General features: G+C 73.4%; 105 protein-coding genes, 2 tRNA genes and 1 riboswitch (1 of these 108 running past the window's edge). Of the genes, 65 read left to right on the forward strand and 42 right to left on the reverse strand.

What is annotated here, in order from left to right:
• Window positions 1-2690: DEAD/DEAH box helicase (locus ACZ6J5_RS27330; RefSeq protein ID WP_469395855.1), on the reverse strand; the 2690-nt coding region annotated here is incomplete at its 3' end.
• A 483-nt stretch (window positions 2691-3173) separates the two neighbouring features.
• On the opposite strand from ACZ6J5_RS27330, the gene ACZ6J5_RS27335 reads away from it, so the two are divergent.
• Window positions 3174-3905 carry a ferritin-like fold-containing protein gene (locus ACZ6J5_RS27335; protein WP_469395857.1) on the forward strand — a complete coding sequence of 244 codons (732 nt, stop codon included), beginning with the start codon at window positions 3174-3176 and terminating at the stop codon, window positions 3903-3905.
• Window positions 3906-3995: 90 nt separating this feature from the next.
• Here ACZ6J5_RS27335 and ACZ6J5_RS27340 read toward each other — a convergent pair whose 3' ends face one another.
• The 4 genes from ACZ6J5_RS27340 to ACZ6J5_RS27355 form a co-directional block, all read right to left on the reverse strand.
• Window positions 3996-4268: a hypothetical protein gene (locus ACZ6J5_RS27340; protein WP_469395859.1), complete on the reverse strand. Its 273-nt coding sequence runs from the start codon at window positions 4266-4268 to the stop codon at window positions 3996-3998.
• Between the two features lie 180 nt (window positions 4269-4448).
• Window positions 4449-4676 carry a DUF3107 domain-containing protein gene (locus ACZ6J5_RS27345; protein WP_362474393.1) on the reverse strand — a complete coding sequence of 76 codons (228 nt, stop codon included), beginning with the start codon at window positions 4674-4676 and terminating at the stop codon, window positions 4449-4451.
• Between the two features lie 133 nt (window positions 4677-4809).
• The gene (locus ACZ6J5_RS27350; protein ID WP_469395860.1) at window positions 4810-5469 is read right to left on the reverse strand and encodes a TetR/AcrR family transcriptional regulator; all 660 of its coding nucleotides are present in this window, start codon (window positions 5467-5469) and stop codon (window positions 4810-4812) included.
• A gap of 199 nt (window positions 5470-5668) precedes the next feature.
• Entirely contained in the window at window positions 5669-5902 is a 234-nt protein-coding gene (locus tag ACZ6J5_RS27355; RefSeq protein ID WP_469395862.1) for a hypothetical protein, read from the reverse strand.
• A 213-nt stretch (window positions 5903-6115) separates the two neighbouring features.
• On the opposite strand from ACZ6J5_RS27355, the gene ACZ6J5_RS27360 reads away from it, so the two are divergent.
• From ACZ6J5_RS27360 to moeZ, 12 genes are all read left to right on the forward strand, one after another.
• A complete protein-coding gene (locus tag ACZ6J5_RS27360) occupies window positions 6116-7099 on the forward strand; it encodes an alpha/beta fold hydrolase (RefSeq protein ID WP_469395864.1) in 984 nt (327 codons plus the stop codon).
• A gap of 8 nt (window positions 7100-7107) precedes the next feature.
• Window positions 7108-8334: a DUF3152 domain-containing protein gene (locus ACZ6J5_RS27365; RefSeq protein WP_469395865.1), complete on the forward strand. Its 1227-nt coding sequence runs from the start codon at window positions 7108-7110 to the stop codon at window positions 8332-8334.
• A gap of 110 nt (window positions 8335-8444) precedes the next feature.
• Window positions 8445-8540, forward strand: a complete 96-nt coding sequence (locus ACZ6J5_RS27370) for an Ms4533A family Cys-rich leader peptide (protein ID WP_338058652.1) — start codon at window positions 8445-8447, stop codon at window positions 8538-8540.
• A 197-nt stretch (window positions 8541-8737) separates the two neighbouring features.
• Window positions 8738-10477, forward strand: coding sequence for an ABC transporter substrate-binding protein (locus tag ACZ6J5_RS27375; protein WP_469395866.1), 1740 nt, complete (start codon window positions 8738-8740; stop codon window positions 10475-10477).
• A complete protein-coding gene (locus tag ACZ6J5_RS27380) occupies window positions 10474-11481 on the forward strand; it encodes an ABC transporter permease (RefSeq protein ID WP_469395868.1) in 1008 nt (335 codons plus the stop codon). The genes ACZ6J5_RS27375 and ACZ6J5_RS27380 overlap by 4 nt, the downstream gene beginning before the upstream one ends.
• Entirely contained in the window at window positions 11478-12467 is a 990-nt protein-coding gene (locus ACZ6J5_RS27385; protein WP_469395869.1) for an ABC transporter permease, read from the forward strand. Before ACZ6J5_RS27380 ends, ACZ6J5_RS27385 begins: the two co-directional genes overlap by 4 nt.
• The gene (locus tag ACZ6J5_RS27390) at window positions 12464-14137 is read left to right on the forward strand and encodes a dipeptide ABC transporter ATP-binding protein (RefSeq protein WP_469395871.1); all 1674 of its coding nucleotides are present in this window, start codon (window positions 12464-12466) and stop codon (window positions 14135-14137) included. The genes ACZ6J5_RS27385 and ACZ6J5_RS27390 overlap by 4 nt, the downstream gene beginning before the upstream one ends.
• A 190-nt stretch (window positions 14138-14327) precedes the next feature.
• Window positions 14328-16148 carry a DUF3492 domain-containing protein gene (locus ACZ6J5_RS27395; RefSeq protein WP_469395872.1) on the forward strand — a complete coding sequence of 607 codons (1821 nt, stop codon included), beginning with the start codon at window positions 14328-14330 and terminating at the stop codon, window positions 16146-16148.
• 13 nt (window positions 16149-16161) lie between these two features.
• A complete protein-coding gene (locus ACZ6J5_RS27400; RefSeq protein WP_469395874.1) occupies window positions 16162-17418 on the forward strand; it encodes a hypothetical protein in 1257 nt (418 codons plus the stop codon).
• Window positions 17419-17550: 132 nt separating this feature from the next.
• Complete coding sequence (locus tag ACZ6J5_RS27405; RefSeq protein WP_046910969.1) at window positions 17551-18510, forward strand: NAD-dependent epimerase/dehydratase family protein; 960 nt, start codon at window positions 17551-17553, stop codon at window positions 18508-18510.
• A complete protein-coding gene (locus tag ACZ6J5_RS27410; RefSeq protein WP_469395876.1) occupies window positions 18498-19250 on the forward strand; it encodes a spherulation-specific family 4 protein in 753 nt (250 codons plus the stop codon). The genes ACZ6J5_RS27405 and ACZ6J5_RS27410 overlap by 13 nt, the downstream gene beginning before the upstream one ends.
• A gap of 71 nt (window positions 19251-19321) precedes the next feature.
• The gene (gene moeZ, locus ACZ6J5_RS27415; protein ID WP_469395878.1) at window positions 19322-20500 is read left to right on the forward strand and encodes an adenylyltransferase/sulfurtransferase MoeZ; all 1179 of its coding nucleotides are present in this window, start codon (window positions 19322-19324) and stop codon (window positions 20498-20500) included.
• A gap of 77 nt (window positions 20501-20577) precedes the next feature.
• Here moeZ and ACZ6J5_RS27420 read toward each other — a convergent pair whose 3' ends face one another.
• From ACZ6J5_RS27420 to ACZ6J5_RS27430, 3 genes are all read right to left on the reverse strand, one after another.
• Entirely contained in the window at window positions 20578-22158 is a 1581-nt protein-coding gene (locus tag ACZ6J5_RS27420; protein WP_469395879.1) for an alpha/beta hydrolase, read from the reverse strand.
• A 56-nt stretch (window positions 22159-22214) separates the two neighbouring features.
• Window positions 22215-23792: an alpha/beta hydrolase gene (locus ACZ6J5_RS27425; RefSeq protein WP_469395881.1), complete on the reverse strand. Its 1578-nt coding sequence runs from the start codon at window positions 23790-23792 to the stop codon at window positions 22215-22217.
• Window positions 23793-23859: 67 nt separating this feature from the next.
• Window positions 23860-26502 (reverse strand): lysylphosphatidylglycerol synthase transmembrane domain-containing protein, encoded by a 2643-nt coding sequence (locus tag ACZ6J5_RS27430; RefSeq protein ID WP_469395883.1) that lies wholly within the window; start codon window positions 26500-26502, stop codon window positions 23860-23862.
• A gap of 203 nt (window positions 26503-26705) precedes the next feature.
• Between ACZ6J5_RS27430 and ACZ6J5_RS27435 the strand changes: the two genes are divergently transcribed.
• From ACZ6J5_RS27435 to ACZ6J5_RS27465, 7 genes are all read left to right on the forward strand, one after another.
• Window positions 26706-27047 carry an MGMT family protein gene (locus ACZ6J5_RS27435; protein WP_469395885.1) on the forward strand — a complete coding sequence of 114 codons (342 nt, stop codon included), beginning with the start codon at window positions 26706-26708 and terminating at the stop codon, window positions 27045-27047.
• 134 nt (window positions 27048-27181) lie between these two features.
• Window positions 27182-30778 carry an ATP-dependent helicase gene (locus ACZ6J5_RS27440; RefSeq protein WP_469395886.1) on the forward strand — a complete coding sequence of 1199 codons (3597 nt, stop codon included), beginning with the start codon at window positions 27182-27184 and terminating at the stop codon, window positions 30776-30778.
• 291 nt (window positions 30779-31069) lie between these two features.
• A complete protein-coding gene (locus ACZ6J5_RS27445; protein WP_469395888.1) occupies window positions 31070-31915 on the forward strand; it encodes a hypothetical protein in 846 nt (281 codons plus the stop codon).
• 52 nt (window positions 31916-31967) lie between these two features.
• On the forward strand, window positions 31968-35438 hold the full coding sequence (locus ACZ6J5_RS27450; protein ID WP_469395890.1) for a UvrD-helicase domain-containing protein: 3471 nt from the start codon (window positions 31968-31970) through the stop codon (window positions 35436-35438).
• A 10-nt stretch (window positions 35439-35448) separates the two neighbouring features.
• Window positions 35449-36894, forward strand: a complete 1446-nt coding sequence (locus tag ACZ6J5_RS27455; protein ID WP_469395892.1) for a dipeptidase — start codon at window positions 35449-35451, stop codon at window positions 36892-36894.
• 30 nt (window positions 36895-36924) lie between these two features.
• The gene (gene nudC / locus ACZ6J5_RS27460; RefSeq protein WP_469395893.1) at window positions 36925-37872 is read left to right on the forward strand and encodes an NAD(+) diphosphatase; all 948 of its coding nucleotides are present in this window, start codon (window positions 36925-36927) and stop codon (window positions 37870-37872) included.
• Between the two features lie 166 nt (window positions 37873-38038).
• Window positions 38039-39172, forward strand: a complete 1134-nt coding sequence (locus tag ACZ6J5_RS27465; protein ID WP_469395895.1) for a DUF6183 family protein — start codon at window positions 38039-38041, stop codon at window positions 39170-39172.
• Between the two features lie 135 nt (window positions 39173-39307).
• Here ACZ6J5_RS27465 and ACZ6J5_RS27470 read toward each other — a convergent pair whose 3' ends face one another.
• Window positions 39308-39550, reverse strand: a complete 243-nt coding sequence (locus ACZ6J5_RS27470) for a mycoredoxin (protein ID WP_062752343.1) — start codon at window positions 39548-39550, stop codon at window positions 39308-39310.
• Window positions 39551-39709: 159 nt separating this feature from the next.
• Here ACZ6J5_RS27470 and ACZ6J5_RS27475 point away from each other — a divergent pair, with 159 nt between their 5' ends.
• The 5 genes from ACZ6J5_RS27475 (at window position 39710) to ACZ6J5_RS27495 (ending at window position 43601) form a co-directional block, all read left to right on the forward strand.
• Entirely contained in the window at window positions 39710-41896 is a 2187-nt protein-coding gene (locus ACZ6J5_RS27475; RefSeq protein ID WP_469395898.1) for an ATP-dependent DNA helicase UvrD2, read from the forward strand.
• Window positions 41897-42067: 171 nt separating this feature from the next.
• Window positions 42068-42451, forward strand: coding sequence for a hypothetical protein (locus tag ACZ6J5_RS27480; RefSeq protein ID WP_469395899.1), 384 nt, complete (start codon window positions 42068-42070; stop codon window positions 42449-42451).
• 173 nt (window positions 42452-42624) lie between these two features.
• Window positions 42625-42993 carry a WhiB family transcriptional regulator gene (locus ACZ6J5_RS27485; protein ID WP_351667912.1) on the forward strand — a complete coding sequence of 123 codons (369 nt, stop codon included), beginning with the start codon at window positions 42625-42627 and terminating at the stop codon, window positions 42991-42993.
• Window positions 42990-43313, forward strand: coding sequence for a hypothetical protein (locus ACZ6J5_RS27490; RefSeq protein WP_469395901.1), 324 nt, complete (start codon window positions 42990-42992; stop codon window positions 43311-43313). Before ACZ6J5_RS27485 ends, ACZ6J5_RS27490 begins: the two co-directional genes overlap by 4 nt.
• Window positions 43314-43418: 105 nt before the next feature.
• Window positions 43419-43601 (forward strand): hypothetical protein, encoded by a 183-nt coding sequence (locus ACZ6J5_RS27495; protein ID WP_469395903.1) that lies wholly within the window; start codon window positions 43419-43421, stop codon window positions 43599-43601.
• Window positions 43602-43604: 3 nt separating this feature from the next.
• Here ACZ6J5_RS27495 and ACZ6J5_RS27500 read toward each other — a convergent pair whose 3' ends face one another.
• Together ACZ6J5_RS27500 and ACZ6J5_RS27505 are read right to left on the reverse strand one after the other, a co-directional pair.
• Complete coding sequence (locus ACZ6J5_RS27500) at window positions 43605-45041, reverse strand: ABC1 kinase family protein (RefSeq protein ID WP_469395905.1); 1437 nt, start codon at window positions 45039-45041, stop codon at window positions 43605-43607.
• Window positions 45042-45080: 39 nt separating this feature from the next.
• A complete protein-coding gene (locus ACZ6J5_RS27505; protein WP_469395906.1) occupies window positions 45081-46205 on the reverse strand; it encodes a TOMM precursor leader peptide-binding protein in 1125 nt (374 codons plus the stop codon).
• A 178-nt stretch (window positions 46206-46383) separates the two neighbouring features.
• Here ACZ6J5_RS27505 and ACZ6J5_RS27510 point away from each other — a divergent pair, with 178 nt between their 5' ends.
• The 4 genes from ACZ6J5_RS27510 to ACZ6J5_RS27525 all read left to right on the forward strand — a co-directional run bounded on the left by ACZ6J5_RS27510 (window position 46384) and on the right by ACZ6J5_RS27525 (window position 50161).
• Entirely contained in the window at window positions 46384-46959 is a 576-nt protein-coding gene (locus ACZ6J5_RS27510) for a M48 metallopeptidase family protein (protein WP_469395908.1), read from the forward strand.
• A gap of 115 nt (window positions 46960-47074) precedes the next feature.
• Window positions 47075-48691 carry a TerD family protein gene (locus ACZ6J5_RS27515; protein WP_469395910.1) on the forward strand — a complete coding sequence of 539 codons (1617 nt, stop codon included), beginning with the start codon at window positions 47075-47077 and terminating at the stop codon, window positions 48689-48691.
• A gap of 14 nt (window positions 48692-48705) precedes the next feature.
• Entirely contained in the window at window positions 48706-49386 is a 681-nt protein-coding gene (locus ACZ6J5_RS27520) for an AIM24 family protein (protein WP_469395912.1), read from the forward strand.
• Between the two features lie 19 nt (window positions 49387-49405).
• Window positions 49406-50161: an AIM24 family protein gene (locus ACZ6J5_RS27525; RefSeq protein WP_469395913.1), complete on the forward strand. Its 756-nt coding sequence runs from the start codon at window positions 49406-49408 to the stop codon at window positions 50159-50161.
• Between the two features lie 72 nt (window positions 50162-50233).
• Here ACZ6J5_RS27525 and ACZ6J5_RS27530 read toward each other — a convergent pair whose 3' ends face one another.
• A complete protein-coding gene (locus ACZ6J5_RS27530) occupies window positions 50234-50755 on the reverse strand; it encodes an NUDIX hydrolase (protein WP_469395914.1) in 522 nt (173 codons plus the stop codon).
• Entirely contained in the window at window positions 50752-52185 is a 1434-nt protein-coding gene (locus ACZ6J5_RS27535) for a zinc-dependent metalloprotease (RefSeq protein WP_469395916.1), read from the reverse strand. Before ACZ6J5_RS27535 ends, ACZ6J5_RS27530 begins: the two co-directional genes overlap by 4 nt.
• Before the next feature lie 210 nt (window positions 52186-52395).
• Here ACZ6J5_RS27535 and ACZ6J5_RS27540 point away from each other — a divergent pair, with 210 nt between their 5' ends.
• From ACZ6J5_RS27540 to ACZ6J5_RS27555, 4 genes are all read left to right on the forward strand, one after another.
• On the forward strand, window positions 52396-53505 hold the full coding sequence (locus tag ACZ6J5_RS27540; RefSeq protein WP_469395918.1) for an SDR family oxidoreductase: 1110 nt from the start codon (window positions 52396-52398) through the stop codon (window positions 53503-53505).
• A 114-nt stretch (window positions 53506-53619) separates the two neighbouring features.
• Window positions 53620-54093 carry a molybdenum cofactor biosynthesis protein MoaE gene (locus tag ACZ6J5_RS27545; protein ID WP_469395920.1) on the forward strand — a complete coding sequence of 158 codons (474 nt, stop codon included), beginning with the start codon at window positions 53620-53622 and terminating at the stop codon, window positions 54091-54093.
• 169 nt (window positions 54094-54262) lie between these two features.
• A complete protein-coding gene (locus tag ACZ6J5_RS27550) occupies window positions 54263-54502 on the forward strand; it encodes a hypothetical protein (protein ID WP_469396084.1) in 240 nt (79 codons plus the stop codon).
• Window positions 54503-54545: 43 nt separating this feature from the next.
• Window positions 54546-55634 carry a YlbL family protein gene (locus ACZ6J5_RS27555; RefSeq protein WP_469395922.1) on the forward strand — a complete coding sequence of 363 codons (1089 nt, stop codon included), beginning with the start codon at window positions 54546-54548 and terminating at the stop codon, window positions 55632-55634.
• Between the two features lie 2 nt (window positions 55635-55636).
• On the opposite strand, the gene ACZ6J5_RS27560 is transcribed toward ACZ6J5_RS27555, so the two are convergent.
• A complete protein-coding gene (locus tag ACZ6J5_RS27560; RefSeq protein ID WP_469395924.1) occupies window positions 55637-56188 on the reverse strand; it encodes a PPA1309 family protein in 552 nt (183 codons plus the stop codon).
• A 208-nt stretch (window positions 56189-56396) separates the two neighbouring features.
• Between ACZ6J5_RS27560 and ACZ6J5_RS27565 the strand changes: the two genes are divergently transcribed.
• The 4 genes from ACZ6J5_RS27565 (at window position 56397) to ACZ6J5_RS27580 (ending at window position 61770) form a co-directional block, all read left to right on the forward strand.
• A complete protein-coding gene (locus ACZ6J5_RS27565; protein WP_469395925.1) occupies window positions 56397-59366 on the forward strand; it encodes a UPF0182 family membrane protein in 2970 nt (989 codons plus the stop codon).
• Window positions 59367-59416: 50 nt separating this feature from the next.
• Window positions 59417-59490 (forward strand) — tRNA-Met (locus ACZ6J5_RS27570).
• A 204-nt stretch (window positions 59491-59694) separates the two neighbouring features.
• On the forward strand, window positions 59695-61623 hold the full coding sequence (locus tag ACZ6J5_RS27575) for a tetratricopeptide repeat protein (RefSeq protein ID WP_469395926.1): 1929 nt from the start codon (window positions 59695-59697) through the stop codon (window positions 61621-61623).
• Between the two features lie 73 nt (window positions 61624-61696).
• A tRNA-Met gene (locus tag ACZ6J5_RS27580) sits at window positions 61697-61770 on the forward strand.
• 135 nt (window positions 61771-61905) lie between these two features.
• Here ACZ6J5_RS27580 and ACZ6J5_RS27585 read toward each other — a convergent pair.
• Complete coding sequence (locus ACZ6J5_RS27585) at window positions 61906-62325, reverse strand: Fur family transcriptional regulator (RefSeq protein WP_469395928.1); 420 nt, start codon at window positions 62323-62325, stop codon at window positions 61906-61908.
• Window positions 62326-62479: 154 nt separating this feature from the next.
• Between ACZ6J5_RS27585 and ACZ6J5_RS27590 the strand changes: the two genes are divergently transcribed.
• On the forward strand, window positions 62480-63931 hold the full coding sequence (locus ACZ6J5_RS27590; protein WP_469395929.1) for a catalase: 1452 nt from the start codon (window positions 62480-62482) through the stop codon (window positions 63929-63931).
• A 69-nt stretch (window positions 63932-64000) separates the two neighbouring features.
• On the opposite strand, the gene ACZ6J5_RS27595 is transcribed toward ACZ6J5_RS27590, so the two are convergent.
• Together ACZ6J5_RS27595 and hisN are read right to left on the reverse strand one after the other, a co-directional pair.
• Window positions 64001-64387 carry a CBS domain-containing protein gene (locus ACZ6J5_RS27595; RefSeq protein ID WP_469395931.1) on the reverse strand — a complete coding sequence of 129 codons (387 nt, stop codon included), beginning with the start codon at window positions 64385-64387 and terminating at the stop codon, window positions 64001-64003.
• A 244-nt stretch (window positions 64388-64631) separates the two neighbouring features.
• Complete coding sequence (gene hisN, locus ACZ6J5_RS27600) at window positions 64632-65426, reverse strand: histidinol-phosphatase (RefSeq protein ID WP_469395932.1); 795 nt, start codon at window positions 65424-65426, stop codon at window positions 64632-64634.
• Between the two features lie 105 nt (window positions 65427-65531).
• Here hisN and ACZ6J5_RS27605 point away from each other — a divergent pair, with 105 nt between their 5' ends.
• Window positions 65532-66218 carry a TetR/AcrR family transcriptional regulator gene (locus tag ACZ6J5_RS27605; protein WP_469395934.1) on the forward strand — a complete coding sequence of 229 codons (687 nt, stop codon included), beginning with the start codon at window positions 65532-65534 and terminating at the stop codon, window positions 66216-66218.
• On the opposite strand, the gene ACZ6J5_RS27610 is transcribed toward ACZ6J5_RS27605, so the two are convergent.
• The 4 genes from ACZ6J5_RS27610 to ACZ6J5_RS27625 form a co-directional block, all read right to left on the reverse strand.
• Entirely contained in the window at window positions 66110-66433 is a 324-nt protein-coding gene (locus tag ACZ6J5_RS27610) for a DMT family transporter (protein WP_132913642.1), read from the reverse strand. The two genes, ACZ6J5_RS27605 and ACZ6J5_RS27610, sit on opposite strands and share 109 nt — an antisense overlap.
• Before the next feature lie 92 nt (window positions 66434-66525).
• A complete protein-coding gene (gene rsgA / locus ACZ6J5_RS27615) occupies window positions 66526-67536 on the reverse strand; it encodes a ribosome small subunit-dependent GTPase A (RefSeq protein WP_469395936.1) in 1011 nt (336 codons plus the stop codon).
• Between the two features lie 3 nt (window positions 67537-67539).
• Window positions 67540-68868, reverse strand: coding sequence for a 3-phosphoshikimate 1-carboxyvinyltransferase (gene aroA, locus ACZ6J5_RS27620; protein ID WP_469395937.1), 1329 nt, complete (start codon window positions 68866-68868; stop codon window positions 67540-67542).
• A gap of 20 nt (window positions 68869-68888) precedes the next feature.
• A complete protein-coding gene (locus tag ACZ6J5_RS27625; protein WP_469395938.1) occupies window positions 68889-69575 on the reverse strand; it encodes a M50 family metallopeptidase in 687 nt (228 codons plus the stop codon).
• 51 nt (window positions 69576-69626) lie between these two features.
• Between ACZ6J5_RS27625 and ACZ6J5_RS27630 the strand changes: the two genes are divergently transcribed.
• The 8 genes from ACZ6J5_RS27630 to def all read left to right on the forward strand — a co-directional run bounded on the left by ACZ6J5_RS27630 (window position 69627) and on the right by def (window position 77009).
• Window positions 69627-70442 (forward strand): SOS response-associated peptidase, encoded by an 816-nt coding sequence (locus tag ACZ6J5_RS27630; RefSeq protein ID WP_469395940.1) that lies wholly within the window; start codon window positions 69627-69629, stop codon window positions 70440-70442.
• A gap of 100 nt (window positions 70443-70542) precedes the next feature.
• Window positions 70543-71175 (forward strand): alpha/beta hydrolase family protein, encoded by a 633-nt coding sequence (locus ACZ6J5_RS27635; protein WP_469395942.1) that lies wholly within the window; start codon window positions 70543-70545, stop codon window positions 71173-71175.
• 254 nt (window positions 71176-71429) lie between these two features.
• Window positions 71430-72083 carry a sigma-70 family RNA polymerase sigma factor gene (locus ACZ6J5_RS27640; RefSeq protein ID WP_046907349.1) on the forward strand — a complete coding sequence of 218 codons (654 nt, stop codon included), beginning with the start codon at window positions 71430-71432 and terminating at the stop codon, window positions 72081-72083.
• Window positions 72080-72406, forward strand: a complete 327-nt coding sequence (rsrA, locus tag ACZ6J5_RS27645; protein ID WP_469395944.1) for a mycothiol system anti-sigma-R factor — start codon at window positions 72080-72082, stop codon at window positions 72404-72406. The genes ACZ6J5_RS27640 and rsrA overlap by 4 nt, the downstream gene beginning before the upstream one ends.
• Before the next feature lie 152 nt (window positions 72407-72558).
• Window positions 72559-73974, forward strand: a complete 1416-nt coding sequence (locus tag ACZ6J5_RS27650) for an HD-GYP domain-containing protein (RefSeq protein ID WP_469396079.1) — start codon at window positions 72559-72561, stop codon at window positions 73972-73974.
• Complete coding sequence (locus ACZ6J5_RS27655) at window positions 73971-75230, forward strand: HD-GYP domain-containing protein (protein WP_469395945.1); 1260 nt, start codon at window positions 73971-73973, stop codon at window positions 75228-75230. The genes ACZ6J5_RS27650 and ACZ6J5_RS27655 overlap by 4 nt, the downstream gene beginning before the upstream one ends.
• A gap of 79 nt (window positions 75231-75309) precedes the next feature.
• The gene (locus ACZ6J5_RS27660) at window positions 75310-76290 is read left to right on the forward strand and encodes a tetratricopeptide repeat protein (protein ID WP_469395947.1); all 981 of its coding nucleotides are present in this window, start codon (window positions 75310-75312) and stop codon (window positions 76288-76290) included.
• 68 nt (window positions 76291-76358) lie between these two features.
• Entirely contained in the window at window positions 76359-77009 is a 651-nt protein-coding gene (gene def, locus ACZ6J5_RS27665; protein ID WP_469395950.1) for a peptide deformylase, read from the forward strand.
• On the opposite strand, the gene ACZ6J5_RS27670 is transcribed toward def, so the two are convergent.
• From ACZ6J5_RS27670 to ACZ6J5_RS27705, 8 genes are all read right to left on the reverse strand, one after another.
• Window positions 76985-77392, reverse strand: coding sequence for a DUF2809 domain-containing protein (locus ACZ6J5_RS27670; RefSeq protein ID WP_469395951.1), 408 nt, complete (start codon window positions 77390-77392; stop codon window positions 76985-76987). The genes def and ACZ6J5_RS27670 overlap by 25 nt on opposite strands.
• Window positions 77393-77442: 50 nt before the next feature.
• The gene (locus ACZ6J5_RS27675; RefSeq protein ID WP_469395953.1) at window positions 77443-77619 is read right to left on the reverse strand and encodes a UTRA domain-containing protein; all 177 of its coding nucleotides are present in this window, start codon (window positions 77617-77619) and stop codon (window positions 77443-77445) included.
• A gap of 80 nt (window positions 77620-77699) precedes the next feature.
• Window positions 77700-78716 carry a ribonucleotide-diphosphate reductase subunit beta gene (locus ACZ6J5_RS27680; RefSeq protein WP_469395955.1) on the reverse strand — a complete coding sequence of 339 codons (1017 nt, stop codon included), beginning with the start codon at window positions 78714-78716 and terminating at the stop codon, window positions 77700-77702.
• Complete coding sequence (locus tag ACZ6J5_RS27685) at window positions 78716-81079, reverse strand: ribonucleoside-diphosphate reductase subunit alpha (protein WP_469395957.1); 2364 nt, start codon at window positions 81077-81079, stop codon at window positions 78716-78718. Before ACZ6J5_RS27685 ends, ACZ6J5_RS27680 begins: the two co-directional genes overlap by 1 nt.
• Before the next feature lie 142 nt (window positions 81080-81221).
• A riboswitch (adenosylcobalamin-variant (AdoCbl-variant) riboswitch) is annotated at window positions 81222-81320 on the reverse strand.
• Window positions 81321-81391: 71 nt separating this feature from the next.
• A complete protein-coding gene (locus ACZ6J5_RS27690; protein WP_469395959.1) occupies window positions 81392-81922 on the reverse strand; it encodes a GNAT family N-acetyltransferase in 531 nt (176 codons plus the stop codon).
• A gap of 124 nt (window positions 81923-82046) precedes the next feature.
• Window positions 82047-83672, reverse strand: a complete 1626-nt coding sequence (gene mctP / locus ACZ6J5_RS27695) for a monocarboxylate uptake permease MctP (RefSeq protein ID WP_469395961.1) — start codon at window positions 83670-83672, stop codon at window positions 82047-82049.
• Window positions 83669-83923: a DUF3311 domain-containing protein gene (locus ACZ6J5_RS27700; protein ID WP_362479280.1), complete on the reverse strand. Its 255-nt coding sequence runs from the start codon at window positions 83921-83923 to the stop codon at window positions 83669-83671. The genes mctP and ACZ6J5_RS27700 overlap by 4 nt, the downstream gene beginning before the upstream one ends.
• A gap of 135 nt (window positions 83924-84058) precedes the next feature.
• The gene (locus ACZ6J5_RS27705) at window positions 84059-84823 is read right to left on the reverse strand and encodes a GntR family transcriptional regulator (protein WP_469395963.1); all 765 of its coding nucleotides are present in this window, start codon (window positions 84821-84823) and stop codon (window positions 84059-84061) included.
• Between the two features lie 292 nt (window positions 84824-85115).
• Here ACZ6J5_RS27705 and ACZ6J5_RS27710 point away from each other — a divergent pair, with 292 nt between their 5' ends.
• The 4 genes from ACZ6J5_RS27710 to ACZ6J5_RS27725 all read left to right on the forward strand — a co-directional run bounded on the left by ACZ6J5_RS27710 (window position 85116) and on the right by ACZ6J5_RS27725 (window position 89845).
• Window positions 85116-86399 carry an extracellular solute-binding protein gene (locus ACZ6J5_RS27710; RefSeq protein ID WP_469395965.1) on the forward strand — a complete coding sequence of 428 codons (1284 nt, stop codon included), beginning with the start codon at window positions 85116-85118 and terminating at the stop codon, window positions 86397-86399.
• A gap of 74 nt (window positions 86400-86473) precedes the next feature.
• Entirely contained in the window at window positions 86474-87463 is a 990-nt protein-coding gene (locus tag ACZ6J5_RS27715) for a carbohydrate ABC transporter permease (RefSeq protein WP_469395967.1), read from the forward strand.
• Entirely contained in the window at window positions 87460-88314 is an 855-nt protein-coding gene (locus ACZ6J5_RS27720; protein ID WP_469395968.1) for a carbohydrate ABC transporter permease, read from the forward strand. Before ACZ6J5_RS27715 ends, ACZ6J5_RS27720 begins: the two co-directional genes overlap by 4 nt.
• Window positions 88315-88324: 10 nt before the next feature.
• On the forward strand, window positions 88325-89845 hold the full coding sequence (locus tag ACZ6J5_RS27725; RefSeq protein ID WP_469395970.1) for a glycoside hydrolase family 3 protein: 1521 nt from the start codon (window positions 88325-88327) through the stop codon (window positions 89843-89845).
• Between the two features lie 130 nt (window positions 89846-89975).
• Here ACZ6J5_RS27725 and nagB read toward each other — a convergent pair whose 3' ends face one another.
• Together nagB and ACZ6J5_RS27735 are read right to left on the reverse strand one after the other, a co-directional pair.
• On the reverse strand, window positions 89976-90761 hold the full coding sequence (gene nagB / locus ACZ6J5_RS27730) for a glucosamine-6-phosphate deaminase (protein ID WP_469395972.1): 786 nt from the start codon (window positions 90759-90761) through the stop codon (window positions 89976-89978).
• A gap of 259 nt (window positions 90762-91020) precedes the next feature.
• Window positions 91021-91773, reverse strand: coding sequence for an SDR family oxidoreductase (locus ACZ6J5_RS27735; protein WP_469395974.1), 753 nt, complete (start codon window positions 91771-91773; stop codon window positions 91021-91023).
• A gap of 82 nt (window positions 91774-91855) precedes the next feature.
• On the opposite strand from ACZ6J5_RS27735, the gene ACZ6J5_RS27740 reads away from it, so the two are divergent.
• Both ACZ6J5_RS27740 and ACZ6J5_RS27745 read left to right on the forward strand, forming a co-directional pair.
• A complete protein-coding gene (locus tag ACZ6J5_RS27740) occupies window positions 91856-92527 on the forward strand; it encodes a TetR/AcrR family transcriptional regulator (protein ID WP_469395976.1) in 672 nt (223 codons plus the stop codon).
• A 318-nt stretch (window positions 92528-92845) separates the two neighbouring features.
• A complete protein-coding gene (locus tag ACZ6J5_RS27745; RefSeq protein ID WP_469396080.1) occupies window positions 92846-94312 on the forward strand; it encodes a sensor histidine kinase in 1467 nt (488 codons plus the stop codon).
• A 195-nt stretch (window positions 94313-94507) separates the two neighbouring features.
• Here the strand turns inward: ACZ6J5_RS27745 and ACZ6J5_RS27750 are convergent, their stop codons facing one another.
• The gene (locus ACZ6J5_RS27750) at window positions 94508-94765 is read right to left on the reverse strand and encodes a WhiB family transcriptional regulator (protein WP_003953983.1); all 258 of its coding nucleotides are present in this window, start codon (window positions 94763-94765) and stop codon (window positions 94508-94510) included.
• A 318-nt stretch (window positions 94766-95083) separates the two neighbouring features.
• Window positions 95084-96052 carry a diacylglycerol/lipid kinase family protein gene (locus tag ACZ6J5_RS27755; RefSeq protein WP_469395977.1) on the reverse strand — a complete coding sequence of 323 codons (969 nt, stop codon included), beginning with the start codon at window positions 96050-96052 and terminating at the stop codon, window positions 95084-95086.
• Between the two features lie 100 nt (window positions 96053-96152).
• Here ACZ6J5_RS27755 and ACZ6J5_RS27760 point away from each other — a divergent pair, with 100 nt between their 5' ends.
• A complete protein-coding gene (locus ACZ6J5_RS27760; RefSeq protein ID WP_469395979.1) occupies window positions 96153-96605 on the forward strand; it encodes a hypothetical protein in 453 nt (150 codons plus the stop codon).
• Window positions 96606-96682: 77 nt separating this feature from the next.
• Here ACZ6J5_RS27760 and ACZ6J5_RS27765 read toward each other — a convergent pair whose 3' ends face one another.
• From ACZ6J5_RS27765 to ACZ6J5_RS27775, 3 genes are all read right to left on the reverse strand, one after another.
• Complete coding sequence (locus ACZ6J5_RS27765; RefSeq protein WP_469395981.1) at window positions 96683-97741, reverse strand: RNA polymerase sigma factor SigF; 1059 nt, start codon at window positions 97739-97741, stop codon at window positions 96683-96685.
• On the reverse strand, window positions 97738-98151 hold the full coding sequence (locus ACZ6J5_RS27770; protein WP_362479307.1) for an ATP-binding protein: 414 nt from the start codon (window positions 98149-98151) through the stop codon (window positions 97738-97740). The genes ACZ6J5_RS27765 and ACZ6J5_RS27770 overlap by 4 nt, the downstream gene beginning before the upstream one ends.
• Before the next feature lie 191 nt (window positions 98152-98342).
• Window positions 98343-98603, reverse strand: a complete 261-nt coding sequence (locus ACZ6J5_RS27775; protein WP_362479309.1) for a UBP-type zinc finger domain-containing protein — start codon at window positions 98601-98603, stop codon at window positions 98343-98345.
• 77 nt (window positions 98604-98680) lie between these two features.
• On the opposite strand from ACZ6J5_RS27775, the gene ACZ6J5_RS27780 reads away from it, so the two are divergent.
• Complete coding sequence (locus ACZ6J5_RS27780) at window positions 98681-100276, forward strand: Na+/H+ antiporter (RefSeq protein ID WP_469395983.1); 1596 nt, start codon at window positions 98681-98683, stop codon at window positions 100274-100276.
• On the opposite strand, the gene ACZ6J5_RS27785 is transcribed toward ACZ6J5_RS27780, so the two are convergent.
• Both ACZ6J5_RS27785 and ACZ6J5_RS27790 read right to left on the reverse strand, forming a co-directional pair.
• Window positions 100255-101163: a 1-aminocyclopropane-1-carboxylate deaminase/D-cysteine desulfhydrase gene (locus tag ACZ6J5_RS27785; RefSeq protein ID WP_469395985.1), complete on the reverse strand. Its 909-nt coding sequence runs from the start codon at window positions 101161-101163 to the stop codon at window positions 100255-100257. The genes ACZ6J5_RS27780 and ACZ6J5_RS27785 overlap by 22 nt on opposite strands.
• 130 nt (window positions 101164-101293) lie before the next feature.
• Complete coding sequence (locus tag ACZ6J5_RS27790; RefSeq protein ID WP_469395987.1) at window positions 101294-101884, reverse strand: N-acetylmuramoyl-L-alanine amidase; 591 nt, start codon at window positions 101882-101884, stop codon at window positions 101294-101296.
• Window positions 101885-102168: 284 nt separating this feature from the next.
• Between ACZ6J5_RS27790 and ACZ6J5_RS27795 the strand changes: the two genes are divergently transcribed.
• From ACZ6J5_RS27795 to ACZ6J5_RS27815, 5 genes are all read left to right on the forward strand, one after another.
• Complete coding sequence (locus ACZ6J5_RS27795; RefSeq protein ID WP_469395988.1) at window positions 102169-103584, forward strand: family 2B encapsulin nanocompartment shell protein; 1416 nt, start codon at window positions 102169-102171, stop codon at window positions 103582-103584.
• Between the two features lie 212 nt (window positions 103585-103796).
• Window positions 103797-104846 (forward strand): family 2 encapsulin nanocompartment cargo protein polyprenyl transferase, encoded by a 1050-nt coding sequence (locus ACZ6J5_RS27800; RefSeq protein ID WP_469395990.1) that lies wholly within the window; start codon window positions 103797-103799, stop codon window positions 104844-104846.
• Window positions 104847-104993: 147 nt separating this feature from the next.
• Window positions 104994-105578: a dihydrofolate reductase family protein gene (locus ACZ6J5_RS27805; RefSeq protein ID WP_469395992.1), complete on the forward strand. Its 585-nt coding sequence runs from the start codon at window positions 104994-104996 to the stop codon at window positions 105576-105578.
• Window positions 105579-105636: 58 nt separating this feature from the next.
• The gene (locus tag ACZ6J5_RS27810) at window positions 105637-105843 is read left to right on the forward strand and encodes a hypothetical protein (protein ID WP_469395994.1); all 207 of its coding nucleotides are present in this window, start codon (window positions 105637-105639) and stop codon (window positions 105841-105843) included.
• 193 nt (window positions 105844-106036) lie between these two features.
• Complete coding sequence (locus ACZ6J5_RS27815) at window positions 106037-106459, forward strand: DUF6304 family protein (RefSeq protein WP_469395996.1); 423 nt, start codon at window positions 106037-106039, stop codon at window positions 106457-106459.
• A gap of 69 nt (window positions 106460-106528) precedes the next feature.
• On the opposite strand, the gene snpA is transcribed toward ACZ6J5_RS27815, so the two are convergent.
• Window positions 106529-107182, reverse strand: coding sequence for a snapalysin (snpA, locus tag ACZ6J5_RS27820; protein ID WP_469395998.1), 654 nt, complete (start codon window positions 107180-107182; stop codon window positions 106529-106531).
• A 178-nt stretch (window positions 107183-107360) separates the two neighbouring features.
• Here snpA and ACZ6J5_RS27825 point away from each other — a divergent pair, with 178 nt between their 5' ends.
• Together ACZ6J5_RS27825 and ACZ6J5_RS27830 are read left to right on the forward strand one after the other, a co-directional pair.
• Entirely contained in the window at window positions 107361-108314 is a 954-nt protein-coding gene (locus ACZ6J5_RS27825; RefSeq protein WP_469396000.1) for a LysR family transcriptional regulator, read from the forward strand.
• On the forward strand, window positions 108311-108808 hold the full coding sequence (locus ACZ6J5_RS27830; protein ID WP_469396002.1) for a GNAT family N-acetyltransferase: 498 nt from the start codon (window positions 108311-108313) through the stop codon (window positions 108806-108808). Before ACZ6J5_RS27825 ends, ACZ6J5_RS27830 begins: the two co-directional genes overlap by 4 nt.
• Window positions 108809-108841: 33 nt before the next feature.
• Here ACZ6J5_RS27830 and ACZ6J5_RS27835 read toward each other — a convergent pair whose 3' ends face one another.
• Window positions 108842-109084, reverse strand: a complete 243-nt coding sequence (locus ACZ6J5_RS27835; protein WP_469396004.1) for a DUF6243 family protein — start codon at window positions 109082-109084, stop codon at window positions 108842-108844.
• A 196-nt stretch (window positions 109085-109280) separates the two neighbouring features.
• On the opposite strand from ACZ6J5_RS27835, the gene ACZ6J5_RS27840 reads away from it, so the two are divergent.
• Window positions 109281-110099 (forward strand): class I SAM-dependent methyltransferase, encoded by an 819-nt coding sequence (locus ACZ6J5_RS27840; protein ID WP_469396005.1) that lies wholly within the window; start codon window positions 109281-109283, stop codon window positions 110097-110099.
• Window positions 110100-110412: 313 nt separating this feature from the next.
• Here the strand turns inward: ACZ6J5_RS27840 and sodN are convergent, their stop codons facing one another.
• Window positions 110413-110808, reverse strand: a complete 396-nt coding sequence (gene sodN / locus ACZ6J5_RS27845) for a superoxide dismutase, Ni (protein WP_158990323.1) — start codon at window positions 110806-110808, stop codon at window positions 110413-110415.
• Between the two features lie 141 nt (window positions 110809-110949).
• Here sodN and sodX point away from each other — a divergent pair, with 141 nt between their 5' ends.
• A complete protein-coding gene (gene sodX / locus ACZ6J5_RS27850; protein WP_469396007.1) occupies window positions 110950-111372 on the forward strand; it encodes a nickel-type superoxide dismutase maturation protease in 423 nt (140 codons plus the stop codon).
• Here the strand turns inward: sodX and ACZ6J5_RS27855 are convergent.
• Complete coding sequence (locus tag ACZ6J5_RS27855) at window positions 111276-111905, reverse strand: CGNR zinc finger domain-containing protein (protein WP_469396009.1); 630 nt, start codon at window positions 111903-111905, stop codon at window positions 111276-111278. The genes sodX and ACZ6J5_RS27855 overlap by 97 nt on opposite strands.
• A 95-nt stretch (window positions 111906-112000) precedes the next feature.
• On the opposite strand from ACZ6J5_RS27855, the gene ACZ6J5_RS27860 reads away from it, so the two are divergent.
• Window positions 112001-112168: the 5' end (the start) of a class I SAM-dependent methyltransferase gene (locus tag ACZ6J5_RS27860; RefSeq protein WP_469396011.1), read on the forward strand. The gene runs 597 nt beyond the window's last position; the window shows 168 of its 765 coding nt (coding positions 1-168); the start codon lies at window positions 112001-112003; its stop codon lies off the right edge, out of view.

A 112168-nucleotide genomic window follows, 5' to 3' on the forward strand; every position in this document is an offset into this window, starting at 1 on the left:
CGCTTGCGGGGCGCCTTGGGGGCCTCGGCGGGCGCTTCGGCCGGGGCCTCGGCGGGCGTCTCGGTGGCCGCGACGGCCTTCTTGACGGTCCGCTTGCGGGGCGCCTTGGGGGCCTCGGCGGGCGCTTCGGCCGGGGCCTCGGCGGGCGTCTCGGTGGCCGCGACGGCCTTCTTGACGGTCCGCTTGCGCGGCGTCTTCGGGGCCTCGGCGGGCGCCTCGGCCGGAGCCTCGGCGGCCACGGCGGCCTTCTTGACGGTTCGCTTGCGCGGGGCCTTGACCTTCGGCGCCTCGGCGGCCGGGGCCTCGACGACGGCCGGGGCCTCGACGACGGCGGCCTCGGCGGCCGGAGCCTCGGTGGCCTTCGGCTTCTCGATGACCAGGACGGCCTCGACCGCCGGGGTCGCGGTGACCGGGCTGGACGCCTTGCGGGTCGCCCGGCGGCGCGGGCGGCCGGCCGGGGCCTCCTCGACGGGGGCGGCCGGGGCCTCCTCGACGGGAGCCGCGGGGGCCTCGACGGGCAGCGCGCCCGGGCTGCTGGCCGGCCGGGTGGCGCGACGGCGGGCCCGAGGGGCGGGCGAAGCCTGCGCCGGGACGGCCGGGGCCTGGGCCACCGGGGCGGCGGCGACGGGCTCGGCGACGACCGGCTCGGCGGCCTGGGCCGGGACCGGGGTCTCCACCGAGGCGGTGGCCTTGCGGGTCACGCGGCGGCGGGTCCCCTTCGGCTCCTCGGCGGCGGGCGCCACGGGCTCGGCGACGGGCTGCGCCGGCTGGGCCGGGACCGAGGTGGTGCGGCGGTCGGCGGCGAGCGCGGCGGCGGCCGTCTCGACCGTCTGGAAGGTCACCGTGTCCTCGGCCGGACGCCGGACCCGGCGCCGGCGCGGGGCGACGGCCGGAGCCTCGACCGGGGCGGCGGCGGGGGCCGGAGCGGCACCCTCGGCACGCCCGCCACGGGCCCGGCGGCGACGCGGCCGGGTCTCGGCGGGCGCCTCGGCGGCCTCGGCGGCCGGGACGGCGGCCTTACGGGGCTCGGCGGTACGCGGCTCGGCGGCGCGGAACTCCGCCGCCGGGACCGACCGGGTGCGGGCGGCCCGCACCGGGGCCTCGGCCTTCGGCTGCGCGGCGACCTCGACGGCCTTCGGCTGCGCGGCGACCTCGACGGCCTGGGGCTGCGTGGCGGCCTCGGCGGCCTGGGGCTCCTCGGCGGCCGGGGTCTCCGTCACCGGGGCGGCGGCACCGGCGACCGGCACGCCGGCCTGGCCGGGCGCACGGGTGCGACGGCGGCGGCGCGGGGTGCGCGGCGTGGTGGCCTCGGCGGGCGCCTCGCCCTCGGCGGCCTCGACGGCCGGCGCGGCGGGTGCGGCGGCCGTCGTCTCGACGGGGGTGGCGGTGGCCTCCCCGGCGCGGGTGCGGCGGCGCTGGCGCGGGGTGCGGGTGCGCGCGGGGCGCTCCTCGGCCTTCTCCTGCTTGTCCTGGCGCGGACCGCGGGCCCGGCGGCCGCCCGGCTCGCCCAGGTCCTCCAGGACCTCGGCGTCGAGGCCCGCGCGGGTGCGCTCGGCGCGCGGCAGGATGCCCTTGGTGCCCTCGGGGATGTCCAGCTCGGTGTAGAGGTGCGGGGAGCTGGAGTAGGTCTCGACCGGGTCGTTGAAGTCCAGTTCGAGCGCCTTGTTGATCAGCTGCCAGCGCGGGATGTCGTCCCAGTCGACCAGCGTGATCGCCGTACCGCTCGCGCCCGCGCGGCCGGTGCGGCCGATGCGGTGCAGGTAGGTCTTCTCGTCCTCGGGGGACTGGTAGTTGATGACGTGCGTGACGCCCTCGACGTCGATGCCGCGGGCGGCCACGTCGGTGGCGACGAGGACGTCGACCTTGCCGTTGCGGAAGGCGCGCAGCGCCTGCTCGCGGGCGCCCTGGCCGAGGTCGCCGTGGACGGCGCCGGAGGCGAAGCCGCGGCGCTCCAGCTGCTCGGCGATGTCGGCCGCCGTGCGCTTCGTACGGCAGAAGATCATCGCGAGTCCGCGGCCCCGGGCCTGCAGGATGCGCGAGACCATCTCCGGCTTGTCCATGGAGTGGGCGCGGTAGACGCGCTGCGTGATGTTCTTGTGGGTCGCGCCCTGGTCGTCCGGCTCGGTGGCGCGGATGTGCGTGGGCTTCGACATGTAGCGGCGGGCGAGGCCGATGACGGCGCCCGGCATGGTGGCCGAGAACAGCATCGTCTGGCGGCCGCTCGGCAGCATGTTGATGATCTTCTCGACGTCGGGCAGGAAGCCCAGGTCGAGCATCTCGTCGGCCTCGTCGAGGACGAGGGCCTTGATGTGGGAGAGGTCCAGCTTGCGCTGGCCCGCCAGGTCGAGCAGGCGGCCGGGGGTGCCGACGATGACGTCGACGCCCTTCTGCAGCGCCTCGACCTGGGGCTCGTAGGCCCGGCCGCCGTAGATGGCGAGGACGCGCACGTTGCGCACCTTGCCGGCGGTGAGCAGGTCGTTGGTGACCTGCTGGCAGAGCTCGCGGGTGGGGACGACGACGAGCGCCTGCGGGGCGTCGGTGAGCTGCTCGGGCTTGGCCCGGCCGGCCTCGACGTCCGCGGGGACCGTCACGCGCTCCAGGATGGGGAGGCCGAAACCGAGGGTCTTGCCCGTGCCGGTCTTCGCCTGGCCGATGACGTCGGTGCCCGAGAGGGCGACCGGCAGGGTCATCTCCTGGATCGGAAAGGGGGAAACGATGCCGACGGCTTCCAGGGCCTCGGCGGTCTCGGGAAGAATCCCGAGTTCTCGGAACGTAGTCAGGGAACTGCCTCTTCTGTGAGACGCGGCGCGAGGCGAACGCTGGGGGTCGTACCGTGCCGGATCACTTCCGGACCGGCCTGTCGGGCCGTGACCGGGTGGCGCGGGACCACTGCCGTCGCTCGAGCGTCGTGCCGCTGAGGGAACCCCTCGGGCGGGTGCGCCGGAAGGGCTGTCGGGCCGGAGCCGATCGGGCCACCGACCGGGCATCCTCATTCATGCGTCGGCCCACCGGGTACGTCCGAACGTGCGAAAGCATGTCCGCATACTCAGCAGGCGCATTACCACTGTACCCCGGAATCGCGCATGTGTGTCGGGAGAATTCCCGACGAGGCCACGGTCACAGTCGGTGGCCGGGGCCCGGGAGGCGGGCGGAGGCGGGCTATTGTGCGCTTCATGGAGACGCCCGACAACGCCACCCCCACCGGTATCGCCGCCCAGGACTGGGCCACGGCCTCCGCCGTGCCGCAGTACCGGGCCGCCGTGATCGACCTGCTCGGCGCCCTCGCCTACGGCGAACTGGCCGCCTTCGAGCGGCTGGCCGAGGACGCCAAGCTGGCGCCCGGTCTCGCGGACAAGGCGGAGCTGGCGAAGATGGCCTCCGCCGAGTTCCACCACTTCGAGCGGCTGCGCGACCGGCTGGCCGCCGTGGACGCCGAGCCGACCAGCGCGATGGAGCCCTTCGCCAAGCCGCTGGACGAGTTCCACCGCCTCACCGCGCCCTCGGACTGGCTGGAGGGCCTGGTCAAGGCGTACGTGGGCGACTCCATCGCGAGCGACTTCTACCGCGAGGTGGCCGTCCGGCTGGACTCCGACACCCGTGGTCTGGTGCTCTCCGTGCTCGACGACACGGGCCACGGCAACTTCGCCGTCGAGAAGGTCCGCGCCGCGATCGACGCCGACCCCCGCGTCGGCGGCCGGCTCGCGCTGTGGGCCCGCCGGCTGATGGGTGAGGCGCTCTCGCAGGCCCAGCGGGTGGTGGCCGAGCGCGACGCGCTGTCGACGATGCTGGTCGGCGGCGTGGACGGGATGGCCGCGGGCTTCGACCTCGCCGAGGTCGGCCGGATGTTCTCCCGGATCACCGAGGCGCACACCAAGCGGATGGCCGCGCTGGGCCTGGCGGCCTGACCGAGGGCCCGTACGCGGGCCCGGCGGAGACGTAGACGTATGCGCAGACGTATGCGCGGACGCGGACCCGGGCCGGGGCTCCGGCCCCGGTCAGCCCGCCGCGGCTGATCGGCGCAGCCGCCGTGAGGCCGGGCGCACCAGCAGCGACAGCAGCACCGCCGCCACCGCGACCGCGCCGGTCAGGGTGGCGAGGGAGTGGCCGGGGCCCAGTGCCCCGTGGGTCACCAGGGCGCCGAACACGGCGCCGAGCGCGCCCGTGCCGAGGACGGCGCCCCGGGAGGGGAGGCGGTCGGGCAGCCGGCGCGCGGCGGCCCAGGCCAGGGCGAAGCCGAGCAGGGCGGAACCGAGAGCTTCCAGGAACACGGCGGATCACCTCGCGTGCGGTGCGGGGCGGGCAGTTCGGTCACAGCCGTCCTACCCGGCCGACCCGGAAGACAATCCTCCTTACACCCCCTGACGTGGGCATACGGGGGAACGCGAAAGGCCCGGCGGACCGAGGTCCACCGGGCCTTCCCTCGTACTCGGGTGTCGCTCAGCCGCCGCTCAGAGCGCGCCGAAGCCCACCTTGCGCACCTCGGGCTCGCCGATCTCGACGTACGCGATCTTGTCGGCCGGCACCAGGACCTTGCGGCCCTTCTCGTCCGTCAGGCTGAGCAGCTTCGACTCGCCGCCGAGCGCGTCGGCCACCGCGCTCTGGACCTCGTCGGCGGACTGCCCGCTCTCCAGAACGATCTCCCGCGGCGTGTTCTGCACGCCGATCTTGACCTCCACGGCTATGTCCCTCCGAACGCTCAGCTGTGCGCGTCGTCGCGCGCCGTACGCTGCACACATTAGCCCGGTGAGGGGACGCGGACGGTCCGCCGCCGCACGCCAGGAGCGAACAGCGCGGGGGTCCGGTCCCGCGTCAGTGGCCCTCGGCGGTGAACTGTCCGTCCACCGCGTGCAGCGGGAAGCCCGCGATGCCGCGCCAGGCGAGCGAGGTCAGCAGCGCCACCGCCTTGTCGCGGGGGACCGGGGACTCGCTGGAGAGCCAGTAGCGGGCGACGACCTGGGAGACGCCCCCGAGCCCGACGGCCAGCAGCATCGACTCGTCCTTCGCCAGACCGGTGTCCTCGGCGATGACGTCCGAGATCGCCTCGGCGCACTGCAGGCTCACCCGGTCGACGCGCTCGCGCACGGCCGGCTCGTTGGTGAGGTCCGACTCGAAGACGAGCCGGAAGGCGCCGCCCTCGTCCTCCACGTACGCGAAGTAGGCGTCCATGGTGGCGGCCACCCGGAGCTTGTTGTCCGAGGTGGAGGCCAGGGCCGTGCGGACCGACTGGAGCAGGGACTCGCAGTGCTGGTCGAGCAGGGCCAGGTAGAGCTCCAGCTTGCCCGGGAAGTGCTGGTACAGCACCGGCTTGCTGACTCCGGCCCGCTCGGCGATGTCGTCCATGGCGGCCGAGTGGTAGCCCTGGGCGACGAACACCTCCTGGGCCGCGCCGAGAAGCTGGTTGCGTCGGGCACGGCGCGGCAGGCGCGTGCCCCGGGGGCGTGCTGCCTCTGTCTGCTCGATGGCGCTCACGCCGCCTCCAAAGATCGATCCATGCCACGCAGTGACGTCGCGCCGCCATCGTACTTTTGGGTAACCCGGCTGTGCGCGCCGCGCACGCAGAATTTCACGGACCGGACGCCCAGGGCGAGGGCGAATACGCGGGGAAAGTGGACACGGCGGCGGCGGGCCGCCCGTCGCCACGCCGTTCCGGGCGGCTTTCCGGCGCGGGTCAGCGGTAGTCGTCCTCGTCCAGGGCGACCACCCGGGCCTGTTCGACGGCGTCGGCGTCGTTCGCCGAATCGGGGGCCAGACGCGGCAGCGGCTCGTCCTCGCGCTGCTGCAGGTCGGTGTGCTGCTCGGCGGCGTCGGCCTCCGGGATCTCCTCGTCGAGCACGACGTCCTCTTTCTCGGTTTTCTCGGTGTTCCCGGCGAATGTGTCCGGCTCGGTCGGGTCGGCAGTCATGCTGTTCCTTCCGGTCCTTCCGGTCCTTCCGGCACCAGCGGGGTCCGCGGGGCCCCGGCCCTCCGGAAAGAGGTCCGAAGGCGTCCCCGGCCCTCTTTCCAGGGGGCCGAAAGCCCTCTTCTTCGAGCGTAGGAGCTCCTTCGGCGCCCCGCACCCGATCCTGTGACGCCCCGCACACGCGCCCGGGCGTGATCGTCTCGTAATATCACTGCCATGTCCTCGACCGAGCTGCCGGAAACCCGGACCGCCGCATCGCCCGCGACCCGGTCGCGGGCCGTGCGGGTCGCCGACGGCGAGGAGTTGCGCTCCGTCGCGCTGCCCGGGCTCACCCTGACCGTGCGCGCCCGGCCCGGCACGGCGCCGGACCTGCCGCCCGCGCTGTACGTGCACGGGCTCGGCGGCTCCTCGCAGAACTGGTCGGCCATGATGCCGCTGCTCGCCGACCTCGTGGACGGTGAGGCGCTCGACCTGCCCGGTTTCGGCGACTCGCCGCCGCCGGACGACGGCGACTACTCCGTGACCGGCCACGCCCGCGCCGTCATCCGGCACCTGGACGCCGCCGGCCGGGGCCCGGTCCACCTCATCGGCAACTCGCTGGGCGGCGCGGTCTCCACCCGGGTCGCCGCGGTCCGGCCCGACCTGGTGCGCACCCTGACGCTGGTCTCCCCGGCGCTGCCGGAGCTGCGCGCGCAGAAGACCGCCTGGCCGACCGCGCTGATCGCGCTGCCGGGCGTCGCCGCGCTGTTCGCCCGCCTCTCCCGCGACTGGACCGCCGAGCAGCGGGTCCGAGGGGTGCTGTCGCTCTGTTACGGGGACCCCGGCCGGGTCAGCGACGAGGGCTTCCGGCACGCGGTCGAGGAGATGGAGCGGCGCCTGGAGCTGCCGTACTTCTGGGACGCGATGGCCCGCTCCTCGCGCGGCATCGTCGACGCCTACACGCTCGGCGGCCAGCACGGGCTGTGGCGGCAGGCGGAGCGGGTGCTCGCCCCGACGCTGCTCGTCTACGGCGGGCGCGACCGGCTCGTCTCGTACCGGATGGCGCGCCGGGCCGCCGCCGCCTTCCGGGGCTCGCGGCTGCTCACGCTCCCGGACGCCGGGCACGTGGCGATGATGGAGTATCCGGAGACGGTGGCCACCGCGGTGCGGGAGCTGATCGCCGACGACGTCGAAGCGGCTCCGGCCGAGGGCGGGAGCTGAACCGGACCGTGGGACGACACAGCCGCAAGGGGCCCGCCGCGCCGGTGACCGACACCGGCCGGGGCGAGGCCGTGGGGCCGGGCCCGGGGACGGGGCGGCGCAGACGGGCCGAGGGGCCGGGGCCCGCGCGGGGCGCGGACGGGCACGCGGGGTTCGACACGCCGGTGCACGGCACCCCGCTCCACCGGGACCCGTACGGCCCGGCCGCCGGGACCGGGGTCCGCGGCGGGCACCCGGACCACGCGGAGCGCTCCGCTCCGGCCGCGCGCTATCCGTACCACCAGGCCGCGCCCGCGGCCCCGTACATCCCCGCCCCGCGCCGCGAGGCGCCGGGCGCGCCCGAGCCGGACGGGCGCGCCGACGCCCAGGCCGCGCCGGGCGGGCGGGCGCGCGGGCGGCAGGCGGTCCGGGCCGGCGGGCTCGGCCGCACCCTCACCGGCATCGCCGCCGCCGCGATCACGACCGTCCTCGCGATCGTGGTGGCCGGGCAGGTCGCCGAGCGCGAGAAGAGCGGGGCGCCGCAGTCCCGTTCGGCCGAGGACGCCACGGACCGCGCCGACGCGGCGCACCAGGCGTCCCGCTCGGACGCGAGGGACACCCCGGCGGAGCCGGCCGCTCCGCCGTCGGCGGCGCCCACGTACGAGCAGCTGATGGCGGAGCAGTTCCCCATCGACCCGAAGCTCAAGGGGTCGGCGGTGTTCCAGGCGGTGCCCGGCTTCGACCGGGCGCCCGGCAAGGGGCGCACGATCCGCTACCGGGTGGACGTGGAGAAGGACCTCGGCCTCGACGGGGCGCTGTTCGCGCAGGCGGTGCAGCGGACCCTCAACGACCGGCGCAGCTGGGCGGGGGACGGGGAGATGACCTTCGAGCGGATCTCCAGCGGGGAGCCGGAGTTCGTCATCACCCTGGCCAGTCCGGGGACCACCGGCGAGTGGTGCCGCAAGTCCGGTCTGGACACCACCATCGACAACGTGTCCTGCGACTCCGCCTCCACCCAGCGGGTGATGATCAACGCCTTCCGGTGGGCGCGGGGCTCGGCGACCTTCGGGCCGAAGGCGATGCACGCGTACCGCCAGATGCTCATCAACCACGAGGTCGGGCACCGGCTCGGGCACAGCCATGTGAGCTGCCGCACGCCGGGCGCGCTGGCGCCCGTGATGCAGCAGCAGACGAAGTCCCTGGACATCGACGGCATCAAGTGCCGTCCCAACCCGTGGGTCCACCCGGGGAGTTGACGGAGCATCGGGACGGGCACCGCGAGGGGTGTCCGGAATGTGGGACGGGTGTCTCATAAATACCCGGATGCGCGTTGACATCGATCAGGCGTTCGTCCATATTTCTCGGCATGTCGCCCCGCCACGCCGTCTCCGATCGCGCCGCCCTTGAGCTGGCGCTCTTCGGCGTGACCGGACACGCGGTCGCCGACATCCTCTGTAGCTGACGCAGCCCGCGCGCTCGTCGGCCTTCCTCGCTCTCCCGCGAAGCCGTCCCCTTCTCCCGCGCCCGGGCCGTCCACGTCCCGCAGGCGCGCGTTCCCCTTCCCCGAGACCTCTCTCGGCGACGGCTGTGCCGTGCCCGCGGACATCCCTTGCCCTCCGCGGCAGTTCACCGCAGCACCCTTCGAGAGGTCTCCTTCCCATGCGTCAACCGTCCGTCATCTCGCGCCGCTCGGCAGCGGTCGCCGTCAGTCTCGTCCTGGCCACGGGCGCCGCCGCCTGCGCCGGACCGCAGGACGCCGGCGGCCCTCGGACGGGCAACGGCGCCTCCGGCTCGACCGCGGGCGGCCCCCAGAAGGGCGGCACCCTCACCGTCCTGAACGCCGAGGCGCAGGAGGACTTCGACCCCGCCCGCCTCTACACCAGCGGCGGCGGCAACATCCCCTCCCTCGTCTTCCGCACCCTCACCACCCGCAACCGCGAGGCGGGCGCCGCCGGCGCCCAGGTCGTCCCCGACCTCGCCACCGACACCGGGCGCCCCAACAAGGACGCCACCGAGTGGACGTACACCCTCAAGGACGGGCTGAAGTTCGAGGACGGCACGCCCATCACCACCGCCGACATCAAGTACGGCATCGAGCGCTCCTTCGCCGCCGAACTCTCCGGCGGGGCCCCCTACCTGCGCGACTGGCTCGTCGGCGGCGACGCCTACCAGGGCCCCTACAAGGACGAGAAGGGCCTCGCGTCGATCGTCACCCCCGACGCGAAGACCATCGTCTTCAAGCTGAGGAAGCCCGAGGGCGAGTTCCCCTTCGTCGCCACCCAGACCCAGTTCGCCCCCGTCCCCAAGGCCAAGGACACCGGCGCGAAGTACGAGGAGCACCCGGTCTCCTCCGGCCCGTACAAGGTCGTCAGGAACGAGAACGACGGCCAGCGGCTCGTCCTGGAGCGCAACCCGCACTGGGACCCCAAGACCGACGAGGAGCGCAAGGCCTACCCCGACACCATCGACGTCAAGTCGGGCCTGGACGAGGCCGTCATCAACCAGCGGCTCTCCACCTCCGCGGGCCCCGACGCCGCCGCCGTCACCACCGACACCAACCTGGGACCGGCCGAGCTCGCCCAGGTCGGCTCCGACAAGGAGCTCGCCGCCCGCGTCGGCACCGGCCACTTCGGCTACACCAACTACCTCGCCTTCAACCCGAAGGTGAAGCCCTTCGACAACCCGAAGGTGCGCCAGGCGATCTCCTACGCCGTCAACCGCACCAGCGTCGTCAACGCCGCCGGCGGCTCCGCCCTCGCCGAGGCCGCCACCACCTTCCTGCCCGAGCAGAAGTCCTTCGGCTTCACCCCCTACGACCACTTCCCGGCCGGCAAGACCGGCGACCCGGAGAAGGCGAAGCAGGTCCTCAAGGAGGCCGGCTACCCGAACGGCCTGACCGTCACCCTGCTGCACTCCACCGCCCAGAACCGCGCCACCAGCCCCGAGGTCGCCACCGCCGTCCAGGAGGCCCTCGCCAAGGCCGGCATCACGGTCAAGCTCGACGGCCAGGAGCCCAACTCCTTCAACGAGAAGCGCTGGAGCGTCAAGGACGCCCCCGGCTTCTTCCTCTCCCGCTGGGGCGCCGACTGGCCCGCCGGCGGCCCGTTCCTCGCGCCCATCTTCGACGGCCGCCAGATCGTCGCCAACGGCTCCAACTACAACCACGCGCAGCTGAACGACCCCGCCGTCAACGCCGAGATCGACGAGATCAACAAGCTCACCGACCTCAAGGCCGCCGCCGTCCGCTGGGGCGCCCTGGACAAGAAGATCGGTGAGCAGGCGCTCGACGTGCCGCTCTTCCACCCGGTCTACAAGCGCCTGGTCGGCAAGGACGTCAAGAACGTCGTCATCAGCGACTGGACCGGCGTCCTCGACGTCTCGCAGGTCGCGGTCAAGTGACCTCGCTCAGCTCCCCGTCCGACGTGTCGGCGCCCGTGGCGGTCACCCCCGCCACGGGCGCCGCCCGGCAGGTGTGGCGCAGGCTGCGGACCCGGCCCTCCGCCGTCGCCGCCGCCGCCGTGCTCGCCCTGCTCGTCCTCCTCGCCCTCGCCGCCCCGCTGCTCGCCGCCCTCGCCGGCCAGGACCCGCACACCTACCACGACGACCTCGTCGACTCCGCCCGAGGCGGCGTCCCGTACGGCTCCTTCGGCGGGATCAGCGCCGACCACTGGCTCGGCGTCGAACCCGGCACCGGCCGCGACCTGTTCGTCCGGCTCCTCTACGGCGCCCGGATCTCGCTGCTCGTCGCCGTCGGCGCCACCGCCGTGCAGATCCTCATCGGCGTCCTCGTCGGCCTCGCCGCCGGACTCGGCAGCCGCTGGGTCGACGGCCTGCTCAGCCGGGTCACCGACGTGTTCGTGGCCCTGCCCTTCCTGGTCCTGGCCATCGCGCTCACCGCCGTGGTGCCCCGCGACTTCCCCCGCCCGCTGCTGCTCATCCTCGTCATCGGCCTGCTCGGCTGGGCCGGCACCTCCCGGATCGTGCGCGCCCAGACCCTCACCCTCAAGAGCCTCGACTTCGTCGCCGCCTCGCGCCTGGCCGGTTCCGGACGCGCCCGCACCGCGCGGCGCGAGCTCGTCCCCTCGCTCGCCGCGCCCGTCATCACCTACGCGGCGATCCTCGTCCCCACCAACATCGTCGTCGAGGCCTCGCTCTCCTTCCTCGGCGTGGGCGTCACCCCGCCCACCCCGTCCTGGGGGCAGATGCTGTCCACCGCGCAGACCTGGTTCCGCGCCGACCCGGCGTACGTGCTGCTGCCCGCCGGACTGCTCTTCACGACCGTGCTCGCCTTCACCGTGCTCGGCGACGCCGTCCGGACGGCCCTCGACCCGCGCGAGGCCGGCCGCCTGGCCGTGGGCACCGCCCGCGCCCAGCGGGCCCGCAAGGAGAAGAAGACCTCATGACCCGCTACCTCCTGAAGCGGCTCGCGGGCGCCGCGCTCGTCCTGCTCGTCCTCTCGGCCCTCGTCTACGGCCTCTTCTACCTGCTCCCCGGCGACCCCGCCCGGCTCGCCTGCGGCGAACGCTGCAACCCTCAGCAGATCGCCCAGGTCCGCGAGCAACTCGGCCTGAACGAAGGGGTGGTCACGCAGTACCTGCACTTCCTCCAGGGCCTCGTCACCGGCCGCGACTACTCCGCCGGCACCGGCGTCACCCACTGCGACGCGCCCTGCCTCGGCCTCTCGTACCAGAACGACCAGCAGGTCACCCGGCTCCTCCTGGAGCGGCTGCCCGCCACCGCCTCCCTCGCCCTCGGCGCCATGGTCATCTGGCTCGTCATCGGCGTCGGCACCGGACTGCTCTCCGCGCTGCGCCGCGGCGGCCTCACCGAACGCGTCCTCACCGTGCTCACCCTCGCCGGCACCGGCACCCCCGTCTTCATCCTGGGCCTGCTGATGCTCATGGTGGTCTGCGCCTACCTCCAGTGGCTGCCCTTCCCGAGCTACGTGCCCTTCGGCGAGGACCCCGAGCAGTGGGCCTGGAACATGCTGCTGCCCTGGCTCACCCTCGGCTTCTTCGAATCCGCCAAATACGCCCGGATGACCCGCAGCGCGACCCTGGAGACGCTCGCCGAGGACCACATCCGCACCTTCCGCGCCTACGGCGTGGGGGAGCGGGCCGTCGTCACCCGGCACGCCCTGCGCGGCGCCGTGCCGCCCGTGATCGCGCTCAGCGCCCTCGACCTCGGCACCATGTTCGGCGGCGCCGTCCTCACCGAGTCGCTGTTCGGCATCCCCGGCCTCGGCAAGACCCTGATCGACTCCGTCCGGCACATCGACCTGCCCGTGGTCGTGGGTGTCGTGCTCCTCATGGGAGCCGCCGTGGTCGTCGCGAACGTCGTCGCCGACCTCCTCTACGCCCTCGCCGACCGAAGGGTGGCCCTCACATGAGCCCCACCGAAGCCCCCGCCCCCGCGCCCGGCGCCCCGCTCGTCACCGTCGAGGGCCTCAGCGTCGCGTTCGACGGCGGCGTCCGGGCCGTGGACGAGCTGTCCTTCACCCTGGAGCCCGGCCGGGCCCTCGCCCTCGTCGGCGAGTCCGGCAGCGGCAAGTCCACCGTCGCCGGAGCCCTCCTCGGGCTCCACCACGGCACCGGCGCCACCGTCGGCGGCCGCGTCACCGTCGGCGGCATCGACGTCGGCACCGCCGGACCGGCCGAACTGCGCAGGCTGCGCGGCGGAGTGGCCGCCATGATCTTCCAGGACCCGCTCTCCGCCCTCGACCCGTACCACGCCGTCGGCGACCAGATCGCCGAGGTGTACCGGATCCACCACCCCGCCACCCGCAAGGCCGCCCGCGCCCGCGCCGTGGAGGTGCTCGACCGGGTCGGCATCCCCGACGCGGCCCGCCGCGCCCGCTCCCGCCCGCACGAGTTCAGCGGCGGGATGCGCCAGCGCGCCCTCATCGCCATGGCCCTCGCCTGCGCGCCCCGGCTCCTCGTCGCCGACGAGCCGACCACCGCCCTCGACGTCACCGTCCAGGCCCAGATCCTCGACCTGCTCCACGAGCTGCGCCGCGAGACCGGCACCGGCCTGCTGCTCGTCACCCACGACGTCGGCGTGGCCGCCGAGAGCGTCGACGACGTGCTCGTGATGCGCGCCGGACGCGAGGTCGAACGCGGCCCGGTGGCCCGGGTGCTGGGCGCGCCCACGCGGCCGTACACCCGCGAACTCCTCGCCGCCGTGCCCCGGCTCGACGGCCCGGCACGCACCCGCCCGGCCGCCGCCCCGGGCGAGGTGCTGCTCGAAGCCGTCGGCCTGCGGCGGGAGTTCGGGCGCGGCAAGGACCGGGTCACCGCCGTCGACGGCGTCTCGCTGACCGTGTGTGCCGGGGAGACCCTCGGCGTCGTCGGCGAGTCCGGCAGCGGCAAGACCACCCTGGGCCGGATGCTGGTCCGGCTCCTCGACCCGACGTCCGGCGGACTCCGTTACGGGGGTACGGAGATCGGCGGCGCGTCCGAGAAGGAGCTGCGCCCGCTGCGGCGGGAGCTCCAGATGGTCTTCCAGGACCCCGTCTCCTCGCTCAACCCGCGCCGCTCGGTGGGCGAGTCCATCGCCGACCCGCTGCGGGTGGCGGGCGTCCTGGACGACACCCGGATCCGGGCCCGGGTCCGCGAGCTGCTCGACCGGGTGGGGCTCGACCCCGACCGGCACGACGCCTATCCGCACGAGTTCAGCGGCGGCCAGCGCCAGCGCGTCGGGATCGCCCGCGCGCTCGCCGCCGAACCGCGCCTGATTGTCTGCGACGAGCCCGTCTCGGCCCTCGACGTCACCACCCAGGCCCAGGTCACCGCGCTGCTCGCCGGCCTCCAGGCCGAACTGGGCCTGGCGCTCGTCTTCATCGCCCACGACCTGTCCGTGGTGCGCCAGGTCAGCGACCGGGTCGCCGTCATGCGCGGCGGCCGGATCGTCGAACAGGGCCCCGTCGAGGAGGTCTACGGCAGCCCCCGGGACCCGTACACCCGGCGGCTCCTGGCGGCCGTCCCCTCGCTCGATCCGGTGCTCGCCGCCGAGCGCCGCGAGCGGCGCGGGAGCGGCGTCGAGGAGCCGGCCGCGGCCTGACCCAGGGTGACCTCCCGGCCCCGTAGCGCCACGAAACGCCACCGGGGTGGGAAAGTTACGTGCATTCACCCCTTCCGGTGGCGCGATGGACAACCGTCCATCGCGCCACCGTTGTATCCGCTTACGTTTTTCCCGCTGCGGGTCACCGCGCCGAAAGGTGGCCGCGTCACGGGAGAACGGGGGTGTGCTCATGCGGATCGGACTGCTCACGGAGGGTGGCTATCCCCATGCCCTGGGTGAGTCCGGGCTCTGGTGCGAGCGCCTCGTCCGAGGCCTCGCCCCGCACGAGTTCGACGTCTACGCCCTCAGCCCCGACGCCCGCCCGGACGGCGCCGCCCGCCCGGCCCGCCCGCCCCTGCCGGCCAACGTCCGCGGCCTCCGCACCGCCTGGCTCGGCACCCCCGAGGACGACGGGCGCGCCCCCGGCCGCCGCGAGCGCCGCCGCTTCGAGGCCGCGTTCCGCGAGCTCGCGGCCGGGCTCTGCGCGGAGGGGGCGGCGGAGCGGGCGCCGGGCGGGGGCGCGCGGGCCGGACGGGCCGGGGCGGCGCCCGCCGGGGCGGGCGGGTCCGCTGGAGCGGCCGGGTCCGCCGGGGCGGCCGGGTCCGCCGGGGCGGCCGGGTCCGCCGGGGCGGCCGGGTCCGCCGGGGCGGCCGGGTCCGCCGGGGCGGGCGTCGGCCGAGGCGAGGCCGCCGAGCGGTTCGCCGACGGGCTCTACGGGCTCGCCGAACTCGCCCGCGCCCACGGCGGACTGCGCGCCGTGCTCCGCTCCGAGCCCGCCCTGCGCGCGCTGGAGGCGGCGAGCCGCGCCCCCGGCGCCCGCCGCGGCCTCGCCGCCGCCACCGTCCCCGACCAGCTCGCCTTCCTCGGCCGGCTGGAGCGCGCGCTGCGCCCGCTCTCCCTCGACTGGTACGAGGAGGAGGGCCCGGGGCTCGCCGGCGCCGACCTCTGCCACGCCGCCTCGGCGGGCGCCGCGGCCCTCCCCGGCCTGCTGGCCAAACGCTTCTTCGGCACCCCGCTGCTCGTCACCGAGTACGGCGTCCAGCTCCGCGCCCACTACCTCGCCGCCGGCGACACCGCGCTCGCCACCCCGGTCCGCGCCCTGCTCGCCGCCTTCCACGGCCGGCTCGCCGCCGAGATCTACCACCAGGCCGCCCTGCTCACCCCCGGCAACGCCCACGCCCGCCGCTGGCAGGAACGCTGCGGCGCCGACCGCGCCAAACTCCGCACCGTCCACCCCGGGATGCCCGCCGAGCGCTTCGCCGAGGCCGGCGAGGACGAGGAGAGCGGCGATCCCGCCACCCTCACCTGGATCGGCCGCGCCGAACCCGCCAAGGACCTCGTCGCCCTGCTGCACGCCTTCGCCGACGTGCGCCGCCGCCAGCCCGACGCGCGGCTGCGGATCATCGCCGCGCCGAGCCGCGAGCCCGGCTCCGCCGCGTACCTCGCGCACTGCCGCGGCCTCGCCGAACAGCTCTTCCCCGACGAGGCCGCCGGAGCCCACGCCGTCGGCGAGAACCCCGTCTCCTTCGAGGAGCTCGGCGGCCCCGAGGCCCCCACCCTGGAGGAGGCCTACGCCTCCAGCGCCGTCGTCGTCCTCTCCAGCGTCGTCGAGGGCTTCCCCGTCAGCCTCGTCGAAGCCATGTTCTGCGCCCGCGCCACCGTCTCCACCGACGTCGGCGCGGTCGTCGAGGTCATCGGCGGCACCGGGCTCGTCGTCCCCCCGCGCAACCCCAAGGCGCTCGCCGACGCCTGCCTCGCCCTGCTCCGCGACCCCGGCCGCCGCCACCGCCTCGGCGCCGCCGCCCGCGCCCGCGCCCTGGAGCTGTTCACCGTCGAACAGAACCTCACCGCGTTCCGCGGCATCTACCTCGAACTCCTCTCCCACGCGCCGGTACGCCGCTCCGCCGCCCGGGCCGTGCCCTTCGCGCACCCCGCCGAGGCGTACGTGCCGGGCAGCTGGGCGGACCAGCCGGTCACCGCCTCGGCCGGTACGGGAGAGACCGATGCCTGAAGGAGGCACCCCCATGCGCGGCCCCGCCGCACCCACCAGCCCGGGCCCCTGGGACCCCCGCTCCGAGGCCCTGCTCCGGGCCGCCGCCCCGGTCACGGTCCCGGCCGCGCCGGCCGCCCCGGCCGAGGCGGCGCACCGGCCCGCCGCGACCACCGCCGCCGTCCCGGCGCTCGGCCCCCGCGCCCCCCGGCGCGCCACCGCCGACCCGGTCAAGGCCCTGATGCACCGCCACCGCGCGCTCTGCGAACGGGCCGTCGACCCCCTGGAGATCGCGGCGGGACTGGAGGCGCACGGCGTCACCGACCGCACCGCCGCCCGCTACCGGCACCGCGACGTCTTCTCGCTCGCCGAGGAGCTGTACGCCCGGGTGCCCCGGGGCGACGCCCCGCCCGCCCGCCCCGCGCCCGAGCGCCCCGCCACCGGCTCCACCGCCGCCTGGGCCCTCGCCGCCTGCGCCCCCGGCGCCGTCGCCGCCCTCACCACCGCCGGCCTCGCCCTCACCGGCGGCCCGGCCCGCGCCGCCGTCGGCACCCTCGGCTTCCTCGGCCTCGCCGGGGCCCTCCACCTCGCCGTCCGCCGGGGCCCGCTGCGCGCCGCCGCCCGCACCACCCCCGCCACCGCCCTGTGGACCCTCTGGCTGCTCGGCTACGCGGTCCTCGGCGACGGCCTCCTCGGCCAGCTCCTCTCCGGCGGCCCCGACGGCGCCTGGCAGCTCGTCACCCCCGGCGCCCCCGCCGAAGGCCCCGACGGCGCCTGGCTCCTCGACACCGGCCCGCCGCTCGCCCTCGCCCTGACCGTCGCCCCCGCCGCCTGGTGCGCCCGGCTCTTCGCCGTCCGCGCCCGCCGCCGACTCGCCGCCAGCCGCGGCCTGGACGCCTTCGCCGCCGGCGCCCGGCCGCTGCTCCTCGCCACCCTCGCCCCGCCGCTGGCCCTGCTCGCCGGGCTCCTGGCCCTCACCGGCTTCGACCCCGGCACGCTCGCCCTCGGGGCCCTGCTGCTCCTCGCCCGCCTGCTCGCCGCGCACGGCCTGCCCGAGCCCGCCGGCCACGCCCTCGCGGCCGCCGGCGCCGCCCTGGCCCTCGCCCTGGCCCTCGTCCTCGCCGCCCGCCTGCCGGGCTGCGCCTTCCTCGAAACGCCGGTCCGCTCCCTCGCCGACACCTGGGGCCCCGCCGCCCTGCCGGCCGTCGTGTGCGGCGCCGCGGCCCTCGCCCTCCTGGCCCACGCCACCAGCGCCCTCTCCCGGGCCTCGGCGCACGCCACCGCCCGCTGACCCCTCCCGCCGGCGCACCCGCGGAGCCGACGCCGCGGGCACGCCCTCCGTACCTGGACCACCCCAAGGAGAACCAACAGACATGACGCGCCAACCCCGCACCACGGCCGGTCGGCACGAAGGGGCCGCACGATGAGGGTGCTGCTCCTCGGAGCCAACGGATTCATCGGCCGCTTCGTCGCCGACCGGCTGCTCGCCGACCCGGCGGTGCACCTCACCGCCCTCGGCCGAGGCGACGACGCCGACGTGCGCTTCGACCTCGCGACCGGCAGCCCCGGAGCCCTCACCCGGTTCCTCGACGCCGTCCATCCCGGAGTCGTCGTCAACTGCGCGGGCGCCACCCGAGGCGGCGCCCGCGAACTGACCCGGCACAACACCGTCGCCGTCGCCACCGTCTGCGAGGCCCTGCGCCGCAGCGGCTGCGGCGCCCGGCTCGTCCAGGTCGGCTGCGCCTCCGAGTACGGGCCCAGCCAGCCCGGCTCCTCCACCGCCGAGGACGCCGTGCCCCGCCCCGGCGGCCCGTACGGCGTGTCCAAGCTGGCCGCCACCGAACTCGTCCTCGGCTCCGGCCTCGACGCGGTCGTCCTGCGGGTCTTCTCGCCGGTCGGCCCCGGCACCCCGGCCGGCTCCCCGCTCGGCCGGCTCGCCGAGGCCATGCGCCGCGCCATGCAGGCCGGCGACGGCGAGCTCAAGCTCAGCGGACTGGGCGTGCAGCGCGACTTCGTGGACGTCCGCGACGTCGCCCGCGCCGTCCACGCCGCCTCGCTCTCCGCCGCCCAGGGCGTCGTCAACATCGGCACCGGCCGCGCGGTCCGGCTCCGCGACGCCGCCGCCGTGCTGGCCCGGGTCGCCGGCTTCGCGGGCACCCTGCACGAGCTGGACGGGCCGCCGCCGCGCCCGGTCATCGGCGCCCCGCGCACCGAGACCATCGCCGAGCAGCTCGCCGCCGCCCCCTTCCCGTACCCCGACGGCTGCGGGCCCTGGCAGCAGGCCGACGTCCGCACCGCCCGGGACCGGCTCGGCTGGCGCCCCCGGATCAACCTGGAGGAGTCGCTGGCGGACATCTGGATGGAGGCGGCGTGTCGCATCTAGCCGCCACCGGGACGGCGCTGGCGATGGGGGTGGGCGTCCCCGGCTACGCCCACCCCCTGCTCGCCCCGGTCGAGTGGGCCGAGCTCACCCGGCCGGGCACCCCGCTCCACTGGGCCGTGCTCAACGTGGCCGAGGGCCCCGGCGCCCGGCCCGACCCGCACTGCCTGGAGGCCGCCGGGAAGCTGCGCAACGCGGGGGGCAGGGTGCTCGGCCACCTCGACCTGCGGCACGGCTCCCGGCCCTTCGGGGAGCTCGTCTCGGACGCCCAGCGCTTCCTCGACTGGTACCGCACGGACGGCTTCTACCTGGACCGGGCGCCCGTCGACCGGGCCGACCTCGCGGCGGTGCGGCGGCTGTCGGCGACCCTGGAGGCGCTGCTGGACGGGGAGCGCGGCGGCCGGGAGGCGCATCTGGTGCTGGGCCACGGCACCCACCCGTACCCCGGCTACGCGGAGGCGGCGGACCAGCTCGTCACCTTCTCCGGGGCCTGGGCGGACTACCGCTGGTCGCAGGTGGCGGAGTGGACGGCGGACTACCCGGCGGGGAAGTTCGTGCACCTGGTCCACGGGGTGCCCCGGACCCACCTGGAGGAGGCCCTGCGGATCGCCCGCTGGCAGGGGGCCGCGACGGTCTTCTTCACCGACCGTCGGGGGCAGCCGGGGCAAACCGACCAATTCCACACCCTGCCCGGCTACTGGGACGAAATTGTCTCGCGTATCGGACGGGGTGTCTCGGAATGAGGAGCGGCGTGGCAGTGTTGTCGGCAGCACCACCGTAGTGAAATACCGACCAGAGTATTGATGAGGTCTCCGTGTCGCTGCCACCCCTGGTCGAGCCGGCTGCCGAGCTCACCGTTGACGAGGTCCGCAGGTACTCCCGCCACCTGATCATCCCGGACGTCGGGATGGACGGGCAGAAGCGGCTCAAGAACGCGAAGGTGCTCTGTGTGGGCGCGGGCGGCCTCGGCTCGCCCGCCCTCATGTACCTGGCCGCGGCCGGCGTCGGCACGCTCGGCATCGTGGAGTTCGACGAGGTCGACGAGTCGAACCTGCAGCGCCAGATCATCCACAGCCAGGCGGACATCGGCCGCTCCAAGGCCGCGTCCGCGCGGGACTCGGTCCTCGGCATCAACCCGTACGTGAACGTGATCCTCCACGAAGAGCGGCTTGAGGCCGAGAACGTGATGGACATCTTCGGCCAGTACGACCTGATCGTCGACGGCACCGACAACTTCGCGACCCGGTACCTGGTCAACGACGCCTGCGTGCTGCTGAACAAGCCGTACGTCTGGGGCTCGATCTACCGCTTCGACGGCCAGGCCTCGGTCTTCTGGTCCGAGTACGGCCCCTGCTACCGCTGCCTCTACCCGGAGCCCCCGCCGCCGGGCATGGTCCCCTCCTGCGCCGAGGGCGGCGTGCTGGGCGTGCTCTGCGCGTCCATCGGCTCCATCCAGGTCACCGAGGCCATCAAGGTCCTGGCCGGCGTGGGTGACCCGCTGGTCGGCCGCCTGATGATCTACGACGCCCTGGAGATGCAGTACCGCCAGGTGAAGGTCCGCAAGGACCCGGACTGCGCGGTCTGCGGCGAGAACCCGACCGTCACCGAGCTCATCGACTACGAGGCCTTCTGCGGCGTCGTGTCCGAGGAGGCCCAGGAGGCGGCGCTCGGCTCGACGATCACTCCCAAGCAGCTCAAGGAGTGGATCGACGACGGCGAGAACATCGACATCATCGACGTCCGCGAGCCGAACGAGTACGAGATCGTCTCGATCCCGGGCGCCCGCCTGATCCCGAAGAACGAGTTCCTGATGGGCACCGCCCTCCAGGACCTCCCGCAGGACAAGCGGATCGTCCTGCACTGCAAGACGGGCGTCCGCAGTGCGGAGGTCCTCGCCGTGCTCAAGGCCGCGGGCTTCGCGGACGCCGTGCACGTCGGCGGCGGCGTGATCGGCTGGGTCAACCAGATCGAGCCCGGGAAGCCGGTCTACTAGGACCCACGCGTTCCGACGGAAGGGCCCGGACCTCGCACGAGGTCCGGGCCCTTCCGCGTACTCCGCCGCCCGTGTCGTCAGGAGCACTTCGTGCCGTACGCGGGCACCTTCCCGTCCAGGAAGTACGCGTCGACCGTCCGCGTCACGCACGCCGAGGAGCCGTACGCCCCGTGCCCCTCGCCCTCGTTGCTGACGAGCACGCCGACCCCGGCGCCCAGCGCCTTCGCCATCCGCTCGGCGCCCTCGTACGGGGTGGCCGGGTCGCCCGTGGTGCCGACGACGAGGACCGGGGCCGCGCCGGGCGCGCTCGCGTCCTGCCGGGTCTCCGCCCCCTTCACCGGCCAGTTCGCGCACCAGCCGGCCGTGTCCCAGGCCAGGAACTCGCCGAACACCGGCGACAGGCGGCGGAATTCGGGCAGCAGGGCGCGGGCCTGGTCGAGGGTCGGCCGCTCGGCCGAGTCGGCGCAGGAGATCGCCCGCTGGGAGTGCGACTGGGTGGCGTAGTGGCCGGACTCGTCCCGGTCGTCGTACCAGTCGGCGAGCCGCAGCAGCTCCTCGCCGTCGCCCCGCTCCGCGGCGGCCAGCGCCGAGGTGAGCAGCGGCCAGCTCTCCCGCGAGTAGAGCGGCATCACCACGCCGGTCAGGGCCAGCGACTCGGTCAGCCGCCGGTCGCCGACGGGCAGCGGGGCGCCGTCGAGCCGCTCCAGCAGCCGGGTGATCCGCCGCGTGCCGGCCTTCGGGTCCTGCCCGGTGGAGCGCAGGTAGTTGTCGAGGGCCCGCTGGAAGCCGACGGTCTGGTTGCGGGCGTGCCCGACGCTGTCGGCGGTCGGGTCGACGACGGCGTCGAGGACGAGCCGCCCGACGTTCTTCGGGAAGAGGTGGGCGTAGGCGGCGCCGAGCTGTGTCCCGTACGACATCCCGAAGTAGTTGAGGCGCGCGTCGCCGAGGACCTGGCGGATCAGGTCGAGGTCGCGGGCGGTGGCGGCGGTCGTGGTGTGCGGGATGACCGTGCCGGAACGGCGGGCGCAGCCGGCGCCGAAGGCGGTGGCGTCGTCGAGGAACCGCTTCTCCTCGGCGGGCGTGTCCGGGGTGTGGTCGACCGTGCGCTCGGCGGCGTCCTGCTCGGCGTCGTCCCGGCAGACCACCCCGGCGCTGCGGCCGACCCCGCGCGGGTCGAAGCCGACCAGGTCGTAGCGGCGGCCGAGGGCGCCGTACTCGCTCGCCCCGCGGGGCAGGATGTCCACGCCGGAGGCGCCGGGCCCGCCGAAGTTGAAGAGCAGCGAACCGGCCCGTGCCCGCCGGTCGGTGGCCTCCTTGCGGATCAGCGCGACCGGGATCGTCTCGCCGTCCGGCGCCGCGTAGTCGAGCGGCACCCGGACCTCGGCGCAGCGCCAGGCGGAGCCCGGCGCCTCGCCGCCCTCGGGGGCCGCGCAGCGCTTCCACGAGGGGCGCTGCCCGGTGAGCGAGGCCGGCAGGCCCGCGGTGCCCTTGGCGTCGCCGGAGGCCGGGGGAGGAGTGGCGGAGCGCTTCGGGGGCGGTGTCGTGCTGCCCGGGCCCGGCGCGCCGCCGGGGTCCGCGCAGCCGGCGGCGAGCACTCCCAGCAGCGCGAGCGCCGCGCCCGCGAGCCCCCTGTTCGTGCGCGCGCCCGTACCCGACATGAGCGACCCCCCCCGTGTTCCGTACCGGACCGCCATCGTAGGCGGCGGTCCCGGGCTCAGGAGCAGACGGTCCCGGCGGCGGGCACCTTGCCCTCCAGGAGGTACGCGTCGGTGGCGCGCTTCACGCAGGCGCTGCCGCTGCTGTAGGCGCCGTGGCCCTGTCCCTTGTACGTCAGCTCGACGCCGACACCCGGGCCGAGGGCGTCCACCATCGAGCGGGCGCCCTCGTAGGGGGTGGCGGGGTCGCCGGTGTTGCCGATCACCAGGACCGGGGCGGAGCCGGGGGCGGAGACGTCCGGGTGGTCCCAGGAGCCCGGCACCGGCCACTGGGCGCAGCTGGACAGCGCCCAGGCCATGTAGTCGCCGAAGACGGCGGAGGCCTTGCGGAACTCGGGGACGCGCTCCTTGGCCTGGCCGAGGGTGTAGCGCTGCTTGAAGTCCACGCAGTTGATGGCCGCGTTGGCGGCCTGGATGTTGCTGTAGCTCCCGGTCTGGTTGCGTCCGTTCATGGAGTCGGACAGGGCGAGCAGGAGGGCTCCGTTGCCGCCGTCGGCCTCGTCGAGCCCCTGCTCCAGATAGGGCCAGAACTCCTTGGAGTACAGCGACTGGGCGATGCCGTTGGTGGCCTGGGTCTGGGTGAGCATCCGGTCGCCGATGCCGGGGATCGGTTTCTTGTCGAGCTGGGCGAGCAGGTCGGTGATGAAGCCCTCGATCTCGGCGACGCTGCCGCCGGGCAGCGCGCAGGCGTCGCCTCGGCCGACGCAGTCCTTGGCGAAGTTGTCGAGGGCGAGCTGGAAGCCCTTGGCCTGGCCGAGCGCGCCCTCCTCGACCCCGGCGGCCGGGTCGACGACGGCGTCGAAGACGGCGCGCCCGACGTTCTTCGGGAAGAGGTGCGCGTAGACGCCGCCGAGCTCGGTCCCGTACGAGATGCCGAAGTAGTGCAGCTTGTCGTCGCCGAGGACCCGCCGCATCAGGTCCATGTCCCGGGCGGCGTTCTCGGTTCCGACGTACGGGAGTTCGGGGCCCGCGTCCTTCTCGCAGCCGGCCGCGTACTTCTTCTGCGCCTCGTCGAGGACCCGTTCCTCCTCGGCGTCGTCGGGCGTGAAGTCGAGGGCGTAGTAGGAGTCGAGCTCCTTGTCCGAGGCGCACTCGACGGGCTCGCTGCGGCCGACCGCGCGCGGGTCGAAGGAGACCAGGTCGTAGCGGGAGCGCAGGGACTCGAAGTCGGAGGCGAAGCCGGGCAGTCCGGTGATGCCGGAGCCGCCGGGCCCGCCGAAGTTGAAGAGCAGCGAGCCGATCCGCTGCTTCCGGTCACGGGCCTTGGCCCGGATCAGGGCCAGGTCGACGGTGTCGCCGTCGGGCTTGGCGTAGTCGAGCGGCGCGGCCATGAAGGAGCACTCCCACGTCGCGCCGTCGGGCAGCGGGGAGGGCGCGGGCCCACCGCCCTCCGCCGGGGACGGCGGCAGGCACGGGGACCACTCCGGCTTCTGCGCGGCGAGCCGGTCGAGCCCGGTGGGCCCGCTGCTCGCGGGCGCCACGGCCCCCGAGGAGCCGTTGCCGTCCGAGCATCCGGCGGCGAGGAGCACGGTGGACGCGGTGAGCAGGGCGACGCGCTGAGCTGCGGAGATCGGCATGACCCCATCGTGATCCGCCCTCGGTCGGCCCGCGCGGGAGGTGGTCCATGCGGGTGGCGGGCGTCCCTTACAGCGCCTCGCGCCTGCTCAGCCAGTTGAAGCAGATCCAGCCGGGCAGCACCGGCAGCCACAGCGTCAGCAGGCGGTAGAGCAGCACCGCCGGGGTGGCGACCTCGATCGGGAGGCCGACCGCGACCAGGCCGAAGGTCAGCGCGCCCTCGACCGCGCCGACGCCGCCGGGGGTCGGCGCCGCCGAGCCGAGCGCGTTGCCCGCGAGGAAGACGACGGCGACGCTGGCGTAGCTGACCGTCACCTCGCCGTGCCCGAAGGCGCGGATCGAGGCGTCCAGGCAGAACACGAACGCGCCGGTCAGCAGCAGCATCCCGCCGATCCCGGTGACCAGCTTCATCGGCCGCTGGAGCACGTCCAGCATGCGCGGCACCACGCCCGCGAACAGCGAGCGCAGCCGGGTGGAGACGAACTTGCGCATGAACGGGATCGCCGTCACGACCAGGACCAGCACGGCGACCGTCAGCAGGCCCGCGATGACGGTCCTGGACGGCGAGAAGGACTGCGACTTCTCCGTACCGGTCAGATAGCCGAAGGAGAGCAGCAGCAGGATGTGCGCCCCGAGCCCGAAGAGCTGCGAGGCGCCGACGCTGGCGACCGCGAGCCCCGGGCGCACGCCCGCGCGCTGGAGGAAGCGGGTGTTCAGGGCCACGCCGCCGACCGCCGCCGGGGCGACGATCTTCACGAAGGAGCCGGCGACCTGCGCCACCACCGTCCGCCAGAAGCCGACCCGCTCCGGCACGAAGCCGAGCAGGCTCATCGCCGCCGCCAGATAGCTGAGCGCCGAGAAGACCACGGCCGCCGCGACCCACCGCCAGTCCGCCTCGCTGACCGTGGACAGCGGGGTGCGGGCGATCTGCGAGAGCAGGAAGTACGCGGCGACGGCGCCCGCGATCAGGCTGACCAGGGTGCGCGGCTTGATCCGCTCCAGGCGGACCGGCACCACCGGGGCCTGCGGCCGGATCCGCAGCACCTGGTGCCGGATCTGCGCGAGCAGGTCCTCCTCGCGGGCCTCGTCCAGGGCCTCGTCCAGCGCCCGCTTCTCGGCCTTCTTGTCGGCCTGCTTCTCCGCGCGGGCGACCTTCCGGTCGGTCTCCAGGTTCGCCTGGGCGCGCGCCTCCGCGCGGGCCTGCCGGGCGGCCTCGGAGGCGGCCAGCACCGCCTCGCGCTCCCGCGCGGAACGCTCCCGGGCCCGCCGCCGCAGCTCCGCGCGGGTCGAGCGGCTGAGCGCGATCGGCTGGAGCAGCGGCAGGCAGTCGGCGATGGCGTCGGGGCCGAGCACCTCGACGGCCGCGGCGACCGCCCGCTCGGCGCCGACCCGCAGTCCGAGGGTGGTGAGCAACTGGGCGATGTCCATCCGCAGGACCAGGTCCCCGGCGGCGATCTCACCGCCCCGCAGATCCGTCAGGATCACCTTGCCGGAACGATCCACCAGAATCGCGTCCCCGGCGAGCCTGCGGTGTGCGATCCGCCGCGACTGGAGCGCCCTCACCTGGCGCCAGGCGCTGCGCACGAGCTCGTCGGTGATCTCCTCGTCGTCCAGCGAGTCGAGGCTCCGGCCGCCGAGGTGCTCGTAGACCAGCATCACCGCGTCCGGGCCGAGCTCGGAGGTGGCGATCAGCTTCGGTGCGTTGGCGCCGGCCGCGATCGCCGCGTAGGCGAGCAGCGCCTCCTGCTCCAGGGCCTGGCGCAGCGAGACGATCGAGCGGCGGGTGGTGATGGTGCGCAGGGTGATGCGGCGCCAGGCCCGGTAGAAGAAGCCGTGCGCCTGCTGTTCGCGGTCGACGACGGTGACGTCGAGCGGCGGCCCGTCCTCCAGGGTCACGATGTAGCGGCGGCCCCGGTCGCCGCTGTCCGCCGCCTCCGGCACGCCCTCGGCGCGCAGCGCGGTCACCGGCCGGAAACCGACCCGGCGCAGGCCCGCGAGGAGCGTCTGGCCGGTCGGCCGGACGTTGGGGGAGCCGACCGCGTAGAGCGTCCCGTAGGCCACGGTCCAGCCGATCAGCACGGTCAGGATGATCGAGAGCGCGGTGGTGTAGCCGGCGACCAGCATGGTGAAGGCGTCGAGCAGCAGCACCATCCACAGCACCACCCGCCAGCGCGGTCTGCGGGCCATGCCGACGGCGGTCATGTACGCGATGACCGGGGCGAGGTAGTTGTGGACGGGGTCGGTGAGCCCGCCGCCGGACTGCGGCTGGGTCAGCGCGTCCTGGATGGTGCCGGGCGCCCCGTTGGCCACCCACAGGTCGGTGGCGAGGGTGACGCCGTGCGCCAGGACCGCCGCGAGCACGCCGTCGGCGATCCGCAGCCCGTCCCGTTTGATCAGCCGTTCGATCGCGAAGGCGACCGGTACGAGCAGCACCGCGATCGAGGAGACGAGCCCCGCGATCTTGACGAAGACGTCGGGGGCGCCGCCGGCGCCCTTGTTGATGTCCTGCTCCAGGCCGGAGGTGGTGCCGTGGGCGAAGGCGGCGATGGCGAGGACGACGGCGATGGCCAGGATGCCCACGAGCAGGCGCATCAGGTCCGAGGGGCGGTGGACCCGGGCCGCGAGCAGCGGCTCGTCGCCGGAGACGTGCTCGGGCAGCTTGGACGGCGCCTCGCCGGGAGACTCCCCCGGAGGCTGGATGTCGTGCCCCATCACCATGTCCGTCTCTGCGTGCCGTGTCGTGGCGGCCCGTGCCGCCGTGTCGTCTCTCGGGGGCTCCGATGCCCCCGCCGTCCCTGCCGTCGCTTGTTCTTGTTCTCGTATCACCAGTCACCGTCCGCGCATGATGGTGGCATGAAGCGGGGCCGCGCGGAGGCATCAGGGGGTTGTCGGTGCGGTGCGGCAGGATGACCTGAATGGAGAACGAGGAGCTGCCCGAGCTGCCCGATTATGCGGAACGGGTCCTTCAGGCCGTCGAGGAGATCCCGCCCGGCCGGGTGATGACCTACGGGGACGTCGCCGAGTACGTGGGAGAGGGCGGCCCCCGCCAGGTCGGCCGGGTCATGGCGCTGTACGGCGGACCGGTGCCCTGGTGGCGCGTCGTCCGCGCGGACGGCACCCCGCTGCCCGGCCACGAGCGACGTGCCCTTGGTCACTACCGGGCCGAGGGCACCCCGCTGCGGCAGCCCCCCGGCGGCGGCCCGGTCCGGCTGGACATGCGGCGGGCGCGCTGGGACGGCACGGCCCCGGCCGGCTGAGCCGAGGGCGGGCCACGCGCCCCCGGGTCGCCGCGGGGATCGCGTACCGTCGAAGCTCGCGCCCGTCACCCGAGCACCCCGCCGGGCGCCCCGAGCTTCCCGCCCACCATCCACCAGCAGGACCGGCGACCCACGTGACTTCCTCCTCCACCCTCACGGCTGTGCGGGGCCCCGGCGCGTACCGCCTGGTGCGCACCGTGCCGACGCCGGTGCGGCCCCCTGAGCTGGACGCAGCGCAGCGCGCGGTGGTTGACCACGACGGCGGACCCCTGCTGGTCCTCGCCGGCCCCGGCACCGGCAAGACGACGACGCTGGTGGAGGCGGTGGCGGCCCGCGTGGAGGCGGGCGCCGACCCCGAGCGGCTCCTCGTGCTCACCTTCAGCCGCAAGGCGGCCGTCGAGCTCCGCGACCGGATGGCCGCCCGGCTCGGCGGCCGGCGGCCCCCGCAGGCCACCACCTTCCACTCGTACTGCTACGCCCTGATCCGCGCCCACCAGGACGCCGAGCTCTTCGCCGAACCGCTGCGGCTGCTCTCCGGGCCCGAGCAGGACCTCGCCGTCCGCGAGCTGCTCGCCGGGCAGATCGACCTGGAGAAGGCGGGCCTCGGCGGGGTCCGCTGGCCCGGCGAACTGCGCGCCTGCCTCACCACCCGAGGCTTCGCCGACGAGGTCCGCGCCGTCCTCGCCCGCTCCCGCGAGCTGGGACTCGGCCCGCGGGCCCTGGCGGAGTTCGCCCGCCGCGTCGGGCGCCCCGACTGGCGGGCGGCGGCCGGCTTCCTCGCCGAGTACCTCGACGTCCTCGACCTCCAGGGCGTCCTCGACTACACGGAGCTGGTCCACCGCGCGGTGCTCCTCGCCGAGTCGGCCGCCCCCGGCACCCTCCCCGGGTACGACGCGGTCTTCGTCGACGAGTACCAGGACACCGACCCGGCGCAGGTCCGGCTGCTGCGGGCGCTCGCGGGCGGCGCCGGGCGCACGGTGCTCGCCTTCGGCGACCCCGACCAGTCGATCTACGCCTTCCGCGGCGCCGACGTCAACGGCATCCTCGACTTCCCGGCGGCCTTCGGCGGCACGGTCCGCGTCCTCGGCACCTCCCGCCGCTCCGGCGCCGGACTGCTCGCCGCCACCCGCCTGCTCACCCAGCGGATGCCGCTGTCCCGGCTCCCCGCCGACAAGGCACGCGCCCACCGCGCGCTGACGCCGGTACGGGACGGGGGCCGGGTGGAGGTCTACACGTACCCGACCGCCTCCACCGAGACCGACAACATCGCCGACCTGCTGCGCCGCGCGCACCTGGAGGACGGCGTCCCCTGGCACGAGATGGGCGTCCTCACCCGCGCCGCCGCCCACCTCCCGTCCCTCCGCCGCGCCCTGACGTCGGCGGGCGTCCCGGTCGAGACGGACGCCGCCGACACCCCCCTGCGCCACGAACCGGCGGTGGCCCCGCTGCTGCTGGCCCTGCGCGCGGCGGCGTCGGGGGAGCCGGGCGCGGGCGGCGCGGGCTCGGCGGGGGCTGAGGCTGGAGGGGCGGAGGCCGACGAGGCGGCGGCGGGCGCGGGCGCTGACGGTGTGGGGGCCGACGAGTTCGGCGGGGCCGGGGCGGCCGGTGAGGCGCCCCGTGGGGCCGCTGTGGCCGCTGTGGCCGTCATCGGCGCGGGCGTCGATGACGATGACGATGACGATGACGATGCGGACGGGGACGGGGACGGGGAGGCCGACGCGGCTGACGATGCCGACGGGGCTGCCGACGCCGACGGGGACGCCGACGCCGCCGAGCCGGTCGCCGACGGGGTCGCCGACGGGGTCGCCGACGCCGCCGGGCGGGTCGCCGACCCCGAGCCCGCCGCCGGCGCCCCCTCCTGGCTCGACGTCGAGACCGCCGTCTCGCTGCTCGCCTCGCCGCTCGCCGGGATGGACCCCGCCGACCTGCGCCGCCTGGGGCGCGCGCTGCGGGACGAGGAGCGGGCCGGGGGGAACGCCGTGCCCGCGCCCTCCGACGTGCTGCTCGCGCGGGCGCTCGCGGAGCCCGAGCGGCTGGTCGCGCACGACCGCTCGTACGCCGGCGGCGCCAGGCGGCTCGGCGAGCTGCTGCGCACCGCGCGGGCCCGGCTCGCGGCGGGCGGCACCGCCGAAGAGGCCCTGTGGCTGTTCTGGAACGGCACTTCCTGGCCCGCCCGGCTCGAACGGTCCTCCCTGCGCGGCGGCCCGGCCGGCCGCAACGCCGACCGGGACCTGGACGCCGTCTGCGCCCTCTTCGAGACCGCCGCCCGCGCGGAGGACCGGGTCGGCGGGCGCGGCGCGCTCAACTTCCTGGAGGAGCTCGACGCCCAGGACATCGCCGCCGACACCCTCACCCGCCGCCACACCCGCCCCGACGCCGTCCGCCTGATGACCGCGCACCGCGCCAAGGGCCTGGAGTGGCGCCTGGTCGTCGTCGCGGGCGTCCAGGAGGGCCTCTGGCCCGACCTGCGGCGGCGCGGCTCCCTCCTGGAGGCCGACCGCATCGGCCGCGACGGCCTCGCCGAGCCGCTGACCCCCGGCGCCCTGCTCGCCGAGGAGCGCCGCCTCTTCTACGTCGCCGCCACCCGCGCCCGCGAACGGCTCGTCGTCACCGCCGTCAAGGCCCCCGCCGAGGACGGCGACCAGCCCTCCCGCTTCCTCGGCGAGCTCGGCACCGAGGCCAAGGACGTCTCCGGCCGCCCCCGCCGCCCGCTCGCCGTCGCCGCCCTCGTCGCCGAGCTCCGCGCCACCACCGTCGACCCCGACGCCTCCCCGGAGCTGCGCGCCGCCGCCGCCGACCGGCTCGCCCGGCTCGCCGCCCTCAGCGACGAGGAGGGCACCCCGCTGGTCCCCGCCGCCCACCCGGACCGCTGGTGGGGCCTGGCCGAGCCGACCCGCAGCGGCGTCCCGCTGCGCGACCGCGAGCAGCCGGTGGCGCTCTCCGGCTCCGCCCTGGACCAGCTCGCCAACACCTGCGCCCTCCAGTGGTTCCTGGGCCGCGAGGTCAAGGCCGACGCCCCCGCCACCGCCGCCCAGGGCTTCGGCAACGTCGTCCACGTCCTCGCCGACGAGGTCGCCTCCGGCCGCACCCCGGCCGACCTCGACGTCCTGATGGCCCGCCTGGACTCCGTCTGGGAGGCCCTCGCCTTCGACGCTCCCTGGAAGTCCGCGCAGGAGAAGGAGAACGCGCGCGCCGCCCTGGAGCGCTTCCTGCGCTGGCACGTCATGGACCGGGCCGGCCGCACCCCCGCCGCCACCGAGCACGGCTTCGACGTCACCCTCGCCGCCGGCGCGTACCAGGTCCGCATCCGAGGCTCCATGGACCGCGTCGAGACCGACGAGCAGGGCCGTGCCTACGTCGTCGACTTCAAGACCGGCAAGTCCGCCCCCACCAAGGACGAGGTCGCCCACCACCCCCAGCTCGCCGTCTACCAGCTCGCCGTCCGCGAGGGCGCCGTCGACGAGGTCTTCGGCGGCCGGACGCCCGAGCCCGGGGGCGCCGAACTCGTCCAGCTCCGCCAGGCCGCGCCCAAGAAGGAGGGCGGCGACGCCCTCCCGAAGGTGCAGGCCCAGCAGCCCCTCGAAGGGGAGTGGGTCGGCGAACTCCTCGCCTCCGCGGCCGGCCGCGTCCTCGACGAGCGCTTCACCCCCACCACCGGCCAGCACTGCGCGAACTGCTCCTTCCGCGCCTCCTGCAGCGCCCGCCCCGAAGGCCGCCACGTCGTGGAGTAGCCCCCCGCGCGAAGCCGCTGCCCGGCCCCGGGCGAAGCCGTGGCGCCTTCCCGCGCGCAGCCGTGGCGCACTCCCGCGCGAAGCCGCCCGGCGCCTTCCCGCCCGGCACCCTCCCGCGCGGAGCCCTCCCGCGCGGAGCCCTCCCGCGCGGAGCCGCCCGGCACACCGCGCGCAGCTGCGGCCCGCCCCGCGCGGGAGCCGCCCCGCGTCGCCCGCGCCCCGCGCGGAGTCGCGCGGACCGGGCCGCTCGGGCAGGCTGGAAGACCGGGGTGAACCCGCGAGGAGGCTCGCATGGCGTCCCACCGCACCACCAAGCTCCGCGCCGCCGCCACCGTGTGCGCGGTCTGCGCCGCCGTGATCGCGGGCGGCGGACCCGCCGCCCTGGCCGCCCAGCCACCGCCACCGGCCTCCGCCCCGGCCCCGCTCCTCCCCGCCCCGGCCCCCAGCCCCTCCGCCGACCCCTTCCGGGGCCTCAGCGCCGACCAGATCGCCGACCGGGCCGTCGCCGCCACCCAGTCCGCGACCTCGCTGCGCATGACCGGCCGGGTCAGCTCCGGCGGCCAGCCGCTGGACGTCGACTTCTCCGTCGACGACCACGACCGGTGCACCGGCGTGGTCAAGATCCAGGGCGGCGCCGCCGAACTCCGCCGGTCCGACGGCATCACGTACATGAAGGGCGACGAGCGCTTCTGGCGGGCCTCCATGACCTCCCAGGGCATGTCCGAACCCGAGATCTCCGCCACCATCGAACTGCTCAAGGGCCGCTGGCTGAAGATCACCCCCGGGCAGGCGGGCAGCAGCGACCTGAGCGGCGTCTGCGACCTGAAGTCGCTCCTCGCCGACCTCGGCAACGACAAGGCCGAGCGCACCGGGCTCAGCCGAGGCCCCGACGCCACCGTCGCCGGCACCCCCGTCGCGACCCTCGTCAAGCACAAGGCGGGCGGCGAGACCACCACCGTCTCCGTCTCCGAACGCGGCAAGCCGTACATCCTCAAGACGGTCAAGACCGGCGGCCGGGAGCCGGGCGCCATCGTCCTCTCCGCGTACGACAAGCCCGTCAAGGTCGTGATCCCGCCCGCCGACGAGACCGTCGACCTCTCCAAGCTGGACCAGGGCGGCGGCACCGCCCCCGCGTGACGCGGCTCTCGCCGGGACCGGGATGTCCGAGGTGCCCGTTAGCCTCTTTGGAGTGACCGCACGCATCACCGATCCCGAGCAGCTCAAGGAGCTCCTCGGCATCCCGTTCACCCCGGAGCAGACGGCCTGCATCATCGCGCCGCCCGCCCCGCAGGTCATCGTGGCCGGAGCCGGCTCCGGCAAGACGACGGTCATGGCCGCCCGCGTGGTCTGGCTGGTCGGCACCGGCCAGGTCGCCCCGGAGCAGGTCCTCGGGCTCACCTTCACCAACAAGGCCGCCGGCGAGCTCGCCGAGCGCGTCCGCACCGCACTCGTCCGGGCCGGGGTCACCGACCCCGACGTCATCGACCCCGACGACCCCCCGGGCGAGCCCCGCATCTCCACGTACCACGCCTTCGCCGGGCAGCTCCTCACCGACCACGGCCTGCGCATCGGCCTGGAGCCCACCTCCCGGCTGCTCGCCGACGCCACCCGCTACCAGCTCGCCGCCCGCGTGCTGCGCGAGGCCCCCGGCCCGTACCCCGCGCTCACCAAGTCCTTCCCGACCCTGATCGGCGACCTCCTGGCGCTCGACGCCGAGCTCTCCGAGCACCTCGTCGCGCCGGGAGACCTCGCCGCCCACGACACCGGGCTGCTCGACGCCCTCTCCCGCGCCAAGCTCACCAACGCCGACCTGCGCAAGGTCCCCGAGGCCGCCGCCGCCCGCCGCGAGCTCCTCGACCTCGTCGTGCGCTACCGCGCGGCCAAGCGCTCCCGCGACCTCCTCGACTTCGGCGACCAGATCGCCCGCTCCGCCGAGCTCGCCACCACCCGCCCCGAGGTCGGCGCCCTCCTCCGCGACGAGTACCGGGTCGTCCTCCTCGACGAGTACCAGGACACCTCCGTCGCCCAGCGGCTCCTGCTGTCCGGCCTCTTCGGCCAGGGCACCGGCCACGCCGTCACCGCCGTCGGCGACCCCTGCCAGGCCATCTACGGCTGGCGCGGCGCCTCCGTCGCCAACCTCGACGACTTCCCCGAGCACTTCCCGTACCGCGACGGCAGCCCCGCCACCCGCTTCGCCCTCTCCGAGAACCGGCGCAGCGGCGGACGCCTCCTCGACCTCGCCAACGGGCTCGCCGCCCCCCTGCGCGCCCTGCACGAGGGCGTCGAGGCGCTGCGCCCCGCCCCCGGCGCCGAGCGGGACGGCTCCGTCCGCGTCGCCCTGCTGCCCACCCACGCGGAGGAGACGGACTGGCTCGCCGACTCCCTCGCCCACCTCGTCCGCACCGGCACCGCCCCCGGCGAGATCGCCGTCCTGTGCCGCACGGCCACCGACTTCCCCGCGATCCAGGCCGCCCTCGTCGCGCGGGACGTCCCCGTCGAGGTCGTCGGCCTCTCCGGGCTGCTCCACCTCCCCGAGATCGCCGACCTCGTCGCCGTCTGCGAGGTCCTCCAGGACCCCGGAGCCAACGCCTCCCTGGTCCGCCTCCTCACCGGCCCCCGCTGGCGCATCGGCCCCCGCGACCTGGCCCTCCTCGGCCGCCGCGCCCGGCTCCTCGTGCACCGCCCCGGCGACGGCTCCGACGACCCGGACCAGCGCCTCGCCGCCGCCGTGGAAGGCGTCGACCCGGCCGAGGTGATCTCCCTCGCCGACGCCCTCGACACCTTCCTGGACTCCGGCGGCCAGGACGACGGCCTGCCCTTCTCCGCCGAGGCCCGGGTCCGCTTCGCCCGCCTCGCCGCCGAGCTGCGCGCCCTGCGCACCTCGCTGGCCGACCCCCTCATGGACGTCCTGCACCGGGTGCTGCACGCCACCGGCCTGGAGGTCGAGCTCTCCGCCTCCCCGCACGCCTTGGCCGCCCGCCGCCGCGAGACCCTGTCCGGCTTCCTCGACATCGCCGCGGGCTTCGCCTCCCTCGACGGCGAGGCCACCCTGCTCGCCTTCCTCGGCTTCCTGCGCACGGCCGCGCGGTACGAGAAGGGCCTGGACCACGCGCTGCCCGGCGGCGAGAACACCGTCAAGGTGATGACCGCGCACAAGTCCAAGGGCCTGGAGTGGGACGTCGTCGCCGTGCCGGGCCTGGTCGCGGGACAGTTCCCGTCCGCCCGCGCGCGCGAGTCCTGGACCTCGCAGCCCCAGGTCCTGCCGTACGCGCTGCGCGGCGACACGGCCACGCTGCCCGCCGTCGACGGCTGGGACGCCAAGGCCCTCACCGCCTTCAAGAACGCCCTGCGCGACCACCAGCACACCGAGGAGCTCCGCCTCGGCTACGTGACCTTCACCCGCCCCCGCTCCCTCCTCCTGGGCTCCGCCCACTGGTGGGGCCCGGCCCAGAAGAAGCCCCGCGGCCCCTCCGACTTCCTCGACGCCCTCTACGCCCACTGCGCGGCGGGCCACGGCGAGATCGAGGCGTGGGCCGAGGCCCCGGAGGAGGGCGCGGAGAACCCCCTGCTGTCCCAGGAGCTCCAGGACCGGGCCTGGCCCCTGCCGCTGGACGCGGACAGCCTGCGGCGGCGCCGGGAGGCGGCGGAGCAGGTCGTCTCCCGCCTGTGGGCGCACGGTCCCGCCCCCGTACGGGCGCCCGCCGCCGAGGACCCGCACCCCGAGGACCTCTGGCTCCCGGAAGAGCCGGAGCCGGAGCCGGAGTGGGAGCCGGAGTGGGACGAGGCGCCGGAGCCCGGCCCGGCCCCGGACCAGGACGGGACCCCGGCTGCGCACGGGCGCCCGGAGGTCCCCGCCCAGCGGCACCGGCCCGCGCCGCCGCCGCGGTCCCCGGAGGACACGCGGCCGCCGTCCCCGGAGGACGAGCCGCCGCTGTCGCCGGAGGACGCCCGGACCATCGCCTCCTGGGACCGGGACCTCACCGCCCTCACCGCGGAGCTCCACCGCACCCGCGCCGCCACCAAGGACGTCCTCCTCCCCGCCTACCTCTCCGCCTCCCAGGTCCTCCGCCTCGCCGCCGACCCCGACGGCTTCGCGAAGGAGCTGGCCCGGCCCATGCCGAAGCCGCCGCAGCCCGCCGCGCGGCGCGGCACCCGCTTCCACGCCTGGGTGGAGTCGCGGTTCGAGGAGCTGCCGCTGCCGCTCCTCGGCCCGGAGGAGCTGCCCGGCGGCGAGGAGTTCGCAGGCGAGCCGGAGATCGTGGACGAGCGGGACCTGGAGGCGCTCAAGGAGGCGTTCGGCCGCACCCCGTACGCCCACCGCGCCCCGTACCGGGTGGAGATACCGGTGCACCTCACCCTCGCGGGGCGGGTGGTCCGGGGCCGGATCGACGCCGTGTACCGGGACCCGGAATCCGGCGCGTACGAGATCGTCGACTGGAAGACCAGCCACCTGCGCACCGCCGATCCGCTCCAGCTCGCGATCTACCGGCTCGCCTGGGCCGAGCAGCACGGACTCGCGCCGGAGGAGGTCGCCGCCGCCTTCGTCTACGTACGGACCGGGGAGGTCGTGCGCCCCGCGCGGCTGCCCGGACGGGCCGGCCTGGAAGCGCTGCTGCTGGGCGGGGACTCCCCGGACGGGGAGTCCGCCGATGCCGGATAGGCTCGGAGCCATGAGCAGCCAGACCCCGGACAACGCCGTCCGTCCCGTCAGCACCGCCCACGCCGAAGCCGTCCGGGCGTACGTCGCCCAGAATCGTGCCGCCTTCCTCGACGAGCTCGCCGAGTGGCTGCGCATCCCCTCGGTCTCGGCGGAGCCAGCGCGCGCGGACGACGTGCGGCGCAGCGCCGACTGGCTGGCGGACCGGCTGACGAGGACGGGCTTCTCGACCGTGGAGGTCTGGGAGACCGACGGCGCCCCGGCGGTCTTCGCCGAGTGGCCCTCGGGGGAGCCGGACGCGCCGACGGTGCTGGTCTACGGCCACCACGACGTGCAGCCCGCGGCGCGCGAGGACGGCTGGCACACGGAGCCGTTCGAGCCGACGGTCGTCGACGGGCGGATGTACGCGCGGGGCGCGTCCGACGACAAGGGCCAGGTGTTCTTCCACACCCTCGGCGTCCGTGCCCACCTCGCCGCGACCGGCCGCACCGCGCCCGCGGTCAACCTGAAGCTGCTCGTGGAGGGCGAGGAGGAGTCCGGTTCGCCGCACTTCCGCGCCCTGGTGGAGGAGCGCGCGGACCGGCTGGCGACCGACATCGTGATCGTCTCCGACACCGGCATGTGGTCCGAGACCACCCCGACCGTGTGCACCGGGATGCGCGGGATCGCCGACTGCGAGATCGACCTGTACGGCCCCGACCAGGACATCCACTCCGGCTCCTTCGGCGGCGCGGTGCCGAACCCGGCCACGATCGCGGGCCGGATCGTCGCCGCCCTGCACGACGCGGACGAGCGGGTCGCCATCCCCGGCTTCTACGACGGGGTGACCGAGCTCTCCGAGGCCGAGCGGGCGCTCATCGCCGAGCTGCCCTTCGACGAGGCGGGCTGGCTGACCACCGCCACGTCGCACGGCACCCTCGGCGAGGCGGGCTTCTCGACGCTGGAGCGCGTCTGGGCCCGCCCGACGGCCGAGGTCAACGGCATCGGCGGCGGCTACCAGGGCCCCGGCGGGAAGACGATCGTCCCCGCCGCCGCCCACCTGAAGCTGTCCTTCCGGCTGGTCGCCGGACAGGACCCGGCGTACATCGAGAAGGTCGTCCGCGACTGGCTGGCGGGCCTGGTCCCGTCCGGCGTCCGGTACGAGATCGTCTTCGGCGCCCCGACCCGGCCGTGCCTGACCCCGCTGGACCACCCGGCGCTGGAGGCCGTGGCCGGCGCGATGAGCCTGGCCTTCGACGGCGCCAAGGTCCGCTACACCCGCGAGGGCGGCTCCGGCCCCGCCGCCGACCTGCAGGACGTGCTCGGCGCCCCCGTGCTGTTCCTGGGCATCTCGGTGCCCTCCGACGGCTGGCACGCCCCGAACGAGAAGGTCGAGCTCGACCTCCTCATGAAGGGCGTCGAGGCCACCGCGTACCTCTGGGGCGACCTGCCCGCCGCCCTGAGCCGCCCGAACGCCTGATCCACCGATCCGGGGGAGTTGGAAGCACCTGTGAGCACCTTCCGTTACGAGGCCGCGGACCGTCCGATCGGACTGACCGCGCCGAGCGGCATCGACCGCGCCGCCCACCACCGCCTGGACGAGGCGTGGCTGGCGGCGGCCTGGAGCCACCCCACGACCCGGGTGTTCGTGGTCTCGGGCGGCCAGGTGCTGATCGACGACACGCCGGACGGCCGCACCGAGCTGGTGATGACCCCGGCCTTCGAGGCCCCGGTCACCGAGACCCACCGCTACTTCCTGGGCACGGACGCCGACGGCGTCTCGTACTTCGCGCTCCAGAAGGACAGCCTGCCGGGCCGCATGGACCAGTCCGCCCGCCCGGCCGGACTGCGCGAGGCGGGGCTGCTGCTCTCGCCGCGCGAGGCGGGCCTGATGGTGCACGCGGTGGCGCTGGAGAACTGGCAGCGGCTGCACCGCTTCTGCTCGCGCTGCGGCGAGCGGACCGTGGTGGCGGCGGCCGGACACATCCGCCGCTGCCAGGCCTGCGGCGCCGAGCACTACCCGCGCACCGACCCGGCGGTGATCATGCTGGTCACGGACGACCAGGACCGCGCGCTCCTCGGCCGCCAGGTGCACTGGCCGGAGGGCCGCTTCTCGACCCTGGCCGGCTTCGTCGAGCCGGGCGAGTCCATCGAGCAGTCGGTGGCGCGCGAGGTCTTCGAGGAGGCGGGGGTCACGGTCGGCGAGGTCGAGTACGTGGCCAGCCAGCCCTGGCCCTTCCCGTCCAGCCTGATGCTGGGCTTCTTCGCCCGCGCGACCTCCTCCGAGATCGCGGTGGACGGCGAGGAGATCCAGGAGGCCCGCTGGTTCTCCCGCGAGGACCTGACCGCCGCCTTCGAGTCGGGCGAGGTCCACCCGCCGTACGGCATCTCGATCGCCTCCCGCCTGATCGAACTCTGGTACGGCAAGCCCCTCCCGAAGCCGGGCGACGCGGTCTGACCCCCCGAGGAACACGAAACAGCCCCCTCCGGCCATGCCGGAGGGGGCTGTTTTCAGCCAAGGGCCTCCTCGGGCCTCGTTGCCTCGTCGGGTCCCGCCGGGTCCCGGTTTTCCGGGGACCAAGGACTCTCTCCCGGCGGCCTCGACCCCTCCTACGCTCGGGCTCGTGGAACAAGATCGAATAGCGAAGATCGTGGCCGAGCTGCCGGAACTGGACGACATCGACGACGTGAATCGGCTGATCGACCGCCGGCTGGAGGAGGGGGACGCCGCTTTCGTGGCGGACCTCGGGATCGCCCTGATCAGGCGCTGCCTCTCCGAATCCGACCCGGCGGTCCAGTACACCGAGGTCTTCGGGCATCTCCTCGACGGGCTCGCGCTCCGTCCCGCAGCGGAGAACGTCCGGCACCTGCCGCGGCTGCTCGCCGCACGGGGGGTTACCGGACTGGACCGGTTCACCGCCTCGATGCTCGCCTCGAACCAGCCCGTGTCGCATCTGGCCGAGGTCTTCCGTGACGACGCCCCCGCACCGGAGCCGGAGGAACTCCGCGCCTGCCTGCTCCATGAGCTCGCCCTCCGCGGCACGGACCTGGACCAGGTGCCCGGGCTCGCCCGGTGGGCGGCCTCGCCGTCCATGGCCCGGCATCCGCTGAGCTGGCTGCCGCCGACCGCGGTGGAGGCGGAGGCGAGTCCGCCCCTGCCTCGCTACGCGATCGGCTCGGGCTCCGCTTCGCTGCCGTGGCTGCGTCCCCTCTCCGGCACCGGGACCACCGGCCCGGAACTCCTCCCCTCCGCGGTCGAGACGACCACGGAGGAGGTCTCGGCCCGGATGGCGGCGGCGGTGGCCAACTGGTGCGAGGAGTCCAACGGGCGGACCGAGGCGAGGACCTTCGTGTTCGACACGCCACTGGACCCCCGTTCCGTGCCCCGCGCGCTCACGGAGCTGCACCTGCGCTGCCTGGCGGAGCCGTACCGGGAAGAGCCGGCGACGGTCGTCGAACGCCCGCTGACGGCCGTCTGGGGAATCCTCTTCGCCGCCGCGTCCGGCGGCGGGGCCTACAACTGGGGCGAGCACGGCGCCTACGGGCGCCTGTCGGCCTGGCGGTCCCTCGGCGCGCTCGCGGGCTGTGCGCCCGACGCCCCCTTTGCCGAGGTGGAGGCGCGGGTGCGGAGCTGCACCTGGTACGTCTTCCAGGCGGCCACGCCCTGGTACCACCTCGTGGCCTGGGACATCGGAGTGGCCGCCCTGACTGCGGACGGACGGGACCTCGCCGTGCTGGCGGCGACGGACACCGACTGACCCGCTCCGGGCGCCGGGACGGGACCCCGGTACCCGGCACGGGACCCCGGTACCCGGGCCGGGTACGACGAAGGCCCCCGCCGGAGCGGGGGCCGGTCCGCACGCACGGCGGGGCCCAGCGGGCCTCGGCCGGGCTCAGGCGCCGATCTTCTGCTTGACCTGGGCGAGCGACGGGTTCGTCAGGGTCGAGCCGTCCGGGAAGAGGACGGTCGGGACGGTCTGGTTGCCGCCGTTGGCCTTCTCGACGAACGCGGCCGAGTCCGGGTCCTGCTCGATGTTGATCTCCGTGTACGCGATGCCCTCGCGGTCCATCTGGCTCTTCAGCCGGCGGCAGTAGCCGCACCACGTCGTGCTGTACATCGTCACAGTGCCCTGCATGGCCTGGCGCTCCTCTTCTCGCGGTCGGGTCCGAGGGAAGAACGTACGCGGTGACCCGGCCATTCCCGGATCCGGCCCCCTTCGTCGTTCATATGACCGGCGCCACATCCCTGTGGACGAGCCGCCGCACGCGCCGACGGGACCTGGCAGCATGGCGGAGTGACAGCAGCAACGCCCCCCACTCTCTTCCCGCGGGTCCCCGAGACGCCCGACGCGGTGCTCGACGGGCTCGACCCCGAGCAGCGCGAGGTCGCCCTGGCCCTGCACGGACCGGTGTGCGTGCTGGCCGGAGCGGGCACGGGCAAGACCCGCGCCATCACCCACCGCATCGCCTACGGGGTCAGGGCGGGCATCCTGGCGCCCGCGAGCGTGCTCGCCGTCACCTTCACCAACCGCGCCGCAGGCGAGATGCGCGGCCGGCTCCGCCAGCTCGGCGCGGGCGGCGTCCAGGCCCGCACCTTCCACTCCGCCGCCCTCCGCCAGCTCCAGTACTTCTGGCCGAAGGCGGTCGGCGGCGAGCTGCCCCGGCTGCTGGAGCGCAAGGTCCCGCTCGTCGCCGACGCCGCCGCCCGCTGCCGGATCCGCCTCGACCGCAACGAGCTGCGGGACGTCACCAGCGAGATCGAATGGGCCAAGGTCACCCAGACCGTCCCCGCCGACTATCCGGCCGCCGTCGCCAAGTCGGTCCGCGAGGCCCCGCGCGACCCCGCCGAGATCAGCCAGGTCTACGCGATGTACGAGCAGCTCAAGCGCGACCGGGACGTCATCGACTTCGAGGACGTGCTGCTGCTCACCGTCGCCATCCTCCAGGACCGGCACGACATCGCCGACCAGATCCGCCGCCAGTACCAGCACTTCGTGGTGGACGAGTACCAGGACGTCTCGCCGCTCCAGCAGCGCCTGCTCGACCTGTGGCTCGGGGACCGCGACACCCTGTGCGTGGTGGGCGACGCCAGCCAGACCATCTACTCCTTCACCGGCGCCACCCCCGACCACCTGCTGAACTTCCGGGTCCGCCACCCGGAGGCGACGGTCGTCAAGCTGGTCCGCGACTACCGCTCCACCCCCCAGGTCGTCCACCTGGCCAACGGGCTGCTCGGCCAGGCCCGCGGCCGGGCCGCCGAGCACCGCCTGGAGCTGGTCTCCCAGCGCGACCCGGGCCCCGAGCCCCGCTACGCGGAGTACGGGGACGAGCCCGCCGAGGCGGAGGGCACCGCCCGCCGGATCCGGGACCTGATCGCCGCCGGCGTCCCGGCCGGCGAGATCGCCGTGCTCTACCGGATCAACGCGCAGTCCGAGGTCTACGAGCAGGCCCTGGCCGACGCCGGCGTCCCCTACCAGCTGCGGGGCGCCGAGCGCTTCTTCGACCGCGAGGAGGTCCGCAAGGCGGGCGTCGCCCTGCGCGGCGCCGCCCGCGCCGGGGGGAACGACGCGCTCCTCGACGACGTCGACGACCTGCCCGCCCAGGTCCGCGCGGTGCTCTCCAGCACCGGCTGGACCGAGCGCCCGCCGACCGGCTCCGGCGCGGTCCGGGACCGCTGGGAGTCGTTGGCCGCGCTGGTCCGGCTCGCCGAGGACTTCTCCCGGGCCCGGCCCGGCGCCACCCTCTCCGACCTGGTCGCCGAGCTCGACGAGCGGGCCGCCGCCCAGCACGCGCCCACCGTCCAGGGCGTCACGCTGGCCTCGCTGCACGCCGCCAAGGGCCTGGAGTGGGACGCCGTCTTCCTGGTCGGCCTCGCCGAGGGCATGATGCCGATCACCTACGCCAAGACCGACGAGCAGGTCGAGGAGGAGCGCCGGCTGCTCTACGTGGGCGTGACCCGGGCCCGGGTCCACCTGACGCTCTCCTGGGCGCTCTCCCGCTCCCCGGGGGGCCGCGCCTCCCGGCGCCCCACCCGCTTCCTGACCGGCCTGCGGCCCGGCACCGGGGCGCGCGGGACGGCCGGGGCGGGAGGCGGCGGCGGGATCGAGCGCGGCGCCGCCGGGGGCCGCCCCGAGCGGCGCGGGCGGCGCGGTCCGGCCCGCTGCCGGGTCTGCGGGACCACCCTCACGGACGCCGGCGAGATGAAGCTGATGCGCTGCGAGGACTGCCCGTCCGACATGGACGAGGGGCTGTACGAGCGGCTGCGCGACTGGCGGGCCGGACAGGCCGGCCTGCTGGGCCAGCCGGCCTATTGCGTGTTCACCGACAAGACGCTCATGGCGATCGCCGAGCGGGTCCCGGAGTCCGACGGGGAGCTCGCCGCGATCCCCGGGGTGGGCGTCCGCAAGCTCGGCCGCTTCGGGGCCGACGTTCTCGCCATCTGCGCAGGTGAGGACCGTGGAGGAAGCGACGACGAGACCTGAGGAAAACTCGTCGGAAAAATAGTTTGCGCCCGCCCCGTCAAGCCCCATAGGTTCTTAACCACGGAAACAGCGGCTTCTTCGAAGCCCTGTCTTCGTGCTGTACTTGTCCAAATGAACATGAGGGTCCGGCTCACCCCGAGCCCTCCGAGACGCCGAGAGGAGGCGATTCCAGTGATCAGCATCATCGAGAACATCAAGACCAGCACCGCCAAAATGACCGATCGCTCGGTCGTCTCCGCCTGCGCTCTCGGCTCGATCGTCGACGCGTCCGTGTCTGTCTCGGCTTCGGCCTCGGCGTCCTTCGCGACCTCGGCTCTCCTGGGCAGCTCTCTCCCTGGCACCGGTATGCCCGTTCTCGGCATGACCGCCCTGCTGGTCGAGCGGCCGGAGACCAATGAGCGACCGACCAAGGCACTGGAAGCAGGAGTAGCGGGCAAGGCCATGGTTTATGGCTTTGCGGCGACCGGTGCCGGTTTCGAGACGACGCAGCAGACGACGCAGCACCACCTGATGTGGGCCTTCCGTGGGCTCGAACCCTGGAGTGATCCAGCCTGATCTTCGATCAGGCCGGCGCCTTCAGGGCCGCGGAACCCCACCCGGGATCCGCGGCCCTTCTGTTTGTCCCCGAACGGGGACGACGGACCGAAGGGGCCTCGGGACCAGTAGCAACCGGTACCAGCAGAGATCCCGGCCCACCGGCCGGAACGACAGACGAGGAAAAGACACCCGTGCAACTCGAAGCGCACGCCCCGTCCGTACCGCCTTCCGAAACGATCCCCCCGCCCGGCCTCACGGAGGACTCCACCTTGACCCCCCTCACCGCGCTCACCGCGCTCGACGACGCCATCGAGAACCTCGGCGTGCCCGTCCCCTGCCGCTCCTTCGACCCCGAGGTCTTCTTCGCCGAGTCCCCGGCCGATGTCGAGTACGCCAAGTCGCTCTGCCGGACCTGCCCGCTGATGGCGGCCTGCCTCGCGGGTGCCAAGGAGCGTCGCGAGCCCTGGGGTGTCTGGGGTGGCGAGCTCTTCGTCCAGGGCGTGGTCGTCGCCCGCAAGCGGCCCCGTGGCCGTCCGCGCAAGAACCCGGTCGCGGCATGAACGTCACCGGAACCATCGACCGCCCCCTCACGCACGATCCCCAGAAGCAGGCCCCGATGACCTCGCCCGCCCACGAGCCCTCCGGCTCCGCGACCCCAGACGTTTCCATCATCGGCGCGAACCGCTCGCGTCAGAACAGGACCCGTGAGATGCAACTCATCCCAGAAGCCCTGGCCCGTGCCCATATGCACGACCGCCTGCGCGAAGTCGACGCGGAACGCCAGGCCGTGCGCCTGGTCGCCGCCAGACGGATGCAGCGGCGCGCCGAGCGCGTGTCCATGCGCGCTCGCCGCGCGCTCGCCATGGCCGTCATGCACTGACCTGGCACTGTCAGGTATCACCTCCCGCGGGGGCCGGTCCGAACGGACCGGCCCCCGCGGTGCGTTGCCCCGCCGAAGGCCGCTCGTCGGGTTATCGTCACGAAGGTGAACGACGCCCCCACCCCCGAGGCCCCGTACGTGTGCGCCCGCTGCGGCAGGACGGCCCGGGAGCTGCCGCTGACCTGGACCTGCTCGGTGGAGAACGGCACCCGCCAGTACTTCTGCGAGGAGTGCGCCCGGGCCAACATCAGGTCCATCGAGGGCCGCCTGGACTCCGCCTGGTGGTGACCCCTACCCCTCGGTCTCCTCCCGCTCCGCCTCCGCCTCCGCGAAGCCGGGCAGCCACGCCGTCAGCTCGTCCCGCAGCCGGACCGTCGCGTTCAGCTGGCACAGCACCCCGATCGTGCTCAGCGTCACGCGGTGTATCAGCAGATAGGCGGGCGGCAGATTGAGCTGCTTGCCCAACTGGTGGGCGGGGGAGCGGGGATCGGCGATCCGCGCGGCCTGGGCGCGCATCCAGCCCCGGGTGAAGACGAAGGACTCAGCCTCGGCCGGCTCGATGATCGGCAGCAGGTACTCCAGGACCGCGTCCGGGTCGAGCGCGATGGACTCCTTCACGAAGCCCTCCTCGCACAGCAGCCGGTAGACCGTCTCGGCGTCGCCGGCCAGGGTCATCCGCAGACAGGTCCCGATCGTCTCCGGCAGCCCGCCCGGCAGCCGGTCCACCGTGCCGAAGTCCAGCACCCCCAGCCGCCAGCTCCCGGGCCCGCCGGCCCCGTCCCTGCCGCCCGAGCCGTCGCCTCCGTCGCCGTCGCCGTCGCCGTCGCCGTCGCCGTCGCCCGGGTCCGCTGGACCGGGCAGCAGGCGGAAGTTCCCCGGGTGCGGATCGGCGTGCAGCAGGCCCGTGCGCGCGGGACCGGAGAAGAGGAAGCGGGCCAGCAGCTGCCCGGCCCGGTCCCGCTGCTCCGGGGTGCCGTCCGCGATCACCTCCGACAGCGGGAGCCCGTCCATCCACTCCGTCACCAGGACCTGCTCCGACTGGTGGACCACCGCCGGGACCACCACGTCCGGGTCGTCCGCGAACTCCGCCGCGTGCGCCCGCTGCGCCGCGGCCTCCAGCCCGTAGTCCAGCTCCTCCGCGACCCGGTCGCGCAGCTCCGTGATCAGCGGCTTGATGTCCATGCCCGGGATCAGCGGGCCGAGCAGCCGGGCGAAGCGGCTGAGCTGGGTCAGGTCCGACAGCAGCGCGTCCCCCGCGCCCGGATACTGCACCTTGACCGCGACCTCGCGCCCGTCGTGCCACACCGCCCGGTGCACCTGCCCGATCGAGGCCGCCGCCGACGGCTTCTCCTCGAACTCCAGGAACAGCTCCCGCCACCCCTCGCCGAGCCGCTCCGCGAGCACCGCGTGCACCGTCCGGGCCGGCATCGGCGGCGCCGCCTCCTGGAGCCTGGTCAGCGCCGCCCGGTAGGGGCCCGCGACCTCCTCCGGCAGCGCCGACTCGAAGACGGACAGCGCCTGCCCGAACTTCATCGCCCCGCCCTTGAGCTCCCCGAGCACCTTGAACAACTGCTCGGCCGTGCGCTGCTGGAGCTCCCGCGCGACGAGCTCCGCCGACTTCCCGCCGATCCTCTTGCCCAGCCCCCAGGTGGCCCGGCCCGCGAAGCCCAGGGGCAACGCGGCCAACTTGGCGGTCCTGGTGACCGCCTTCCGGGGAAGATCAGACATTGCGCCCTCCAAGTCCCAGACTGCCGTGCCGGGCAGGCCCTATCCCGCCATTGTGTCCTGCGCCCTCCCCGCCGCCGAGGAAGGCTCCGCCCTCCGTGCGCGCCAGGCCCCGCAGGGGCACTCCGGATGGGCCCGCAGCCGCTCCGCGCGCCACTCCAGCGACGGCAGCGACACCTCCCAGCGGGTCCCGGTGCTCGACGGCGGGTCCCCGTCCAGGAACGCCAGGGCGTGCGCCGCCGCGAGGCCCGCGACCGCCGAGGCCAGCGCCACGTCGCAGGCGGGCAGCGGATGCGGAGCCCCGGACCGCCACTGCGCGGGCAGCCGGGGCCAGACCGGCTCCCGCTCGCACCGCTCCCGCTGCCCGCAGCCCGCGCAGGCGGTGGCGCCCGGCAGCACCAGCGGGCCCACCACCCCCGTCGCCTCCAGGACGCCCGCGTACAGATGGGGGGTGCCGGTGGCGATCCAGTCCTCGGCCGGCAGCGGGTCCGGCACATAGGCCCCGAGGCCGTCCCGGGGGGTCACCACCACGAGTGAGAGCCCCGGCTCGCCGCCCCCGTCACCCGGTCCGGTACGAGGCTCCCGGGGCACCCGCCCGCCCGGTGCCGAGCGGCCCACCAGCCGCCGGGCCGCCACCGCGCGCCGCTCGCCGACCGCCTCGGCCGGCATCCCGCCCGGGGACACCTCCCAGGGCGTGACCGTGCCCCCGTCCAGCACCTCCACCCGGCCCACCCCCGCCGCCGACAGCAGCGCCGCCACCGCCGCGCCGACCCGCCCGGCGCCCCTGACCCGCACCCGCAGCGCCCGCCGCGCCGCCAGCGCCCGGGCCGCGCCGTCCGGGGCGCGGTGCACGACGGAGAGCGAGGCCAGGTCCGCCCGCACCGGGTCGAGCGCCGGGTCCGCCCGCTGGAGCGCGGCGTCGGCGACCAGCCCCGCCGCCGCCAGCCGCCCGAGCAGCGCTTCCAGATGCCCCTCGGACAGCCCCAGGGCCCGCGCCTCCGCCCGCAGCAGCTCCATCCCGCGTGTCCCGTCGAACAGCCCGATCAGGCTGCCGGTCGTCATGTCCACGGGCCCGAGGACGACCGCGTGCGCGGGCGTCACCCCGAACTGCACGTACCGCAGATCGCGCCAGGCGCGCCGCAACGCCGGTTTGACCATCGGATGCATGGCCCCGCCCCCTCCGAGAATCCCTTAATGATCTTTCTTCGTCCTGCCGGGCCTTTCGGCTCCGATGTCAGATTGCCCCGGCGGCGCGACCGGCGCGGAAAGTTGTCCACAGGCTCGTGGCATTAATCATTTGAATGGTGCGGGACTTCCCGCGCCGCCAGCGGGTAACGTCGGGCAGGTGCCGGCCGACCCACAGCGCAGCGTGACGAGCGATCCGCCCCGCGGTTCCGGGACGAGCGCGGTCGAGGTCCGCAGAAGCTCGCGCCGGAGCCGTACCGTCTCCGCGTACCGCGAGGGCGACCGGACCATCGTGCTCATCCCGGCCCGGATGTCGGAGGCCGAGGAGCAGCGCTGGGTCACCGTCATGCTGGACAAGCTGGCGGCCCAGGAGAGCCGAGGCGTCCTCGGCGACCGCGAGCTGACCGAGCGCGCCGAGCGCCTCGCCGAGCAGTACTTCGGCGGCCGGGCCCGCCCCAGCTCCGTCCGCTGGGTCACCAACCAGAACACCCGCTGGGGCTCCTGCACCCCCTCCGAGGGCAGCATCCGGCTCTCCCACCGGCTCCAGGGGATGCCCGAGTACGTCGTCGACTACGTCCTCTGCCACGAACTGGCCCACCTCCTCGTGCCCGGTCACGGACCCCGCTTCTGGCGCCTCCTGGAGGCGTATCCGCGCACCGAGCGGGCCCGTGGCTATCTGGAGGGCGTGGTGGCCGCGGGCCGGCTGCCGCACCTGCCGGCCGCTCCCGAGGAGTGATTCCGGAAGTGCTCCGGTTCTGTACCGAATGCGTTCGGGCTTGGCCGGATGTCGTGGTGAGCCGTTAGCCTGGCGCGACGCAATCGTGCATCGGGATGGGGGACGGTCGTCACATATGGCCAGGGAATTCCAACGCGGCCACAAGGCCAAGATCAGTGATCTCACGGCGGGCACCGATCTGTACGTGGGCGTGCAGATCGCGGCGCCCGGTCTGAGCTTCGACATCAGCTGCTTCGGCCTCGACGCGGACGAGCGGCTCTCCGACGACCGGTACTTCGTCTTCTTCAACCAGCCGAAGTCGCCCGAGGAGTCTCTCCAGCTGCTCGGCCCCCAGGCCGGCGACACCGAGTCCTTCCGCGTCACCCTCGACCGGGTGCCCGCGCACATCCACAAGCTGTCCTTCACCGCCACCATCGACGGCGCCGGACAGATGTCGCAGGTCGGCCCCGGCTGGATCCGGATCGTCGCGGGCGGCGAGGAGGTCGCGCGCTACGCCTTCACCGGCGCGGAGTTCTCCACCGAACGCGCGGTCATGCTCGGCGACTTCTACCTGAAGGACGTCTGGCGCTTCGCCGCCGTCGGCCAGGGCTTCGACGGTGGCCTGGAAGCGCTGCTGAGGAACTTCGGCGGCGAGGTCGCCGAGGAGGAGCCCGCCGCGCCGCAGGCCCCGGCCGGCACCCCCGGTTTCGCCCCGCCCGCGCAGGCCGCCGCCCCGCCCGCCTTCGGCGTCCCCGCCGCGCCTCCGGCCCCGGCCCCCGCGCCCTCCTTCGGGGCCCCGCAGCCGCCCGCCCCGGCACCCGCGCCCGCCCCGGTGCACACCGCGCCGACGATGGTCGCCCCGCTGGCGTCCCCCGCGCCCGCCCCGGCCCCGCCCGCTCCGCCCGCCCCGGCCCCCGCGCCGTACGGGCAGCCGCCGCAGCCCTCCGCCCCGTACGGGCAGGTCCCCGGCCAGACCCCGCCGCCCGGTTACGGCCAGCCGGCCCCCGCTCCCTACGGGCAGCCGCAGTTCGGCCAGGTCCCCGGGCAGTTCGCCCCGCAGCCGGGCGTCCCCCAGGGCGCCCCCGCCACCGGCGCCGGGCTCGCCGCCGCGCTCGCGCCGTACAAGGAGGCCGCGACCGGCGCCCGCTGGACCCCGCAGAACCAGCAGCTCATGCGGGTGGACCTCGCCATGGGCGGCGCCCCCGTGCTGGCCCGCCAGGGCTCCATGGTCATGTACCAGGGCAAGGTCGACTTCGGCTACAAGGGCGCCGGCTTCGCCGGCCGGATCGTCGGCAACGCCACCGGCCAGGAGATGCAGCTGATGCGCTGCACCGGCCGAGGCCAGGTCTTCCTCGCCGAGAACGGCGCCCACCTGCACCCGATCGAGCTCCAGGGCGACGGCATCTGCGTCTCCGCCGAGAACGTCCTCGCCTTCGACGAGTCGCTCCACCACGAGGTCCGCCGCATCGAGGGCCACGGCATCCCCGGCGGTGCCCTGTTCACCATGCAGTTCCAGGGCACCGGCACCGTCGTCGTGAAGACCCACGGCGTCCCCGTCGTGCTGCCCGTCACGCCGACCACCTTCGCCGACTGCAACGCCGTCGTCGCCTGGTCGGCCGCCTCCCAGGTCATCCTCTCCAGCCAGGTCCGGCTGCGCCGCAACGCGTACCCCGGACACAGCGGGGAGACCGTGAACCTGCAGTTCCGGGGCGCCCCCGGCAACTTCATCGTCGTCCAGCCCTACGAGGTCTGAGGGAGCCCGGAACCATGAACCAGCAACTCGCGGGCTACGCCCCGACCCCCGTCACGGCCCGCATGGAGAACCACGGGCGCTCCATGCTCAAGGTCGCCATGGCCACCGGCCAGGACCTCTACGCGCGCAGCGGCTCGATGGTCGCCTACGAGGGCTTCATCACCTACGAGCCCAACCCGCCCGCCGTCCGCCAGGTCGCCTCGCAGTGGCTCACCGGCGAGGGCGCCCCCGTCATGAAGTGCTCCGGCGACGGACTGCTCTACCTCGCCGACTACGGCGCCGACGTCGTCGTCATCAACCTCAACGGCGAGGCGCTGTCGGTGAACGGCAGCAACCTGCTCGCCTTCGACGCCCACCTCCAGTGGGGCGTCGAGCGGGTCAAGGGCCTCGCCAAGTTCGCCGGCCAGGGCCTCTTCAACGTCCAGGTCGCCGGCACCGGCTGGGTCGCGCTCACCTCGCGCGGGACGCCGGTCGTCGTCGACTGCGGGCGCGGCGAGGACGAGACCTACGTCGACCCGGACGCGCTCGTCGCCTGGTCGCCCGCGCTCAAGGTCAAGGGCAAGCGCAGCTTCAAGGCCTCCTCCCTCATCGGGCGGGGCAGCGGCGAGGCCTACCAGATGGCCTTCTCGGGCCAGGGGATCGTCGTCGTACAGCCGAGCGAGGACAGCACCGACCGGATGCGGATCCGGGGCTGAGGGGGAGCGAGAAAACACCATGCAGAGCCCGCTTTTCAACCACGCCGAACAGCAGAGCCAGGAACGGTACGTCGTCCAGAACCCGCAGCTCCTGCGGGTCACCCTCGGCGGCCAGGACGACATCCTGGCCCGCAAGGGGGCGATGGTCGCCTACCAGGGGCTCGTCGACTTCGACGGCGAGTACCAGTCCTCCGGCCAGCGCCGGGCCCGCGCCCGCACCGGTGAGGGACTCGACCTCATGCGCTGCTCCGGCCAGGGCACGGTCTACTTCGCCAACCTCGCCCAGGACATCCACGTGGTGGAGGTCGAGCAGGAGGGCCTCACCGTCGACAGCTCGTACGTCCTCGCGCTGGACTCCACGCTGCACACCGAGGTCATCGCCGTCGACAGCCAGTACGGCGTCTCCGGCACCGGCAAGTACCAGCTGAACATCTCCGGCCGAGGCAAGGTCGCCCTGATGACCTCCGGCCAGCCGCTGATGATGCTGGTCACGCCCGACAAGTACGTCAGCGTCGACGCCGACGCGATCGTCGCCTGGTCCACCGGGCTGCGCGTCCAGATGCAGGCGCAGACCCACAACTCGGGCGTCCGGCGCCGCCGCGCCGGCACCGGCGAGGGCTGGGAGCTCAGCTTCCTCGGCCAGGGCTTCGCCCTGGTCCAGCCGAGCGAGGTCATGCCGCCGCAGCACGCCGCCGTCGGCCAGGGCCTCGCCGCCCAGTACGGCGTCGGCCAGCACGGCGCCCACGGGCAGAACCAGAACAACGCCTGGAGCTGAGGCACGGACGCAGACGGGTAAGGGGCGGTCGCCACGGCGACCGCCCCTTACCCGTCTACCCGTATGCCCGTGTCACAGCCGTCGCAGCGAGCTCTCCAGCAGCCGCACCACGGAGGTGTCCGCCACCTCCGCCACCTCGTCGTACGCGAACCAGCGCAGGTCCAGCGACTCGTCGCTGATCGCCGCCTCCGCGCCCGCCGGGGCCAGCGCCGCGTACTGCACGTCCAGGTGCCAGTGGCACGGCGCCGGGATCGGGTGCCGGTCCAGCCGCACCGGGCCGCCCGGCAGCAGCGTCAGCCCCGCGATGCCCGACTCCTCGGTCCCCTCGCGCAGCGCCGCCGCCTCGACCGTCGGGTCGCCCTGCTCGCAGTGGCCGCCCATCTGGAGCCACATGTTCAGCTTCTTGTGCAGGGTCAGCAGCACCCGCCCGCGCGAGGGGTCGACCACCAGCGCGCTGCTGGTGAGGTGCCCCGCCGTGCACGGCTTGTACATCCCGTCCGGGTGCTCCGCCAGATGCGCCAGATAGACGTCACGGAGCTCCGGCTGGTCCTCGTACCCCTTCAGGACGAGGACCGCGTCGTCGTACAGGCTCACTCCGCCGGACCGCCCTTGCCGTCGCCCTCGCCCTTGCCCTCGTCGCCGTCACCCTTCGCGGCCTCGCCGAGCATCTTGTCCAGCTCGGAGAAGTCCAGGTGCTCGCGGTGCACGAAACCGTCCGGGTCGTCCAGGTCGGTCGCCGTCGGCAGCATGTCCGGGTGCTCCCACAGCGCGTCCCGGCCGTCCGTCCCGCGCGCGTCCGTGAGCGAGGCCCACAGCCGCGCCGCGTCCCGCAGTCTGCGCGGACGCAGCTCCAGGCCGATCAGGGTCGCGAAGGTCTGCTCCGCCGGGCCGCCCGTCGCCCGGCGCCGGCGCAGCGTCTCGCGCAGCGCGTCCGCCGAGGTCAGGCGCGACTTCGCGGCCTCGTGGACCACCGCGTCCACCCAGCCCTCGACCAGCGCCAGCGCCGTCTCCAGGCGCGCCAGGGCCGCCTTCTGCTCCGGGGTGTCCTCCGGCTGGAACATGCCCTGCTGGAGCGCCTCCTGCAGCTGCTCGGGGTGGGTCGGGTCGAGCTGGCCCACCGCCTCCTCCAGCTTCGAGGTGTCCACCTTGATCCCGCGCGCGTAGCCCTCGACCGCGCCGAACAGGTGCGAGCGCAGCCACGGCACGTGCGCGAAGAGACGCTGGTGGGCGGCCTCGCGCAGGGCCAGGTAGAGCCGGACCTCCTCGGCCGGGACGCCGAGGTCCTTGCCGAAGGCCTCGACGTTCAGCGGGAGCAGCGCCGCGCGGCCGGCCGGGCCGAGGGGCAGCCCGACGTCCGTCGAGCCGACGACCTCGCCCGCGAGCGCGCCCACGGCCTGCCCGATCTGCTGGCCGAACATGGCGCCGCCCATGGAGCGCATCATGCCGATCAGCGGGCCCGCCATGGCCTGCATCTCCTGCGGGAGCACGTCGCCCATGGCCGTGCCGACCCGCTCGGCGACCGGGTCGACGAGCTGCTGCCAGGCCGGCAGGGTCGCCTCGACCCACTCGGCCCGGCTCCAGGCCACCGCCGTGTTCGCGCCCGAGGGCAGCGAGGTCGCCTGGTCCAGCCACAGGTCGGCCAGGCGCACCGCCTCCTCGACCGCCGCCTTCTCGGACGGGCCGACGCTGGCGTCCTTGACGCCGTCGGGGGTGCCCTGCGCGACCACCTGGCGCGCGATCTGCTTGGCCATGTCCCAGTTGACCGGACCGCCCTCGTAGCTGAGCATCTGGCCGAGCTGCTGGAAGGCCGCGCCCAGGTCCTGGGGGTTCAGCGACCCGAACATCGCGGCGAACGGGTTGTCCCCGCCCGCGCCGCCCATGCCGGGCAGCCCGCCGAAACCGAACGGGTTTCCGCCCTGGCCACCGGACCCCTGGCCACCTCCGGCGGGGTCCTTCTTCTTGCCCTCGTCGCCGTTCTCCGGCTCCTCCGGCGGAAGGCCGAATCCGAATGGGGTGTCACTCACAGGTTTCCTCGGCTCGTAGGGCCGCCGGTTCACGTCCGACGGCGGATTCTCGGCTCGGCTCGCCTCCCCGACTCCACACCACCAGCGTAGACATCCGTGCCGGATCCGGGCTCGATGCTCCGCCGGGCCGTGGGCTGCGGCAGGATGGACGCCACCTGGTACGTACGCGTCATTCGGGTACGTACTGAAGACAACCGCTGGAGACGCCCGGTGAGTTCCCCAGATCCTCAGGTTCGCGCAGCGCGAAACCACTCGGCCAGGTCCGCCGCGCGCGGGCCCGTCGTCGCGGTCACCGGTGCCGCGACAGGCGTCGGCGACCTCCTGACCAGGCGCCTCGCCGCGTCCGAGGAGATCAAGCAGGTCATCGCCATCGACGAGCGCCGGGGCGAGGTCTCCGAGGCGCAGTGGCACATCCTCGACGTGCGCGATCCGGCCATCGCGGAGAAGCTGCGCGGCGCCGACGTGGTCGTGCACCTGGCCGTCGACCTCGACCTGGAGACGGATCCGGCCGCCCGGAGCGCCTACAACGTGCGCGGCACCCAGACGGTGCTGACGGCCGCGGCGGCGGCCGGGGTGCACCGGGTGGTGCTCTGCACCTCCACCATGGTCTACGGGGCGCTCCCCGACAACGACATCCCGCTGTCCGAGGACGCCGAGCTGCGCGCCACCGCCGAGGCCACCGGTGTCGGCGACCTCCTGGAGATCGAGCGCCTCGGCCGCCGCGCGCCCCGCGCGCACCCCGGACTGCACGTGACCGTGGTGCGGCCCGCCGTGCTGATCGGCGGTACGGACACGGCGCTGACCCGCTACTTCGAGTCACCCCGGCTGCTGGTGGTGGCCGGGTCCCGGCCGACCTGGCAGTTCTGCCACGTCGACGATCTGGTCAGCGCGCTGGAGTACGCGGCCCTGGAGAAGGTGGAGGGGGAGTTCGCGGTCGGCTGCGAGGGCTGGCTGGAGCAGGAGGAGGTCGAGGAGCTGTCGGGGATCCGGCGCATGGAGCTGCCCTCGGCCGTCGCCCTGGGCGCCGCGGCCCGGCTGCACCGGATCGGGCTCACCCCGTCCCCGGCGGGCGACCTGGCGTACACCATGCACCCCTGGGTGGTCAGCGTCGGGCGGCTGCACGACGCGGGCTGGCGGCCGCGCTGGACCAACGAGGAGGTGCTGGCCGCGCTCCTGGAGGAGGTGCAGGGCCGGCACACCGTCGCCGGGCGCCGGCTCGGGCGCAAGGACGCGACGGCGGCGGGCGCGGCCGGCGCCACGGTGGCGCTGCTGGGCACGGCGGCCCTGGTCCGGCAGATGCGGAAGCGGCGCGGGCTGTAGGCGCCCCCGGGCCCGCGCGGGAGGGGCTCCTGTAGGACCCTCCTAGGGAGGCGCGGCGCGACCGGGCGAAAACGCTATTCCGCGTCGTCCGGCCCGTGCGGCACGATGGACGGCATGGCACACACGCACGACGTCCCGAGCGACCACCCCGGCGAGCTGGGCGCGGACGACCCGATCCGGCTCCTGGCGATCCGCGACACGGAGCTCTCGGTCGACGAGGTCTTCCGCGCGGTCGGCGACGACGCCGCCGGCGGCATGACGCTCTTCGTGGGCACGGTCCGCAATCACGACGGCGGCGCCGACGTGGACGGCCTCGGCTACTCCTGCCACCCCTCCGCCGCCGCGGAGCTGCGCCGGGTCGCCGAGAAGGTCGTGGCCGACTACCCGGTGCGCGCGCTGGCCGCCGTCCACCGGGTGGGTGACCTCCGTGTGGGTGACATCGCGGTCGTCGTCGCCGTCTCCTGCCCGCACCGCGCGGAGGCCTTCGCGGCCTGCCGCAAGCTCATCGACGACCTCAAGCACGAGGTCCCGATCTGGAAGCACCAGACCTTCTCGGACGGCACCGAGGAATGGGTGGGTGCCTGCTGAGCGGGCCCGCGAGCACGAGGGGTGACGGCGCGGACGCAAGGAGCCACGCCGACGACACGTAGCCGAACGCCCCGATTTGCGTAACCGTCCCCCAGGCGTGAGCGTTGGTCCCACGGATGAATAATCTGCTGATCAACTCACTGGGGACCACTGGGGATGGGAGGTCGGGATGGCAGCGCTCGCCTGGTTGCTGATTCCGCTTTTCGCAGTCGTCGGCGCGGCGATATGGGGAAGCTGGGCTTCACGCAACAAGACCATAGGAGACGTCGCCGAGCTCGCGGGCTACGCGCGCTTCAGGGACGCCATGGAGCGGTCCCATCTCCCCGCCTCCGCTTCCTCCCGCCCGGAGCACGAGACGGCTCCCGCGGCCGCCGCTCCGACCCCCGCCACGGGCACCACCACCGGCTGAGCCCCGAAGGCGCACTCACAGCCTGGTCCCGTACTGTCGTTCCATGCCACGCCGCACCGCGACGATGCTCGCCTCCACCCTGGTCCTGATCACGCTGCTCTGCGTGGGCGTCCTCATCCCGGTGCCGTACTCGGAGATGAGCCCCGGCCCGACGGTGAACACCCTCGGCGAGGCCCGTGGAGAGCCGGTCCTGCAGATCTCGGGTCGCAAGACCTACCCGACCGACGGCCACCTCAACATGACGACGGTGCGCGTCACCGGCGCGGACTACAAGATGAACGCCGTCGAGGCGGTCTACGGCTGGCTCGCCCACGACAGCGTCGTCGTCCCGCACGACACGCTCTACCCGGACGGGAAGACCGAGGAGCAGTCGAGCCAGGAGAACGCCGAGGAGTTCAGCCAGTCGCAGGAGAGCGCCAAGGTCGCCGCCCTCACGGAGCTGGGCATCCCGGTGACCACCCGGGTCGTCGTCGCCACCGTCGTCAAGGACACCCCCGCCGAGGGCAGGCTGCACGCCGGCGACGTGATCCGCGCGGTGGACGGCGTGGCCGTCAAGGAGCCCGGCGACGTCGCCAAGCTGGTCACCAAGCGCAAGCCCGGCCAGGACGTCGAGTTCACGATCGTCCCCGCCAAGGAGGCGGCGGCCGCCGAGAAGGCCCACCGGGACGCGACGACGACCGAGAAGGTGGTACTCACCACCACCAAGTCGGAAGAGGGCGACCGGGCCATCGTCGGCATCCAGGCCGGCACCGACCACGTCTTCCCGTTCACCATCGACATCAAGCTGGCCGACGTCGGCGGTCCCAGCGCCGGGCTGATGTTCGCGCTCGGCATCATCGCCAAGCTCAGCCCGGAGTCGATCACCGGCGGCAAGTTCATCGCCGGCACCGGCACCATCGACGACAAGGGCAAGGTCGGCCCGATCGGCGGCATCGAGATGAAGCTGGTCGGCGCGCGCGACGCGGGCGCCGAGTACTTCCTCACCCCGGCGGACAACTGCGCCGCGGCCGCCGCCGACACGCCCGACGGGCTCACCCTGATCAAGGTGAACACCATCGACGACGCGACGAAGTCCCTGGAGCTGCTGCGCAAGGGCGACACCGCGTCCCTGCCCAGCTGCTCCAAGGGCTGACCTCAGGAGACGAAGGTCGCCGCCAGCGCCTCGGCGAGGCCGGGCACCAGGTCGGGCCCGGTGAGCACCTCCGTGGCCGCGTCCTTCTCGCGCAGCCGGATCGCCGCCTCGCGCGTGCCGTCGCGCAGCACGGCCACGGTCATCCGGACCTCCTGGCGGTCCGGGTGCCGGGCCACCCACTTGGCGAGCGCGGCGCCGCCCAGGTCCTTGGGCACGGCGGCCTCGGCGGACGGCGGCAGCATCATCCGCTCCACGGTCAGCGCGCAGCCGGCGACCGCGTCGGGCCAGACGACGGTGCCGAGGAACTTGTCGAGCGGCACGGAGGACGGCACCTCGTCCTGCTCGATCGGGGTGTAGCCGGCGGACTCGGCGGCGAGCCCGAGCTGGGAGGCGAGCGAGGGCTCCCGGGCGCGCAGCCGGGCGGTGTCGACCAGGGCGAAGAGCCGGGCCGGCCGGTCCCAGCCGAGGCCCGAGGCGTACTCGTCGATCTCGAGGACGGCCCGGGTGAGGGGGCTCGCGGCCATCTGGGGGCCGGTGGGGGAAACGTTGGACATGGGCAACATCCTGCCTCCTCCGGCGCCCGGACTCCTCCCGGGCTCCTCGCGGACACCTCCCGGATCCCGCCGGGACTTCTCCGGAGTGGGAAACGCCGGGGCCCGCGGGAACTCGGTAAAGCCTCAGTAAGTTGCATCAGTGGGCTCTACGATCGCGGAGCCTGCTTATCGACGCATCAACCTCGAGGGGCGCACGTTGGCTTTCCAGATGCCGGACCGCGGAGGCGGCACAGGCCCGTCCGGGCCAAGGATCAGAGTCGGCCGGCCGTCCCGGCGGGCCCGTACGCTGCTGATGACGCTGGGCGTGCTGGCCGTCCTCGCCATGCTGTTCGTGATGTTCGCCGGGTTCTGGACGGACTGGCTCTGGTTCCGGTCGGTCCACTACTCGTCCGTGTTCACCACCACGCTGTGGACCAAGATCGGGCTCTTCCTGGTCTTCGGCCTGCTCATGGGACTGGCCGTCGGGCTGAACATCTGGCTGGCCTACCGGCTGCGGCCGCCGCTGAGCGCGATGTCGCTGGAGCAGCAGAGCCTCGACCGCTACCGGATGGGACTCGCCCCCTTCAAGAAGTGGGTGCTGCTCGCCGTCACGGCCCTGGTGGCCCTGATCGCGGGCGCCTCCGCCTCCGGGCAGTGGCGCACCTGGCTGCAGTGGGTGAACGGGGTCTCCTTCGGGCAGAAGGACCCGCAGTTCCAGCTGGACGTGGCGTTCTACGCCTTCGACCTGCCCTGGTACCGCTTCCTGCTCGCCTTCGGCTTCGGCGCCACGGTGCTCTCGCTGATCGCGGCGGCCCTCACGCACTACCTGTACGGCGGCCTGCGGGTCACCAGCCCGGGCGCCCGCGCCACGGCGGCGGCGACCGGGCACCTGTCGGTGCTGCTCGGCGTCTTCGTGTCGCTGAAGGCCGTGGCGTACTGGCTGGACCGGTACGGCCTCGCGGTGAAGTCCAGCGACTTCAAGGCCACCGGCAACTGGACCGGTCTGCGGTACGTGGACGCCAACGCCTACCTTCCGGCGAAGACGATCCTGTTCTGCATCGCGGTGATCTGCGCCCTGCTCTTCTTCGCCACCCTGTGGCGGCGCACCTGGCAGCTGCCGGTGATCGGCTTCGGCCTGATGGTGCTCTCGGCGATCCTGATCGGCGGCCTGTACCCGGCCATCGTGCAGAAGTTCCAGGTCCAGCCGAACGAGCAGGCCAAGGAAGCGCCGTACATCCAGAAGAACATCGACGCGACGCGCAAGGCGTACGACATCGACACCACCAAGCCGGAGAACTACTCGGGCAAGTCGACGGTCAAGGCCAAGGACCAGCTCCGCGCGGACGCCGACACGGCCGCCAGCTACCGGCTGATCGACCCGAACGTCGTGTCGCCGACCTTCCAGCAGCTGGAGCAGAAGCGGAAGTACTACCAGTTCCCGCTGACCCTGGACGTCGACCGCTACGACGGCAAGGACACCGTCGTCGGTCTGCGTGAGCTCAACATCAAGGGCATCCCGAAGCGGAACTGGATCAACGACCACTTCACCTACACCCACGGCTACGGCGCCATCATGGCCGCGGGCACCCAGACGGACGCCAACGGCTCGCCGGTCTTCACCGAGTCCGGGCTGCCCACCACGGGCACGCTCGGCCCGTACGAGCAGCGCATCTACTACGGCGAGAAGACCGACCAGTACTCGATCGTGGGCGGGCCCCAGAAGGAGCTCGACTACGAGGAGAACGGCGAGAAGACCACCAGCTACCAGGGCAACAGCGGGGTCAGCCTCTCCAACGCCTTCAACCGCGCGGCCTACGCCGTCGCCTTCAGCGAGCCGCAGATCCTCTACTCGGGGGCCATCGGCGAGGGCTCGCGGATCCTGTACAACCGCACGCCGAAGGAGCGCGTCGAGGCGGTCGCCCCCTGGCTGACCATCGACGGCGACGCCTACCCGGCGGTCGTGGACGGACGCATCCAGTGGATCGTCGACGCGTACACGACCACCAACGGCTACCCGTACGCCTCGCGCACCACGCTGGGCGACACCACGGCGGACTCCCTGACGGTCGGCAACCAGCAGCGCGCGGTCGTCGCCCAGGAGAACCAGGTCAACTACATCCGCAACTCGGTGAAGGCCACCGTCGACGCCTACGACGGCACGGTGAAGCTCTACCAGTGGGACGAGCGGGACCCGGTCCTGAAGACCTGGATGAAGGCCTTCCCCGGCACGGTCAAGGACCGTTCGGAGATCGGTCAGGACCTGATGAAGCACCTGCGGTACCCGCAGGACATGTTCAAGGTCCAGCGCGAGCTGCTCACCCGCTACCACGTCCAGGACCCGGCGCAGTTCTACAGCGGCTCGGACGCCTGGCAGGTGCCGGACGACCCGACCAACAAGGACGGCAACGCGGTCCCGCCGTACTACCTGAGCATGAAGATGCCCGGGGAGTCGTCCGAGCAGTTCTCGCTGACGACGACGTTCACCCCGGCGGGCCGGCCCAACCTGGGCGCCTTCATGGCGGTGGACGCCGATGCCAACAGCAAGGACTACGGCAAGATAAGGCTGCTGAGAGTCACCTCGGACGTCCCCGGACCCCAGCAGGTGCAGAACAAGCTCAACAGCCTCCCGTCGGTGGCGACCTTCGTGCGTGACATGAAGGGTGCCGACTCCGACATCCTCTACGGCAACCTGCTGACGGTGCCGCTCGACGGCGGCTTCCTGTACGTGGAGCCGGTGTACGCCCAGGGCCGCAACGCGCAGTACCCGCTGCTGAAGAAGGTCGCGGTGTCCTATGTGGACGCGGACCAGCCGGACGGCGACACCACCAAGGACACCACGGTGTTCGAGAACACCCTCACGGAGGCGCTGAACGCGGTCTTCGGGGTCGAGGGCAACAACCCGCCGCCGACCCAGCCGCCGGGCACCACCAAGCCGACGCAGCCGACCCCGCCGGCGAGCAACGACGCCGCGCTGAAGCAGGCCATCGCGGACGCCCAGAAGGCGTACGACGACGGCCAGGCGGCCCTGCAGAAGCAGGACTGGGCGGCGTACGGCAAGGCGCAGGAGGCCCTGCAGGGCGCGCTCCAGCGGGCCGCGGACGCGGGGGCGAAGCTCCAGGCCCCGGCCTCCGGGGCCAAGCCCGCGCCGAAGACGACCCCGAGCTCGACGGCCAGCCCGCCGGCGAGTCCGGGCGGCTGACGCCCGCCGGAAGGCTCCGCCCCCGCGTCGTGATAGGTTGTATTCACCGACGCGGGGTGGAGCAGCTCGGTAGCTCGCTGGGCTCATAACCCAGAGGTCGCAGGTTCAAATCCTGTCCCCGCTACTGAAGAGGAAGGCCCGGATCCATCTGGATTCGGGCCTTCGTCATGTCCAGGGAGGAGCAGAGTGGCCCGAAGGGCGGTGCAGAGGGGGCGAGTTGGTGCGATTCGTGTTTGACTTGTCTCTCTGTGGGCATGTCGACAAAACGCTGAAGTGACCTCACCGGCTGAGCTATACCAGGTGTACGCGGGTTGCGGGTGGTGCGACGATGGTATTTATGGGGGACAGGGCAACTCTGTTGGAGACAGGGCGGTTTGTGCAGCGGCACGCGAGAAACGCCGCAGACGAGATCATCGAGGCCGCGGGGGCCGTCGATGAGACCGTCGACACCACTGCCGCAGACGAGACCGAGGCCGAGACCGAGGCCCGCCACCGGCGTGCCGCCGAGAACGGCGACGCCGCCGCGATGAGCGTCCTCGGCGCACTGCTGCTGCGCCGCGGCGACCTGGACGCCGCCGAGCCGTATCTGCGCGGTGCCACCGCCGAGGGCGACCGTGCCGCCGCGAACAACCTGGGCGTGCTGCTGCACCAGCGCGGCTACCCGGACGAGGCCGCCGGCTGGTGGCGGGTCGCCGCCGTCGCCGGCTCCGCGCCCGCCGCGCACGCCCTCGGACGCCACCACCGCGAGCGTGGCGACGAGCCCGGCGCCGAGTACTGGCTGCGCCAGTCCGCCGAGCAGGGGCACGCGCTCGGCGCGTACGCCCTCGCCGACCTGCTGGAGCACCGCAGCGACGTCGGCGCCGAGCGCTGGCTGCGCGCCGCCGCCGAGCAGGGGCACCGCGAGGCCGCCTACCGGCTGGCGCTCTCCCTGGAGCGGCGGGCCACCGAGCCGGTCCGAGGCCCGCACACCTACGACACCGCCACCGGGCTGCGCACCGCCGCCGACGGCCCCGTGCCCGCCGGGGACGGGGCGCCCGCGCCCAAGAGCGGGCTCGCCGAGGCCGAGCAGTGGTTCCGGCAGGCCGCCGCGCGCGGCCACCGGCGGGCCGCCCTGCACCTGGGCGTCCTCCTGGAGAAGCGCGGCGAGCTCAAGGAGGCCGGCCGCTGGTACCTGACCTCCGCCAAGGACGGCGAGGCCAAGGCCGCCTGCGCGCTGGGCTTCCTGCTGCGCGACGCCGGCGACGAGGAGAGCGCCGCCGTGTGGTGGCTGCGCGCCGCCCAGGACGGCGACGGCAACGCGGCCAACGCGCTGGGCGCGCTGCACGCCGCGCGCGGGGAGCAGCAGACCGCCGAGCGCTGGTACCGCGCGGCCATGGACGCGGGCGACGTCAACGGCGCCTACAACCTGGGCCTGCTCTGCGCCGCGCAGGAGCGCACCGCCCAGGCCGAGCAGTGGTACCGCCGGGCGGCCTACGCCGGACACCGCGAGGCGGCCAACGCGCTCGCCGTGCTGCTGCTCCAGGCCGGGGACGCGGGCGGCGCCGAGCCCTGGTTCTCCAAGGCGGCCGAGGCCGGCAGCGTCGACGCCGCCTTCAACCTCGGCATCCTGCACGCGGGCCGCGACGACGACCGCACGGCGCTGAGCTGGTACGAGCGGGCCGCCGCGGCCGGGCACACCGAGGCCGCGCTCCAGGTCGGCATCGCCTGCCTGCGCGACGGCGACGAGCAGGGCGCCGAGCGCCACCTGCGCTGCGCCGCGGGCGGCGGCAGCGCCGAGGCGGCCTTCCGGCTCGCCTCGGTCCTCGACGCGCGCCGCCCGGCGCCCGGCCCGCAGGTGCTCGGCGCGCCGCGCGAGGAGAAGAGCGAGTGCGAGGAGTGGTACGAGCGGGCCGCGCAGCAGGGGCACCGGCGCGCCCAGGTGCGGGTCGGGATGCTCGCCGCCGGGCGCGGCGACGTCGCCGCGGCCGCCCGCTGGTACCGGGAGGCGGCCGAGGCGGGCTCCCGCAACGGCGCCTTCAACCTCGGGCTGCTGCTCGCGCGCGAGGGCGGCGAGCGGGAGGCGGCGCTGTGGTGGACGCGCGCGGCGCACGCCGGGCACGGCCGGGCCGCGCTGCGCCTCGCCCTGCTCGCGGCGCGGCGCGGTGAGCTCACCGAGGGGCGCCGCTGGTGCGCCCGCGCGGTGGAGCTCGGCCCGGCGGAGGTCGCGGAGCGGGCGGCGCGACTGAGCGAGGCGCTGCACCAGGAGCTCACGGCGTAACGGGCGGCACACCCGTCACCCGGACAACTGATTTGCCCTGCTCCGAACGGTCCCGTAAGGTTGTGTTCACCGACGCGGGGTGGAGCAGCTCGGTAGCTCGCTGGGCTCATAACCCAGAGGTCGCAGGTTCAAATCCTGTCCCCGCTACTCAGTAGCCCGAAGGCCCGGATCCGGAAACGGATCCGGGCCTTCGGCGTTCCCGGGGCCGTGGTGGCGCCTGCGGAAACGAGAGAGCCCCCGCCGGTCCGGCGGGGGCTCTCCCGTAGGTGCGGGTGCGCGTGGCTAGGCGGTCGTCGCGCAGCTCGGGCAGATGCCTCGGTACGTGACCTCGACGTTCGAGATGGTGAAGCCGAAGCGCTCCGTGGCGGGCAGGTCCGCCAGCGGGTCGCCGCCCGGGTGCACGTCGCGGATCGCGCCGCAGCGGGCGCAGACCAGGTGCTGGTGCGGCCGGTGGGCGTTGGGGTCGTAGCGCTTGGCGCGGCCGTCGGTGGCGACCTCCAGCACCTCGCCGAGCGTGACCATCTCGCCCAGCGTGTTGTACACGGTCGCCCGGGAGATCTCGGGCAGCTTCGCGACGGCGCGGGCGTGGACCTCGTCGGCGGTCAGGTGCATGTGATCCCCGTCGAGGACCTCCGCGACGACGCGTCGCTGCGCGGTCATGCGCCAGCCTCGGCCGCGCAGTCGTTCCAACAGGTCACTCATGGGGTCAGCCTAACAGTCAAGGGGAGCAAGTCCCGAACGGGTGTGACTTTGGAAGGTAACTTGACTTAGACATTGTCTATTGTAGGGTCGAGTACAAGCTGAGGCTCAGGACAGGGCTCGCGGGTTTGCCGCACAACCGACGCAGGAGGCGCACGTGACGCAGGGACCGCTCACCACCGAGGCCGGGGCGCCGGTCGCCGACAACCAGAACAGCGAGACCGCGGGCATCGGCGGTCCGGTCCTGCTCCAGGACCAGCTGCTGCTGGAGAAGCTGGCGCACTTCAACCGCGAGCGCATCCCGGAGCGCGTGGTCCACGCGCGCGGCGCGGGCGCCTACGGCACCTTCACGGTGACCGCCGACGTCACGGCGTACACCAGGGCCGCCTTCCTCTCCGAGATCGGCAAGGAGACCGAGACCTTCCTGCGCTTCTCGACTGTCGCGGGCAACCTCGGCGCGGCGGACGCCGTGCGCGACCCGCGCGGGTGGGCGCTGAAGTTCTACACCGAGGAGGGCAACTACGACCTCGTCGGCAACAACACCCCGGTGTTCTTCATCAAGGACGCCATCAAGTTCCCCGACTTCATCCACACCCAGAAGCGCGACCCGTACACCGGCTCCCAGGAGGCGGACAACGTCTGGGACTTCTGGGGGCTGAGCCCCGAGTCCACGCACCAGGTGACCTGGCTCTTCGGCGACCGGGGCATCCCCGCCTCGTACCGCCACATGAACGGCTACGGCTCGCACACCTTCCAGTGGAACAACGAGGCCGGCGAGGTCTTCTGGGTCAAGTACCACTTCAAGACCGACCAGGGGATCAAGAACCTCACCCAGGCCGAGGCCAACCGTCTCGCCGGCGAGGACCCCGACTCGCACCAGCGCGACCTGCGCGAGTCCATCGAGCGCGGCGACTTCCCGACCTGGACCGTGCAGGTGCAGATCATGCCGGCGGCCGACGCGGCGGCCTACCGCTTCAACCCCTTCGACCTCACCAAGGTGTGGCCGCACGAGGACTACCCGCCGATCGAGATCGGCAAGCTGGAGCTCAACCGCAACCCGCGGAACGTCTTCGCCGAGGTCGAGCAGTCGATCTTCTCCCCGGCGCACTTCGTGCCCGGCATCGGCCCGTCCCCGGACAAGATGCTCCAGGGCCGCCTCTTCGCCTACGGCGACGCCCACCGCTACCGCGTCGGCATCAACGCCGACCACCTGCCGGTGAACCGCCCGCACGCCACCGAGGCGCGCACCCACTCCCGCGACGGCTTCCTCTACGACGGCCGGCACGGCGGCGAGAAGAACTACGAGCCCAACAGCTTCGGCGGCCCCCAGCAGACCGGCCGCCCGCTGTGGTCCGGCTCGGCCGTCACCGGGCTCACCGGCGAGAGCGCCGCGCCCTCGCACGCCGAGGACGACGACTTCGTCCAGGCGGGCGACCTCTACCGGCTGATGTCCGAGGACGAGAAAAGCCGCCTGGTGGAGAACCTGGCGGGCTTCATCGCCAAGGTCTCGCGCGACGACATCGCCGAGCGCGCGATCGGCAACTTCCGTAAGGCGGACGGCGACTTCGGCAAGCGGCTCGACGCCGCGGTCCAGGCCCTGCGCGGCTGAGACCGCCTGCCGTGGGCAGTGGAGGGCCGGATTCCCGTATCCGTACGGGGGTCCGGCCCTCCCGCCTGGTCAGGCGGCGCTGTGCGCCGGCATCCAGCAGCGGATGATGTCGCGTACGGAGACGATGCCGACCGGCCCGTGGTCGTCCAGCACCACCAGGTGCCGGAAGCCGCCTCGGGTCATCGCCTCCGCCGCCTCGGTCAGCGTCCAGGTCGGGGCGGCGAAGACGACGTCCCGGGTGGTGTGGGCGTCCGCCGTCTCGTGGTCGGGGTTCCGGTCCCGGCCGATCGCGTTGAGGATGTCGCGCTCGGTCAGGATGCCGAGTCCGCAGGTGTCGGTGTCGAGGACGATCGCGGCGCCGACGCGCCGCGCGGACATCAGGCGGGCCGCCTGGCGGAGGGTATGGGCCGGGCCGATGGTGAGGACCACCGTGCTCATGGCGTCACGGACGAGCATGGAGGGGACCACCTCCTGTTCGAGAACTTTTTCACAAGTTCACAAGTGGGGGGAGTCTCAGAGTGACACCGGCCCGCGCACCCAACAAGGGGGCGCGCGTGGCGTACGGGGGAGCACGTGCGCCACGCGCCGCGCGCGGTGTTCCGGCGGGGCACCGCGCCCCGCCTGCGACCACGACGACGCCGGGCAGTGGTGGCAGTTGGGCTGATGCCCGGCGGCCCCACCGCCCTCGCGCGGGGGCCGCTCAGCCGCCGAGGTGGCCGAGCAGCTCCCCGTGCAGCAGCCCGTTCGACGCCGCCGCGTCCCCGCTGTGCGGGCCGTGGCGGCCGTCGAGTCCGGTGAACGTGCCGCCTGCCTCCTGGACCACGATCGCGGTGGCCGCCATGTCCCACAGCGACAGCTCCGGCTCCGCGCACAGGTCCACCGAGCCCTCGGCGACCATCATGTACGGCCAGAAGTCGCCGTACGCGCGCGTGCGCCACACCGCCCGGCTCAGGTCGAGGAAGCCGTCGAGCCGGCCCCGCTCCTCCCAGCCGGTCAGGCTGGAGTACGCGAAGGAGGCGTCCTCCAGGCGCCCGACCTTCGACACCCCGATCCGGGTCGCCGAGGCGAGGCTGCGGCCGGTGTACGCGCCGAGCCCCTTCGCCGCCCACCAGCGGCGGCCCAGGGCGGGCGCCGAGACGACGCCGACGACCGGCTGGAACCCGGTCTCGCCCGCCTCCATCAGCGCGATCAGGGTCGCCCAGACGGGCACCCCGCGCACGTAGTTCTTGGTGCCGTCGATCGGGTCGATCACCCAGCGGCGCGGGCCGGTGCCCTCGACGCCGTACTCCTCGCCGAGGATCGCGTCGCGCGGGCGGGCGCGCTTGAGCTGACCTCGGATCAGCTCCTCGGCGGCCTTGTCGGCCTCGCTGACCGGGGTCATGTCGGGCTTGGTCTCGACCTTCAGGTCGAGCGCCTGGAACCGGTCCATCGTGGCCGCGTCCGCGGCATCCGCGAGGACATGGGCCAGACGCAGATCGTCGTGGTATTCGGCCATGGGCCGCACTCTATCCCCCGGACCGGGACGGTCCGGCGCCGCCCCTTGACAGTCCGTGGCCGGGCGTCAACGCTGAGCGCAGTACCGACTTGGCTGGAGGCGACGATGCCGACTGCCCGCCAGACCCTTCTCGACGCGGCCCTCGCGGCCCTGGGCGCGCAGCCCTGGTCCGCCGTGCGGATGGTGGACCTCGCCGTCCGCGCCCGGGTCTCCCGCCAGACCCTCTACAACGAGTTCGGCTCCAAGGAGGGGCTCGCCCGCGCCCTCGCGCGGCGCGAGGCCGACCGCTATCTGCGGGGCGTCGAGGCCGTCCTCGCCGAACCGGGGCCGCCCGCCCGCCGGCTGGTCGCCGTCGCCGAGTGGACCGTCGCCTCCGCCGCCGCCCGGCCCGTGCTGCGGGCCCTGCTCACCGGCGCCTGGGGCGAGCCGCTGCCCGCGCCGCGCCCGGTGCGCACCGGGGCCAGGCCCGCCCCCGTGCCGGAGCAGCGGCGGGCCGACGCGGGGGTGCCGACGCCGGGGGAGCTGCTCGGCCAGGCCAGGGACCGGGCGGCGGCGGCGCTGCTCGCGCGCGCCGCCGGGGACGGCGGCGGGCCCGCCGGGGCGCTGCGCTCCTGCGAGCTCGCGCTGCGGCTCGCGCTCTCCCTCGTGGTGGCAGAGCCCGTGCGTCCGGTGGCCCCGGAGGGTCAGTGGGCCGAGCCGGAGAGCTGGAGCCCGATGACGCCGACGATCACCAGCGAGATCGAGACGATCTTGAGCGTGGAGACCAGGTCGCCGAGGAAGACCATCCCGTAGATCGCCGTCCCGGCCGCCCCGATCCCCGTCCACACCGCGTACGCCGGACCGACGTCCAGCTTGCGCAGCGCGAGGGTCAGCAGGCCGAAGCTGCCGAGCGCGAAGGCCGCGAAGGCGACCGTCGGCCACAGCCGGGTGAAACCGTGCGAGAGCTTCAGGCAGACCGCGAAGCCCGTCTCCAGGATCCCCGCGACCACCACCAGCAGCCACGCCATCGTCAGTGCCTCCCACGCCGTCGGTGACTGCTTCGTCTCACTTGGTGCGATTATGCACTTACCAGACGTGGGCGCCCGTAAACGCGCGCGGCTCAGTCGCCCTCGCGTCGCTCCCGGGTCGCCAGCAGCCGGCGCAGCGAGTACAGCCGCGCCGGATCGGCGTGGCCCTCCGCCACCCAGGCGTCCAGCGCGCAGTCCGGCTCGTCGTGGCTGCACGCGCGCGGGCAGTTCTCGGTACCCGGCTCCAGGTCCGGGAAGGCGTGGATGACCCGCGAGGGGTCGACGTGGTGCAGCCCGAAGGAGCGCACGCCGGGCGTGTCGATGACCCAGCCGCCGGCCTTGTCCAGCGGCAGCGCGAGCGCCGAGGTGGTGGTGTGCCGGCCGCGCCCGGTCACCGCGTTCACATGCCCGGTGACCCGCCGCCGCTCCAGGGGCACCAGCGCGTTCACCAGCGTCGTCTTGCCGACGCCCGAGTGCCCGACGAAGGCCGTCACCCGGTCGCCCAAGTGCTCGCGCACCCGGTCGGCGGCCCCGCCGTCGTACAGCTCCTCGCGGTTGACCACCACGTACGGGATGTCCAGGTCGCCGTAGAGATCCAGCAGGGCCGACGGCGGCGCCAGGTCCGACTTGGTCAGCACCAGGAAGGGGGAGAGCCCGCCGTCGTAGGCGGCCACCAGACAGCGGTCGATCAGGCGCGGGCGCGGCTCCGGGTCGGCGAGCGCGGTCACGATCGCGAGCTGGTCGGCGTTGGCCACCACCACCCGCTCGTACGGGTCGTCGTCGTCGGCCGTGCGGCGCAGCACCGAGCTCCGCTCGCCGATCCGCACGATCCGCGCCAGGGTGTCCTTCTCGCCCGACAGATCGCCCACCAGGGAGACCCGGTCGCCCACCACGGCGGCCTTGCGGCCCAGCTCGCGGGCCTTCATCGCCATCACCACCCGGTCCTCGACCAGGCAGGTCAGCCGGCCCCGGTCCACGGTGAGGACCATGCCCTCGACGGCGTCCTCGTGCTTGGGGCGGATGGTGGTGCGGGGACGGTTGCCCTTGCGGTTGGGCCGCTGGCGGATGTCGTCCTCGTCGGTGTGCTTCCCGTAACGCCGCATGGCTCAGACCCCGAGCATTTCGGTCCACATCCTCGGGAAGTCGGGCAAGGTCTTCTCCGTCGTCGCCACGTTCTCGATCTCCACGCCCTCCACGGCCAGCCCGATCAGCGCGCCCGCGGTCGCCATCCGGTGGTCGTGGTACGTGTGGAAGACGCCGCCGCGCAGCGGGCGCGGGCGGATGCGCAGCCCGTCCTCGGTCTCCGTGACGTCGCCGCCCAGCCCGTTGATCTCCCGGGTCAGCGCCGCCAGCCGGTCCGTCTCGTGCAGCCGCAGATGAGCGACGCCGCGCAGGGTGGAGGGGGAGTCGGCGAGGGCCGCGACCGCCGCGATGCCGGGGGTCAGCTCGCCGACCTCGCCCAGGTCCACGTCGATGCCGTGGATCCGGCCGGTGCCGGTGAAGGTCAGGCCCCGCTCGGTCAGCTCGCAGGAACCGCCCATCGCGGTGAAGATCTCCCGCAGCGCGTCACCGGGCTGGGTGGTGCGCGCCGGCCAGTCCGGCACGGTCACCCGGCCGCCGGTGACCAGCGCGGCGGCCAGGAACGGCTGCGCGTTGGACAGGTCGGGCTCGACCACCAGGTCCCGCCCGAGCAGCGCCGACGGGGCCACCCGCCACACGTCGGGCCGCCCGCCGTGCTCCGGCTCGTCGACCTGCGCGCCGACCGCCCGCAGCATGTCGACGGTCATCCGGATGTGCGGCAGCGAGGGCAGCCGCCCGCCGACGTGCCGCACCTCCACGCCCTGGTTGAAGCGCGCGCCCGACAGCAGCAGCGCGCTGACGAACTGGGAGGACGAGGAGGCGTCGATCTCCACGACACCGCCCTCCAGGGAGCCGCCGCCGTGCACGGTCATCGGCAGCGCGCCGCGCCCGTCGTCGTCGATCCGGGCGCCGAGCGCGCGCAGCGCGTCGATCACCCCGTGCAGCGGGCGCTCGTGGGAGCGCGGGTCGCCGTCGAAGCGGACCGGACCCTCGGCGAGGGCCGCGACCGGCGGCAGGAAGCGCATGACCGTGCCCGCGTTGCCGACGTCCACGGCCGCCGGGCCGCGCAGCCCGGCCGGGATGACCCGCCACGCCTCGCCGGAGCCGTCCGGACCCACGCCCTCGTCGATCTTCACGCCGAGGGTGCGCAGCGCCTCGGCCATCAGCAGGGTGTCGCGCGAGCGCAGCGGGCGGCGCACCCAGCCGGGCTCGGCGGCGAGCGCGGCGAGCACGAGGGCGCGGTTGGTGACCGACTTCGATCCGGGCACGGTGACGGTGGCGTCGACGGCGCCGCGGGCGTACGGGGCGGGCCAGAGGCCGGTGAGCGGATCGGTGGGCGCGGAGCTTTCGGTCATGCCCTCACTTTACGGGGGGACTACACGCCCAGGAGCCAGCGTCCTCCGCCGATCAGGGCGCAGATCGAGACGGCGTGGAAGAAGAGGAGCCACACCGTGGGGTGCACATGGGTGAGCCGCCCGAGCTGGTCCGCGTCGGAGTCGGGGGCGCCGCCGTGGCGCCGCTTCGCCTGTAGCTCGAAGGCCGGCCGGACCCCGCCGAGCAGCAGGAACCACACCACGGCGTACGCGAAGACCGCCTGCACGTCCGGGCCGGTCAGCCAGGACACCAGGAGGAAGGCGCCGCCGGTGAGCAGCACGGTGAAGATCCCGTACGCGTTGCGGACCATCACCAGCATCGCCACCAGCAGCGCCGTGGCCAGCCACAGCAGCAGGGTGACCCGGCCGGAGCCGAGCAGCGCGGCGCCGCCGAGGCCGAGCAGCGGGGCGGCGGTGTAGCCGGCGGCGGCCGTCAGGACCATGCCGAGGCCGGTGGGCCGCCCGCGCGTGACGGTGAGCCCGCTGGTGTCCGAGTGCAGCCGGATCGACTCCAGCCGCCGCCCGGTGACGAGCGCCACGAGACCGTGGCCGCCCTCGTGGGCGATGGTGACCGCGTTGCGGGACAGCCGCCACAGCGGGCGGGGCAGGACGGCGGCCAGCGCGGCGACCGCGGTGGCGATGACGATCCACTGGGCGGGCGCGGGCTGGCTGCCGAGGACTTCGGTCATCTTGTGGACGGGCTCCTCGGTAGGGGGCGGGGCCGTGGCAGTCTGGCACTCATGTGCGGACGGTATGCGGCGAGCAGGCGCCCCGAGGACCTGGTGGACGTCTTCGAGGTCGAGAAGTGGGAGCCGGAGGAGACCCTGGCCCCCGACTGGAACGTGGCCCCGACCAAGGAGGTCTACGCGATTCTGGAGCGTCCTCTGAAAGACGCGGAATCGCGTCGGCCGGTTCGCCAGATGCACGCCCTGAAATGGGGACTCGTCCCGTCCTGGGCGAAGAGCCCGGAGGGCGCCGCCCGGATGATCAACGCCCGCGCGGAGACCCTGCACGAGAAGCCCTCCTTCAAGAAGGCGTTCGCCGCCCGCCGCTGCATCCTGCCCGCCGACGGTTATTACGAGTGGGTGACCGGCGCGGACGAGCGCGACCTGGAGGTCGCGGGGAAGCGGAAGCGGCCCCGCAAGCAGCCGTACTTCGTGACCCCCGCCGACGGCACGGTCTTCGCGATGGCGGGGATCTACGAGTTCTGGCGCGACCGGACCCTGCCCGACGCCGACCCCGGCGCCTGGTGGGTGACCTGCTCCGTGGTGACCACCGAGGCCGAGACCGGCCCGCTGGGCGTCGCCCCCGCCGAAGGCCCCCGCTCGCTCGCCGACATCCACCCCCGGATGCCGCTGATGCTCACCCCCGACCGCTGGGACGCCTGGCTCGACCCGCGCCCCGCCGGCCTGGAGGAGCTGCGCGCGCTGCTCGCCCCGCCGCCCGGGGGCCTCATGCGGGCCTACCCGGTGGCGACGGCGGTCAGCAACGTGCGCAACAACGGCCCCGAGCTGCTGACGGAGCTGGAAGGCCCGGAGGAGACCACCCTCTTCTGACCTCTTCCGACCTCTTCCGAGGTCTTCCGCTTCCGGGGCCCTCCGCTTCCGGGGCCCTCCGCTTCCGGGGTCCGTGCCGCGCGGGCGGCAGGATGGGCCCGTGACCAAGACCGAGACCGTACCGACCGAAGCCGGGGACGCCCGGATCACCTGGGCCGCCGCGAAGAGGCCCCGCGCCGTGCTCGCCCTGGGCCACGGCGCGGGCGGCGGCGTCGAGGCCCGCGACCTGGCGGCCCTCGCCGCCGCGCTGCCCGCCCACGACGTGACCGTGGCCCTCGTCGAGCAGCCCTGGCGGGTGGCCGGCAAGAAGGTCGCGCCCGCGCCCAAGACCCTCGACACCGGCTGGCGCGGCCTGTGGCCCGCCCTCGCCGCCGCCGGCCCGCCGGTGATCGCCGGAGGACGCAGCGCCGGCGCCCGGGTCGCCTGCCGCACCGGCGCCGAGCTCGGCGCCGCCGCCGTCCTCGCGCTCAGCTTCCCGCTGCACCCGCCCGGCCGCCCGGAGCGCTCCCGCGCCGCCGAACTCCTCGGCACCGGTCTGCCCACCCTCGTCGTCCAGGGCGGCAACGACCCCTTCGGCAGGCCGGAGGAGTTCCCGGCCGGTCCGTACACGCTCGCCGAGGTGCCCTACGGCGACCACGGCTTCGCCGTACCCAAGCGCGCCCCGCTCTCCCAGGAGGAGGCCGTCGAGGTGATCGTGCGTGAAGTCACCGCGTGGGTCACGTCACTTCGGTGACCGGGCGGACACGAGGGGAATGCCGCGCGGGCGACCGCTGTTGTGAGGGACATCGGTGCCCCAGAGCAAAGGAAGAGGGAGTCCGTCGCATGGGTTCGACCATCTGCCCCGAGCGCGCGCAGGCCGCTGACCTGGAGTGGTCGGTCCTGCCTTCGCCGCGTACCGCCCCTGCTCGGGCGGCGGACGGGGTGGTTCCTCGTCTATCCTCCGAAGCGAGCGGGTCCGCGTTCGGATTCGCCGCAGCGCTGGAGGAGGTGGGTCCGGTCACTGGGACCGACACAGGGACCGACGACGGCCCCGAGGAGACGACCGAGGAGCGCAACGCGCGCTTCGAGCGGGACGCCCTCGGCTACCTCGACCAGATGTACTCGGCGGCGCTGCGCATGACGCGCAACCCGGCGGACGCCGAGGACCTGGTGCAGGAGACCTACGCCAAGGCGTACGGCTCCTTCCACCAGTTCCGCGAGGGCACCAACCTCAAGGCGTGGCTGTACCGGATCCTCACCAACACCTTCATCAACTCGTACCGCAAGAAGCAGCGTGAGCCCCAGCGCTCCGCCGCCGAGGAGATCGAGGACTGGCAGCTCGCCCGCGCGGAGTCCCACATGTCGACGGGGCTGCGCTCCGCCGAGTCGCAGGCGCTCGACCACCTCCCGGACTCCGATGTGAAGGAAGCGCTCCAGGCGATCCCCGAGGAGTTCCGCATCGCCGTCTATCTGGCCGATGTCGAGGGCTTTGCGTACAAGGAGATCGCGGACATCATGGGAACACCCATCGGTACGGTGATGTCCCGGCTGCACCGGGGCCGCCGCCAGCTGCGCGGGATGCTCGAGGACTACGCCCGAGACCGCGGGCTGGTCCCCGCGGGCGCCGGAGAGTCGCACGATCTGAAAGGCTCGGGCTCATGAGCTGCGGAGATCCGCACGAGACGGACTGCTCAGAGGTCCTGGACCATCTCTACGAGTTCCTCGACAGGGAGATGCCCGACACCGACTGCACCAAGTTCGAGGTGCACTTCGAGGAGTGCTCCCCCTGCCTGGAGAAGTACGGACTCGAACAGGCGGTGAAGAAGCTCGTCAAGCGCTGCTGCGGCAGCGATGACGTCCCGGTCGACCTGCGGGCCAAGGTGCTCGGCCGGATCGACCTCATCCGCGCGGGCCACACCGTGCCCGAACAGGACGTCACCGCCGCGCCCCAGGAGCAGCCGCAGGAGCAGCCCCAGGAGCGGTAGGCACCCGGGCGGCGGCACCCCCTCCGTCCCAAGGCCGGGCGAGCACGGCTCGCCCGGCCTTCCGTGTGTCCATCGGCTTGTATCACCCGATGGTGCGAATCGCCCCCGGCGGCCGGTTCCCGGCGCGCCGAATCGCTAGCGTGGCGGGGGTGATGGGCGTCGAGGTCATTCCGCGAACGGCACGCGTGTACATCGGCTGCGCCCTGCTCGCCGCCGTCGCGGCGGTCCTGCCCGCGTTACGCCCCGGCGCCGCCACCCCCTGGCGGACCGTCCTGCTCCTCGCCGCCCTCTACGCGCTGTGCGAGCTGCCCGCCCGCTGCCCGCTCACCGGCCGGGACCTGAACCCCCTCCCGCTCACCGCCGGCTCCTTCTTCCCGGTCCTCATCGCCGCCGCGCTGCTCCTGCCGCCCTCCGCCGCCGCGCTCGCCGCCCTGCCCGGCGCCCTGCTCGCCCGGGTGGACCGGCCCCCCGGCGGCCCCCGCCGCGTCTGGCGGGCCGCCCGGCTCGCCCTCGGCGTCTGGGCCGCCGCCCACGCCGCCCGGCTCTTCCACTGCCGCGCCGCCCTCGGACTCGGCCCCGACACCCCCGACTTCCCGTACGCGCTGCTGCCCGCGAGCACCGCCGCGCTCGCCCTCTGCCTCGCCCTCACCGCCCTCGACGGCGGCATCCGCGCCACCGTCGAACAGCTCCCGCCCCAGGCCGCCTGGCGCGGACTGCTCGGCCGCTCCCTCGCCCCGCACGCCGTGCACGGCCTCGCCGGGCTCATGATGGGCGTCCTGTGGCGCAGCCCGTACGGGCCGGTCGCCGCCCTCTTCGTGCTGCTGCCCATGTACATCTCCTGCTGGGTCTTCGCGCAGTACCACCGCGAGCGCGCCGCCCACCAGGCCACCATCCGGGCCCTCGTCCAGGCCGTCGACATCAAGGACCGCTACACCCGCGGCCACAGCGAACGCGTCGGCCGCGCCTCCGTCCTGATCGCCCGGGAGCTCGGCATGGCCGAGGAGCGCCTGGAGGTCGTCCGCTTCGCCGGCATCCTCCACGACGTCGGCAAGCTCGGCGTCCCCACCCGGGTGCTCCGCAAGGACGGCCCGCTCACCCCGGAGGAGCGCCGGATCATCGAGCTCCACCCCGAGTACGGCCACGAGATGGTCCGGGGCATCGGCTTCCTCGGCGAGGCCCGCACCGCGATCCTCCACCACCACGAACGCATGGACGGCAGCGGCTACCCGTACGGGCTGAAGGGCCGCCAGATCCCCGAGTACGCCCGGGTGGTCGCCGTCGCCGACGCCTTCGACGCCATGACCTCCACCCGCTCCTACAGCCGCGCCCGGCCCGTCGGCACCGCCCTGGCCGAGCTGGCGCGGTGCGCGGGCACCCAGTTCGACCCGAGGATGGTGGACGCTCTCGGCCGGGCGCTGGCCCGCGAGGGCTGGCAGAGCGAGGTCACCGCCGACGAGACCGCCGGCCCGCTGCCCGGCCCGCGCACCCCGCCGCCCGCCGGGACCCCCGCCGCCGCGGCCGACGCCCCGGCCGGGACCCGGACCGGGGCCGCCGGGGAGCCCGCGTGAGCGCCGGCCGCGCCACCGTCGGCGCCGTGCGCGCCCTCGCCCTGCTGGCGGCCCTCGCCGGGATCGCCGCCACCCTCTGGCACGGCCTCGCCGAACCCGGCACCGCCCTCGCCTTCGGTGCCCTCATCGCCGTCGGCGAGCTCGCCCGCTGGGGCGCCGGACCCGGCGAGCGCGAACCCGCCCCGCTCGCCGCCGCCGGCTCCCTCGCGTACGCCCTGCTCGGCGAGAACGCCGGAGCCGGCACCGCCCACGGCGTCCCGCAGACCGTCGCCGTCGCCGTGGCCGGCGGCCTCGCCGGGATCGTCCCGCACGTGGCCCGAGGCCACGGCCCCGGCGCCGACCAGCTCGCCCGCCGGGTCCTCACCGTCGGCTTCGCCGCCCTGTGCTTCCAGCCGCTCTTCAACGCGGGCACCGTCACCGCCCGCCTCGGCCACGGCCCCTCGTACGCCCTCTTCCTGCTCCTGCTGCTGCTCCTCACCGCACTCTGTGACGCCGTCCTCGCCGCCCTGCTGCACCGCGCCCGCACCGGCCACCCCTACGGCCCGCTGCTGCGCGAGCAGCTGCGGGCGCTGCCCGGCATCGGCTCCGCCGTCTGCGCCACCGGCACCGTCATGGCCCTCGGCGTCGCCGTCGCCGGACTCTGGGCGCTGCCCGTCTTCGCCGTGCCGCTGCTGCTCACCCAGGTCTCCTACCGGCGGTACGCGGCCGTGCGCACGGTCAACCGGCAGACCATCGCCTCCCTCGCCCGCGCCACCGAGATCGCCGGCTGCACCCCGCCGGGCCACGCCCGCCGGGTCGCCGACCTCAGCCGCGCCGTCGGCCGTGAGCTGGGCCTGTCCGGCGCCGAGCTGACCGTCCTCGAATACGCGGCGCTCATGCACGACATCGGACAGCTCTCCCTGGTCGACCCCGTCGAGGGCGGCGCCACCGCCCTCCTCCCGGCCGCCGAGCAGCGCCGGATCGCCCTGCTCGGCGGGGCCGTGGTCCGCCAGACCGGCGTCGCGGCGGCCGTCGCCCTCGTCGTGGAGCGGCAGGCCGATCCGTACCGCGACCAGCCGCTCACCGCCCGGATCGTGCGCACCGTGAACGCCTACGACGACCTCGCCGCGACCACCCCGGGCGGCGGTCTGGGCGCCCTGGAGCGGCTCCGCCTCGGCACCGCCCGCGACTACCACCCCGACGTCGTGGAATCGCTGGCCCGGGTGCTCGCCCGGGGCGGGGCCACCAGGGGCGTCGCCCCGGTCCCCCCGGGGTAACCCATGGGTAATGAGCGCGCGTCCGACCGGGCATGGTTGGATGCGAACAAGAGGGTGAAGCGACCGGCAGGCGGGAATCGTGAGGATCTTCGGGAAGGTACGGCATCGGCCCTCCGCCTCGTGGCGGCAGGCCACCGACCGCGCGTTCACGCTGATCGGCGACGGCCGGTACGAGGACGCGGGCGCGCTGCTGACGCGTGCGGCGGACCTGGAGCCCTGGCTCTCCGAGTCCTGGTTCAACCTGGCCCTGCTGCACAAGTTCCGGCACGACTGGGAGCAGGCCAGGACCGCCGGGCTGCGCGCGGTCGCCCTGCTCGACAAGGAGACCGGCGCCCCCGACTGGTGGAACGTCGGCATCGCCGCCACCGCGCTCCAGGACTGGCCGCTGGCCCGCCGCGCCTGGCAGGCCTACGGGCTGAAGGTCCCCGGCGCCGCCGCGGGCACCGGCGAGCCGGCCGGCATGGAGCTGGGCAGCGCGGCCGTGCGGCTCTCCCCGGAGGGAGAGGCCGAGGTCGTGTGGGGCCGCCGGCTCGACCCGGCCCGGATCGAGGTCCTGTCCATCCCGCTGCCGTCCTCCGGCCGCCGCTGGGGCGAGGTCGTCCTGCACGACGGCGTGCCGAACGGCGAGCGGACCACCAGCGCGGGCCCCGCGTACCCCGTCTTCGACGAGATCGAGCTGTGGGCGCCCTCCCCGGTGCCGACCTGGGTGGTCCTCCTGGAGGCCGCCACCGAAGCCGACCGGGACGCCCTGGAGCAGCTCGCCGCCGACGCGGGCTTCGCCGCCGAGGACTGGTCCTCCTCCGTCCGGCTGCTGTGCCGGGCCTGCTCCGAGTCGACGATGCCCAGCGCCGAGGGCGAGGGCGAGCACCTGGACCCGCACGACCACAGCGAGCCGGGGCACCCCGGGCCGCTCGGCCACCGCTCGCCCGGCGAGCTGTGGGTGCCGGAGCGCGAGTGCGGCATCGCCGCCCCCGCCGGGCTGGTGCGCGGGCTGCTCGACGGCTGGGTCGCCGACAGCCCGGACAGCCGCGAGTGGCGCGATCTCGAAGAGGTCTGCTGAGCCGGTGCTCCCGGGCCCGTAGGCTGTACGCGGACACCACAGGGTTTTGAGGAAGGCGTACGGCGGACATGGCGCAGCAGGACACAGAGCAGTTCGGGGACGGCGTGCTCCCCGTCGACGACGAGGGCTACGTCATCGACACGGAGGGCACCGAGGAGCGCGAGACCGCGTACCGCGAGCGCGGCGCCTCCCGCCCGATCACCGTCGTCGGCAACCCCGTGCTCCACAAGGAGTGCAAGGACGTCACCGCCTTCGACGACGAGCTGGCGAAGCTGGTCGACGACATGTTCGCCAGCCAGCGCACCGCCCAGGGCGTCGGCCTCGCCGCCAACCAGATCGGCGTGGACCTGAAGGTCTTCGTCTACGACTGCATGGACGACGAGGGCGTGCGCCACGTGGGCGTCGTCTGCAACCCGGTCCTCCAGGAGCTTCCGGCCGACCGCCGCGCCCTCGACGAGTCCAACGAGGGCTGCCTCTCGGTGCCGACCGCGTACGCCGAGCTGGCCCGCCCGGACTACGCCGAGCTCACCGGCCAGGACGAGAAGGGCAACCCGATCAAGGTCCGGGGCACCGGCTACTTCGCCCGCTGCCTCCAGCACGAGACGGACCACCTGTACGGGTACCTGTACATCGACCGCCTCTCCAAGCGCGACCGCAAGGACGCCCTGCGCCAGATGGAAGAGGGCACCCCGCGCTACCCGGTCGTCGCCAACGACTGACCCCGCCCCTTCGCGCGCACGGCGCGGTGACCGGCCCAGCCGGCCGCCGCGCCGATCGCGTACCAGAAGAGGTCCGGCGCGTTGAACGTCGTGCCGAACACCAGCCGCGCCAGGGCGCTGTGCGCGGCCATCGCGGCCGGCAGCCCGGTCAGCTGGAAGAGCTCCATGCCCCAGCTGAACCCGAGCCCGACCCCCGCCGCCACCGACGGCCGCACCCGGGGAACGACCAGCACCACCAGCGCCACGACCAGCACCGTGTAGAGCGCGTCCCCCGCGTACTTGGCGACCGCACCGCCCGCCACGACCCTGACCCCCAGCCCGGCCCCGACCGTCACCAGGGCCGCGACCCCGGCCAGTATCCGCGTCCGCCCGAGATCACCCATGCGGGGGAGCCTACGCGTCGAGCGGGCGGTGACCGCGGCGCCGGGCACGGTCATCCGATCGCGATCTCGTAGCGGAGTCGTTGCCGGTGCGCGGGCACGGTCATCATGTCGACCTGGACCGGCTGGTCCCGGCTGTCGTACGTCACCCTCGCCAGGTCGATGACCGGCTCGTCCCGCCCCGTCCGCAGCGTTTCCCGCTCGTCCGCGTCCGGCATCCGGGCCGTCACGTCCTGAGCCGTCCGAAAAGGGAGAAGGGGTTCAGCACGCGTCGAGTGCTGAACCCCTTCTCCCTGTCCCCAGGACCGGACTAGAAGTCCTCGTCCAGGTCCACCGAGCCCTCGACCGCCACCTGGTAGGCGGACGGGCGGCGTTCGAAGAAGTTGGTCAGCTCCTGGACGCCCTGGAGTTCCATGAACGCGAACGGGTTCTCCGAGCCGTACACCGGGGCGAAGCCCAGGCGGACCAGGCGCTGGTCGGCGACGCACTGGAGGTACTCGCGCATCGACTCGGTGTTCATGCCCGGCAGGCCGTCGCCGCACAGGTCGCGGCCGAACTGCAGCTCCGCCTCGACGGCCTCCCGCAGCATCGCGGTGACCTGCTCCTGGAGCGCGTCGTCGAAGAGCTCGGGCTCCTCCTTGCGGACGGTGTCCACGACCTCGAAGGCGAAGTTCATGTGCATCGTCTCGTCGCGGAACACCCAGTTGGTGCCGGTCGCCAGGCCGTGCAGCAGGCCCCGGGACCGGAACCAGTACACGTACGCGAAGGCGCCGTAGAAGAACAGGCCCTCGATGCACGCGGCGAAGCAGATCAGGTTGAGCAGGAAGCGGCGGCGGTCGGCGGCCGTCTCCAGCTTGTCGATCTTCTCGACCGAGTCCATCCACTTGAAGCAGAACTGCGCCTTCTCGCGGATGGAGGGGATCTCCTCGACCGCGTCGAACGCGGCGGCCCGGTCGTCCGGGTCGGGGAGGTACGTGTCCAGGAGCGTCAGGTAGAACTGGACGTGCACGGCCTCCTCGAAGAGCTGGCGCGAGAGGTAGAGGCGCGCCTCGGGGGAGTTGATGTGCTTGTAGAGGGTCAGGACCAGGTTGTTCGAGACGATCGAGTCGCCCGTCGCGAAGAACGCGACCAGGCGCCCGATCATGTGCTGCTCACCGGGGGTGAGCTTCGCGAGGTCGGCGACGTCCGAGTGGAGGTCGACCTCCTCGACGGTCCAGGTGTTCTTGATCGCGTCCCGGTAGCGCTCGTAGAAGTCCGGGTAGCGCATCGGACGGAGGGTGAGCTCGAAGCCCGGGTCCAGGAGGTTCTTGTTCTCGGTGGTGCTCATTACTGGCAGGCCTCGCAGGACTCGGGGTTCTCAAGGGAGCAGGCGACGGCGTCGGGGTCGGCGGCCTGCTGGACGGGGATGGGGGCGGCGGCCGAGGCGGACGCCTGGGCGGCGCGGGCGATCCGGGTCGCCGGACGCGAGCGCAGGTAGTACGTGGTCTTCAGGCCCTGCTTCCAGGCGTACGCGTACATCGACGACAGCTTGCCGATGGTCGGCGTCTCCAAGAACAGGTTCAGCGACTGCGCCTGGTCCAGGAACGGGGTGCGGGCGGCGGCCATGTCGATCAGGCCGCGCTGCGGGATCTCCCAGGCCGTGCGGTACAGCTCGCGCACCTCGGCCGGCACCCAGCCGAAGCCGGCGATCGAGCCGTTGGCCTCGCGCAGCGCCTCGCGGGTCTGCGCGTCCCACACGCCCAGCGCCTTCAGCTCGTCCACCAGGTACGAGTTGACCTGGAGGAACTCGCCGGACAGCGTCTCGCGCTTGAACAGGTTGGAGACCTGCGGCTCGATGCACTCGTAGACACCGGCGATCGAGGCGATCGTCGCCGTCGGCGCGATGGCCAGCAGCAGGCTGTTGCGCATCCCGACGGCGGCGATCCGCTCGCGCAGCGCGGCCCAGCGCTCCGGCCAGTTGAGCTCCACGTCGAAGTGGTCCGGGTGCAGCACGCCGCGCGCGGTGCGGGTCTTGTCCCAGGCGGGCAGCGGGCCGTTGCGCTCGGCGAGGTCGGCGGAGGCCTCGTACGCGGCCAGCATGATCCGCTCGGCGATCCGGGTGGACAGCGCGCGGGCCTCGGCCGAGTCGAAGGGCATCCGGAGCTTGAAGAAGACGTCCTGGAGGCCCATCGCGCCCAGGCCCACCGGACGCCAGCGGGCGTTGGAGCGGCCCGCCTGCTCGGTCGGGTAGAAGTTGATGTCGACGACCCGGTCGAGGAAGGTGACCGCGGTGCGCACCGTCTCGTCGAGGCGCTCCCAGTCGATGCCGCCGCCGGTCACGAAGGCGCCGAGGTTGACCGAGCCGAGGTTGCAGACGGCCGTCTCGCCGTCGTCGGTGACCTCGATGATCTCGGTGCAGAGGTTCGAGGAGTGCACGACGGAGCCGGGCTCGGCGGTCTGGTTGGCGGTCCGGTTGGAGGCGTCCTTGAAGGTCATCCAGCCGTTGCCGGTCTGCGCGAGGGTGCGCATCATCCGGCCGTACAGGTCCCGCGCCGGCATCGTCTTCTTGGCCAGGCCCGCCGCCTCGGCCCTGCGGTACGCCGTGTCGAACTCCGCGCCGTACAAGTCGACCAGCTCGGGCACGTCGGCGGGGGAGAACAGCGACCAGGGCGCGTCCGCGTTGACCCGGCGCATGAACTCGTCCGGGATCCAGTGCGCCAGGTTCAGGTTGTGGGTGCGGCGGGCGTCCTCGCCGGTGTTGTCGCGGAGCTCCAGGAACTCCTCGATGTCCGCGTGCCAGGTCTCCAGGTAGACGGCGGCGGCACCCTTGCGGCGGCCGCCCTGGTTGACGGCGGCGACGGAGGCGTCCAGCGTCTTCAGGAACGGCACGATGCCGTTGGAGTGCCCGTTGGTGCCTCGGATCAGCGAGCCGCGCGCGCGGATGCGGGAGTACGAGAGGCCGATGCCGCCCGCGTGCTTCGACAGCCGCGCGACCTGGTGGTAGCGGTCGTAGATGGAGTCCAGCTCGTCCTGCGGGGAGTCCAGCAGGTAGCAGGAGGACATCTGCGGGTGGCGGGTGCCGGAGTTGAAGAGGGTGGGGGAGGAGGGCAGGTAGTCGAGCCGGCTCATCAGCCCGTACAGCGCCGCCACCTCGTCCACGGCGCGGGCGCTGTCGTCCTCGGCGAGGCCGCTCGCCACGCGCAGCATGAAGTGCTGCGGGGTCTCGATGACCTGGCGGGTGATCGGGTGGCGCAGCAGGTAGCGGGAGTAGAGGGTGCGCAGGCCGAAGTAGCCGAAGCGGTCGTCGCCGGCCGGGTCGATCAGCGCGTCCAGGCGGGCCGTGTGCGCGGCGACGAAGGCGGCGGTGCGGTCGGCGATCAGGCCCTCGCGGTGCCCGACGGCGACGGAGGCGGAGAAGGCGACGGCGCCCTGGCCGGCGGCCTCGTCGGCGATGGTGAGGGTGAGCAGCCGGGCGGCGAGCCGGGAGTACGCCGGGTCCTCGGCGATCAGTCCGGCGGCGGCCTCGGTGGCCAGTTCGCGCAGCTCCGCCTCGTCCGAGGAGGCGCTGCGGCCGCGCAGGGCGGCGGCGGCGACCTTGCCGGGGTCGGTGTCCGGGAGGTCGGCGGTGAGATCGGTCAGGGTCCGCAGCAGCACGGTGCCGGGGCCGTCGGTCTCGATCGCTGCGGCCGGATCGGCGGGCGCGATGGTCACGTGGGGGCTCTCCCTCGCTCGGCTCGGTGCCAGGACGGGAGGCGGGGAACGGGCTGCCGTACGCACGGCGGCGCCGCGTCCACCGGCCCACTCCGCGAGGCCCGGACGTCTGTCGGCACCCGGAACGGACGGACCGGGTGCGCTGTCGGCAGGTCCTCGGACTCACCTTGGCGCGAACGCGCACAAAACACACCGTTGCGGGACAGTTCCGGATTTCCACCGGATTCCCCTGCGGCGACAGCGAGGACGAGCATACATGTGGGGGGCACCGCTCGCGGCACCCCCCACATGTTGTGTCGGCCTGGGATGCGGTCAGAGCTCCAGAACGTAGGTGAACAGGGTGAAGTCCAGGCCCGGGACGGGCTTCCAGTCGCGTTCGGGGGAGCGGACGAAGCCCAGTCGCTCATAGATCCGGTGGGCGGTGGTCATGGTTCGCTGGGTGGACAGCACGAGCCGGGCGCACCCCTCGGCGGCCCGCGCCCGGTCCACACAGGCCCGCACCAGGGCCTCCCCGACGCCCCGGCCGCGGGCCGTCCGCGCGACGGCCAGCATCCGGAACTCGGCCTCGCCGGGGCCGGCGATGTCGGCCCACTCCTCGCCGCCGAGCGCGAAGGTCACCCCGCCGAGGACGGCCCCGCCGACGGCGGCCCCGGCGTCGCCCGCCGTGTCGACGGCCACCAGCACCTCCGCCTCGGCGTCCCGCCGGGCGGTGTCCCGCAGCCGGTGCAGATAGGCGTCGTCCTCGCCGAAGGTGAGGAAGCCGTCGTCGAGGTAGGCCCGCGCGGTGACCTCGCCGAGCGCCTCGTACTCCTCGGGCCGTACCGCCCTGATCGTGAAGTCCATGACAGGGAGTCTGCCCCCGGGCACGGCTCCGCCCGCCTCCGGGATACCCGGAGGCGGGCGGGAGCGGGGCGGCGCGGCGGCCGTACGGGGCGGGTGCCGGGGCCGTACGGGCCGGTGCCGGGGGTCAGTGCCCGGCGGCGCCGACCTTCGGGAGCTCGGTGGCGACGCCCTTGTCACCGGCGTCCGCCGTGTAGTCGCCGGGCGAGGTCTCGTCGACGCCGTCGGGCGCCTTGAGCGCCTTCAGGACGAGGGTGAGGACCACGGTGACGACGACGTTGAGCACGAAGGCGGTGAGGCCGATGTAGCCGATCTCGCCGATGCCGGGGATCTCGGCCGAGGAGCCGCCGAAGTGCTTCTGGGTGGGGCTGGCCACCCCGTACGCGGCGGCGGTGCCGTAGACCATGCCGACGGCCCAGCCGCCGAGCAGCGCCCAGCGGTGGAACCAGCGGGTGAACAGGCCGCCGACGAGGGCGGGGAAGGTCTGGAGGATCCAGATGCCGCCGAGCAGCTGGAAGTTGATCGCGACGGTCTTGTCCATGGTGAGGACGAAGACCAGCGCGCCGACCTTCACGAGCAGCGAGACCAGCTTGGAGACCTTGGTCTCCTGCTCCGGCGTCGCGTCCCGCTTGAGGAAGTCCTTGTAGATGTTGCGGGTGAAGAGGTTGGCCGCCGCGATCGACATGATCGCGGCCGGGACCAGGGCGCCGATGCCGATGGCGGCGAAGGCCACACCGGCGAACCAGGCGGGGAACATGTCCTCGAAGAGCTGCGGGATGGCGAGCTGCCCGTTGCTGACCTTCACGCCGGCGGCGATCGCCATGAAGCCGAGCAGCGCGAGCAGGCCCAGCATCAGCGAGTACAGCGGCAGGATCGTGGTGTTGCGGCGGATCACCTCGCGGCTCCGGGACGACAGGGTCGCCGTGATGGAGTGCGGGTACATGAAGAGCGCCAGCGCCGAGCCGAGCGCGAGGGTCGCGTACGTCCACTGGCCGGCCTCGCCGGGCACGAGCGCGCCCTTGGGCTTGCCGGTGGCCGGGTTGACCGTCTGGTAGGCCTCGCCCGCCTTGGCGAAGATCTCGTCGAAGCCGCCCAGCTTGATCGGGATGTAGATGATCGCCACCGCGATGACGAGGTAGATCAGGGTGTCCTTGACGAAGGCGATGAGCGCCGGGGCGCGCAGCCCGGAGGAGTACGTGTACGCCGCGAGCACGCCGAAGGCGATGAGCAGCGGCAGGTCCTTGACGAACCAGTGGGTGTCCTCGCCGCCGCCGACGCCCATCACGTCCAGGACGGCCTGGATGCCGACGAGTTGCAGGGCGATGTACGGCATGGTGGCGAGGATGCCGGTGACGGCGACCGCCAGCGACAGGCCCTTGGAGCCGAAGCGGCCGCGGACGAAGTCGGAGGTCGTCACGTAGCCGTGCTTGTGCGAGACCGACCACAGGCGCGGCAGGAAGGTGAAGATCAGCGGGTAGACCAGGATCGTGTACGGCACGGCGAAGAAGCCGGCCGCGCCCGCCGCGTAGATGGCCGCCGGGACGGCGACGAAGGTGTACGCGGTGTAGAGGTCGCCGCCGAGCAGGAACCAGGTGACCCAGGTGCCGAACGAGCGCCCGCCGAGGCCCCATTCGTCGAGGCTGTTCTCGTTCTCGGCCTTGCGCCACTTGGCGGCCAGGAAGCCCATGACCGTGACGGCCAGGAAGAAGAAGACGAAGACGCCGAGCGCGACGCCGTTCACGCCGTCGTTCATCGCGCGTCACCCCCCTTGCGGGCGCGCTGGTCACGCTTCCAGAGCTGGTACGCGATCATGGTCAGCGCGGTCGAGACGACCACCCAGAGCATCTGGTACCAGTAGAAGAACGGGATGCCGGCGACGGTGGGCTCCACCTTCGCGTACGAGCCGACCCACAGCATCGCGACGAACGGCGCGAACAGGCAGAGCCCGATCACCACTCTGACCGGTGTGATGACCGGTTGTTTCCCTTGTGCCGCTTCTGACATGGCGAAACCGTCCCCTCGCTGATCACCTCGTGAGACGGGGAAATCTAGGGGACGGTCCCGCTGTTAGGAACCCCTGTCCGTATAACGGATCAAGACTGTCAGGTCTACGTCAGATCGATATCGGGCGGGCCCGGCTCAGTCGTTGGGGCGCTGCAGGCGGGCGACGAACTTGTAGCGGTCGCCGCGGTAGACGGAACGCACCCATTCGACCGGTTCGCCCTGGGCGTCCAGGGAGTGCCGGGAGAGCATCAGCATCGGCAGGCCGACGTCCGTGCCGAGCAGTCCGGCCTCGCGCGGGGTGGCCAGCGAGGTCTCGATCGTCTCCTCGGCCTCGGCCAGGCGCACGTCGTAGACCTCGGCCAGCGCCGTGTACAGCGAGGTGTACTTGACCAGCGAACGCCGCAGCGCCGGGAAGCGCTTGGCGGACAGGTGGGTGGTCTCGATGGCCATCGGCTCGCCGCTCGCCAGACGCAGCCGCTCGATCCGCAGCACCCGTCCGCCGGCCGTGATGTCGAGCAGCCCGGCGAGGGTGTCGTCGGCCGTCACGTATCCGATGTCGAGCAACTGCGAGGTGGGCTCCAGGCCCTGCGCGCGCATGTCCTCGGTGTACGAGGTGAGCTGGAGGGCCTGGGACACCTTGGGCTTGGCCACGAAGGTGCCCTTGCCCTGGATCCGCTCCAGCCGGCCCTCGACGACCAGTTCCTGGAGGGCCTGGCGCACGGTGGTGCGCGAGGTGTCGAACTCGGCGGCCAGGGTGCGCTCGGGCGGGACCGGGGTGCCGGGCGGCAGGGTCTCCGTCATGTCGAGCAAGTGCCGCTTGAGCCGGTAGTACTTGGGCACGCGCGCGGTGCGGGTGGCTGGGCCGCCCTCTGTCTCCGTGCTGCCCGTGTCCGTGGCCATGGCCTGCCTTCCCGACTCCTGTGCTGCTGCCGTCACCGGCTCCTCCGTCTGTCGCGGCTCACATGGTGGCACGGACCGGTCACGGGTCGTCGCCCTCCCTCAGGTGTCGGTCCGATAACGGACCCGACTGCCCTTCTTATACACCCTTGACACCCCTAAAGGTCTAGGCCAAGCTCCGGGTACTGGTCTACACCATTAAAGACCAGGTCCCAGCCCCACGAGCACTACTCGACGTATGTCTGTATGTCTTCGCGCGGTGGGCAGGGGTTGCAGCATCCCTGAGGAGGGTGGCGTGAAGCGCAAGCTCATCGCGGCGATCGGCGTCGCGGGCATGATGGTCAGCATTGCCGCGTGTGGTGGCTCGGACGACAAGGGCGGTGCGAAGGCCGGCGGTGACGCCAAGGAGCTCACCGTCTGGCTGACGGTCGACGCCCAGAACAACTGGCCGGAGCTGGTCAAGGCCGCCGATGACGCGGTGACCAAGAAGCACCCGGGCATCAAGATCAAGCACGAGTACTACGGCTGGCCGGACAAGAACACCAAGCTCGACGCGGTGCTCGCCACGGACAAGGCCCCGGACGTTGTCGAGATGGGCAACTCCGAGATGATCAGCTACATGGCCAAGGGCGCCTTCGCCCCGGTCGACCCGTCGAAGTTCGACAACTCCGACAAGTGGCTCGACGCCCTGAAGGACTCGGTCACCTACAACGGCAAGACCTACGGTGTCCCCTACTACGCCGGTGGCCGCGTGGGCACCTGGCGCAAGGACATCGCCGCCGAGGCGGGTGTCACGGCCGCCCCGAAGACCTGGGCCGAGCTGACCGCCGCCCTGGACAAGATCCAGGCGAAGAAGGGCGACAAGTTCAGCGCCTGGTACCAGCCGTCGCCGGACTGGTACGCCGCGATGTCCTTCGTCTACGAGGCGGGCGGCTCCATCGCCAAGCAGGACGGCGAGACCTGGAAGGCGAACCTCTCCTCGCCCGAGTCCGTCAAGGGCCTCACCGAGTACAAGAACATCGTCGACAAGTACATGCACGGCGACAAGACGAAGGACGAGTCCGACCGTCCCGTCGTCTTCGGCCAGGGCAACTCCGCGACGATCTTCGCCGCCGGCTGGGAGGGCGCCACCGCCGCCGACCCGAAGTCCGACAAGGTCGGCGGGCTGAAGGACAAGCTCGAGAACTTCGTCATGCCCGGCCCGTCCGGCAAGAACCTCCCCGTCTTCCTCGGCGGCTCGGACCTGGCCATCCCGGTCAAGTCCAAGGCGCAGGGCGTCGCGGCCGAGTGGATCGCCGCCTTCACCGGCCCCGAGGGCCAGAAGGGCCTGATCGCCAAGGGCAACCTGCCCAACAACAAGGCGGACCTCGCCCCGCTGAAGAACGACCCGGCCACCGCCGTCCCGGCGACCGCCGCCGAGTCGAGCTGGTTCGTCCCGACCGCCCCCGGCTGGGGCCAGGTCGAGAAGGCCCAGACCCTCAAGACGATGCTCATCGAGATCGCCAACGGCAAGAAGTCGGTCGAGCAGGCGGCCAAGGACGCCGACGCCGCGATCGACAAGGTCATCAACACCAAGTGACCTATGGCAGGGCCCCGTCGCCACGGCGGGGCCCTGCCGCCCGTACCACGAGAGGGATCGCTGAGGAGCACGGGATGAGTGCCGCAGACACAACCACCGCGAAGGTGCCGCCGGTGCGGCAATCGCCACCATCCGGCTCCACGGCCGGTGTCCCCGCCCCGCGCGGGAAGTCCATAGGCAGAGCCGGGGTCCCATGGCTGCTCCTCGCGCCATGTCTGCTCGTGCTCCTCCTGGTCCTCGGCTATCCGCTGGTCCGCCTGGTCTCCCTCTCGTTCCAGAACTACGGCCAGCCGCAGCTGTGGGGCTTCGAGGCGCCCACCTCGGCCGGCCTGGAGAACTTCACCCGGATCCTCGGCGACTCCGAGTTCTGGTCCGTGGTCCTGCGCACCGTGATCTTCGCGGGCGGCGCGGTGATCGTCACGATGGTCCTCGGCATGGCGATCGCGCTGCTCCTCCAGCGCGTCTCCGGCTGGGTCAAGCTCCTCATCAACATCGTCCTCGTGGCGAGCTGGGGCATGCCGATCATCGTCGCCACCGCCATCTTCAAGTGGATCTTCGACACCGACTACGGCGTCCTCAACTGGCTGCTCAGCCGCCTGCCGGGGGTCGACATGATCGGCCACAACTGGTTCGCCAGCGGCCCCCAGGGCCTCGCCGTGATCATGCTCCTGGTGGTCTGGGGCGCCGTGCCCTTCGTCGTGATCACCCTGAGCGCCGGCCTCACCCAGGTGCCCAAGGAGCTCGAAGAGGCCGCCCGCCTCGACGGCGCCGGAGCCTGGAAGGTCTTCCGCTACGTCACGCTGCCGATCCTCAAGCCCATCATCGTCATGCTGACGACGCTCTCGGTGATCTGGGACATGGGCGTCTTCCCGCAGGTCTACGTGATGCGCAACGGCCACCCCGAGGCCGAGTTCCAGCTCCTCACCACGTACTCGTTCGACCGGGCGTTCGTCGTCAACGACTACGGCACCGGCTCCGCGATCGCGCTCGTCACGGTCCTGCTGCTGCTCGGCGTCGTCGCGGTGTACATGCGCCAGATGCTCAAGATCGGAGATGTGGAGTGAGCACCGCCAAGGTCGCCGCGGCCCCGCGCCGCCCGCGCAAGTCGAAGTTCGGCTGGAACCTGCTCGGTCTGCTCGTCTTCGTCACCGCCGGCTTCCCCGTCTACTGGATGCTGAACACGGCGTTCAAGCCCGACCGGGACGCCATCGACCCCAACCCGAAGTTCTTCCCGACCACCTTCACGCTCGACAACTTCAAGCGTGCGCTGGACATCGCGGACTTCTGGGGCCCGGTCACCCGCAGCCTCCTCGTCTCGTCCGTCGTGGTCGTGATCGGCATCGTGGTCGGCCTCCTCGCCGCCCTCGCGATCTCCCGCTTCGCCTTCCGGGGCCGCAAGGTCGTCATCGTCGGCATCCTCGCGGTCCAGATGGTCCCGCTGGTCGCGATGATCATCCCGGTCTTCCTGATGCTCAACGACCTCGGCCAGTACGACAAGATCAGCGGCCTGATCATCACGTACCTGACCTTCATCCTCCCCTTCACGGTGTGGACCCTCCGAGGCTTCATCGTGAACATCCCCAAGGAGCTGGAGGAGGCCGCGCAGGTCGACGGCTGCACCCCCACCGGCGCGTTCCTGCGGGTCGTCTTCCCGCTGCTCGCCCCCGGCATGGTCGCCACCTCGGTCTACGGCTTCATCCAGGCCTGGAACGAGTACCTCTACGCCCTGATGCTGATGAGCCAGCAGAACCAGACGGCCACCGTCTGGCTCTCCAACTTCATCACCAAGAACGGCACCGAGTACTCCGCGATGATGGCCGGCTCCACCATGATGGCCGTGCCCATCGTGATCCTCTTCCTCCTCGTCCAGCGCAAGATGGCCGCTGGCCTGACGGCCGGCGCCGTGAAGGGATGACGTCCTCCCCATGACCATTCTCGAAAGCGCCTCGGACACCCTGACCCGGGACGCCCTCACCGTCCTCCAGCCCGGCTTCGTGGGCACCACCGCCCCCGACTGGCTGCTGCGCCGGATCGGCGAGGGACTCTCCTCGGTCGGCCTCTTCGGACGCAACATCGACACCCCGGAGCAGCTCGCCGCGCTCACCGCGCGGCTGCGCGCCGAGCGGGACGACGTCCTCGTCGCCATCGACGAGGAGGGCGGCGACGTGACCCGCCTGGAGGTCAAGCAGGGCTCCTCCTTCCCGGGCAACTACGCGCTGGGCAGCGTCGACGACGTCGAGCTCACCCGGGCCGTGGCCCGCGAGCTCGGCAGCCGGCTCGCCGCCTGCGGGGTCGACCTCAACTGGGCGCCCTCCGCCGACGTGAACTCCAACGCCGACAACCCGGTCATCGGGGTGCGCTCCTTCGGCGCCGACCCCGAGCTGGTCGCCCGGCACACCGTGGCCTACGTCGACGGCCTCCAGGCCGTCGGTGTCGCCGCCTGCACCAAGCACTTCCCGGGGCACGGCGACACCAATGTGGACTCGCACCACGCGCTGCCCCGCATCGATGTGGACCTCGACACACTGCACGCCCGTGAGCTGGTGCCTTTCCGCGCGGCCATCGCCGCGGGTACCAAAGCCGTCATGAGCGCGCATATCCTGCTCTCCGCGCTCGACCCGAACCGTCCCGCCACCCTGAGCCCGCAGATCCTCACCGGTCTGCTGCGCCGGGAGCTGGGCTTCGAGGGGCTCATCGTCACCGACGGCATGGAGATGCAGGCCATCTCCTCGACGTACGGCATCGAGCGCGGATCCGTCCTCGCGATCGCCGCGGGCGCCGACGCCATCTGCGTCGGCGGCGGGCTGGCCGACGAGGACACCGTACTGCGGCTGCGCGACGCGCTGGTGAACGCGGTACGGGCCGGTGAACTGCCCGAGGAGCGGCTGGCCGACGCCGCGGCGCGCGTGCGCGCCCTGGCGGCCTGGACCCAGGCGCACCGGGCGAGGGGGGCTGGTTCGGGGCCGGGCGCGGCAGTGCAGGAGGGGACCGCGCCCGGCACCGACGTGGGTCTCGTGGCGGCCCGCCGGGCCCTGCGGCTGACCCCGGGCGAGCACCCGTACCAGCCGGTCACCGAGGCGCCCTACGTGGCCTCCTTCACCCCCGTCGCCAACTTCGCGGTCGGCGACGAGACCCCCTGGGGCGTCGCCGCCGAACTGGAGCGGCTGCTCCCCGGCACCGCGACCGGCAACTACGGCGCCGACGCCTCGCTGGACGGGCTGCTCGCCGCGGCCGGCGGCCGGCGCGTGGTCGCGGTCGTCCGGGACGCCCACCGCCACCCGTGGATGGCGAAGGCCCTGGACGACCTGCTGGCCGCCCGCCCGGACACCGTGGTGGTCGAGATGGGCCTCAACGAGTCGGAGCCTCGCGGGGCCCTGCACATCGCGACCCACGGCGCCGCCCGCGTCTGCGGCCGCGCCGCCGCGGAGGCCGTCGTCGGACGCTAGTCCCACGCCCGGGAGTCCCGTGCCCGGGAGTCCCGTGCCCGTGTACGCGAAGGGGCCCGGCACCTGATCCAGGTGCCGGGCCCCTTCGCGTGACGTGCGCCGGTGCGCGGGCCGCCGCGGATCCGGACGGCTAGATGCCCTGCCAGGCGGGCTTGCTCGCGAAGGTGTGGCGGAAGTAGTCGGCCAGCTTCAGCTTGGACGCGGCGGCCTCGTCCACGACCACGGTCGCGTGCGGGTGCAGCTGGAGCGCGGAGGCGGGCACGAGCGCCGCGACCGGGCCCTCGACCGTCTGCGCCACGGCTTCGGCCTTGCCCTCGCCGGTGGCGAGCAGCACCAGGTGGCGGGCCTCCAGGATGGTGCCGATGCCCTGGGTGATGACGTGGTGCGGCACCTGCTCGATGTCGTTGTCGAAGAAGCGCGCGTTGTCCACCCGGGTCTGCTCGGTGAGCGTCTTGATCCGGGTGCGGGAGGCGAGCGAGGAGCAGGGCTCGTTGAAGCCGATGTGCCCGTCGGTGCCGATGCCGAGGATCTGGAGGTCCACGCCGCCGGCCTCGCTGAGCGCCCGGTCGTAGGCCAGGCAGGCCGCCTGGACGTCCTCGGCGGAGCCGTCGGGGCCCATGAAGGCGTCCTGGGTGAGGCCGAGCGGCTCGACGACCTGGCGCAGCACCGTGGACCGGTAGGACTCGGGGTGCCCGGCGGGCAGCCCCACGTACTCGTCCAGCTGGGCGATGCGGGCCCGGGAGGCGTCCACGGAACCGGCCGCGACCTTGGCCGTCAGGGCGTCGTAGATGGGCAGCGGGGTCGATCCGGTGGCCACGCCGAGCAGCGCGTCCGGCTTGCGGCGCAGGAGGTCGGCGATGCCGTCCGCGATGAGCTCGCCGCCCGCCTTGGCGTCCTTGACGATGACAACTTCCACGCTGTGCCTGCCGATCTGGTGAGGGGCTGGAAAGGAGCCTGGTGGTATAGACCAATCAAACCCAAATCTAGCAGAGCCGAGGCCGTCCGCCCATGTCGTTCCGGCCCGCGGACGGGCCGGGGGGACCCGTCCTCGGCCCACCTCACCCATCGTCGGCCGCCGCCGCCCCGACAGCCACTCGGGACCGCGCCCGCCCGCCCGCGCCCGCCCGCCCGCGCCCGCCCCGCGCCCGCGCCCGGGCCCCGCGCCCGCCCCGCGCTCAGGCCAGAGAGCCCCCCGTCGCGTCGATCCACTGGCCGGTCACCCAGCGCCCGTCGGGGGAGGCCAGGAAGGCCACCACGTCGGCTATGTCGGCCGGCTCCCCGACCCGCCCCAGGGCCGACATGGCCGCCGCCCCGGCCCACGCCTCCTCGTCCCCCCGCAGCCAGCCCGCGTTGATGTCGGTGTCGACGATGCCGGGCGCCACCGCGTTCACCGTGATCCCGCGCGGGCCCAGCACCTTCGACAGGTCGCGGGTGAAGGTGTCCAGGGCGCTCTTCGACATCGCGTACGCGATCAGCTCCGGCATCACCGAGGCGTGCGAGAGGCCCGTCGACACGTTCACGATCCGGCCGCCGTCGCGCAGCCGCTCCACGCCCAGCCGGGACAGGAAGAAGGGCGCCCTGGTGTTGACGGCGAAGATCCGCTCGTACTCCTCCTGGGTGATCGAGGCGAAGGGTGCCGTGGCGGTGATCCCCGCGTTGTTCACCAGGATGTCCAGGCCGTCGGCGTGGGCGTCGAAGGCGGCCCACAGCCCCTCCGCGTCCCCCGGGACGCCCAGCTCCTGCCCGATCGCGAAGGCGTCGCCGCCCGCGGCCCCGATCGCCTCGACCGTCTCCTTCGCCGCCGCCTCGTTGCTCCCGTAGTGCACGGCGACCCGCGCGCCGTCCCTCCCCAGCCGCTCGGCGATCGCCCGTCCGATGCCCCTGCTGCCACCCGTGACCAGCGCCGTCTTCCCCGCGAGCACGCCCATCGGGACGCCCCCCTCACATCTGTAGCGGTCGTTACGAAAAGAACCGTACCACGTTCCGTAGCGGGCGCTATAGAATTTCCCCATGACCTCGAAACAGCGCGGCCGGCCCCGCTCCTTCGACCGCCTGACGGCGCTGGAGCAGGCCACGATGGCCTTCTGGGAGCACGGGTACGAGACGACCTCCGTCTCCGACCTCACCCGCGTGATGGGCATCAGCGCGCCCAGCCTCTACGCGGCCTTCGGCGACAAGAGGACGCTCTTCGAGGAGGTCGTGGAGGGGTACGCGCGCTCGTACGGCGCCTTCGGCGGGCGCGCCTTCGCGGAGGAGCCGACCGCCCGCGCCGCGATCGGCCGGATGCTCAGGGAGGCGGCGGGGGAGTACACGGACCCGGCCCACCCACGGGGCTGCCTGATGATCTCGGCCGCGGTCAACTGCTCGACGCCCGAGGTCGAGGAGGCCCTGCGCGGGCGCCGGGAGGCCAGCGTGGCCTCGTTCGAGGGGCGGATCCGCCGGGACGTGGAGAGCGGCGAGCTGCCCGCGGACACGGACGTCCGGGCCCTCGCCCGGTTCAGCGGCGCCGTCCTCCAGGGCATGTCCCAGCAGGCCCGCGACGGGGCGGGGCGGGAGGAGCTGGAGGCGCTGGCCGAGACGGCGATGCGCGCCTGGCCACCGGCCGGCGGGGCGCGGGAGGCCGGAGCGGCCTCGGCTGAAGCGGCCTCGGCCCGAGCGGTCGCGCCCGGATCGGCCCCGTAAGACACCCGCGGGCCGCGGCGCCTGACGGGACCCTCAACCCGTCCGGCACCGCAGCCCGGAGTTGCTCGGCCGTGGGTGTGCGGTGCCCTCGGCCGTCGGGAGGTCTCGGCGCAGTCAGGGCAGAGAGCGCCGGGTACCTCGTCCACCCTCCTGTGCGGGGAGAGTGGAGGCTCCTTGGAAAGCATTGTGGACTAGACCATTCTCGTCTGTCCATCCATAGGAACCGGGTCCTTCCGGGCCCATCCTCCAACACGGAGCCCCGGAGATCCAGGTTCACCGCCCTGTAATTCCGCGGGTACGCTCGCACACGTGCCCTCCATGAACGACCTCGTCCGCCAGCACACCGCCCTGAGCGAGTCCGACCTCGACTGGCTCCACACGCTGGTGTCGGAGTGGCAGCTGCTCTCCGACCTCTCCTTCGCCGACCTCGTCCTGTGGGTTCCCACCCTGGACGGCACCCGGTACGTCTCCGTCGCCCAGATGCGGCCCAACACCGGCCCCACGTCCTACCAGGACGACATGGTCGGCCATCTGGTCCCGCGCGGCCGGCGCCCGCTCCTGGACGCCGCCCTCGACGAGGGCCGGATCGTCCGCGAGGGCGACCCGGAGTGGCGCGAGGAGGTCCCGGTCCGGGTCGAGTCCATCCCCGTGCGCCGCGAGGGCCGCGTCCTCGGCGTCATCGCCCGCAACACCAACCTGCTCACCGTCCGGACCCCCTCGCGCCTGGAGCTCACCTACCTCCAGTCCGCCTCCGACCTGGCCCAGATGATCGCCGCGGGCACCTTCCCGTTCCCCGGCGAGCAGGTGGACATGGACTCCTCGCCCCGCGCGGGCGACGGGCTGATGCGGCTCGATGCCGACGGCGTCGTGCAGTACGCCTCGCCCAACGCCCTCTCCGCGTACCACCGGCTCGGCCTCGCCGCCGACCTCACCGGGCAGCACCTCGGCCAGATCACCGCCGAACTGGCCCCCTCCCGCGGCCCGGTCGACGAGGCCCTGGCCACGATGGCCTCCGGCTACGCCCCGCGCGAGTTCGAGGTCGAGGGCAACGGCGGCGTGATCCAGCTCCGGGCGATCCCGCTCAAGCCCAAGGGCACCCGCATCGGTTCGCTGGTGCTGCTCCGGGACGTGACCGAACTGCGCCGACGCGAGCGCGAGTTGATCACCAAGGACGCCACCATCCGGGAGATCCACCACCGGGTGAAGAACAACCTCCAGACGGTGGCCGCCCTGTTGCGCCTGCAGGCCCGCCGGATGGACTCCGAGGGCGGGCGCGAGGCCCTCAACGAGGCCGTCCGGCGCGTCGGTTCGATCGCCATCGTCCATGAGACGCTGTCCCAGAACCTGGACGAGCGGGTCGAGTTCGACGAGATCGCGGACCGGGTGATCGCGATGGTCGCGGAGATCTCCCCGGGCAAGGTGACCTGTCGGCGCAACGGGCGCTTCGGCATCCTGGACGCCGAGGTCGCCACCCCGCTCTCCATGGTCCTCACCGAGATCCTGCAGAACGCCCTGGAGCACGCCTTCGCGCCGGGGGAGCAGGGCACGGTCGAGGTCACCGCCGTCCGAGGCGAACCCCGCGCGGACGCCCGGCTGCTGATCACGGTCAAGGACGACGGGCGCGGGCTGCCCGAGGGCTTCGACCCGCAGCGGGCCGGCAACCTGGGGCTCCAGATCGTGCGGACCCTGGTCGAGGGCGAGCTCGGCGGCGGTTTCGACATGCAGCCGGGCGAGGAGCGCGGCACCCGGGTCGTGCTCGACATCCCCGTGCAGCCGCAGAAGTAGCCCCCGTACGGCGGGGGTTGGGGTCCCGGACCCCGGCCCCCGACCGCACTCCCGCCGCGCACAGCAGCGAGCCCCGGACCGAAGTGAATCGGTCCGGGGCTCGAATGCTGTGGGTTACTGCTGCGCGCTGCGGCTCGGGGGCGGTGAGTGCGTACACGATGTACGCGCCGCGTGCCTCAGGCTGTCACAGGTGGCTCAGGCGCTGGCGTTGCGCGCCCGGTTGCGGGCGGCGCGGCGCTTCATCGCACGGCGCTCGTCCTCGCTGAGGCCACCCCAGACGCCGGAGTCCTGGCCGGACTCGAGCGCCCACTGCAGGCACTGCTCCATGACGGGGCAGCGGCGGCAGACGGCCTTGGCTTCCTCGATCTGCAGCAGCGCAGGACCGGTGTTGCCGATGGGGAAGAACAGCTCGGGGTCTTCCTCACGACAAACGGCGTTGTGACGCCAGTCCATGGCTGCTACCTCTCTTGGTTATTACGTGCAAGTTGCTTGTGAATGTGAACGCTTTCACGAATCCCCCCGCAAGGGAAGGGCCGACTGCCAGGTGAACTGGTGTGGTCCAGAGTTTGAGGAGGGGTTCTGGCTCTCAGTGGAGGCCGGTGTTGCGGGCCGTCCCGATCGCCAAGAAGAGACTCGCAAACCTCGGCAGCGGATACAACCCCTTCTGGAAAGTTTTTTTTGATTCCTCGGTGTCGGCTCCGTCACAGCCGTACTTCTAGGGGGTGGATGGCAGCCTAAACGTTCGAGTGGAAGGACTTTCGACTCTTCCGGTCACACAATCACACGCAGTGCACGGCGTACGCCTGTGAACGTCACGCTCGTACGCAGCCCCAGATGGTCGCCGTCCATCTGAAGGGGTAGGGGCACCTTCGAATGCAAGGTGAAGTCGGTCAGGTCGTGCAGGGTTCTCGCGTGCTTGCCGTGCGGCCCCTTTTCGGGGGTCGAAGTCAGCAGCTGAGTGGCGTACCGGGCCACCGAAGGAGCCGAGAGCCGGCTCAGTCCGAGCACGTCCAGCGCGGTTTCGAAGGACGCCTCCGGGGACGCGTACACCGGGCGATTCCCGAGGTAGGTCCAGGGGGAGGTGTTGCAGATTATGGAGAGGACCAGATCCTCCACAGGATCCTCACCCGGGCGCTCCAGCGTGATCGTCCCGTGCCGCCGGTTCTGCTCGCCCAGGAACTGGCGCACCACCTGGCGCAGATAAAGCGCGTGCGTCGAACGCTTTCCGCGCTCCCGCTGCTGTTCGACCCGGCCGATCACGCTCGCGTCGAAACCGTATCCGGCACAGAACGTGAACCACCGTTCCGGAACGGCCTCGTCCTCCGTGCCCGGCGTCCCGGACGCCAGCCCCAGGCTCACCGTCCGTGCCCGCCGCTCACGCAGCGCGTCGAGCAGTGCCCCGGTCGCCTCCACGGCGTCGTTCGGCAGCCCCAGCGCGCGGGCGAACACATTGGTCGAGCCGCCCGGCACCACCGCGAGCCCCGGCAGCCGGTCCGGGTCGGGCCCCGCGTGCAGCAGCCCGTTGACCACCTCGTTGACCGTGCCGTCGCCGCCGAGCGCCACGACCAGGTCGATGTCGTCCGAGTCGGCGGCTCTGCGTCCCAGGTCACGGGCGTGACCCCGGTACTCGGTGGTGATCGCCTCCAGCTTCATCTCGCTGGCCAGCGCGTGGATCAACACGTCACGTGTGCGGGCACTGGTGGTGGTGGCTGCCGGGTTGACCACGAGAAGCGCGCGCATGGTCGCCAGGGTACCTACCCGGCGGTACCGGGGCCCAGCCCGGCCCGTACCCCCGGCCCGTACCCCCGGCTCCCCGCCGGCCCCGGCTACCCTGCAGGGCATGAGCAGTGCCGACAGCGCCGAGGGTGCAGACATGAGCAGTACGGAGCGGAGCCCGCGGCCCGGGCGCCTCACGGCCGCCGCCGCGGTGGCCGGCGTCGAGGGCCTCGCCCTCCTGGCCGGCGGTCTCTACATGCTGGTGACCGTCCTCGGCGACGGGCCCGACGACCTGACCTCGGCCGTCATGGGCGCCGCGACCCTGGTCGCCCTCGGCCTGATCCCGCTCGCCGCCGCCCGCGGCCTGTGGCTGCGCCGCTCCTGGGCGCGCGGCCCCGCGGTCATCACCCAGATCCTCGCCCTGCCGGTCGCCTGGCAGCTGCTCCAGGCGAACAGCGTCATGATCCCGGCCGGCATCGCCCTCGCCGTGCTCGCCGTGACCGGGCTCGTCCTGCTGGCGAGCCCGTCCACGACCGAGGCGCTCGGCATCCGGCGCCCCGGCCAGGGCCAGGACTAGGCCAGGGCCAGGGCCAGGCCCAGGGCCAGGGCCAGGCCCAGGGCCAGGGCCGGAACGCGCCGCGCTGAGGCCCCGGCCTACTCCTCCACCAGCAGCTTCTCCCGCAGCTGCGCCAGCGTCCGCGCGAGCAGCCGGGAGACGTGCATCTGCGAGATCCCGACCTCCTGCGCGATCTGCGACTGGGTCATGTTCCCGAAGAAGCGCAGCAGCAGGATCCGCTTCTCGCGCGGCGGCAGGTCCTCCAGGAGCGGCTTGAGCGACTCCCGGTACTCGACCCCCTCCAGCGCCTCGTCCTCCGCGCCCAGCGTGTCCGCGACCGCGGGGGACTCGTCGTCGGTGTCCGGCACGTCCAGGGAGAGCGTCGAGTAGGCGTTCGCCGACTCCAGCCCCTCCAGGACCTCCTCCTCCGAGATCCCCAGCCGCTCCGCCAGCTCGTGCACGGTCGGTGACCGTCCGTGCTGCTGCGAGAGCTCCGCCGTCGCCGTGGTCAGCGAGAGCCGAAGCTCCTGGAGGCGCCGGGGGACCCGGACCGCCCAGCCCTTGTCACGGAAGTGGCGCTTGATCTCGCCGACCACCGTGGGGGTCGCGTACGTGGAGAACTCCACACCCCGGTCCGGGTCGAACCGGTCCACCGACTTGATCAGGCCGATCGTCGCCACCTGGGTCAGGTCGTCGAGCGGCTCGCCCCGGTTGCGGAAGCGGCGGGCCAGGTGCTCCACCAGCGGCAGGTGCATCCGCACCAGCCGGTCGCGCAGCGCGGCCTTCTCCGCGGATCCCTCCGGCAGTGCCCGCAGCTCGATGAAGAGCGCCCGCGCGCCGCTGCGGTCGTGCGGGTCGTGGGCGGCCGGCGGCGCCGGGGCGGGCTCGGGAGCCCCGCCGGACGCCCCGGCGGCCACGTCGGGGACACCGGCCGCCCCGGCGGCCCCCGGGGCCGCCGCGGCCTCAGGGGTCCCGGGGGGCCCTGGGGTGCCCGGAACCTCGTTGTGCTGGTCCTGCTCGCTCATCTGGTCCGCCTGCTCCGCGTGATCCGTAGCGACCTCGACTCCGGCCCCGACCGGGACCGACCCGGCCCCGGCGTCCGGATGCGGCCGTGCCTGCTGCTCAGGGATGCCGGCCGTCGCGTCCCCGCGCCTCACGCCGGGCCTGGCCCCGCGCCGCGCTGTTTGTACAGGCTGATGGAGACCGTACGGTCGGCCGCCACGGACGATTCCACCTTGCCGGCCAGTGCCGACAGCACCGTCCACGCGAAGGTGTCCCGCTCGGGGGCCCGGCCGTCCGTCGTCGGGGCCGACACCGTGACGTCGAGCGAGTCGTCGACCAGCCGGAAGACGCAGCTCAGCACCGATCCCGGCACGGCCTGCTGGAGCAGGATCGCGCACGCCTCGTCGACGGCGATGCGCAAGTCCTCGATCTCGTCGAGGGTGAAGTCCAAACGCGCCGCGAGACCGGCCGTGGCCGTACGCAGCACGGACAGGTAGGCACCCGCAGCGGGCAGCCGGACTTCCACGAAGTCCTGGGTCCCGGGCTCGCCTGCGATCTGGGACACCCTCACCTCCAAGGTGGCACAAGCTCTTTCGGGGTCCGGGGAAGAACCCCCCGGACCGGGCGGAACGCAGTGGGTTGCGCGATCCGCCGAGACGCTATCGCGATCCGTCCCGCCGTGTCGCCGGGGGCCCTGAGGACCGGCCCCCGCCCGGCGGCCGCGGAGAACCCGCGGAGGGGTGACGTACCCAGCCGTCAGACGATCGAACCGTCCACGAAGCACCAGCGCCAGCGCTCGTTGGGCTCGAAGGTCCGCATCACCGGATGGCCGGTCGCCGTGAAGTGCGCCGTCGCGTGCCGCCCCAGCGAGGAGTCGCAGCAGCCCACGTGCCCGCAGCTGAGGCAGAGCCGCAGCTGGACGGGGTGGGTGCCGTCGGCCAGGCACTCCGGACAGGTGTCGTTCAGCGGCGCCGGTTCGGGGCGCGGCATTTCGGCAACGTGCGGGCACTCGCTCATGATGGCCAGGTTACGTTGTGGCGGGACTCGCGTAGCGGGAGTGACGCAAGCCCATGGACGTTACGGACGGGACGGGCATGGACGCACTTCAGCTGGTGGCACTGGTCGCGGCGAGCGCCGCGGTGGCGGGCTTCGCCCGGCGCACCCCGGTCCCCGCGCCGCTGCTCCTGGTGGCCGTCGGCCTGATCGCGGCCTATCTGCCGGGGGTGCCGGACTACACCCTCGACCCGCACATCGTGCTGCCGCTGATCCTGCCCCCGCTGCTCTACACGGCCGCCGTCGACTCCTCGTACCTCGACCTGCGCGCCAACATCCGGCCGGTCGCCCTGCTCTCCGTCGGCTACGTGCTGTTCGCGACGGTCGCGGTCGGCTGGCTCGCGTACGTCCTCGTGCCCGACCTGCCGCTGACGGCGGCGCTCGTGCTCGGCGCGGTCGTCGCCCCGCCGGACGCCGTCGCCGCCACCGCCATCGCCCGCAAGCTCGGCCTGCCGAACAGGATCACGACCATCCTCCAGGGCGAGTCCCTGGTGAACGACGCCACCGCCATCACCGCGTACAAGGTGGCGCTCGCCGCCGCCGTGGGGGAGGGCATCAGCTGGGCCGGCGGCCTCGGCGAGTTCGCGCTCGCCTCGCTCGGCGGCATCGGCGTCGGCCTGATCCTCATGGTGCCCATCCACTGGCTCCGCACCCATCTGCGCGAGGCGCTGCTCCAGAACACCCTCTCGCTGCTCATCCCCTTCGTCGCCTACGCCGCCGCCGAGGAGGTCGGGGCCTCCGGCGTGCTCGCCGTCGTCGTGGTCGGCCTCTTCCTCGGGCACAAGAACTGGCAGGTCGACTTCGCCACCCGGCTCCAGGAGGAGGCGGTCTGGAAGATGGTCGCCTTCGTCCTGGAGTCCGCCGTCTTCGCGCTGATCGGCCTCCAGCTCCCGTACGTCGTCCAGGGCCTCGGCCGGTACGGGATCGGCGAGGCGGCCTGGTACGCGGCCGGGGTCTTCGTGGCCGTGGTCGTCGTCCGCTTCGTCTGGGTCTACCCCGCCACCTTCCTGCCCCGCCGCTTCTCCGCGCGCATCCGCGCGCGCGAACCCGAGGTGGACTGGCGGGCGCCGCTGGTCGTCGGCTGGGCCGGGATGCGCGGGGTCGTCTCGCTCGCCATCGCCTTCTCCATCCCCGTGATCGCCGACGGGACCGAGTTCCCGGCCCGCAACCTGGTCCTCTTCCTCACCTTCACCACCGTCATCGGCACCCTCGTGGTCCAGGGCCTCACCCTGCCGCCGCTCATCCGGGCCCTGAAGCTGCCCGGCCGCGACCGCTACCAGGAGACCCTCGCCGAGGCGCAGGCCCAGAGCGAGGCGTCGGGGGCCGCCGAAGCCCGCCTCGACGAGCTGCTCGCCGACGAGCGCAACGTCCTCCCGCCGCCGCTCGCCGACCGGCTCCGCACCGTCCTGGAGCGCCGCCGCAACGCCGTCTGGGAGCGGCTCGGCGCCGTCAACGAGGTCACCGGCGAGACCGCCGACGACACCTACCGGCGGCTGGCCCGCGAGATGATCGACGCCGAACGCGAAGTCTTCGTACAACTGCGCGACGCGCGCCGGATCGACGACGAGATGATGCGCACCCTGCTGCGCCGGCTCGACCTGGAGGAGGCCGCGGCCTACCGGGAGGAGTCCGACTGAGGCTCCGGCGAGCCGGTGACCACGGCCGCGATCCGGGTGCCGGGGGCGAAGGCGCCCTCCTCGGCGAGCGTCACGAGACCATGGAGCATTTTGGCCACATACAGCCGCTCGATGGCGAGTCCATGCCGCGCCCCGAAAGCGTCCGCGAACGCGTCCAGCTCCGGGGGGACACGGGCGTAACCGCCGCAATGGAAGCGCTCGTCCAGTCGCCACTCCCCGCGCGGGGAGCCGAAAGCGGCCTCCTGGAGGGCCCTGACCTCGCCGCCGAGGAAGCCGCCCCTGAGCACCGGGACGCCGAGGACGGGGCCCGGGAACCCGGCGGCCAGCCCGGCCAGGGTGCCGCCCGTCCCGCAGGCGACGGCGGCCACGTCGGCCCGGCCCGCCAGCTCGCGCCCGAGCTCGGCGCAGCCCGCGACCGCGCGGGCGTCGCTGCCGCCCTCGGGGACGACGTACACGTCTTCGGGCGCCTCGGCCAGGATGCGGCCGAGGACGGCGGGCTTGTGCTTGGCGCGGTACGTGGCGCGGTCGACGAACAGCAGCCGCATCCCGTCCGCCGCGCAGCGCGCGAGCGAGGGGTTCAGCGGCCGGCCGGCCAGCTCGTCGCCGCGCACGACGCCGAGGGTGCGGAAGCCGAGGAGGCGGCCGGCGGCGGCCGTCGCGCGCAGGTGGTTGGAGTAGGCCCCGCCGAAGGTGAGCACGGGCCGCCCGGCCGCCGCGCGCAGGTTGGGCGCCAGCTTGCGCCACTTGTTGCCGGGCAGGTCGGGGTGGATCAGGTCGTCGCGCTTGAGCAGCAGCCGCAGGCCGTGCCGGGTGAAGCGCTCGTCCTCGACCGGCTCCAGGGGGGAAGGGAGCCGGGGGCGCAGGCGTTCGAGGTCGGGCGCGTTCACCCGGTCATTCTCCCGGACGCGGGCGGCGTCGGGTCTCCGCGCGGGGTCTCCGCTTGAGGCCCCGCATGGAGCCCCGCATGGAGCCTCGTAGGGCGTCCCGCATGGTGCCCCGCTTGAGGCCCCGCGCGGGTCAGCGCAGCTGCTCGGCGATCCGCTCGCGCAGGGACGCCATCGTGAAGCCGCGCGGATCGACCTTGCCCGGCTGCCACTCCCGGTGCCCGATCACCGAGCGCTGGGTCCAGCCGTGCACCCGGCAGACCGCCGCCGCGGCCTTGGCGATGGCGTCGAGCTGGACCTTGGGCCACGGGTCCACGCCGTCGCCGAGGTTCTCGCACTCGAAGCCGTAGAAGTGCCGGTTGCCGTCGGTGGTGGCCTCCCGGTCCGGCGGCAGGCCCTTCTCGGCGATGACCGCGCGCAGCACCTCGGCGTCGCCGAGACCGGCGTGGTTGGCCCGGCCGTAGCCGACGAGGTGGACACCGCCGTCCTTGGCGATCACGCCGTGACAGAGCGGCCCCGGCAGGGACTCGTAGCCGTCCCGGCAGATGCGGACGGTGCTGGCGGTGCCCCGGGTGACGGTGTGGTGGATCATCACGCCGTACACGGGGCCCCAGGGGCCCTTGTGGTTGCGGTTGTGGGTGCGCCAGTCGCCGACCTCGACGACGTCGAGGCCTTCGCCGCGCAGCGCGTCGAGGAAGCGGTTCGCGGACATGGGTGAGGACATGACCGGCTCCTTTCGGCAGAGGGATCGCAGAGGGATCTCCGGTCGTTCCGGAGTACCGGAGGGTCGTCCTCCGCTGCCATCCGTTCGGGCCGTGTGCGAGCGGATCCGGACACGGGGGAGCGAGGGGGCGCGAAACAGCGCCCACCGGCGTGCGCTGTTCGAGTGGAAATCGTGCCCCTTGCCCGTTTGAGGCTCGCCGACTCCCACTCTTTTGTGTAATGGCGGTGGCACTCTCCGTGCTGAAAGGCTTCCTCTCGCAGATCTGTCATACGAGAGGGAGTTCCATGTCCGTTGGTTCGGTTGAGGACGAGGCCCGCGCGGAGCAGACGCCGCCGCAGCAGAGTCTCGGCACGGCCGCCGCGCGGAACCTCGCGTCCACCACCAAGTCGGCTCCGCAGATGGAGGAGATCTCCTCCCGCTGGCTGCTGCGCGCGCTGCCGTGGGTGGAGGTCAAGGGCGGGGCCTACCGGGTGAACCGGAGGCTCAGCTACACGGTGGGCGACGGCCGCGTCACCTTCGTGCAGACCGGGACGCGGGTCGCCGTCATCCCGGCCGAGCTCGGCGAGCTTCCCGCCCTGCGCGGTTACGAGGACCTGGACGTCCTCGCCGAGCTGGCCGCCCGCTGCCGGCAGCGGGAGCTCGCGGCGGGCGAGGTCCTCGCCGCGCGCGGCGAGGCCGCCGACCGGGTCCTCCTCCTCGCGCACGGCAGGGTCGAGCGGATCGGCGCCGGGCCGTACGGGGACGAGACCGTGCTCGGCGTCGTCGCCGACGGCTCGTACCTCGGCGAGGACGCCCTCGTCGACGGCGAGGCCGTCTGGGAGTGGACCGCCCGCGCGGCCACCGCCTGCACGGTCCTGGAGCTCACCCGCGCCGACGTGCTCGCCCTCGCCGAGCGGGCCGGCTCGCTCGCCGCGCAGCTCGCCGGCGTCACCGCCCTGCCCGAGCAGCGCACCAACTCCTTCGGAGAGGCCGCCATCGACCTCTCCGCGGGCCACGTCGGCGAGGCCGTGCTCCCGCACACCTATGTGGACTACGAGGCCGCCCCGCGCGAGTACGAGCTGAGCGTCGCCCAGACCGTCCTGCGGGTCCACTCCCGCGTGGCCGACCTCTACAACCACCCGATGGACCAGACCGAGCAGCAGTTGCGGCTCACGGTCGAGGCGCTGCGCGAGCGCCAGGAGCACGAGCTGGTCAACAACCGGGAGTTCGGCCTCCTCGCCAACTGCGACCACGGGCAGCGGATCCAGCCCCACGACGGCGCCCCGAGCCCGGACGACCTGGACGAGCTGCTCTCCCGCAGCCGCGACGCCAAGCTCTTCCTCGCCCACCCGCACGCCATCGCCGCCTTCGGCCGCGAGCTCAACCGCCGGGGCCTGGTGCCCGACAGCGTCGACGTGGCGGGCACCCGGACACCGGCCTGGCGCGGGGTGCCGATCTTCCCCTGCGACAAGATCCCGGTCTCGCGCGAGCGCACGACCTCGATCCTCTGCATGCGTACGGGCGAGTCCGACCAGGGCGTGATCGGCCTGCACCAGACCGGCCTGCCGGACGAGATCCAGCCGGGGCTCTCGACCCGCTTCATGGGCATCGACGCCCAGGCCATCGTCTCCTACCTGGTCACCGCCTACTACTCGGCCGCCGTCCTTGTTCCCGACGCCCTGGGCGTGCTGGAGAACGTGGAGATCGGCCGCAGGCACTGACCGGCGGGCGCGAGGGCGCGATGCGGGCCGGCGCGGCGGAGGGATCCGCCGGGGCGACGACGACGGAGACGGCGACGACAGCGACGGCGACGGACACGGCCGGCGAAACGGCCGGCGCAAGGGCCGGCGGGACAGCCGAGACAGACGAGACAGCCGAGACGGCAAACCCGGCCGGGTTAGCCGTCCCGGCGGAGAAAGCGACGACGAGGAACATGACCACGATCAGTGCCGACGCCGCGACCGGGGGACAGGGTGCCGTGCTGCTCCTGGACCGGACGCGCAGCGTCGTCGACCCCCAACTGCGCAGCACCGTCGAGTCGCTGCCCGGCTCGATACGGCGGGTGGCGATGTACCACTTCGGCTGGGAGCACGCCGACGGGACCCCCGCGGAGGGCTCCGGGGGCAAGGCGATCCGCCCGGCCCTGGTGCTCGCGGCGACCCGCGCGTTCGGCGCGGACCCCGCCCCGGCGGTGAAGGCCGCCGCCGCGGTGGAGCTCGCGCACAACTTCACCCTGCTCCACGACGACATCGTCGACGAGGACCCGACCCGGCGGCACCGCCCCACGGCCTGGACGGTGTTCGGCATCCCCGACGCGCTCATGGCGGGCGACGCGATGTCCGCGCTGGCGCTGCGGCTGCTCGCCGAGGACCCGCATCCGGCCTCGACCGCCGCCGCGGCCCGGCTCGCCGCCTGCGTCATCGAGCTCTGCGCGGGACAGCAGGCCGACTGCGCCTTCGAGCGGCGCGGTCCGCGCGAGGTGGGCCTGGACGAGGTGGTGGCGATGGCCACCGCCAAGACCGGCGCCCTGCTCGGCTGCGCCTGCGCGGTGGGCGCGCTGTACGCGGGGGCGGGTGAGGAGGAGGTCGCGGCGATGGACGCGTTCGGCCGCGAGGCCGGGCTCGCCTTCCAGCTGATCGACGACCTGATCGGCATCTGGGGCGACCCGGGGCGCACGGGCAAGCCCGCCGGGGCCGACCTCGTCGCCCGCAAGAAGTCGCTGCCCGTCGTGGCCGCGCTCGGCTCCGGCACCCCGGCGGGCGAGGAGCTGGCCGAGCTGTACGCGCGCCCGGTGCTGGACGCCGCGGCGGTGCGCGCGGCGGCGGACGCGGTCGAGCGGGCCGGGGCCCGGGACTGGGCGCAGGCGCAGGCGGCCGAGCGGATGGCCCGCGCGGTCGAGCAGCTGTCCCGGGCGGTGCCGGACCTGTCGGCGGCGGGCGACCTGCTGGCGCTCGCGGAGTTCGTGACCCGCAGGAACCGCTGACGGGGAGGGGCGGGGGAGCCGTAGGAGAGGCCGTACGAAGAGCGCGTACGAAAAGCGTGTACGAAAAAGCTTGCGTAACCACTACGCCTAGAGCACTATGTGCGAAGTGGTCAGACCGGCCGCACTCCCTGAGGAAAGAGACCCGGCTTGCGCAAGCTCACGTACTACGTCGCCTGCACCCTCGACGGCTTCATCGGCGACCCCCACGGCGACGCCTCGACCATGTTCCAGTTCATGGACGAGGAGTACGCCGCCTTCATGAACGCCGAGTACCCGGACACGATCCCCACCGCGTTCCGCGAGGCCTTCGGTCTCGCGGGCGTGGCCAACAAGCGCTTCGACACCGTCATCCAGGGCCTCGGCTCGTACCGCCTGGCCCTGGACGCGGGCGTGACCAGCCCGTACGCCCACCTCCGGGAGATCGTCGCGAGCCGTTCGCTCGTGGAGTCGCCCGATCCGAACGTCGAGCTGGTCGCCGGCGACCTCGTCGGCCGTGTCCGCGAGCTCAAGGCCGAGGAGGGCGGGCTCGGCATCTGGCTCTGCGGCGGCGCACAGGTCGCGGGAGAGCTGGCCGACGAGATCGACGAGCTGGTCATCAAGTCGTACCCGCAGGTCTACGGTTCCGGAATGCCGATGTTCGCCACCGGCTTCGGCATCCGGGACTTCGAGCTCCAGGACGTGCGGGCCTTCGGCAACGGGGTCGTCGTGCGCACGTACACCAGGAAGCGGTGACGGCGGGGCGCGGTGCCGGCGGGAAGCGGTCCCGGACGGGTCGTCCTACGCTGGAGACATGACCGAGGCGGCACCGCACACCACGCGGGACCCCCGGGCCGAGCGGCGCTGCGCGGCCTGCGGGGAGCCCCGCGAGGTCCGTGCCCGGCGGCACAAGGTCCTGGGGGCCTGGGTGCCCGAGTGGGCGGTCGGGCCGTGCCGCAACCCGCGCTGCGCACGGTACGAGCCGCCCGGCGAAGCCCGCGACGACGGCGACGCCGCCTGACGACGGGCGGCGGGCCGCGCGCGGCAGGCTTCGCGCGGCGGGCCGCACGCGGACGGGTGGCCAAGTGGTCGGAGCGGAAGCCGCGAGCACGCATCTGACCGGCAAGAACGGCGAGAGCGGCGAGACCGGGAGAAGTCCGGCCACGGGGTGACCGGCCGAGCGCCGGAGCCGGTCATACCGCTACAGTCCGCGCATGTCATCGGAGTCGACAGAAGTCTGGACCGGTTGGTACCGGGACCGCCTCGGGGCGGAAGCGATCTCGATCGCGGCCGACGGGGGCCATGTGGCCACCCGGATCAGGGGAATCGAGTACACGGGCGCGAGCTTCGCCGCGCTGCGGGCCGCGGACGAGGGCGGGCAGGCCCTCGGCGGATGCGTACTGGAGTGGGATCTCCCGCTCCCCGTGGTCGCGGACGGCGTGACCCAGCAGGCCACGCTCAGCTGCCTGTTGACGCTCGGCGAGCGGGCCGACCTCGGCCTCACGCTGCACTACGCGGGCGCGGCCTACGAATCCGGCCTCGCCGGGGCCGACTTCGAGGACGCCCTCGCGCGGGTGGCCCGCCAGCTGCCGCCCGGCACCGAGTTCGGCCGGAGGACGCTGCGGGCCGCCGTCTGACCCTCCCGGGCCCGCGGCCGCGACGGCACTCGGCCGCCGCGGCCGCGGGCCCCTTGTTCAGGAGGTCGTTCAGGACTTGAACGCCGAGGTCAGCCCGTACCGCCACAGCTGGTCGACGCGGGCGCGCTCCGTGGCGTTCGGGTAGGCGTTCTGGCAGGACGTGCCGGGCCCGCCGCCGGACATCAGCTCGCTGCACGGGCCGCTGTAGCGGTCGGGGAGGCCGAGCACGTGCCCGGTCTCGTGGGCGGTGACGCGGGTGGAGTTGTACTGCTGGTTCTGCCGGTAGTCGAGGAAGATGTAGCCGTTGCCGTGCCCGTCGGTGCTCGCGTACGAGCCGCGGGAGTCGTTGCCCTCGTAGTAGGTGAAGTCGGGGTTGGATCCCTCCACCAGACGCACGTTGACGACGGAGCCGTTCCAGATCTGCGCGGAACGGGATATCTGGGTGCGGAAGCTGGGAGCGTTGGCGGCGCTGTAGACCACGGTCACGGCGGCGGCACCAGGCGCGGCGGCCCGCTTCTTCGCCACGGACTTCATGACGGCGTCGAAGAACGCCTGGTTGGCCTTGGCCTCCGCGCTCGAACCCGCGTAAGCGGTGTAGCCGACGACGCCGGCGCCCGGAGCGGGCGACGCGACCGCGGTGGCGGGCGCGGCGCCGAGGGAGAGGGTGAGGCCGGCACCGAGGGCGGTGGTCAGCAGGGTGGTGAGGACCTTCGGGTGTCGCATGGGGGGCTCCTCCTGTGGGGTTGAGGAGAGTGTCGGGGGAGCCGGGGCGCCTGGGGATGATGTCAGCAGCCGATAGCCTCGACACATCACCGTTCTGTCAAATCCCTACCAATTGAAGGTAGTTGGTGATAGATACGCCGTCTGGTGCCGGGGCCGGTGCCGCCCTAACCTCGGCTCCATGGAGCTGGAGGTCAGGCACCTGCGGGCGCTCTGCGCCATCGCGGAGGCCGGGAGTCTGCACAAGGCCGCGCGCCGGCTGGGCGTGAGCCAGCCTTCGCTGACCACCCAGTTGCGCCGCATCGAGAACGCCCTCGGCGGCGAGCTCTTCTCCCGCACCCGCACCGGCTGCCTCCCGACCCCGCTGGGACGCACGGTGCTCGGCCGGGCCCGGCCCCTCGTCGACGGCATGAGCGCGCTGATCGCCGAGACCCGCGCCGCCGCGGCCCGCACCGAGGGGCCCGCGCTGCGCGTCGGCTCCACCGCGAGCCGCGCGCTGCCCGGCTGGCTGCGGAGGCTGCGCGCGTACCGGCCGGGCGGCGACATCGCCCTGCGCGTGGACGTCTCGGCGCACGCGCTGCTGGGCACGGTCGCCGCCGGGCGGCTCGACCTGGCCTTCGTCCACGAGGTGGAGGGCTGCCCGCTGCGGGTCCCGCCGGGGCTGCGCGGCCGCGTCCTGGTCGAACGCGAGCCGCAGTTCATCTCCATGGCCCCCGACCATCCGGCGGCCGGCCGGGAGGTGGTGGAGCTCGCCGACCTGGCCCACGACCGGTGGGCGGTCGACCCGGCCGTCGACGGCGAGTGGGACGGCCTGCACCGGGTGCTGCGCGCGGCGGGCCTCGACCCGCCGCTGCTGCACGCGGACTACCACACGGCCGCCTCGCTGATCGCCCTCGGCGAGGCCGTCGCGCCCTGCCAGCCGACCTCGGGCCCGCGCGCGGACATGGCCGTCCGCCCGCTGCGCGGCGACCCGCTGGCCGTCCGGCTGCTGCTGTACGCGGCCCCGGGCGTGCCCCTCGACCGGCCGTACGCCGAACTGGCCGCCGCCTACCGGGAGGCCGCCCTGGGCGCCGCCCCGTACCGGAGCTGGCTGCGGGCGGGCGGGACGGCGGGACCGTGCATGATGTCGGCATGACCACCGACCCCGCCCGCGTCCGGCACGCCCGCCCGGAGGACCTGGCGCGCGTCGCCGAACTGGCCGCCGAACACGCCGCGTACGAGAAGGCGGCCCCGCCCGCCCCGGGCCTGGCGGCCCGGCTGCACGGCCTCCTCTTCGGCACCTCGGCGCCCCGGCTGCGCTGCCTCGTCGCCGAACTCCCCGACGCGACCCTCGCGGGCTACGCGACCTGCGCGCCCGAACTCTCCACGTGGGACGCGGCGGAGTACCTGCACATGGACTGCCTCTACCTCACCGAATCGGCCCGGGGCCACGGCCTGGGCCCCCTCCTGATGGCGGCGGTGGCCACGGAGGCCCGGACGCTGGGCCTGGAGCGCGTCGAATGGCAGACGCCGGAGTGGAACGAGGGCGCGATCCGCTTCTACGACCGCCTGGGCGCGACCCCGAAGCGGAAGCTGCGCTACTCCTGGCGGGCGGCCGGGGACACGCACGCGGAGACGGTCACGGACTGACCCCGCCCGCGCCCCGGCCGGCTCGCCCGCACCTCAGCTCTGGGCGCCGCTGCCGTCGGCGGCCCCGGCACCCGTGGCCCCCTCGGCCGCTTCGGCACCCTTGCCCCCGCCCGTCTTCTCCCGCATCTTGCGCACCAGCTCGGCCTTCTTCTCGGCGGCGGTCCGGCGGTCGAAGTTGCGGTGCGGCCCATGGGCGTCCCGCTCGGCGCGCGACTGCCGCTTGCGCTGGCCGCCGCCCTGGCCGATGGGGTTGTTGATGTTCTTGCTGTCGGGCATGGCTTCTCCAGGACAAAGGAAAACGATCTACGGGAACCAGCGCACCGACACCTGCCGGGACACGACAACGAAGGTACCCGCTCGCGCGGACACGGCACGTCGGACGGACGCCCTGCCCGCGGCGGCCGGGCGGCCGTACGGTGGGCGTGCCCGACTCCCGTGCCCGGCCGACACCACCCACCCCGGAGTTGCCGCCGTGTCCGACCTGTCCGCCGCCCACGACGCCGCCGTCACCGACCGGGCCCGCCTGGCGGGCAGTGCCTACAACGGAGACCGGGACCTGGCCGCCCGGCAGTCGCTCTACCAATGGCAGACGCCCCGGTACGACCTGCCCGCCCTCGTCGCCGAGCGGTTGGGCGACGTACGCGGACGCGTCGTCGACATCGGCTGTGGCAACGGCAAGTTCATCCAGCGGCTCCGTCAGGACCGTGGGGACCTGTCCCTGCTCGGCCTCGACATCGCCCCCGGCATCCTGGCCGACGTCCCCGGGCCGGTCGCCGTGGCGGATGCCACGCGGCTGCCGCTGGCGGCGGGCAGCGTCGCCGCCGCTCTCGCGCTCCACATGCTGTACCACGTGCCCGACATCCCCCGGACCGTACGGGAGCTGGCCCGGGTCGTGGCCCGCGGCGGGCTGGTGGTCGCCTCCACCAACAGCGACCGCGACAAGGCCGAACTCGACGACCTCTGGCAGCGGGCAGCCGGCGAGGTCCTCGGCGTCGAGCGCGGCCCGGCCCGGATCTCGCTCAGTGCCCGCTTCTCCCTGGAGAAGGCCCCGGCCTTCCTCGGAGAGGAGTTCAGCCGCGTGGAGGTCGTCGAACTGCCGGGGACCATCACGGTCCACGACCCCGAGCCTGTCATTGCCCACATGGCTTCGTACCGCGCCTGGGCAGACCAGCACGACGTGCCCTTCGACGCGACTATCGACCGCGCCCGCACGCTTGTGGCCGACCACATCGCTCGGCACGGGGCGTACCAGATCACCTGCCTTGGCGGCATCCTCGTCTGCCGCCAGTGACCCGGACCTTCACCTCTCCGACCAGCTCGGCCCCAGCAGCGTGCGGAACGTCTACGACGTCCTCGTGCGCGTCATGACGGCGGCCGTGGACGACAAGGTCATCGCCTCAAGCCCGTGCCGCCGGATCACCCTCCCCGCCGTGCCGGGCACGCGTCCGCCGTCATCACGCTGCGGATCTACGCGCACCTGTGGCCCGGGGAAGAAGACCGCACCCGGGCCGTCATGGACGCCGTGCTCGGCGGCCTGCGGACCGGGTGCGGACAGGTAGGTAACCAGACCCGCGAAAGTGCAGGTCAGGCGGCCTAGGCTGAGATCAAGCCTTCTTCGTCTCCCAGAAGATGCGGTCGATCTCGGCGATGAGCTCCAGCGCCTTCTCGCCCGTCTTCGGGTCCGTCGAGGCCTTGGCCGCCGACAGGGCCTTCAGGGTGTCGTTGATGAGCGTGTGCAGCTCGGGGTACTTCTCGAAGTGCGGGGGCTTGAAGTAGTCGCTCCACAGCACCGAGACGTGGTGCTTCGCGAGCTCCGCGCGCTGCTCCTTGATGACCGTGGCGCGGGCGCGGAAGTGCGCGTCCTCGTTGGCCTGGTACTTCTCCTGCACGGCCTTGACCGACTCGGCCTCGATGCGGGCCTGGGCGGGGTCGTACACGCCGCAGGGGAGGTCGCAGTGGGCGCTGACCTTCACCTTGGGGGCAAACAGGCGGGAGAGCATGTGCTGTCCTTCCTCGTGATCGTCTTCTCAGGTGGGACATTACTCGGTGAGAAGCACGTTTTCGCGAGCGCCCCCTAGGGCTTAGGACAAAAGTCCAGGGGGGTTCTGGGACTCGTGGACGATCGGACCGGGAGGTAGTCGATGGTGGGATCGGGGCGGGAGCCCGCGGCCCCGTTCGGGATCGCCGAGGTGACGGGGGTGTCGATGGTGCCCACCCTGCTCCACGGCGACCAGCTGTTCGTGCAGTACCGGGCGCGGCTGCGGCCCGGGAACGTCGCCGTGCTGCGGCATCCGCTCCAGCAGGACCTGCTGATCGTGAAGCGGCTGGTCGAGCGGCGGGACGGCGGCTGGTGGGTGCTCGGGGACAATCCGGACGCCGAGGGGGACAGCCGGGTCTTCGGCGTGGTTCCGGCGCCGCTCGTGCTGGGGCGGGTGCGGGCGCGGTACCGGCCCGTCACCCCCGGGCGTCAGCGGTCGCTCGGGGTGGTGCTCGCGTGGCTGGTCTCGGCCGTCAGGCCCGTCGGCTCGGCGCGCTCGGCCTCCTGGCGCTTGCGGGCGCGGTAGGCGGCGACGTTGGCGCGGGTGGCGCAGCGGTCGGAGCAGTAGCGGCGCGAGCGGTTGGTGGAGGTGTCCAGGTACGCGTTGCGGCACGGGGCCGCCTGGCACAGGCCGAAGCGGTCGGCGCCGAACTCCGTCAGGTGGAAGGCCAGGCCCATGGCGGCGATCGCCGCGTAGCCCGCGGTCGCGTTCGAGGGGTGGTCCGCGAGGTGCATGTGCCACCTCGGCCGGCCCTCGTCGTCGAGGTAGTCGTGGCCGGAGATCTGGGGGCTGACCGGGAACTCCAGCAGGAGCGAGTTCAGCAGGTCCACGGCGCCGGTGTGGTCGCCCTCGTCGGCCGCCGTGAACACCGCGCGGAGCCGGGCGCGTACCGCGCGGAAGCGGGTCACGTCGGAGTCCGTCACCCGCCGGGCCATCTGGGACGCCGCGCCGAAGAGTTCCCGGACCGCCTCGACCGAGGTCAGGGAGTCCTTGGAGCGGGCCGGCTCCTCGGTGTTGACCAGGCGCACGGCATAATCCGAGTAATAGGCCAGTTCCACTTGTAGTCCTTACTCCGGCGGTCTAGGGTCGATGCGGGGGAACGTAAGTGACGCGTCCCCTTTGAGGGTATTACGTTGAGGGTGAGGGTGGAGTGATGACGGACCCGACGACGACCGGAACCGACTGGGCGGCCTGGCAGCGGAGCTGGGACCGTCAGCAGGAGTGGTACATGCCGGACCGCGAGGAGCGCTTCCGCGTCATGCTCGACATGGTCGAGGCGCTGGTGGGACCGGAGCCCCGGGTCCTCGACCTCGCCTGCGGT

The sequence above is a fragment of the Streptomyces sp. NPDC042100 genome (assembly GCF_055582325.1).

Bases quoted from the DNA above. Each gene is read 5' to 3' on its own strand.
- ACZ6J5_RS27335 (WP_469395857.1), top strand. From the start codon at position 3,174: ATGGAGACGCCCGACAACGCCACCCCCACCGGTATCGCCGCCCAGGAC.
- ACZ6J5_RS27355 (WP_469395862.1), bottom strand. From the start codon at position 5,902: ATGACTGCCGACCCGACCGAGCCGGACACATTCGCCGGGAACACCGAG.
- ACZ6J5_RS27360 (WP_469395864.1), top strand. From the start codon at position 6,116: ATGTCCTCGACCGAGCTGCCGGAAACCCGGACCGCCGCATCGCCCGCG.
- ACZ6J5_RS27370 (WP_338058652.1), top strand. From the start codon at position 8,445: ATGTCGCCCCGCCACGCCGTCTCCGATCGCGCCGCCCTTGAGCTGGCG.
- ACZ6J5_RS27375 (WP_469395866.1), top strand. From the start codon at position 8,738: ATGCGTCAACCGTCCGTCATCTCGCGCCGCTCGGCAGCGGTCGCCGTC.
- ACZ6J5_RS27385 (WP_469395869.1), top strand. From the start codon at position 11,478: ATGACCCGCTACCTCCTGAAGCGGCTCGCGGGCGCCGCGCTCGTCCTG.
- ACZ6J5_RS27390 (WP_469395871.1), top strand. From the start codon at position 12,464: ATGAGCCCCACCGAAGCCCCCGCCCCCGCGCCCGGCGCCCCGCTCGTC.
- ACZ6J5_RS27395 (WP_469395872.1), top strand. From the start codon at position 14,328: ATGCGGATCGGACTGCTCACGGAGGGTGGCTATCCCCATGCCCTGGGT.
- ACZ6J5_RS27400 (WP_469395874.1), top strand. From the start codon at position 16,162: ATGCGCGGCCCCGCCGCACCCACCAGCCCGGGCCCCTGGGACCCCCGC.
- ACZ6J5_RS27405 (WP_046910969.1), top strand. From the start codon at position 17,551: ATGAGGGTGCTGCTCCTCGGAGCCAACGGATTCATCGGCCGCTTCGTC.
- ACZ6J5_RS27420 (WP_469395879.1), bottom strand. From the start codon at position 22,158: ATGTCGGGTACGGGCGCGCGCACGAACAGGGGGCTCGCGGGCGCGGCG.
- ACZ6J5_RS27425 (WP_469395881.1), bottom strand. From the start codon at position 23,792: ATGCCGATCTCCGCAGCTCAGCGCGTCGCCCTGCTCACCGCGTCCACC.
- ACZ6J5_RS27430 (WP_469395883.1), bottom strand. From the start codon at position 26,502: ATGGGGCACGACATCCAGCCTCCGGGGGAGTCTCCCGGCGAGGCGCCG.
- ACZ6J5_RS27435 (WP_469395885.1), top strand. From the start codon at position 26,706: ATGGAGAACGAGGAGCTGCCCGAGCTGCCCGATTATGCGGAACGGGTC.
- ACZ6J5_RS27445 (WP_469395888.1), top strand. From the start codon at position 31,070: ATGGCGTCCCACCGCACCACCAAGCTCCGCGCCGCCGCCACCGTGTGC.
- ACZ6J5_RS27455 (WP_469395892.1), top strand. From the start codon at position 35,449: ATGAGCAGCCAGACCCCGGACAACGCCGTCCGTCCCGTCAGCACCGCC.
- ACZ6J5_RS27470 (WP_062752343.1), bottom strand. From the start codon at position 39,550: ATGCAGGGCACTGTGACGATGTACAGCACGACGTGGTGCGGCTACTGC.
- ACZ6J5_RS27490 (WP_469395901.1), top strand. From the start codon at position 42,990: ATGAACGTCACCGGAACCATCGACCGCCCCCTCACGCACGATCCCCAG.
- ACZ6J5_RS27500 (WP_469395905.1), bottom strand. From the start codon at position 45,041: ATGTCTGATCTTCCCCGGAAGGCGGTCACCAGGACCGCCAAGTTGGCC.
- ACZ6J5_RS27505 (WP_469395906.1), bottom strand. From the start codon at position 46,205: ATGCATCCGATGGTCAAACCGGCGTTGCGGCGCGCCTGGCGCGATCTG.
- ACZ6J5_RS27515 (WP_469395910.1), top strand. From the start codon at position 47,075: ATGGCCAGGGAATTCCAACGCGGCCACAAGGCCAAGATCAGTGATCTC.
- ACZ6J5_RS27520 (WP_469395912.1), top strand. From the start codon at position 48,706: ATGAACCAGCAACTCGCGGGCTACGCCCCGACCCCCGTCACGGCCCGC.
- ACZ6J5_RS27525 (WP_469395913.1), top strand. From the start codon at position 49,406: ATGCAGAGCCCGCTTTTCAACCACGCCGAACAGCAGAGCCAGGAACGG.
- ACZ6J5_RS27545 (WP_469395920.1), top strand. From the start codon at position 53,620: ATGGCACACACGCACGACGTCCCGAGCGACCACCCCGGCGAGCTGGGC.
- ACZ6J5_RS27550 (WP_469396084.1), top strand. From the start codon at position 54,263: ATGGCAGCGCTCGCCTGGTTGCTGATTCCGCTTTTCGCAGTCGTCGGC.
- ACZ6J5_RS27555 (WP_469395922.1), top strand. From the start codon at position 54,546: ATGCCACGCCGCACCGCGACGATGCTCGCCTCCACCCTGGTCCTGATC.
- ACZ6J5_RS27560 (WP_469395924.1), bottom strand. From the start codon at position 56,188: ATGTCCAACGTTTCCCCCACCGGCCCCCAGATGGCCGCGAGCCCCCTC.
- ACZ6J5_RS27565 (WP_469395925.1), top strand. From the start codon at position 56,397: ATGCCGGACCGCGGAGGCGGCACAGGCCCGTCCGGGCCAAGGATCAGA.
- ACZ6J5_RS27575 (WP_469395926.1), top strand. From the start codon at position 59,695: ATGGTATTTATGGGGGACAGGGCAACTCTGTTGGAGACAGGGCGGTTT.
- ACZ6J5_RS27585 (WP_469395928.1), bottom strand. From the start codon at position 62,325: ATGAGTGACCTGTTGGAACGACTGCGCGGCCGAGGCTGGCGCATGACC.
- ACZ6J5_RS27595 (WP_469395931.1), bottom strand. From the start codon at position 64,387: ATGCTCGTCCGTGACGCCATGAGCACGGTGGTCCTCACCATCGGCCCG.
- hisN (WP_469395932.1), bottom strand. From the start codon at position 65,426: ATGGCCGAATACCACGACGATCTGCGTCTGGCCCATGTCCTCGCGGAT.
- ACZ6J5_RS27605 (WP_469395934.1), top strand. From the start codon at position 65,532: ATGCCGACTGCCCGCCAGACCCTTCTCGACGCGGCCCTCGCGGCCCTG.
- ACZ6J5_RS27610 (WP_132913642.1), bottom strand. From the start codon at position 66,433: ATGGCGTGGCTGCTGGTGGTGGTCGCGGGGATCCTGGAGACGGGCTTC.
- rsgA (WP_469395936.1), bottom strand. From the start codon at position 67,536: ATGCGGCGTTACGGGAAGCACACCGACGAGGACGACATCCGCCAGCGG.
- aroA (WP_469395937.1), bottom strand. From the start codon at position 68,868: ATGACCGAAAGCTCCGCGCCCACCGATCCGCTCACCGGCCTCTGGCCC.
- ACZ6J5_RS27625 (WP_469395938.1), bottom strand. From the start codon at position 69,575: ATGACCGAAGTCCTCGGCAGCCAGCCCGCGCCCGCCCAGTGGATCGTC.
- ACZ6J5_RS27630 (WP_469395940.1), top strand. From the start codon at position 69,627: ATGTGCGGACGGTATGCGGCGAGCAGGCGCCCCGAGGACCTGGTGGAC.
- rsrA (WP_469395944.1), top strand. From the start codon at position 72,080: ATGAGCTGCGGAGATCCGCACGAGACGGACTGCTCAGAGGTCCTGGAC.
- ACZ6J5_RS27650 (WP_469396079.1), top strand. From the start codon at position 72,559: ATGGGCGTCGAGGTCATTCCGCGAACGGCACGCGTGTACATCGGCTGC.
- def (WP_469395950.1), top strand. From the start codon at position 76,359: ATGGCGCAGCAGGACACAGAGCAGTTCGGGGACGGCGTGCTCCCCGTC.
- ACZ6J5_RS27670 (WP_469395951.1), bottom strand. From the start codon at position 77,392: ATGGGTGATCTCGGGCGGACGCGGATACTGGCCGGGGTCGCGGCCCTG.
- ACZ6J5_RS27680 (WP_469395955.1), bottom strand. From the start codon at position 78,716: ATGAGCACCACCGAGAACAAGAACCTCCTGGACCCGGGCTTCGAGCTC.
- ACZ6J5_RS27690 (WP_469395959.1), bottom strand. From the start codon at position 81,922: ATGGACTTCACGATCAGGGCGGTACGGCCCGAGGAGTACGAGGCGCTC.
- mctP (WP_469395961.1), bottom strand. From the start codon at position 83,672: ATGAACGACGGCGTGAACGGCGTCGCGCTCGGCGTCTTCGTCTTCTTC.
- ACZ6J5_RS27700 (WP_362479280.1), bottom strand. From the start codon at position 83,923: ATGTCAGAAGCGGCACAAGGGAAACAACCGGTCATCACACCGGTCAGA.
- ACZ6J5_RS27705 (WP_469395963.1), bottom strand. From the start codon at position 84,823: ATGGCCACGGACACGGGCAGCACGGAGACAGAGGGCGGCCCAGCCACC.
- ACZ6J5_RS27715 (WP_469395967.1), top strand. From the start codon at position 86,474: ATGAGTGCCGCAGACACAACCACCGCGAAGGTGCCGCCGGTGCGGCAA.
- ACZ6J5_RS27725 (WP_469395970.1), top strand. From the start codon at position 88,325: ATGACCATTCTCGAAAGCGCCTCGGACACCCTGACCCGGGACGCCCTC.
- ACZ6J5_RS27735 (WP_469395974.1), bottom strand. From the start codon at position 91,773: ATGGGCGTGCTCGCGGGGAAGACGGCGCTGGTCACGGGTGGCAGCAGG.
- ACZ6J5_RS27740 (WP_469395976.1), top strand. From the start codon at position 91,856: ATGACCTCGAAACAGCGCGGCCGGCCCCGCTCCTTCGACCGCCTGACG.
- ACZ6J5_RS27745 (WP_469396080.1), top strand. From the start codon at position 92,846: ATGAACGACCTCGTCCGCCAGCACACCGCCCTGAGCGAGTCCGACCTC.
- ACZ6J5_RS27750 (WP_003953983.1), bottom strand. From the start codon at position 94,765: ATGGACTGGCGTCACAACGCCGTTTGTCGTGAGGAAGACCCCGAGCTG.
- ACZ6J5_RS27755 (WP_469395977.1), bottom strand. From the start codon at position 96,052: ATGCGCGCGCTTCTCGTGGTCAACCCGGCAGCCACCACCACCAGTGCC.
- ACZ6J5_RS27760 (WP_469395979.1), top strand. From the start codon at position 96,153: ATGAGCAGTGCCGACAGCGCCGAGGGTGCAGACATGAGCAGTACGGAG.
- ACZ6J5_RS27775 (WP_362479309.1), bottom strand. From the start codon at position 98,603: ATGAGCGAGTGCCCGCACGTTGCCGAAATGCCGCGCCCCGAACCGGCG.
- ACZ6J5_RS27780 (WP_469395983.1), top strand. From the start codon at position 98,681: ATGGACGCACTTCAGCTGGTGGCACTGGTCGCGGCGAGCGCCGCGGTG.
- ACZ6J5_RS27790 (WP_469395987.1), bottom strand. From the start codon at position 101,884: ATGTCCTCACCCATGTCCGCGAACCGCTTCCTCGACGCGCTGCGCGGC.
- ACZ6J5_RS27795 (WP_469395988.1), top strand. From the start codon at position 102,169: ATGTCCGTTGGTTCGGTTGAGGACGAGGCCCGCGCGGAGCAGACGCCG.
- ACZ6J5_RS27800 (WP_469395990.1), top strand. From the start codon at position 103,797: ATGACCACGATCAGTGCCGACGCCGCGACCGGGGGACAGGGTGCCGTG.
- ACZ6J5_RS27810 (WP_469395994.1), top strand. From the start codon at position 105,637: ATGACCGAGGCGGCACCGCACACCACGCGGGACCCCCGGGCCGAGCGG.
- ACZ6J5_RS27815 (WP_469395996.1), top strand. From the start codon at position 106,037: ATGTCATCGGAGTCGACAGAAGTCTGGACCGGTTGGTACCGGGACCGC.
- snpA (WP_469395998.1), bottom strand. From the start codon at position 107,182: ATGCGACACCCGAAGGTCCTCACCACCCTGCTGACCACCGCCCTCGGT.
- ACZ6J5_RS27825 (WP_469396000.1), top strand. From the start codon at position 107,361: ATGGAGCTGGAGGTCAGGCACCTGCGGGCGCTCTGCGCCATCGCGGAG.
- ACZ6J5_RS27830 (WP_469396002.1), top strand. From the start codon at position 108,311: ATGACCACCGACCCCGCCCGCGTCCGGCACGCCCGCCCGGAGGACCTG.
- ACZ6J5_RS27835 (WP_469396004.1), bottom strand. From the start codon at position 109,084: ATGCCCGACAGCAAGAACATCAACAACCCCATCGGCCAGGGCGGCGGC.
- sodN (WP_158990323.1), bottom strand. From the start codon at position 110,808: ATGCTCTCCCGCCTGTTTGCCCCCAAGGTGAAGGTCAGCGCCCACTGC.
- sodX (WP_469396007.1), top strand. From the start codon at position 110,950: ATGGTGGGATCGGGGCGGGAGCCCGCGGCCCCGTTCGGGATCGCCGAG.